The sequence below is a fragment of the Brevibacterium sp. 2SA genome (assembly GCF_005502845.1).
Classification (GTDB): domain Bacteria; phylum Actinomycetota; class Actinomycetes; order Actinomycetales; family Brevibacteriaceae; genus Brevibacterium.
The window spans coordinates 1-115,343 of the sequence record NZ_SCMW01000004.1 but is presented as its reverse complement, the minus strand read 5'-3'; the positions used below and the strand labels follow the sequence as shown (position 1 = coordinate 115,343).

Here is a 115,343-nt window from a genome sequence, read left to right as displayed (position 1 = left end):
TCGGCCTTGCCCTTGAGATCCTCCGCCTTGTCGGTCGCATCGTCGGCGACGCCGCGCAGCTGGCTCGTGCCGTCAGCGACCTGACCGGCGCCCTTCGCAAGCTTCTTCGCTCCGGTCTCGGCATCTCCCGTGCCCGTGGCGAGCGTGTCGGCACCGTTCTCGAGGTCCCCAGCACCCTTCGCGAGCTTGCCCGCGCCGTCGTCGAGGTCCCCGATCCCCTTCTGGAGATCGCCGACTCCCTTGTCGAGATCGTGCGCGCCCTTCGCGAGCTTGCCCGACCCGTCGTGGAGTTCGACGGCGCCGTCGTGGAGGTCGGAGGCGCCGTCGGCGGCTTTGACCATGGAGGACTGGATGTCGTTGAAGCCGACGTAGACCTGGGAGACGTACTCGGCCGTCGTCGTCTCGTTGAGTCCCGCCTTGATCTCGGAGAGCACCGTGCCCGCGAGCTGCCCGACGATGAAGTTATGGGCATCATCGGTGCGCAGTTCGAGTCCCGCCTGCTCGGGGTCGTCACCGCCGGTGGAGACGAGGCGCTGCGAGAAGTTCGAGGGGATCTCGAGGATCGCGAAGTACGTGCCGTCGGCGAGCCCCTCATTGGCTTCCTGCAGCGAGGTCTCCTGCCAGTCGAAGCCGCCTTCGCCCTTCGGGGTGATCTTGTCGACGAGTTCGTCGCCGGCATTGAGCCGCTCACCGTCGGAGTCCGGCTTCTCCGCACCGGTGTCCTCGTTGACGACAGCGGCCTGGAGTCGGTCGATGTTGTCCGTCGGCGACCAGTTCGACGCCAGGTAGAGCCCGCCGTAGATCGCGGGAATGACGGCGACGACGATCATCGCCAGACGCGTGATCGTGTGACGTTTGAACCGAGTGAGTTCGAGCCAGGGGAGGGAGAACATCGAAGAATCACCTTCACAAGAATCTGTGGTGCCGAAGGTCGAGCGCAGACCGGGGCCTGCCGGGTCTATGGAGCTGAGGTCAGGAGGATTGCGGGGTCAGGTTGAGTTCGGTCACCGAGGCGGGATGCACCTGGGTGGAGAGCTGGTCGAAGGCGAGATCGATGTCCGAGGAATCCTCGCACGTGACGATGAGCGTCAGCGGCTTCTCCGGGTCCCGCTCCCGGCGCAGCTCTTGGTAGATGAGGAGAGCGGCCCATGCGCGGGCACGGTCCTCACGTTCCCGGAGGAAGTCGATGTTGTCGATGACGATGACGGGCTTCTGGGCCAGGGAGGCGAGCCCGAACTCGAGGAGGAACTTCTGCAGCTCGCTGAGTTCGGAGACGAAGGTGTCACCGTCGGCGTCGACGAGGAAGTCAGCGCTCTTGGCGTCACTCGAGGTGAACGTGTCCTTCGGGAGGCGGCCGATCACCTCGGTGGCGGAGTCGAAGGTCTCCCTGATGACGTCGATGACCTCCCGCAGGGACTTCTTCGACACCCACGGCTTGTACCAGGGCTGGAGCATGATGAGGCGTTCGGCGATGTGCTGGGCGACCGTGAAGTCGTTCTCGAGGTCCGTCAGTCCGGCGACGTGCCCGATCGACACGGTTTCGCGGACCGCGCGGGCCTGTCTGCGGATGTTGAGGTCGAAGACGTGGCCCTCACCGGAGTCGACGCGCATCCGTCCTGCGATCGACAGCAGCAGCGAGGTCTTGCCGGAGCCCGCCGCTCCGCGGATGATCGCCAGCGATCCGCTGGCGACGGTGAGGTCGATGTCGGAGAACACCGGGCCCTGCTTGCCCGACATCCCCCAGTCGCGCAGGGTCACTGCCGCACGGTCGACCTCGGTCGGGGCCGCGAGCGTGTGCGAATCGCTCTGCATTGTCCTGCTCCCTCACATGTCTCGCAAGCGTCATTCGATCATGCCGATGCCAGCGGACCGCGCTGCCTGCTTGTCAGCACATTACGGCAAACATGCGGCCTTGGCTCTATGGCGATTGGTGCGGCGGATGCAGCCGCGGAATGTTACCAGTAAGTAACTATACGACTCGAACCTGGGAATCGGCCAGATCATGCGGGCAGATGTCTTCAAGGACACACTCGAGCCGGTGGGTGCCTGAGATGGCTCGAGCGGTGGACGCCTGAGATGGCTCGAGCGGTGGGTGCCGGCGATAGCTGCCGCAACCGACGCGCGGCGAGGCGATCCACCCGAATGCACCGGCTGTGCCTGAACACCGCAGCCGAGGCCCGACACAGCGAAGCGGCCGGTCTGCGCAGGATGAATCCTGCGCAGACCGGCCGCTCGGCGAAACCGGATCACGCTCACGTGTCGAAGCGTCGACCTTCCGGCTTCGACGGCAGAATCATCAGCACGAGGACGATGAGGCTGCCGACGCTGGGAATGAGGTTGAGGAACCAGAACGGTCCGGCGAGGTTGGCATCGTGGAGTCGCCGCCAGCTGATCGCCAGGTTGGGGACGAGGAACGCCAGGGCGATGATGACGACGAGTATGGCACCGATCAGGGCCAGCGTGGAGCCAGCCGGATTCGGCTCGGCCGTCGGCGTGCCGTAGGGCGAGTACGAACTGCTCGCCGCCGTCGCCGCCACCATCGACAGGCCGACGGTCCAGAGGATTGCCGGAATGAGCATGACGAGCGCCTGGAACAGGTAGGCGAACCAGTACTCGCTGCGCGAAGCCCGGCCCGAGAAGACCGAGAACTTCTTCCAGAAGCGACGGACGGCCTGGCCGAAAGTGGCTCCGTAGAGGGGGCGGGACAGATCGTCGGGGCTCTTGGCGCCATCGAGGTCGGCTCCGAAGGCAGCTCCCGGTCCGTATCCGGCGCCGGGAGCATTCTCCGCACCGGACCCGTAGGCGTTGTTCGCGTCGTAAGTCATGATGGCTTCCTGGTCGAGGGGTGAAGCGCCGCCACGGTGACGGGCGCCTTGTTCTCACCATTCTTACACCTGACTGCGATGAATGACGGAGAAATCGTGTTTCGGATCTGCCACAGACAGCCGTCGCCCGTCACCCGAGAGGCAGCGGTGGCCTCTCCGGTGACGGGCGACGACGGCATGCACCGTCCGGGAACTGCGAGGGGTCAGGCGTCTCCGCCGGTGATGGCGTAGGCCTCATCGACGGGGGATTCGTCGATGTGGCCGTCGATCCGGCGCAGCGCCTTCCACCCGAAGGCGAGCACGAGGATCGAGAGCACGACCGCCGCAGCGCCGAAGAGGTAAGGAGAGCCTGCACCCAGCGATTCGGAGACGGCGCCGGCGACGATCGGGGCGACCGCACCGCCGAGGAACCGCACACCCGAGTACGAGCCCGAGGCCACCGGCCGCGGGAGATCACTGACCTCCATGGCCGATTCTGTGAACACCGTGTTGAGCACGCCGAGGATGAGTCCGGCGACGATGACGCAGATGATCAGCCCGATGAACGACTCGGCGAGGAACGACATGACGACGAGGAGCACGGCGAGGACGATGAGAGCGGTGATGAGGCTCTTGCGCCGCCGCAGGCGATGCGTGAGCAGGGGTGCGCCGAACACCGAGGTGATCGCCAGGCAGATGCCCCACCCGAAGAACACGTAGCCGAGGCCCATCGCTCCGAAGTTCTCGATGCCGGCGGCCGCGGCGGCTGCCTCGACCGGGAACGGGCTGTAGGCGAGGAGGATGAAGAAGCCGAAGTTGTAGAGCAGTGCGGCGACGGCGACGACGCCGACTCCGGGGTGGGCGAGCGCACGGAAGGTCGCGCTCAGCCTGACCGGCTCACGTGAGGTCTGGAGCGCCTGCCCGCCGGTCTTCGAGTTCGGCAGCAGGATGAGGATGGCGATGAAGCCGATGGCCATGAGCACTGCGGTGCCGAAGAACGGTCCGCGCCAGGAGATTCCGCCGAGGACGCCGCCGAGCAGCGGACCGGTGGCGATGCCGACGCCGAGCGCAGCCTCGTAGAGGATGATCGCCTTGTCCGCACCGCCCGCGGCGGCCCCGACGACGGTGGCCAGAGCGGTGGAGATGAAGAGCGCATTGCCCAGACCCCATCCGGCGCGGAAGCCGATGATCTGGTCGACGCTGCCGGAGAGACCGGCGAGCGCGGAGAACGCGACGATGAGGATGAGTCCGATGAGCAGCGTCGTCTTCGCACCGATGCGCGAGGAGATGAAGCTCGTGAAGAACATCATGCCGCCGGTGATGAAGAGGTAGCTCGTGAAGAGCAGCATCGACTGCGCCGGGCTGGCATCGAGTTCACGTGAGATGGCGGGAAGGATGGGGTCGACGAGGCCGATGCCCATGAACGCGATGATGCACGCGAACACCACCGCCCACACCGCTTTCGGTTGGCGCAGGATGGATCCCTGCTTCGCTTCGTCCTGTGTGGTGTCTCCGTCTGCTGCTCTCATCTCTTCGACCGTGCGTCCTTTCCGTTGGTGGTGCTGATGTCGGCTGATGGGGATCCGTCGGGGGCGTCGTCGGTGTCGACAGGGTGCTCATTGCGCAGGTAGTCGCCGACGAGTCGCAGCGCCCGGTGCACGCTGAGTCGGTCCTCAGGGGTGAGCGCCTCGAAGTAAGGCACCATCTGGTCGACCATGATCTCGCGGTTGACCGCGAGCCTGGCCCGACCTTCGTCCGTGAGCGAGAACTGCGACGCCCGGCGATCGGTGGGACTCGCCTCTCTGACGACGAGCCCGTCGTCCTCGAGCCGCGCGAGAAGTTTCGTCGCGGCCGGCTGCGAGCTGAGGTAGCCCTGCGCGAAGTGACCGACGCGCACGGGCTGATACTGCTCGACGACAGCGAGGGCGCGCAGAGTGACGAGTTCACTCTCATTGCCGATGAGCCTCCTGAACGCCCTGGTCAGGCGTGAGGAGACGACGACGAGACCTTTGACGATCTCCTCGGGATCCACATCTTCCATAACTCATGTATATACCTAGGTTATATTTATATGCAACCTCGTCCCACGGCACGTGACTGCGCTTTCCCGCACCACCGCCTCGGCGAGAGGTCGGCACCACCGCTCCGCGGGCCCGGTCCACGTGACGGACGCCATAGGACCGCCGATCGGCGGCGTGCTAGCCTGATCCCAACATGTTCCGGGGACGGTGAAATTCCGTGCCGGCGGTGACAGTCCGCGACCCGAACGCGTCGAACGCGATCGGCTGACTCGGTGAGATTCCGAGACCGACAGTAAGAGTCTGGATGGGAGGAACATGGCGACCGCGGTCGTCGTGTCAGCGCTGGCAAGCGCACCACGCAGACGCCCGCGAACCGCGATGGCTGCACCCGCACGCTCCTCCCTCCCGGCATCGGCTCGGGAGGTTTTCTCATGGGCGCACCCGCCCACGACCACGCGGCGATGTCCGCCGCACTCACCGCTGCCCGCGACGGACGCCGCGGCGCGAACCCCCTGGTGGGGGCCGCCGTCCGCGCCGCCGACGGGCAGATCGTCACCGGCCGCCACCTCGGCGCCGGCACCCCGCATGCCGAAGTCGACGCGATCACCACGGCGAAGCGTCACGGCATCGATCTGACCACCTCGACGCTGTTCGTCACGCTCGAACCGTGCGCGCACACCGGTCGGACCGGGCCGTGCACGCAGGCGATCCTCGATGCCGGCATCCCCGACGTCGTCTTTGCGCTCCCCGACACGACCGAACCCGCCGGGGGCGGTGGGGCCATCCTCGCCGAGGCGGGGGTCCGGGTCCGCTCGGGCCTCGGCAGCGAGGAGTCGGCCGACCTCAACGCCCGCTGGCGAGCGGCGACGGCGCAGCGGCGTCCGTTCGTCACGGCGAAGATCGCCCAGAGCCTCGACGGGAAGGTCGCCGCCGCGGATCGCACGAGCCGGTGGATCACCTCGGCGGCCTCCCGGATCCATTCGCACAGTCTGCGCACCGAGGTCGACGCGATCCTCGTCGGCACCGGCACGGCGGCCGACGACGATCCGCGGCTGAGCGCCCGCGACGAGGACGGGGAGCTCCTCGACCCGCAGCCGATCCCCGTCGTCATGGGCCTGCGCGACCTCGCACCCGACTCATCGCTGGCGACCAACCCCGCCACCATCCACGTGCGCACCCGCGAGGTCGAGGTCGTGCTCGCCGAGCTCACCGCCCGCGGAATCCGGCACCTCCTCATCGAGGGCGGGCCGCAGGTGCTCGGTGCGTTCTTCTCCGCCGGCGTCGTCGACGAGGTGTACTGCTATCAGGCTCCGCTCCTCCTCGGGGAGGGCCTGCCTGGCATCCGCGGGCTCGACATCCCCACCCTCACCGAGGCGGTCGGGCTCATCCCCGACGACACCGCGGTCCCGGCGGTGTCCGTGCTCGGGCCCGACGTCCTTCTCCACTTCACGACGAGCAGCCCATGAGCGCCCCGCTCGCCGTCCACCACCCGTTTCGACCACAGGAGGAACCCGTGTTCACCGGAATCATCGAGGGCATCGGCACCGTCGTCGACCTCACCACACACGAGGACTCGGCAGTGCTCACCATCGCCGCCGGTGACGTCGTCGCCGATCTGCCGCCAGGCGGATCGCTCGCCGTCAACGGCGTGTGCCTGACCTCGGTCGTCGAACCGACCGCCGGAGGCGACGTCGGCTCAGCCGGGGGCGAGGCCGCGGGCGGAGGCGACGCCGTGTCTGCGGGTGAGGCCGCGGCTGCGGAGCCCGTCGTGTCCGTGGGCGCGGAGCCCGCCGCCTCAGAGACCTCGGCTTCGGGGCAGGGCACCTTCGTCGCCGAGGTGATGGGTGAGACCCTGCGGCTGACCGGGCTCGGTGCGCTGACTCCCGGCGACCCAGTCAACCTGGAGCGCTGCACCCCGGCGGCCGGTCGCTTCGACGGGCACATCGTCCAGGGCCATGTCGACGGCCTCGGCGAGGTCATCGCCCGCACCGACCACGCCGAGTGGACGACCCTGCGCATCGGCATCCCCGCCCACCTCGCACCGCTGACGGCGGTCAAGGGCTCGATCGCGCTCAACGGCGTCTCCCTCACTCTCACGGCGGTCTCCGAGGCCGTCCCGCCTGCGGCCGGTGTTCACGCAGAGAGTGTTCACGCTGAGGACGGCATCTCGGACGGTGAGGGCACCCCGCGCGCCTGGGTCGAGGTCGGCCTCATCCCGGCGACGCTGTCGCACACGACGTTCGGCCGTCTCCAGGTCGGCGACCCTGTCAACGTCGAGGTCGACGTCATCGCGAAGTACGCCGCGCGACTCCTCTCCTTCACCGCCCCTGACGCTTCGACGCCCCGGCCGCTTGCGACGACTGCGTCCGCAGACACCGCGGCCACCACGGAACCACCGGTCGCCTCGGCGCCGTCGATGAGCAATCCCATCCCTGTCACCACCCCTGCACCACAAGGAGCCGATCATGACTGAGACCGTTGCACCGCTCGGCGAGCCCACCGCCGGGCTCGACACGATCTCCCGCGCGATCGCCGAGATCGCCGCGGGCCGCCCGATCGTCGTCGTCGATGACGAGGACCGCGAGAACGAAGGCGACCTCATCATCGCCGCGGAGTTCGCCGACGCGGCGACGATGGGCTTCATCGTGCGGCACAGCTCGGGCGTCGTCTGCGCCCCGATGACGGCCGCACGGGCGGCCGCGCTCGACCTGCCGCCCATGGTCGCTGCGAACGAGGACCCCAAGGGCACGGCGTACACGATCAGCTGCGACGCCGTCGGAGTGACGACGGGCATCAGCGCGGCCGAACGTGCGCTGACCGGCCGGGTGCTCGCCGCCGAGACCCCCGACCCTGCCGCGATCACCCGCCCCGGTCATGTCTTCCCGCTCGTGGCGAAGGACGGCGGAGTCCGTGAGCGGCCCGGTCACACCGAGGCCGGCGTCGAGTTCGCGCGCCTCGCCGGGGCCCGTCCGGTGTCGATGATCGCCGAGGTGGTCCACGACGACGGCTCGATGATGCGCTTCGACGCCCTCCGCGAGTTCGCCGATGCGCACGGCCTCGTCATGGTCTCGATCGAACAGCTCATCGCCTACCTCGACGAGGATGGCGAGGACGCCGACGGTCCGGCTGCCGCGTCGGCCGAGGTCGGACCTGTGGGGCTCGGGCCGGTCGGCCCCGAAACGACCGCGGAGGCCTCCCAAGAGGTCCCGCTGCCGACGCGCTACGGCCGTTTCACGGCACGGGCATTCACCGTCGACGGGCTCGACCACCTCGGCGTCTACACCGGACTCGACATCGACGGCCCCGCGGATGAGTCGGAGAGCCCCGCTCCCCTCGTGCGCGTCCATTCGGAGTGCCTGACCGGGGATGTCTTCGGGTCGCATCGTTGCGACTGTGGTGAGCAGCTCGATCAGGCGCTGCAGACGATCGCCGAGGACGGCGGGGCGGTCATCTACCTCACCGGACACGAGGGCCGTGGGATCGGACTGCGCAACAAGATCCGCGCCTACGCCCTCCAGGACTCGGGGCTCGACACCGTCGATGCCAACCTCGAACTGGGGCTCAGCGACGACGCCCGGGACTACCGGGCGGCCGCGGCGATCCTCACCGAGATGGGGCTGACCCGGATCCGTCTGCTGACGAACAATCCGGCGAAGACGCAGGCGCTGGCCGACCTCGGGATCACCGTCGAGGCGGTCGTGCCGCTCGAGATCCCCGCGCGGCCGGAGAACTCGAAGTACCTCGAGACGAAGCGCACCCGCATGCACCACACGCTCCACCTCGCGTGCTGAGCGCCCACGCACCTGCACCGCGCCGTCGTCGGCGCGGCAGCGGCCCACCCATCGACCACTGACCCGACTCACCACCAGCCGGTTCACCACCGGCCCGAACCGCAACCTTTCGGCTCACGACGTGTCGACTCACGACTTGTCGACTCACCGGCCGACTCACCACATCGAGACCCACCACTGAGGAGCATCACTCATGGCACATCACGGAGCACCCGACATCACCCTGGACGCCACCGGCCTCAACGTTGCGATCGTCGCGGCGTCCTGGCACACGGAGGTCATGGACGGACTCGTCGCCGGCGCCGAGCGCGCGGCCGCGGAGGCACAGGCGACGACGACGCTCATCCGCGTCCCCGGCAGCTTCGAACTGCCCGTCGCCGCAGCCCGCGTCATCGAGAGCTTCGATGCCGTCGTCGCCCTCGGCGTCGTCATCCGCGGCGGCACCCCGCACTTCGACTACGTGTGCTCGGCGGCGACCGATGGGTTGAACCGAGTTGCCCTCGACTCCCGCAAACCCGTCGGCTTCGGAGTGCTCACCTGCGACAATGACAAACAGGCCAGGGACCGCGCGGGACTCGAGGGCTCTCGCGAGGACAAAGGACACGAAGCGATGACCGCGGCCCTGGCAACCGCCTCGGCGCTGGCGGACTACCCGGTCTGACCCGCCGCACCCGGCGCACCCGGCGGAGCGTCACGCCACCCGCGCAGCGATAAACCACCCTCGGAGCGTCACACCACCCGCGCAGGTCGCGAAAGGCACCTCAAGTGAGAAGTCGAGGACGCAGAGTGACGATTTCCGATTCGGATTTCGACACTCTGCGTCCTCGACTCTGCACGGCCGCCGCCGGAACGCCGCCGCCGGAACACCGACGCCGCAGGAACACCGCCGCCGCGCGGTCTCACCGACCGGCGGCGACTCCGGGCGTCAGAACAGCTGCCGGACGTTCGTGCGCGCGAGGTCGATGAGTTCGTCGCCCTTGCCCGAGAGCACCGTGCGGATGGCGTAGAGCGCGAAGCCCTTCGCCTGCTCAGCGGTGATCGACGGCGGCATCGAGAGCTCCTGGCGCTCGGTCGTGACGTCGAGGACCGCAGCCCCGTCGTGGTTGAGGAACTCGGTGACGACCGATGGGAGGTCCTTCGACTTCTCGACGCGGAATCCCTTGATGCCGACCGCCTCGGCGATGGTGGCGAAGTTGGGGTTCTCCAGGTCGGTGCCGAAGGTGACGAACCCGGCCGCCTTCATCTCGAGTTCGACGAAGTTGAGCGAGGAGTTGTTGTAGACGACGACCTTGACGGGCAGGTCGTTCTGGGTGAGGGTGATGAGCTCGCCGAGGAGCATCGCCAGGCCGCCGTCGCCGGCCAGCGCGATGACCTGCCGCCCCGGGTAGGCGGCCTGCGCACCGACGCTCTGGGACAGGGCGTTGGCCATCGACCCGTGGCTGAAGGAGCCGATGAGGCGGCGTTTGCCGTTCATCGTCAGATACCGGGCCGCCCACACGACGGGTGAGCCGACGTCGGGGATGAACACCGCATCGTCGGTGGCCGCCTCGTCGATGAGCTTCGTCAGGTACTGCGGGTGGATGGTCCGCTTCGACGGCGTGGCGAGCTCGTCGAGATCCTTGCGGGTCTTCGCGTAGTGCTTCGTCGCCGTCTTGAGGAACGAGCTGCTGCGGCCGGTCCTGATCAGCGGCAGCAGGGCGTTGATGGTGTCGGCGACGGTGCCCGTGAGCGCGATGTCGACCTTCGTCCGCTTGCCGATCTGCGACCCGCGCACATCGACCTGGATGACGGTCGCCTCGTCGGGGTAGAACTGCTGGTAGGGCAGGTCAGTGCCGAGCATGAGCAGCGTGTCGCACGACTTCAGGGCATGGTAGCCGGAGGAGAAGCCGAGCAGACCGGTCATGCCAACGTCGTAGGGGTTGTCGTACTCGACGAACTCCTTGCCGCGCATCGTGTGGACGATCGGCGCTTGGAGGGCGTCGGCGATCGCGAGGAGCTCGGGGTGGGCGCCTTCGGTGCCGGCGCCGGCGAGGATCGTCACCTTCTTGCTCCGGTTGAGGGCGGCGGCTGCGTCCTCGATGAGCGGTTCGGCCGGGGTGACGTGCGAGGGGAAGAACTTGATCTCCTCGGCGGCGGCGTCGATGTCGGCGAGGCCGACGTCGCCGGGGATGACGAGCACGGCGACGCCGCGCTTCTCGATGGCCTCACGCATCGCGATGCGCAATAGGCGCGGCATCTGCGAGGGGTGGGCGACGTGTTCTGCGTAGACGCTGCACTCGCGGAAGATCTCCGTCGGGTGGGTCTCCTGGAAGTAGTTCGAACCGATCTCTTCGCTCGGGATGTGCGCGGCGATCGCGAGGACCGGGACGCGGGAGCGCTGAGCGTCGTAGAGACCATTGATGAGGTGGAGGTTGCCGGGACCGCAGCTGCCGGCGCAGACGGCGAGCTCTCCGGTCAGGGCGGCCTCGCCGCTGGCGGCGAACGCCGCGCCCTCCTCGTGGCGGACGTGGACCCATTCGAGTTCGGGATTGACGCGCAGAGCGTCGGTGAATCCGTTGAGCGAGTCACCGGGGATTCCGTAGACGCGCTTGACCCCACTCGCGACGAGTGTGTCGACGATGTTTCTGGCGACGGTGGGCATGGTGCTCCTTCCGTGGAAACACGAGCACCGAAGCTCTGGCATCTGCCCCGGTGCGAGGCGTGGACTGCTGGTGCCAGTCTAGACTGGGGCCGCAGCCGCGGAACTGTGAGTGTGGCGACAGGATCGGTTGTGCGTCACACGCGGTGAAGAGGCTTGTCGGCTGCGTGTGATCGTCGACCGCGTCGGTGGGTGATTGCCGCTCTGCGTGCCTCCGGCAACGTGTAAAGCGAGTTTCCATGTCAGTGGAACGTGTAAAAGTTTCGCGATTGTTTTACACGTTTCACGTACGTGGCCGCTGTCCGACACATCGATCCTGCCGCATCTCAAGCAGGACATCACTCGTTTCTGGGCAGGCACCGCGACACCCGTTCACGTCCGCGCCGACAGGGCGGTGGCGGCGGTGAGGAGTGCCGCCATGGCGATCGCCATGAGCGAATATCCGCCGAGGAGGTCGGCCAGAGCCGGGCCCGCGACCGGGGCGAGTGCCGTGCCCACGGTGATGGGGGCGACGAAGACGCCGTTGACGGCCCCGAAGTTCGCCGTACCCCACCGGTCGGAGACCGCCGTCGCCTGGAAGAGCGTCATGCAGCCGCGGATGCCGCCGGTGATCATCGCGATGCCGATGATGAGCCAGAGCGGTCCGGGCACGAGCGCGAGCAGCCACAGGCCCACTGCGCCGGCGGCGAAGAGGAGCACCGTGCGGGAACGTGCGCTCGTGTGCCGTTCGATGCTCGGGTACCCGAAGCGGCCGGCGACCTGACCGAAGCCGACGAGACCGAGCGCGATCGCCGCGAGACCGTAGGCGGCACCGCGTTCGATGAGGACGGGGATGATGTTGATCGTCACCGCGAAGAGGGCGAACGTCGCAAGTGCCACGGCCAGCTGCAGGATGATGAAGCGCGGGCTGCGGGTGACCGCGCGGATCTCGGCCCGGGAGGGGCGCTGGTACCGCGCGGCGGCGTCGTCGGTCCAGCGTGCGTTGAGGAAGATGAGCTGGACGGGCAGGGCGATGACGGCGAGGATGCCCGCGAGGACGAGGTAGGTCGGCCGCCACCCGACCGTGCCGATGAGCCACGCGATGATCGGCGCGAACACGGTCGAGGCGAGTCCGCCGACGAGCGTGAGCATCGTCAGCGGTCTGACGCGCTGAGCCCCGTACCAGCGGGTGACGACGGCGAAAGCCGGCGGGTAGAGCGTCGTCGCCTGAGCGAAGCCCGCGAGCGCCCACGCCACGTAGAACACCGGCAGATTCGGTGCCACCGCGACGAGCAGGAGGGCCGCGACGCCGATGCCCGTGCCGGTCGCCATGATCGTCCGCGGTCCGTGCGCGTCGAGGAGGCGTCCCACGCGCACCCCGGCGACCGCCGAGACGATGAGACCGATCGTCAGTGCACCCGTCACCGTCGTCTCACTCCACCCGGTGTCCGCCGAGATCGGGGTGACCGCAACGGGCAGCGAGTAGTAGAGGAGTCCCCAGCAGACGAGTTCGGCGATGCACAGCCCGACGAGGCCGCCCCGAGGTCTGTCCGTCACACCTCCCTCACGCTTCTCTGCCGCCGAAGGTCGCCGGGTCGACCGGCCGATCCCGGCGCGGCATCTTCGCGACGACGAGGCAGTACGACTCGAGGACGAGATCGTGGAGGAGGTCCTCATCGAGAGCCGCCCGCGCCGAGGTGGTCCCCGGGTCGGTCCCGGCTCCGCCGTCATCGCCACCGCCGTCGCCGGTGGTTCCGCCGCCGGCTCCCGTGTCGGTTCCGTCGGCACCGCAAACAGTGATCCAGTGCCGCTTGTTCATGTGATAACCGGGCGTGATCTCCGCGTAGGCGTCGCGCAGCACCTCACCGTCGAGCGGGTCGATCTTCAGGTTCATGCTCGGCACTCCGCGCAGCTCGTACTGCATCATGAACATTCTGCCGCGGACCTTGAACACCGCGTACTCGGGCCCGAAAGGGTGCTCGATGACGACGGACGGATACTGCACCGCCTGGTCGTGGGCGAGTCGAAGCACGGTCACCGAGTCCATGCGTGGATGCTAGCAAAGGGCGATGACACGGGTTCCGTCCTGTCCAACGAACGAAGACGCGAGAACACTGTGGCCTCCGCGAGGCGACCCGCACGGTCAGCGGCGCTGATGCTCGCGGATAGTGCGCCGTTCGTCCTTGTTGATGATGGCGAGGAAGACCACCGCAATGAGACACAGCGCAATGAGCAGAGCGAAGGTGACGTCCCAGCCGAAGTGGTGGACGACGAGGCCGACTCCGCTTGAGGCCATCGTGGCTCCGAGCACGTACCCGAACAGACCGGTGAACCCGGCAGCCGTCCCCGCCACCTGACGCGGAGACAGGTCAAGTGCCTGGAGTCCGATGAGCATGACCGGCCCGTAGATGAGTCCGCCGATGACTGTGACCGTCACCAGCGGAATCCACAGCGGAACACCAGCCGGCGCCAGCCAGTACACAGCGGTCGCCGCAGCCACGCCGATCATGAACACGATGCCGGTGACCGATCGGTTCCCGCGGAACACCCTGTCGGAGAGCCATCCGCACAGAAGCGTTCCGACGATTCCCGCAAGCTCGAATAGCGAGAACCCGGCAATGCCTCCGGTCAAGCTGGCATGCCGGACTTCGGACAGGTAGACGGGAGTCCAGGTGAGAATCCCGTAGCGCAGTGCATAGACGCAGACGTTCGCGAGGGCCAACAGCACCATCGTGCGGTTGCGCAGCACGTACTTCTCGATCGCCTTCCACGTGCTCAGCGACTCCTGTTCGACGTCGTCGGCGTCCACCTTGGCCGGGTCGTCACGGTACTCCTCGATCGGCGGGAGACCCTGCGACTCAGGAGTGTCGCGGATGAGCAGATAAGCGATGAAGGCGATGACGAGAGCGACGATCGCCGGCAGCCAGAAGACCGAGCGCCAGTCATCTCCGGTCAGCTGCAGTCCGAGCGCGGCAAGGACTCCGACGAAGAAGCCGCCCACGTTGTGCGCGACATTCCAGATCGATGTCTTGGTTCCCCGCTCACTGGTGGAGAACCAATGGACGAGGACACGGCCGCTGGGCGGCCACCCCATACCCTGCACCCAGCCGTTGACGAACATGACGGTCGCGAACATCGCGATCGATGACGACAACACCGGCACACCGGCGAGGAGCAGGTTCGCGACGGCCGAGAGCGCCAGCCCGATCGGCAGGAACAGACGGGCGTTCGAACGGTCGGAGACGATCCCGGAGAAGAACTTCGAGAAGCCGTACGCGATGAGGGCGACGTTCGCGATGATGCCCAAGCCGACGGCGTTCATGCGGCCCTCATCGATGAGCAGGCTGCCCACCAGCGGCACGTTGTTGCGGATGAGGTAGAAGCCCGCGTAGCCCACGAAGATCCCGACGAAGACCTGGCCTCGCAGCCGCGGATAGCGTCGTGTGATCGTCTCCTCCGGCAGCCGCGGTGCGGGACCCGGTGCCGCGAGCCAATTCCACCCGGACTTCCGCCGCTCCTGCACTGCCTTGACGTCGCTCATGCCGATTATCGTCACCTATCCGAAGTTCACCGATTGTTCCGTTGTGGTTCACTCTGCATTCATTGAACCTCGAGATACGCTACACGACGTTGAGACGTCGGAATCATTCAGGCAGGGGCCAAGAGAAGAGCGCCCACGGCAGGCGGCTCCCCGGGGCCGAATCAGTGCAGCGCGGAATCAGCGCAGCGCCGCGTCGACGGCGGCGAGCGCCGTGTCCCAGGGGATCCGCTCCTGCTCGAGTCGCACATCCCCTTCGGAGCGCAGTCGGTCGAGCGCCCGCCGCTCCGACCCGGTGAGGCCCGGCAGGCTCCCGCGATGCGGCGTCGGTTCCCGCACCCACAGATCGCGGTGGGCCAGCAGCGTGTCCTCGTCCATGAGCAGCGATTCCACCCCGGGCAGATGCGCCCGCAGGCGGTTGAGGATGGCGAATCCGTGCGAGTCGAGATCGCCCCAGTAGACGACCCTCGCCGAGGCGGCCCATCCCAACCGTGCCACGACCCCGACCGTGTAGCCGGATCCGTGGATCGCGACGGTGCCGGGACGATCGGGCAAGGCGAGCACCGATTCGAGATTCTCGACGATGAGCACGGTCCGCGGCTTGAGGTCCAGCCGGGCCAGCTGGTCGACCGGGGCGGCGAGGTCCCGCAGCGGACCGAGCGCCATCGCCGGGTCGAGGAGACGCAACCGCACATGCGCCTCGGCGTCGAGGATGTCGAGCCCACCCGAGACACCCGTCAGTGAGAGCAGAGCGCGGACAAGTCCCCGGTGCGTGCCGAACCATTTCGAGTCGACGCCGCGGATCGGCAGCTGTCGAGGCCGCATCGTGCCGAGCGGATTCTCCGCCAGCCAGCTGACGACATCGATGACCTGGGCGAACTCGTCGTCACCGAGTTCGAGAAGACGCCTGGCCAGCGATCTCACGACTGCCGTGAACTCACCCGGATCCCCCGCGCCGCCGTGCGCAGCGGCCGTGAACTCGCCCGCAGCCGAGACCTCAGTCGGATCCTCTGCGACCCCGTCCGGTCCCACGGTCGTCTCGGCACCCTCAGATTCGGGAACGCCGTCGCTGCCGGGAACAGCGGAGTGCCCGCTCGTCTGCGGCCACCGCTGTCGGATCGCGCGCACCCGCGCTGAGAGCCGCCGCCAGTCACGCTCCGCACCTCCGCCGACGAACACCGCAACATCGTCCGGCATCGGAAACCGCACCCGCACCGGCACGTCCTGCCTGCCCACGGACTTCCACGCACGGGACTGCCAGTCGAGGTCGAGAGGGTGTGCGGCCGCAGCGGCCCGCCACGACCGCACCCAGGCCTCAGCGCCGGCGAGGTCGCGCAAGACCTGATTCTCGGTCGGCGGTTTGAGCCCGAGCTCGAATGCCGGTGAGCCGTGCTCCGCCTCGGCGGGTCGTCCGCCATGGACAGCGTCGACCTCGGCGAGGACCGCCTGCTCCCCTGCCCACTGGCCCATCCGGGTGCGCAGGCGCTTCTCGGCGAGCCGGCGCGCCTCGGCGACATCGATCATGGCCTCACCCTACCGAGCACTGTCCGCAACGAATCGAGCCCGGCTCGCACCCCTATCGACTGCCGACCCCGTCGTCTCCGGTCGCGATGGCCTCCCCTGTCGCGAGAGCGTCTGCTGTCGCGACCGTCTCCGCAGCCTCATCAGTCTCAGCGCCTTTATCGGCCTCGGTGCTCACACCCGGTTCCACGGTTGCACCCGATTCGGCCGCCGCACCGGACTCGACGAGGACAGGGTTGCCCTCCCCCGCCTCGGCGCCGGAATCAGCACCCTCCCCGTCGGCATCGTCACCAGCATCCTTCCCAACAGCACCATCCCCGTCGGTCTCCCACACCATGTTCGCGACGACGGACTTCGCGCGGGTGGGGTTGTCAATCGCCGCGGCGGCGCCGACGTAGGGCTCGATCGTCTGGAGGAGCTTCTGCGGGGTCGCGAGCACCATGTGGAAGCCGAACTCGACGAAGATGTTGAGCGCCATCCGCGTGTACCGCGAATCCGCCTTGTCGAAGGCCTCGTCGAGGATGATCGTGCCGTACTTCGCGACCGGTTCGTCCGGATCGGCGAGCTGGTAGCGCAGTGCCGCCGCGAGACAGAAGACGACGAGCTTCTGCTGCTGCCCGCCCGACATCGCCGCCCCGGAATCGTACGTCGCCTGCGGGGTGCCGTCGCGGTCGAGCTCCTCGGCGAGGAACGTCACGTGCAGCCGCGTGTCGAGGCACTGTGTACGCCACACGCGGTCGATGTGCTCGCTCGAGGCGAACCGGCGCATGATGTCGGCGAGGAGCTCGTACTTCATCTCCGCCGTCTCGAGGTCCTCATCACCCCAGCTGCCCTCGGAGATCGTCGCGAGGTCCCGCATGAACGCCTTGACCGTCTCACTCCGCCGGGTCTTCACGCGCAGGTGGAGGAAGCGATCCGTGTCGAACTCCGACCGCTGCAGCGAGGAGTTGACCGGGTCGACGCGGTCCTGGATCTCCCGCGGCGCCCCGAGGATCTCCCCGCGCAGCTCACCGATGAGATCCCGCGAGCGCTTCCGCAGCAGGTCGAGGAACCGTCCTTCGTGCTCGGGCAGACCATGGGCCTGGATCTCGGCGAGCATGTCGAGGAAGCCCTGCCGGTCCTCGACGTCGGAGGTGAGGTTCGCCGAGGCGGACGGCCAGGCCGCTTGGAACTGCGCTGCCAGCCGGGTGACGTCCTGTCCGGCCCCGGTCGCCCGGTCCGCGGCGGCGTCCCGTTCGTCCTGCAGCTGGGTCATGACGGCCTGTCCGACGTCGCCGAGGATGTCGCGGGTGATCTTGCGCCTGACCGCCCGGAACCGCTCCTCGAGCGCCGTGCCCACGGCCGCTGAGACCTCCGGGTACTCGCCGGCGGCGATCGCCTCCCGCAGGGCGTCGGCCGCGGCGGCGAGGCCGTCGCGGGTGGCGCGGGCGGTGCGCAGCCGGAAGCTCACGTCGTCGGCGCGGGTGCGCGCATCGTCGAGGGCGGTCTCCGCCTCGTCGCGGGCGCGGTTGGCGGCCTGGAGGTCGCTGTCGCCGGCCATGAGCTCGTCGAGGCGCGCCTGGAGGGTGTCGATCTCCTTCTGCGCCCCGTCGGTGTCGATGTCGCGCCACGTCTGTCGGCGGACTCCGGCGAGGAGGCCCCGGCGTTCGTTCGCCTTCGCGACGTCGGCCTCGGCGGTCTCGACGATCGTGCGCACGGCCTGCAGGTCCGCCTCGGCGGCATTGAGTTCGTCGATGAGGGCCTCGAGCTTCGCGTCCCGGTCCCCGAGCACCCACTGCGAACGGTCGTCGATGCGGCGCCGGTCGTCCTTCTCGTACCGGGTGCGCGAAGTCTTGATCTGACCGTTGATCGTCACGGCCTTGACGTGGTCGTCCATCTTGGACAGATGGTCGACGCACGCGTAGTCGTAGCGCTCCGACAGTGCCCAGCTCACCCACTCACCGACCCCGGTCTCCGCCACTCGCACCCGGTTGACCAGGGAGATCGAGCTCTTCGCGGGGCGCGGGGAGGCAGCGGTCTGCGGCACCTCCTCGAACACGAGGCGGGTCGTGATCCGGTGCGAGTCGACCCAGGATCGGACCGTGCCGAGGTGGTCGGAGCGGACGAGGAGCGTGAGCGCGAGCGGGCGGAGCACGCGTTCGATCGCCCCCGTCCACGCGGCGTGCTCGGGTTTGACCTCGATGAGCTCGGCGCCGAAGGGCAGCGCGGATTCGGGCAGGCCGACCGCCTCGGCGAGCATCGTGCGCACCTCGAGGAGATGACCGGGCACGGTGGTGCCGCTGCGGCGCAGGGCGGTGATCGCGGCTTCGGCGGCGGCGACGCGGGCGCGGGCTTTCGAGAACCGGTCGTGGTCGGCGTGGCTCGGGCCCGCCGGGGCCTCTGATCCGTCGAGGATGCGGGCGATCTCGGCCTGGAGTTCGGCGAACTCGGCGGCGGTCGTCGGGGCGTCGTCGATGCCCGCCTCGCTCAACTGCGTGCGCAGGGACTCCCAGCGGTTCTTCGCGGTCCGGCGGGTCTCCTCCCCGGCGCGGATCTTCTCGTGGAGGAACGCGGTCTCCGACCCGCCGAGCTCGAGGGCGGCGCGCTCGGCCCGCTTGAGGTCGTCGGCGGCGGCGCGCAGGGTGCGGTCGGCGTCGTCGGCCTCGGCGTCGAGGGTGGCGATGCGCTCATCAAGGGTCGAGCGCTCGGCGTCGAGGAGGTCGAGCTCCCGACGCTTCTGGAACGGAATGACGCTCGCGGCGAGTTCGCGCACCTCGGCGACGGCGGCGTGCGCGGTGTCGTATCTGGTCGCCGCGTCGCGCAGGTCGAGGAGGTGATCGCGCTGGTGACGGAGCTGGACGACGTGTTCGTGGGCGTCCTTGAGGTCGCCGAACTCATCAACGGCGGTGTCGGCGAGGGCGAAGGTCGCCGGCGGTTCGAGCATGTGCTCGCGGAAGAGCTGATCGAGGCTGTCGAGGTGCTTGGCCGACTGCGTCTTGTGGAGGAGCTGGAGCGCGGATTCGTGTTCGATGTCGAAGAGCGAGCGCATCCGGGCGTAGAACCGGCCGTGGGCGCCGTTCGAGGTGATGACGGCGTCGGGGTGGGCGGCCTTGAGCGCCCGGGTCTGGATCCCGCCGAGCGCGTATTCCTGCAGGTCAGCCAGGTCGATGCCGGAGCGGTCGAGGAGGCAGAGGTCGGAGACGTCGGAGTTCTTCGTCCCGCTGCCCTTGACGAAGAACAGGCGGGCGAGCGTCACCGGCGGATCGATCTCGTTCTCGAAGCGCAGGACGATGCCGCTCCACGTCGCGTGCGGGCGCAGGTAGCGGCTGACGACGCGGTCCTCCTCGGCGTCGGTCATCCGCGTCCAGGCCCCGCGGACGTAGCTGATGATGCTCCGCTGCTCGGTCCGCGCGCCCGCGGTCTGGGCGGCGACGTTGAAGCGCAGCCATTTGTCGGGCGTGAGCACCGAGGCGATCGCGTCGAGCAGCGACGACTTCCCGGAACCGGAGGGTCCGGTGATGAGCTGGCCCTGCCGGGAGACGGGGATCGTGTGGATCTCCCCGTCGAAGGTGCCCCAGTTCGCGAGCTGGATGCGGCTGAGCCGCCACTGCCCCGACAGCGCGGCCGTGACCTCGGCGTCGGGTTCGGGGACGCCGTCGAAGACCGAGCCGCGGGCGTCCTCGGGCAGGATCGAGAGGAGGTCGGTCTCGTTCATTCCGCGTCCTCCTCGGTGGTGGTGTCGGGGTCTGAGGTGTCGGGGTCAGGGATGTCGGGGTCTGTGGTGTCGGGGTCTGGGGCAGGATCGACCGCCTCGGCGCTTCCCTCATCACCGTCGCCGGCTCCGCCGTCCTCGCCGGCGGCGATGCGCCGGTACGTGGCGGCGAGTTCGCGGACGCGGTCCTCGTCGATGAGGAAGCGGACCATCGGGGAGATCTCGAAGCGCTCGTCGCCGACCTTGTGGAGGACGCGCAGCCGGTTCGACATCCGCGCCCACGCGCCGTTGAGGTTGCGGAGGAACGTCGATTCGTCGCCGGTGCGGTAGATCATCAGGGAGTCGTAGACCTCGTCCTTGCCGACGATGACGCGCCGTTCCCCGGGGGCGGCGAGGAGGAGCTGGCGGAGGACGAGGAGCATCGCGGTGTCGATGAAGGTGAGCCGTTCGCTGCGGACCGCGCTGGGGACGTCGATCTCCTCGGTGACGACTTTCCGGGTGAACGCGAATTCGTCGACGGGGTCGATGACGAGGTCGAGGAAGAGTTCGTGGAGGCGCGAGCGCACACTCGTCTCATCGGCGATGAGCGCGGCCCACAGGCCGGGGTTCTGGGCACCGGAGACGTAGGGGCCTTTGAGGAGTTCGAGGAGGACGCGGCGGGTGCGTTCGTGGAGGGCACCGGTGTCACCCGACCACAGACCGGTCCCGGCGGGCCGATCGTCGAGCGGCTGCTCGTCGGGATCGGCGAACTCCGTGCGAGGGGAGGTCACGTCGTCCCGGGCGGTCGCGGTCGCCTCGGTGCCGGCCGGAATCTCCTCCCGGTGCAGATCGTCCTGGCTCAAACGGGGATCTCCTTCGTGAAGAGGCAGCGGTGGGTCGCCGCGCGGCGGGGCACACCGTCGGTGCCGGTCCAGGTGAGGACGTCGGCGGTGGTGGGGTCGACGGTGCCGTGGGTGGTCGCCAGCGAGACCAGCCCGACCACGCTCGCCAGGCCCTGGCTGGCGGGGAAGCGGTCGAGCACCTCGGCGACGGTGATGTCGGTGGCACCGGCCAGTGCGGTGTTGACGTTGTCGGTGAGTTCGGTGAAGTCGATCTCGGATTCGCGGGCGACGCGGATGAGCTCGCCGAGGTCGACGGTCGATTCGCCGGCGGCGCTCAGGGCGACGCCGGCGTCGAATTCGTCCGGGTCGTGCAGCGTGACCTCGCCGAGCGAGGAGATCGGCACGGTCGAGAGATCGAGGGCGACCCCGGAGTCCGCGTAGGGTTTGCGCTGCTGGGCGGCGGGCACCGCCTCGGCGAGAGCGTCTTGGAGGAGGGTGCGCATGACACGGTCGCGCTGGAATTCGTGGGAGTGGACGTAGCGGCGCAGGCCGCGGGCGAAGTCGGACAGCGCGCTGTGGACCTCGCGGCTGCCGTCCTTCATGTCGCGCATGAGTCCGCGCAGGGTGCGTCGGGTGGCCAGGGGCAGGGAGCGGGCGAAGTCGCGGTCGAGGATCGCCGAGACGTCGTCGTCGAAGGCCGAGGACTGTTCGGGGTCGCGGACGAGTCCGGAGAACGCGGTGAAGGTGCGGCCCTCGTCGGAGGATTCGATGAGGTCGACGCCGCGGAAGATATCGTCGAGGACGTGGGTCTGGGCGTCCTCGGAGCTGAGGATGCTCGTGCGCAGGTCGTGGTTGAGCTCTTCGAAGCGGGCACGGACGCGGGCGAAGTCGGCGGGCAGACCCTGGGCCTGGCCGAGGATGTCGCTGACCCTCTCACCTGCGCGTCTGCGGTCGAGCGTGGTCGACATCGCGTCGCCGCGGCGGACGCGGGCGATCTCGGCGTCGATGCGGTCGCGTTGGGCTTCGAGGGAGCGCAGGCGCCGTGAGGTGTCGGGGTCGGTGTCGATCGCGAGCTGGCGGACGGCCTGGGCAAGGGCGACGAGGCGGGATTCGGTGGCTGTGCGGGGCGGGGTGCGCAGCTGTTCGAGGATGCGGATCGCGTCGAAGCCGGCCGCGGAGAGTTCGTAGGTCTCGCCGCGGGCGCCGGTGGCAGGGCGGCGGATGATGATGTCGGCCCGGCGCCAATCGTCGCAGTAGGCCTTCGCCGTGCGGGTGCCGAGGTCGAAGTGGTCGCGCAGCTCTTCGAGGTCGGCGTCGATCGCCTCGTGGACGTCGTCGGTGGACAGGCGGCTGCCCGGACTGCCGAGGAGGCCGCCCAGGGTTGCGGCCATGATCGCGAGGTTGTCGGCCCGCAGCATGCGCAGGGTCGCGTTGTCGTCGATGAGGCGACGGAACGCGAGCGCGGAGGACAGAGCGGACATGGCCTCCATTGTCCCGCGCGGTGCCGGGGCGGGGAAATCGGGGCTCGTGCCTCGCTAGACTCAGGAGCATGTCTGACCTGCCGCCTCATCTGCTCGTCGCCGCGCTCGGCGGCACCATCGCTTCGACCGCTGACGGCAGCGGAGGGGTGGCCCCGGCTCTCAGCGGTGCGGAGATCGCCGCGGCTGCGGGTCTCGATGAGATCTGGCCGGATCTGCGCACGGATTTCACGCAGGTCGCGCAGGTCTCGAGCGCGAACGTCACCCTGGACATGCTCCTCGACGTCGCGCAGCTCGCCCGGGAGACCGAGGCGCACGGCATCGTCCTCACGCAGGGCACGGACACCCTCGAGGAGAGCGCCTTCGCGCTGTCGCTGCTCAATGACTCAGAGGTGCCGATCGCCGTCACCGGTGCGATGCGCAATCCGACCCTGCCCGGTGCCGATGGTCCCGCGAACGTCCGGTCCGCAGCGCTGACGGCGCTGTCCCCGCAGGCGCGGCATCTGCCTGTGACGCTCGTGTTCAATGACGAGATCCACGATCCGCGGCATGTCCGCAAGGCGCACGTGTCGTCGACGGCGGCGTTCTCGTCCGGTCCGGTGCTCGGCGCGATCGGGTGGATCAGTGAGGACGTCGTCCGGGTCCCCCATGCCCCGGCCGTGCTCACCTCGCCGTTCGCCCGGCGGGATCGCCCTGAGGCGATCGCCCCGGTCGCGCTCGTCGAGGTGGGGATGGGTGAGCCCGCGGAGACGTTCGCCCACCTCGCCGAGGCGGGATTCGCCGGCGCGGTCATCGCCGGGGTCGGCGGTGGTCACGTGCCCGAGCATCTCGTGCCCGCGGTCACCGGCCTCGGCGCACAGATGCCCGTCGTCCTCGCCTCCCGACCGGGGGCCGGGGCGAGCCTCACCCGCACATACGGTTACATCGGCGGGGAGATCGGCCTGCTCGAGGCCGGTCTCCTGCCCGCAGGCGTCCTCGATGCGCGGAAGGCCCGGATCGCACTGACCCTGGCGCTGAGCTTCGACGTCGACCCCGCCGAGGTGTTCGCACAGTTCTGATGAGCCTCGGCGTCCTTACGGACTTCTGGTTCCGGCGGTGTCGGCGATGCGCTCCTCGTCCTGACAGCTTCGACCCTCCGTGACGTCCAACGCCGCCGCGTCATCAATGGCCGTTTTCGAAACCGAGCGCCTGAGCAGCTGAACGGGAAAGACGTCGATGTCGTCTCGACCCAACAGTATGCGGGTCTCCTCCATGAGCCCAGATGCGCATCAGCAGATTCCCGTCGGCAGGGTCCATATCGACGAGAATGTCGATGTCACTTCCCTCGACGGCGGTTCCCCGTGCGACTGACCCGAACAACCTCGGATTCGTCGCAGAAAACTTCGTCAGCAGCTGCTCGAACTCCTGACGTTTCACGTCGATCAGCTCGCGCAGGGCAAGCGATTCGGGTGTCACGGCGTTCGTCGACATGCACCCAGGAAACCGGGCACGACCGGACTGATCGACGAAATCGGCCGCCTCATCCGGCCGCCAGGAACCGAACCGCGCCGACGATCAGGACCGCTCACACCTCCGCCACCAGCCGGCAGAGAAGGAGTGGCCCCGAGCCCGGAGGCTCGGAACGACGAGCCCCTACTCCCGCTCCCCCACGGCGACGACCATCTTGCCGAAGTTGCCGCCGGTGAGGAGTTCGTTGAAGTACTCGGGCGCCCGGTCGAGACCGGATCGGATGTCCTCCCGGTAGCGGATCCTGCCCTCCTGGATCCATGTGCTCATGTCGTGGAGGAACTGCTCGCCGAGGCGGTCGACGAACTCCGACTGGATGAACCCGCGGAAGGTCAGCGACTTCCGCAGGATCGCACTCATGAGCAGACCCGTGCGATCGGGCCCCGGCGGGAGCTCGGTGAGGTTGTAGGAGGAGACGAGACCGCACACCGGCACGCGCGCGAAGGGGTTGAGCAGCGGCACGACCGCTTCGAGGACCTTCCCGCCGACGTTCTCGAAGTAGACGTCGATGCCCTGGGGCACCGCCTCGGCGAGTTCCTCCTTGAAGTTCGGGGAACGGTGGTCGAGGACGATGTCGAAGCCGAGCTCCTTGAGGTGGTTGACCTTCGCAGGCCCGCCGGCGATGCCGACCGCGGTGGCCCCGACGATCTTCGCAATCTGCCCGACGACCGACCCGACGGGTCCGGTCGCGGCGGCCACGGCTACGGTCTCGCCGGGCTTCGGCATCCCGATCTCGAGAAGCCCCGCGTATGCGGTGAACCCGGGCATGCCGAGCACCCCCAGGGCGGTGCTGATCGGCGCGATCTCAGGGTCGATCCTGCGCAGCTGCGACGCCGGCTCGATCGAGTACTCCTGCCATCCGCCGTAGCCGAGGACGATGTCACCGGGTTCGAAGTCCGGCGACTGCGACTCGACGACCTCGGAGACCGTCGCCCCGACCATCACCTCGCCGAGCTCGACGGGCTTCGCGTACGACTTCGCATCCGACATCCGTCCGCGCATGTACGGATCGAGCGAGAGATAGAGGGTCCGCAGCAGCACCTCGCCGTCGCCGGGAGACTCGACCGGCACCTCGTCGTGGAGGAAGTCCTCGGCCGTCGGGGCGCCCACGGGGCGGGAATTGAGGCGGATGCGGTGGTTCGTCGCCATGTCAGTTCAGTCCTCTCATCTGCTGTCCGGTCTCCTGTAACAACCGCTGGGGATACGCTGATGTTCCCGCTGACCAGGAGAAATTGTGCTCGCCGAGGCGGTGGTGCGGTCCGCAGTCTCCCTCGCCGAGGCGGTGGTGCGGTCCGCATCCGGCCCGGCCGCAGTGCGTGTGGCGGAGTCGTCGACTGTCGCAAGCCCCAGTCGCAGTCTCGCCTCCGGTTCGTGCGGACCGAACCCCGCGAGGTCGAGGGCCACATCCTCCCATCGGGGATCGAAGGCCCACCGGAACTCCTCGAGACGATCGAGGATGAGCGCCCCGTTGGCCCGGACGGTGTCCGACCACTGACGCGGCCAGTATCCGTACGCACCCGCCGCCGCGATCTCGTGGACATCCTTGAACACCGCGCCTCGGGCGCTGAGGCTGCCGTCGGGCCGGTGGAGGGGCTCATCGGCGAGCGGGAACGTGATGTCGAGGATGAGATCGCACGTGTAGACCGCCTCGGCGGTGCGTCGGTGGGTCGTCTCGAGATTGACGTACCACTCGACGCGGACCGACTCGGCCGACGAATCCTCCGCAGCCGATGACACGGTGGGGGCCGGTTTGACGAGCACCCACACGGAGAAGGGAGCGTTCGGCGGGGCGAGCTTGAGCACGCCGTGGCCCTGCCAGCGGGCGGGGACCATGATCCGCTCGGGGGCCTTCCCGCGGGGACGGAAGCGGACGTCGAGCGGGACGTCGTGGGCGCTCATGCCCTCCCACCCGACGAGACCAGTGTCGACGACCTCGGTGCCGCCGGGCATCCACAGCACCGCACCGTTCGGGCCGTCGTCGATGACGCGCATCGGCCGGCGCACCTCGACATGGTCGAGGTCGTAGTCGAAGCGCCTGTAGGTCCAGGTCACCGCCTGACCCGGAGTCCAGAACGGAGGCTCGCCGAGGCGCGTGGCAGCCGCGGGGACCGGGATCTCGAACGGGTCGCTGAACTCCATGATCGCAGTCTAGGGTGGCTCACTGCGCGCACCCTGGGGATGGGATTCGGCCGTCTGCGCGCCGCGTCAGTGCTGCACAGTGTCGGTCCCACGCCGCGTCAGTCCCGCGCCGCGTCAGTCCCGCGCCGCGTCAGTCCCGCGCCGAGTCAGGGCTGCACGGAGTCGGTCCCGCGTCGCGTCAGTGCTGCGCAGTGTCGGTACCCCGCCGCGTCGGTACCGCTGGGTAAGGTGGGGACATGATCGCACCACCCCGCAGCGACGCGGAGATCCCGACCTACGTCGAGGCGCTCGGGCTGCCTGGGCTCGCCGACATCCATGTGCACTTCCTCCCGCAGAACGTCCTCGACAAGGTGTGGTCGTACTTCGACGACGCCGAGGCGAACTACGGCCGGCCGTGGCCGATCCACTACCGCTATGACACCGACACCCGCCTGCGGATCCTCCGCGAGCTCGGCCTCCAGGCGATTCCCGCGCTCACGTACCCGCACCGACCGGGCATGGCCGCATGGCTCAACGACTGGAACCGTGACTTCGCCGCCGACCACCCGGACGTCATCCACTGCGCGACCCTCTTCGCCGAGCCCGAATCCGCCGACTACGTCCCCGCCGCCCTCGCATCCGGGGCCCGCCTGTTCAAGGTCCACGTCCAGGTCGGCGGGTTCGCCCCCGATGATCGGGTCCTCGATCCCGCATGGGCGGCACTGTCCGAGGCGCAGGTGCCCATCGTCATCCACGCCGGTTCCGCACCGCTGCCGGGCACCTTCACCGGCCCCGAGGCGATCGCGCGAGTGCTCGAGCGCTTCCCCGCGCTCAACTTCGTCATCGCCCACATGGGCATGCCCGAATACGAGGCGTTCGCGGGTCTCGCGGAGGCCTACAGCGGCGTCCATCTCGACACGACGATGTACGTGTCCGGGTTCTTCTCCTCCCCCGCCGAGGTGACCCCCGCCTTCCGCGAGCGCCTGATCTCCCTGCAGGACAAGATCGTCCTCGGCTCGGACTTCCCGAACATCCCCTACCCGTACGCGGATCAGCTCTCCGGGCTCGCCGGCCTCGAGCTCGGCGACGAGTGGATGCGCGCGGTGCTCTGGGACAACGGCGCGCACCTGCTCGGGCTGAGCGGAAGGGAGGCCTCCCTCGCCTGACCGCCCTCACCATCGCTGCCGACGGTGAGGGTCGGGCTCACGGCCGATCTCACCCCTCGCGCGGCACGCGGTCGGCTCCGACGACTCCGCGCAGCAGGTCCTCGTCGATGGGGGCCCCGCGCCGGATGACGCTGATCTGGCCGGTGGGTTCGAGGATGACGCACGCGACTTCGGACAGCTGCCTGATCCCTGCCAGTCGCAGCTTCGAGATCACCTCGGCGCGATCGACGTGCGCCCTGGCCATGGTGTCGGCCAGGAACTCGCCGCCGGCCATGAGCACGACCGCGGGACTGTTGACGACGCCGTCGATCCGGGCATACCGACGCGCCTGGCCGGTGAGCGCCTGGAGGATGAGCAGGGTCCCGATCGCGAGCACTCCGGCGGCGAGCGTCGGAGTGTCCCCGAGGATGGCCCGGCCGACGATCGCCCCGAGGGCGATGATCGCGGCGAGGTCGAAGCTCGAGAGGTTCGCCAGCGCCCTCTGCCCGACGATCCGGACGAGGACGATGATCCCGAGGTAGAAGACGATGCAGGAGACGACGATGCGGACGGCGTCGACGCCGTCGAGTCCGAATTCCATCCAGTCCATCGCGTGCTCCCTCCCTGCGCGATCCTACTCGGGAGAGGACCGGGCGGACGCGATGAGGTCAGAGGAGCTCGGCCGTCCTCACCGGGTCGCCAGCCACTCGTCGACGGTCACCGCCGACAGCCTCGGCGCGGGCGGGATGAGTCCGTCACCGGAGCTGGGCCCGGGCACCGGGATGGGCACGACTCGCCGCGGGCGGCGACCGGCGGCGTCGACACGGGCGATCTTCGCAGCGATCGCGGCGAGGTCGCTGATCTCCGGACCGGCGACCTCGACTGTGCCGCGCTCACCGGCGTCGATCGCCTCGGCCATCAGCCGGGCGGCTTCGTCGGCGGACAGCGCCCGCACCCGCATCTTCGGGGCGAAGATCACCCGACCGACGCTCACCGAGGTCGTCTCCGCGAGCTCGTACCACTGGGCGGACCGGAACATGAGCAGCTGGTCGGCGGGCACGAGCCGGCGGTACACGCGTTCCTGCAGGTCCTTGCCCTGGTAATAGGCGAAGAGCCTCGACTCGGCGACCTCCGGACGGAACGCGATCGACAGACACACCATCGCCGCGCCGGGATTCTCGGCTGCGGCCAACGCGATCGAGCGGGCGCTGCGGGAGAAGAAGTCGAGAGCCCGGTGGCGGTTGTTCGTCATGAGGTTGACGCAGTCGACGAGGACATCGCTGCCGACGGCCGCCTCAGTGACGCCCTCACCGGTGTACGTGTCGACGCCGATGCCGCGGTGTGCGGCGATGACCGAGTGCCCCAGCGCCCGCAGTCGGGTGACGAGGCGAGCGCCGAACGTGCCGGTGGCTCCGTAGACCGTGACCTGCATGTGACTGCCCTTCCGCACTGCCGCGCTCCTGACCCCCCGGGACTGATCGCGTGGACTCGTCGGACTCGCTCCGATGCTCGAGCCCCTAGTTCTGATCGATCGACACCGCTCCGGTGTCCGTGGTCACCGAGACCGGGATGATCGCCTTGCCTTCGGCTTCCTTCGAGTCCTTCCCCGACTTGTACTTCTCGAGGTCCTTCGCCAGGTCGACCTGTCCCTGGTCGGACTTCGCATCGATGCGGTAGAAGAGGTCCTTGACCTCGGCGTCGTCACCGTCGTTCGCGGTCGCCGCGGTCATGTTGTCCTTGACGAGTTCGAGGCGCGGCAGCTGGAGGTCGACGGTGCCCTCGTCAGCGCTGAGACTGATCCCGGCGGTGGGCACCATGTCGTTGGAGAGGTCGAAGTCGATCGTGCCCGTCGTCGTCTGGACGTCGAGGCGATCGCGCACCCGCAGGTCGGTGCCGTCGATGGTGCCGACCTCGGACTTGGCCTCGATCGTGCCGAACGTGCCTCGGAACTCCGTCTGACCCCACTGCGTCGACGTCTGCACGCGGTCGAAGGTGCCGTTGAGGTCGATCGATCCGGCGTCGGCGTTGGCCTTGACCTCGTTGAACTCGCCGGTGACGCCGACCTCGCCGAGACCGCCTGCGAAGTCGATGTTCGTGTCCTTCGACGTCGCCCGCGGCACGGTGAGTTCGAGCTTGGCGTTCTCGAACGTCGGTTTGTCCTCGATCGAGATGACCGACGCGCCGTCGATCTCGTCGACCCGCAGCTGGGGCACGTTGTCACGGGGGCCGGTGCCGGTGAGCGTGACCGCGGGAGCGGCGACGTCGTCGGTCCGCACGCTGATCGACGCACCCGTGTCGAGGTCGAAGCGGAAGTCGGTCGTCTCCGCGGGCAGATCCTGGCTCGACTCGACCTTCGTGTAGTCGAGCCGTGACGCACCGTAGGCGACGCTGGCGACGATGGGAATGAGGAGGGCGATGACGGCCGCGATGATGAGGACCGCGCGCAGGCCCGAACGGGCTGAGGGGCTGACGAGGACGGTGGCTGGCATTCTAGGCTCCGAGGAATGTGAGGACGGCGAGGACCCGGCGGTTGTCCGAGGTGTCCGCGGTGAGTCCGAACTTGGTGAAGATCGAGCTGATGTGCTTCTCGACGGCGCCTGCGCTGAGGAAGAGGGTGCCGGCGATCGCAGCGTTCGACTTGCCCTCGGCCATGAGCTGGAGGACTTCGAGTTCGCGGGGGCTCAAGGTGGAGAGCCCATCGGTCTTGCGGGTGCGCACGAGGATCTGGGAGACGACCTCGGGGTCGAGCACGGTGCCGCCGGAGGCGACTTCGTCGACGGCGCCGAGGAAGTCCTCGACGTCGGCGACCCGGTCCTTGAGCAGGTAGCCGAAGCCGCCGGTGTTCTCGGCGATGAGCTCGGACGCGTACTGCTCCTCGACGTACTGGCTGAAGACGAGGACCTTGACGTCGGGGTTCTGCTTGCGGATGAGGACGGCGGCGCGGATGCCCTCGTCGGTGAACGTCGGGGGCATGCGCACGTCGATGACAGCGAGGTCGGGCGGTGTCGTGTTGACGGCGGCGAGGAGTTCGTTCGCGTCGGCGACCGCCGCGATGACATCGTGTCCGGCGTCGACGAGGAGTCGTTCGAGTCCGGCCCTGAGGATGGCTGAGTCTTCGGCGATCACGATGCGCATGGCACCTCCACAACGATGGTAGTCGGCCCACCTGCGGGGCTGGTCAGGTTCAGTGTGCCACGGGCGGCTTCGACGCGGTCGACGAGACCGGCGATGCCCGTGTGCCGACCGGAGCGGTCGACCCGCGCCCCGCCGTGGCCGTTGTCGGTGACGACGATCTGCACCCCGGATTCGGTGGGGGTGATGAGGACCTTCGCGGCGGTGGCGCCGGAGTGCTTGGCGATGTTCGTCAGGCATTCGGCGACGACGAAGTACGCGACGGCTTCGGCTTCGCGTTCGATGCGCCCGCCGAGGCGGACGTCGACGTCGACGGGAATCGGTGAGCGTCCGGCGAGCGCGGAGACGGCGGCGTCGAGTCCGCGGTCGGTGAGCACCGCCGGGTGGATGCCGCGGGCGAGCTGCCGGAGCTCGCCGACGATTCCCTTCGCCTCGGCGTGGGCTTCGGAGATGAGCTCCTTGGCGCGTTCGGGGTCGGAGTCGATCTTCGACTTCGCCAGGCCCAGGGTCATCGTCAGGGCGACGAGGCGGGGCTGGGCTCCGTCGTGGAGGTCGCGTTCGATGCGGAGTCGTTCGGCCGACGCGGCGTCGATTCCGGCCATGCGCGCCCGGTCGAGTTCCGTGACTTCGGCCTGCAGCGCCGCGGTCCGCGCCGGCGGGAGCAGGCTGCGGTCGAGCGCGCGGTCGAGGTAGGGGGTGAACCAGAGGATCGCGAGCGAGGAGGCGAGGACGATGAGTGCGCCGATCGCCAGGCCGATGCGTCCGAGTCCGCCGGTGGGGCCGCCGAGGAAGAAGGTGCTGACACCGTCGGGATTGATCGCGGCGAAGACCGCGGTGATCGAGGCCGAGATGCCGGCGAAGGTGCCGCCGACGACGACGAGTCCGAGGAGCATCTTGATGTAGTGGTGAGCCGTCGAGCGCCAGAACGATCCGGAGGACACGAGCAGCCAGCGATTGTGGAGGAAGCGGGCGAAACCGGATTCGCGATCGCTGCGGGGAATGCTTGGAACGGGGATCCGGTCGCCGTAGACGAGTTCCGCGCGGTAGCGTTCGAAGACGTTGGCGACCTGTTGGACGAGGACCCACGCGACGAGCGCGAGCACCCCGAGTCCGAGCGCGAAGATGCCGCCGATGCCGGTGAAGAGAAGGCCGAGCGGGATCCACGCCCAGACGACAGCCATGACGGCGGCGAGGATGACGTTGGCGACGCCGACGATTCCCACGGGCCGCTTGGGCCATTCGACGGGCCCGTCTGCCGGGATCTCCGTGACATCAGTGCGAGTCAGCGGCATCGACCCGGTGACCGGCACGGAGGTCAGCGGTTCGGTGCGCGGTTTCCTGCGCCGAGGCGGCCGCTGGGGCTGCATCGCCTGCTGTGCTCCCGGCAGCGGCTGGGCATGGTGCGGGTAACGGGCGGCCTGCCGGGGATCGTGCGGCTGCGGCGACAGCGGCTGGTGAGGTCCCGGACGGTGGGACTGCGCACCGGCAGGCGGTGCCCCGGTGGGAACGTGCTGGGCCTGCGGTTCAGCTGGTCGAGGTTGGTGCGGGAGAGGCTGCGCAACCCGCGGCGGAAGCGGCTGGGCGCGTCGGCCGTGGTCGCCGTTTTGTCCGACGGGGGCCTCATGTCTGCCGAGGGACGGGTCGGTCGCGGCGACCGTCGGGAGGTGATGCGTCTGCGCCGGAGTCCCGAAGACCTGCGTCGGCGGATACTCTGCCGTCGGCAGCTGAGGCTGCGGGAACTGATCTGCCGCCTGCGGGGGCTCCGCCTGTGGGTGCTCTGCTGTCGGTCGCGGGTGGCTGCCGGGCATCTGCTCCTGCGCATAGACCCGAGTGTGCGGGTACTGCCGAGTGTGTCCGTCCGTCGCGGTCGGCGTCGAGAACGGAACGTCGAGGTCGAGCGGGGCGGTGCGGAACTGTCCGGCTTCGGTGGCCAGGGGACTCTGGTCGTGTGGTGCGGGTGCCGGGGCGCCCGCCGGCGGGTGCGCCGCTGCGTCGCTGCCGCCGGTGCGCTGGTCCTCAGCGCGGTCGGGGCCGGTCGGCTCCGAGTCCTGCGGGTGCTCGGGGGTCTTCTCACTCATACCGAATACGCTACGCGTCGCCGGTATCGGGCAACAGCAAGGTGACCGCCGAGACCACCTCGGGTTTTCCCCCGGCCGAGGTCCGCCGTCGACCGCGGACTTCTGCATCTCAGCCGCCGCGGACGGACCCGATTCCCCGTCACGTGAGGACACCCCAGGACGTTCTGGTCTGATTCCGCCGCGCAGAAACTGTCCAGAACGACCTCAGCTCGGCTGCCACCAGCGGGCAACCAGCCCAGCACTCCCGGTCGCCCCGCACACTGACGCAGTGGAGCGACATCTACGCGCCGAACCGACACTTCCGGTGCCCCGCCCTGCGCACTGACGCGGTGAACCGACATCGACGCGCCGAACCGACAGCTACGCACCGAACCGACGCTTCCAGTGCCCCGCGCCGCCGTTCTCCGGACGCAGAGTGTCGATCATCGAGTCCGAAATCGACACTCCGCGTCCGGAACTCCGGCCCAGGTGTTGGGGGCATGCTCCTTGCGAGCGCGACCCGGTGGCATCCCGATGGTGCACTGGACACCTGAACCTGCCCACGCAATTCCCTGCCCATTGCGTCCTGAAGGCGGAAGCCCTCACGTCTCTCACAGCGAAACGCCCCGTCGGGTGAGCGCTGTCGCCTGCCTGTGCAGAAGCAGGAGACAGCGCTCACCCGACGGGGCGCGCTGCGATGCCGACCGTCAGGCGCTCAGCGGGCCACCGTTCGGACTGCGCCGCCGCATCCTCATTGTGGGGCCCAGGGAAGCGGGTCACCGGCATACTTCGCCGCGCGCACATCGCCGGATCGCGCATGTCCTTCGAACGATTCGACACGAGCAGCACGTCCGAGCAGCCGGCCGAGTTCGGCGCTCGACGTCTCGTCCCTGACCTCCTGATAGGTCACCGTCTTGAGGTACTTGCCCACCCACAGGCCACCCGTGTAGCGGGACGCCTTCCGCGTCGGCAGGGTGTGGTTCGTGCCGATGACCTTATCGCCGTACGACACGCAGGTGCCCTCGCCGAGGAAGAGCGCACCGTAGTTCGTCATCGCCTCCAAAGCCTCGCGCGGCTCTGCGGTGAGCACCTGAACGTGTTCATACGCGTACTCGTCGGCCAGTGCATACGCTTCGTCGAGGTCGTCGACGACGACGATCTCGCCGTGATCGCGCCAGGCCGGTTCGGCGAAATCCCGCGTCGGCATTCCCGGGAGCAGCTTCTCGATGTGGGCGGCGACCTCATCGGCCAATGTCGCCGAGGTGGTGATGAGCACGGCAGGCGAGTCCGGACCGTGCTCGGCCTGGCTGAGCAGGTCGACTGCGACGATGAAGGGGTCGGCCTGGGCATCGGCGATGATGAGCACCTCGGTGGGACCCGCGAACAGGTCGATTCCCACTTCGCCGAAGAGCTGCCGCTTGGCCTCGGCGACGAACGCATTACCCGGGCCGGCAATGAGATCGACCTGACCGATCGACTCGGTGCCCACCGCCATCGCGGCGACTGCCTGGGTTCCACCGAGAAGGAAGATCTCGTCGGCACCTGCCAGGTGCAGCGCCGCGATCGTCGCAGCCGGAATCTCCCCCCTGATCGGAGGGGTGCATGCTGTCACGCGTTCGACGCCGGCGACCTTGGCGGTGGCCACCGTCATGTGCGCCGATGCCACAAGCGGGTAGCGACCTCCCGGCACATAGGCGCCGACCGCTTTGACCGGGATGTTCTTCTGTCCCAGGAAGACCCCGGGCTCGGTTTCGGCCTCGAAGTCCTGAAGAGAGTCGAGCTGGCGGCGGGCGAATCCGCGGACACGCTCCTGCACAGCCTTGATGTCCTCGATCGCCTGCTCCGGCACTGTCGCGATGATCTCGTCGATCTGCTCCTGAGAGAGTCGGAAGCTCTCCGGCGACCATTTGTCGAATTTCTCCGAGTACTCCCTGACCGCGGCATCTCCGCGCTCTCGCACATCGGCGATGACGTCGGTGACGACCGTCTTCACGGTCGCGGCTCGGTCGGTATCGGCTTGGGTGGGCTGTGACTGCTTGACGTAGGTCGCCATTGTCTTGTCTCCTTCGACGGGTACGATTAGCATGTTGTGCATACGTATACATTGCAAGGGAGGCGGACTCGCGAATGTCCCGGACGATCACCAGCTTCGATGTCGCACGCCTGGCCGGAGTGTCACAGGCGACCGTCTCGCGTGCGCTGCGCAATCTTCCCAACATCTCTCCGGCCACCCGCGAGAAGGTCGCGAGAGCTGCGGCCGAACTCAACTACGTCCCCCACGGTTCGGCGCGATCCCTGTCGACGAGGATCACCAGCCGCGTGGCGATCGTCTCCGAGGAGCTCACCAACCCCTTCTATCCCGCGCTCGTCGAACCGCTGCGCCAGCACCTCAGCGACAACGGCTACCGGACGATGCTCGTCACCGACGACGAGGACGACGCGCTGACGGCGAGCAATCTCACCGATGGATCCTGCGACGGGGTGATCATCACGACGGCGGCCCGCAACTCCCGACTGCCCGACGCCCTGCGCGCGGCCGGACTGCCGTGCGTGCTCGTCAACCGCACAACCGACTCGGACCGCGATGTCGCCTGCCAGTTCGCGAATGCGGCGGGTGCCGGCCATGTGGCCGAACTCCTCACCGAACTCGGGCACGAGCACATCGGGCTGATCAACGGACCCGAGACGATCTCGACGAGCGCGGAGCGTGAGCGCGGGCTCAAGGACGCTCTCGAACAAGCCGGGCGATGGCTGCCGAGCAGGCTCATCCGCCACGGAGACTTCACTGCTGAAGCCGGTCGACGCGGAGCTCTCGACCTGCTGGACGCGCCGGTGCGGCCCACCGCTCTCGTGTGCGGCAACGACTACATCGCCATCGGTGCCCTCAACGCCGCGAAGGAGCTCGGCCTCTCCGTGCCCGAGGACCTGACAGTGATCGGCTTCGATGACGTCGCCATGGCGTCATGGGAGCTCATCGACCTGACCACGGTCCACTGCGACCTCTCCGCCCTCGCCTGGGACGCCGTCGACTCTCTGCTCAGACTCATCGGCGACCGCCCGGCGGACTGCCTGCGCGTCACCGCTGTCGACCTCGTGCTCCGCGGCACCCATGCCGCCCCGCGCCGCGGCTAGGCGCGGACCGAGCTTCGGCATTTCATTTCATACGTATGCACAATACGCTGTCTCCAGCTAGTCAAAGGAGACGGAAATGAAGAGCCCTGCCACACCCACCGCGCAGAAGCGAGCAGTGCGATCACTGCAGTCCGGCACCATCGGCGCCATCGTCGAATGGTACGAATACACGATCTACGGCACATCGGCTGCCCTCGTGTTCGGAACCCTGTTCTTCCCCGAGCTCGCTCCCGGGGTCGGACAGATCGTCGCTTTGGCATCATTCGGCGTCGGATTCCTCGCCAGGCCACTGGGAGCGTTCGTCGCCGGCCACCTCGGTGACAGGATCGGCCGCAAGTCGACCCTCATCCTCACGTTCTCGATCATGACGGCCGCGACGGCTCTCATCGGCTTCCTGCCGACCTATGCCCAGATCGGAATCGCGGCCCCGATCCTGCTCACCGTCCTCCGGCTCGCCCAGGGCTTCGCCGTCGGCGGCGAGTGGGGCGGCGCCGCGATCATCGCGGTGGAGAACGCCCCGCGCGGCAAGCGCGGCTTCTTCGGCTCGTGGCCGCAGATCGGCGTGTCGGCGGGACTCCTCCTCGGCACCGCCGCAGTCTCGTTCTCGGCCTGGATCTCCGGCGACGCCTTCGAAAGCTGGGGATGGAGGCTTCCGTTCCTGTTGAGCATCATCCTCGCCGGCGTCGGTTTCTACATCCGCCTGCGGGCCTCGGAGAGCCCGGCATTCCTCGAAGAGAAGGCCCGCCAGGAAGCAAGCCAGGAAGAGCAGAAGGCGCCGTTGGCAGTGCTCTTCAGGTACCACCGGAAGCCGCTCCTCATTGCGATCTTCGGACGCTTCGCCGAAGCGGGCAACTACTATCTCTTCACCGTCTTCGTCCTCAGCTATGTCACGACGAACCTCGGGATCGACAGCAATGTCGGGCTGACCGCGTCGATGATCGGGGCCGCTCTCAACATCGCCGTCATCCCTCTCTACGGCGCGCTCTCGGATCGCATCGGGCGTCCGAAGACCTTCCTCATCGGCGGCGCGCTCATCATTCTCACCACCATTCCGATCTTCCTGCTGGTGCAGACCGGCACAGTCTGGGGCGTCGTCGTCGGCGTCTCGCTCTTCCTCGGACTCGGCCACGGCATGGTCTACGCTCCGATGCCGGCGATGTACTGCGAACTGTTCCCGACCGCGGTGCGCTACTCCGGCATCTCGGTCGGCTACCAGATGGCCTCGATCCTCCTCGCGAGCTTCACTCCGGCACTCGCTGCAGCGATGGTGCTCTGGAGCGGCGGCAGCCTCTGGCCGGTCATGGCGTTCGCGATCGTGTGCACGGCCATAGCGATGATCGCCATCCGCTTCGCCCCTGACCGCCGGGCCCTCGAACTCAACGAGATCCCCTGAACCTGGACCTCGGAGGCCGAGAACACCTTCAGGGCGCTGCGGCAGCTCACCCCTCCCGCAGCGCCCGGCCCGTCGCGGTGTCGCCGATTCCCGCGGTCGGCCCGGAATAGAGCACCTGCCCGCCGTGCCGGCCGGGCCCCGGCCCCAGGTCGATGAGCCAGTCGGCGGTGCGGATGACGTCGAGGTTGTGCTCGATGACGACGACGGTGTGCCCGTCGCCGAGGAGGTCATCGAGCACCGCACTCAGCCGAGCGATGTCGCTAATGTGGAGACCGGTCGTCGGCTCGTCGAGGAGGTAGATGCTCGGCTCGGTCGCGTCCCGCAGCTCCTTCGCGATCTTCACCCGTTGGGCTTCTCCGCCCGAGAGTGTGTTGAGCGGCTGCCCGAGCCGCAGGTACCCCAGCCCGACGCGGTCGAGGTGGACGAGGCGCGCGCGGATCGTCGGCTCGTCGAGACGGGCGAGCGCCTCGGTGACGGTGAGATGTTCGACATCGGCGATGGTGAGACCGTCCGCGGTGTGGGCGAGCGCCTCCGCGGTGAATCTCGTGCCGCGGCAGGTCGGGCACGTCGTCTCCTGGCCGTCCATGAATGCGAGGTCCGTGTAGATGATCCCCAGCCCCCGGCAGACCGGGCACCCGCCCTCGGAGTTCGCGCTGAACAGTCCTTCGGGCGCCCCGGTGAGCTTCGCGAAGCGCCGGCGGATGGCCGCGGCGATCCCCGTGTACGTGATCGGCGTCGATCTCCTGTTCGCCGACACCGGCTTCTGGTCGATCGTGATCGCCTCGTGCTGCGCGACGAGCTCACTCGCCAGGCTCGACTTCCCCGAACCTGCCACCCCGGTGAGGACGGTGAGCACGCCGCGGGGAATGTCGACGGTGATGTCGCCGAGGTTGTTCGTCGTCGCATTCGCGATCCGCACCCAGCCGTCCGGCGAGCGCGGGTGCCGCTGCTCTTCCCGTCCCGTCGCGAGGGCCCGGCCCGTGGGACCGTCCGAATCGAGCAGACCGTCGAAGGTGCCCTGGAAGACGAGTCGACCGCCCGCGCTCCCGGGACCAGGTCCGATCTCGATGACCTCGTCGGCTTGCGCCATCACCGCGGGGTCGTGTTCGACGACGAGGACGGTGTTCCCCCGGTCCCGCAGCTGTCCGAGCAGGTCGACCATCGCAGTGACATCATGCGGGTGGAGGCCGACGGTCGGTTCGTCGAATACGTAGAGCATCTCGATGAGACTCGAGCCCAGATGCCTGACGGCCTTGATGCGCTGTGACTCCCCGCCCGAGAGCGACCCGGTCGCCCGTGCGAGGTGGAGATAGCCGAGCCCGATCGTCTCCATCGCCGCCAGGCGATCGCACAGTGCCGTGACGACACTGCTCACCTCCGGGCGATCCATCCCCCGCACGATGTCCCGCAGCTCTGGGATCTCAAGCCGCGCGAGCTCTGCGATCGTGTGCCCGTCGACGGTGGCGGTGCGGGCGGCTTCGTGGAGTCGCTCCCCGCCGCAGTCGGGGCACAGAGCCGAATGCGTGAACTCGGCGATCGTCTTCCGCTTCCTCTCCGAGAGCGTGTCCGAAGTGCGCAGGTAGATCCGTTCGAAGCGCTCGACGACTCCCTCGTAGTCCTTCGGGACAGCGGCGATCACCGAGGCGATGTGGTCCCCGCCGTAGAGCAGGGCGTCGATGTGCTCCTGCGGCCAGTCACGCAGAGGCCGGTCGACGGCGAAGGCCCCGATCTCAGCGTACTTCCGGTACCAGTGCTGCCCCTCGCCGAAGCCGGGCAGTGCGATCGCTCCGTCCGCCAGGCTGCGATCGCAATCGAGGAACGATCCGACGTCGGGAACGACGACCTCGCCGATCCCCGAACAGGTGGGGCACATCCCGGCCGGATCGTTGAAGGAGAACGCCGAGGACTCCCCGACGTGCGGAACGCTGAGTCTGGAGAAGAGGAGCCGCAGATACGTCCACGTGTCGGTGATCGTCCCGACTGTCGACCGCGCATTCCCACCGAGGCGGCGCTGATCGATGACGATGACCGGCGACAGACCGTCGATGCCGCCGACCGCCGGTCGGGTCCATTTCGGAAGCCGATTGCGGGTGAAGGGCGGGAACGTCTCATTGAGCTCGGCGCCCGCCTCGGCGGCGATCGTGTCGAAGACCAGGGAGGACTTCCCCGACCCGGAGACACCGGCGATGACAACGAGGCGTCCACGCCGGATGTCGAGATCGAGGTGGTCGAGGTTGTTGGTCACGGCGTCACGGATGCGGATCGTCTGTTCGCTCATGATCGCGAGGCTACGGGCAGATCCGGCCGGTATCTGACCTCAATTCGTGCGATCATCGGGTCATGGCCGATGTCACCCGCCGGATGCTCGATCTGCTCACCCTGCTGCAGACGAAGCGCCGGTTCACGGGCGCTGAGCTCGTCACCCGCCTCGGCGTGAGTGAGCGGACCGTGCGCCGTGACATCGATCGGCTCCGCACCTACGGCTATCCGGTCGAGGCGAGCCCCGGGCCGGGCGGCCACTACGGGCTCACCGCCGGTCGGGCGATTCCGCCGCTGATGTTCGACGATGACGAGGTCGTGGCGATCATGCTCGCGTTGGCGGCGAACGCGAGTGCCGATCCGGGAGACCCCGGCAGTCTCGGCGAGGCGATGACCAGGGCGTACGGCAAACTCGATCAGGTGCTGCCGGCCAGGCTCGCTGTGCGTGCGACGACAGTGCGGTCCAGTCTCGAGGCCGAGGCTCTCCGGGCTCCTGCCGTCGGCATCGCCGATGCCATGGCCATCGCGTCCGCTATCCACGACCGCAGGGAACTCACGTTCGACTACCGCCGAGGCGAGTCGACGACCCATCGACGCGTCGAACCGCACCGCCAGGTCCACCATCTGCTGCGCTGGTACCTCGTCGCCTGGGATACCGAGCGCGGAGACTGGCGGGTCTTCCGCGTCGACCGGATGAGTGCGGTGCACGCGCGCACCGCGACGTTCGAGCCGCGTGCCCTGCCGGCACAGACCGCGCTCGATCTCGTCAAGGCCGGGGTGGCGCGAACGCGGCGGCACGCTGTGGTCATCGTCGAGACCTCAGTCGACGACGTCGCGGCGACACTGCCCTTTGAGGCGATGGAGCTCGAAGCGATCGATGAGGCCCGCACGCGCGTGACCTTCCGGTGCGAGGACTGGCATTGGCTGTTCCTCCACCTCAGCCACCTCGACTGTGCATTCACCGTCGAGGAGCCGACCGAATGGGCGGAGGAGATCAGCCGCTTCGCCGCCGCGGTGACGGAATCGCCAGGTCATTCTGGACAGGGACCCGGCTCGAAGATCTGATCAGAGTGACCTGAAGTCCGCCAGCCGAGGTGCCCGGGAGGCTCAGGCGTTCTCCAGGACCGTCACCGAGGCGCGCGTTGTGCTGAGGTCACCGAGAACGCTGCGCCCGACTCCGAGTGCGGCGCCACTCGTCAGTACACCGAGTCCTTCTGATCCGGCACGACGTCGCCGTCGGCGTCTTCGAGGGGCCCCTGAGTGCCGTCGGTTTCGATGCGACCCGTCGTTGAGCACGGGTAGGCGTCCTTCTGCTGCGGTTCGGGAGCGATGAACATCGGATTGACGATCCACTTGCCGTCGGCGTTGGCGTAGGCATTGCACATCAACTCCGTTTTGTTGCGATTGATCGCCAGACGCAGGCCGGTGGCGTCGCCGACGAAGGTGACGTCGGTGTCCGAGTCGCCGGCGGCGAAGACCTGACGCTGCGCCTCGGGGGCCGGCTCGAACGCCTGGGCTGGGGGGATGCCCAACAGCTGTTCATTGATGAAGCAGCGCTTGCCCTCGATGTAGGGCATCGCGGCCGCATCACCGCCGCACGAGGCGAGCGTGCTCGTGAGCTTGCCGCCGTTCTCGAGGGTCTGCACCCCGGTCACCTGATCGGCATCGACCCCGACCTCGGCGGCCCAGATCCTCACGGCCGGCTGCGATGACGCTGAGACGATGCGCACGTCGAAACCGGCGTCCTGCAGGGTGGTGATGAGGTCCTTGATCTGCGGGTAGATGCGCACCCATCCGGTCACCTCGGTGCCGCCGACCTCATTCATCGTGCCCTCGGCGGCATCGAGGTTCTCCTTCTTCGCCGCGGTGACGTATTCGGTCACCTGCTTGGGCGTCAGCCCCTCGAGCAGCTGTGCCGCGAAGGCGTAGGCCGGTTCGATTCGGCGGGCGTCGAACCCCTCAAAGGCAGCGGCCTTGTCCGTCGTCTCCCCCTCGGAGTACACCGAGAGGATCTCTGCGGCGCATTTCACACCGTCCTTCTCGCCGGTCGGCAGCGGGGCGCCCGGGTCGGCGAGGTCACCGCAGACCTCGTTGAGCCTGCCTGTCGCCTCGTCGGTGAGGTAGTCGCTCACCGTCGCCCAGTCCCGGCCCGCAGGCTGGAGCACCTTGCTGTTGCGCAGCATCCAGAACGTCGTCGCATCGCCGATGTCGTTCTTGACCACGGTGTTGTCCCAGTCGAACACCGCCATCGGCTGCGCTCCTCCCTCCGGGGTGGCTCCGTCGCACGTGGCGTTCGCGTCGATCATCTCCTGGAGCCGCTGCGCGTTGTCCCCGTACCACCCGTCGGCGACGGCAAGCCGCCCGCAGCTGCCGTCCGCGGACTCCTCCGGCGCGCTCCCTGCATCGCCTGTGGCACATGCTGAGGCGCCGAGGAGGAGCGCGGCGAGTAGGACGCCTGCGGCCGCACCCCGCTTCGGTCGGACCGTCCTGCGGTCGCTGTCTCTGACTCCGAGGTGCTTGATCGTCGTGCCCATGTTCATCCCCATCGATTCATTGGATCACTTTCAGACCTTTGGCCGGGGATCAATCTAATGGGGCCGCGACGACAGCGTCAAGAGTGTCGTCGGTCCTTCCGCCGCTCCGAGAACACCGCGCAGCACCGACGAGAGCGCATCTCAGACTGCCGGAACCCCGCGACTGCGAGAAGCGGATGCGCTGGTCAGGAGGTGCGTTTCGTCCAGCACCTGTTCGTTTCCGCCCGCAGCTGCACCGGACGGCCGGGCGGCCGAGGACTGCGCAATCTCGTCGCTCGCTGTCTCAGCTGGCGGTCATCGTACCGAGGTGCCGGGGAAGCTCAGGCGTTCTCGAGGACCGTCACCGAGGCGACTCCCGCCTGGGCGTCGGGCGCCGGCTTGGACTCTGGGGCGGCCTGCCCGTCAGGCGCCTCCGGGACCGCCCCGTCAGTCTCGGCTGCACCGATCGCCGCGTTCGTCGCCCCCAGTGCCGCGTCGAGGTCGGCGAGGATGTCCGCAATGTCCTCGATGCCGACGGAGAGGCGGATGAAGCGGCCGGAGATGCTCAGCTCGCAGTCGGCGACGGCGAGGTGCGTCATCGTCGCGGGGTGGTCGATGAGGGATTCGACGCCGCCGAGCGACTCGGCGAGGGTGATGAGCTTCGTGCTCCTCACCAGGGCCAGCGCCCGCTCCTCGGTGTCGGTGGAGAATGAGACGACTCCTCCGAATCCGCTCATCTGCCGCTTCGCGATCTCGTGCCCGGGGTGGGAGGGCAGACCCGGGTAGTAGACCTCGGCGATCTCCGAGCGCGCCTCGAGCCATTCGGCCACAGCCTGGGCATTCGCGCAGTGCGCAGCCATGCGCACCGGCAGCGTCTTGATGCCGCGCCTGGTCAGCCACGCGTCGAACGGAGAGATGCCCAGCCCCACGGATGCGAAGTGACTGGTCAGACGGTCGATCACCTCGGCGGCGCGAGGACAGGTCTGCCCGTCGCCGGCGAGCACGGCCCCGCCGATGACATCGGAATGGCCGTTGATGAACTTCGTCGTCGAATGGATGACGAGGTCGGCGCCGAACTCGATCGGACGCTGGAGGTACGGGGTCGCGAACGTCGAATCGACGGCGAGCAGCGCGTTCGCGGCATGAGCGATGCGCGCGGTCTCGGCGATGTCGATGACGTCGAGGCCGGGGTTGCTCGGGGTCTCCGCCCACACGATCGCCGTGCGGTCGGAGATCGCCGCCGCCAGCGCGCGCGAGTCGGTGAGGTCGACGGTGCGGATGCCGACTCCCCAGCGCGCGTACTCATTGACGAGCAGGCGATACGTTCCGCCGTAGACGTCGCGGGGGATGATGATCTCATCGCCGGGGCTCAGCAGCGCGGAGAACACCGCCACCTCGGCGGAGGTGCCGGAGTTGACGGCCGCCGCATAGGACGCGCCCTCGAGATCGCAGAGCACCTCCTCGAGGTCGCTGCGGTTCGGGGTGCCCGTGCGGGCGTAGTCGAAGCCGGCCCGGGTCTGACCCGGGACGTCCATCTGGAAGGTCGAGGTCTGGAAGATCGGGGCGACGACGGAACCGGTGTGCGATTCCGGGGCGGCGCCTGCGTGCACCGAGCGGGTCGAGACTCCGCTGCGGCCGGTCGAGCTGCGGTCTGATGCGCTCACGGCGTTTCCTTCCTTCTCATGAGACCCTCGACGTCGATGCCGAAGTCCCACCAGTCTGGGGTTGGATCGCGGCGGTGACGGAACCGCGCGTCCCGTGGAGTCACCGAGCGTCATCGGGCCGTCACGGGGTGTCATGATTCGTCATCCGGGGCGCCGGTTGCGCACCCCATCCACTTCCCTTCCGCCGCCGGACATGCGATGTTTGGCCTACGCCCGATCACTCATCAGGAGACCCCATGGCCCTCAGCTCCGACTCCGCCCGCGAACCCGGCCGCGACATCGACCCCGACCGGGACCTGCTCATCGAACGCGTCATCCGCGCGCCCCGCGAAGCGATCTGGGAGGCGTGGACGAATCCTGCCCAGCTGGTCCAGTGGTGGATTCCCAAGCCGCTCGTCCTGCGCGTCGACGCCCTCGACCTGCGTCCCGGCGGCGCGTTCGTCACCGGCATGAGCGAGGACGGCCAGACATTCGTCCCGCACGTCGACGCCGTCTTCCTCCGCATCGAGGAGAACGCACGGCTCGTCTTCACCAACGCCGTCGACAGCACGTGGCATCCCGCACTGCCCGCCCCCGTTGCGATGACCACGGAGATCATCCTCGGCGACGGGGAGGCCGGCACCGACTACCGCGCGATCGTCCGCCATGCCGATCCGCAGCAGCGTGCCGCGCATGAGGAGCTCGGCTTCTTCGAGGGCTGGGGCACCGTCACCGAGGCGCTCGCCCGGCTCGTCGAAGACTGACGTCCGCGGCCGCGGTGAGTTCTCCGCAGCCGGAACGAGATCCGGGCCCGGAGCGAGATCCGGTTCCGAAGCGACGTCCGCGGCCGGTCGGCGAAGGCCTGCGGCGAGGACGAGCCCGGCGAAGAGCAGCCCTGCTGCGAGGAGCGTCCAGACGAACGGCGCGAGACCGACGAGCAGGGCGATGCCGATTCCCGCCATGGCACACCCGACCGCGGACGCTGCCCGGACTCGCTCGGAGAGTCTCAGTCCCAGGACCGACTCGAGCCCCCGCCCCAGGCTGTCCAACCGTGCCGGTGCAGGCACATCGACCTTAGCCATCCCCGCCGCGACCACGGCGGCCAGTCCGCCGACGAGGACCACCCACGGCAGCCGCGTCAACCACCACCACGGGGATTCGACGGTCGGGACCACGACGCCGCTCAGCCATGTTCCGACGCCGGTTCCGGTGCCGGCGAGCGCACCGGCCGCCGCGCCCTGGATGCCGATGAGCGCGATGATGACACTCATGTGCCAGAGGTAGACGTGCATGCCGTTGGCGTTGCCCCACGCGATCACCCGTTCCCAACCCGGGCCGCGGTCGAGGGCGGCGGCGAAGCTGTCGTGGACCAGCCGCAGCAGACACAGCTGCACGAGTCCGAGGAGGACGAGGGCGCCCGTGGGCGGGTTGAGGTTGACGAGCATGTTCGGACTGTAGACACCGGCGGAGACGAGCAGGACCAGAGCACCGAGCGCCATCGCTGCGACCGCGGCGAGCCCGGTCGGTGCGACCGTGCGTCGGCGCAGGTCGTCATAGACGAACCCCAACTGCTGGATGAGCGGCCAGACGACGAGAAGATTGAGATAGCCCAGTCCGGTCAGTCCCGTGACACGGACGAGGCCGTCGACCATCGCGACGGCACCGGCGAGCACGACGAGGGTCCGCCTCGGCGCGCGCTCATGGAACTGCGCCATGAACGGCACGAGTGCAGTGAGACCGACGTAGACGGCGAGGAACCAAAGGGGCTGGCCGATGCGCAGGCTCGCCTCGGCGAGGAGACCGCGCGGCACGCCGGATTCGGAGGCCAAGGCGAGCCCGGTGCCGGCGCCGAGGACGAGCACGGTGACAGGGGCGACGAGCCTGCGGACGCGCACCCGCAGGTAGTCGGCCCCAGTGCCGCCGCCGGCGATCGTGCGCCGCCACTGCTGGAGGGCCGCGAACCCGCCGATGGCGAAGAAGAGCGGCATGATCTGAAACGCCCATGAGGCGAGCGCGAACCCGGTCGTGCCCGACAGCGCCACCGTCGGAACGATCGCACCGTCGGTGCCGAGCTCGACCCCGCTCATCATCGTGTGGAGGACGACCACGACGAGGAGGCAGCCGAAGCGCACGAGATCGAGAACCCGATCACGCGTGAATGGGCGGTCCGCAGCGATGGGCGCGGTTCTGCTGAGGGACATCGTGACTCCTGGTTCGACGGCGAGTGCCTGGCGGGAGCGACGTTAGGGAGCGGGTCCGGGAGTCCGCATCACCTCAGAGGTGCGACCTGGCGATCAGGTGTCATACCTGCGGGGGACGCGGCGCTGTCGGACAGCGCTCCCGAGTGCGAGAATGGCAGCAGACCCGACGTCAGGAGCAGCGACCATGACCATCGCCTTCGCGACCACCGCCCTGCCGATCATCGGCGCCCCCATGGCCGGCGGGACCACGACCCCCGACCTCGTCGCCGCCGTCGCCCGCGCGGGCGGGTTCCCCTTCGTCGCCGGCGGCTACCTCACCGCCGAGGCGATGGCCCCGCTCGTCGAGGCCGCGCGCGAGGAGACGGAGACGTTCGGAGTCAACCTCTTCGCCCCCAATGCCGTCGCACTCGACCGCGAATCCTTCGACGGCTTCGTCACCGCCCTCGAACCGCGGGCCGCCGACCTCGGAGTCGCTCTCGATCGCGACCCGGTCAGCGACGACGACCACTACCCGGCGAAGATCGACTGGCTCGTCGCGCACCCCGTGCCGCTCGTGTCGATGACCTTCAATCTCCCCACCACCGAGGTGGTCGACCGCCTCCACGCCGTCGGCACCCAGGTCGCCGCCACGGTGACTGCGGTCGACGAAGCCCGCGACGCAGCCGCTCGCGGTGTCGACGCCCTCATCGTCCAGGGCCCGAGCGCCGGCGGGCACACGGGCACCGCGGATCCGACTCGCGAGATCGAGGACCGTCCCACGGTCGATCTCGTCCGGGAGATCCGCGCCGAGGTGGACCTCCCCATCGCCGCCGGAGGAGGAGTCGACGGTGCGGAGGCCGTGGCCGCCCTCCTCGACGCCGGGGCGAGCGCGGTCGTCGTCGGGACCCTCCTGCTCCTCGCCGACGAGGCCGGCACGTCGGCACCGCACCGGGCCGCCCTCCAGGATCCGGCCGTCTATTCGCAGACCCGCCTGACACGGGCCTTCACCGGTCGGCCGGCGCGAGCCCTCGTCAATGACTTCGTCCGTGAGTTCGATCCGATCGCCCTCGACGCCTATCCGGCGCTGCACCATCTGACGAAGGGACTGCGGGCCGCGGCGAAGCAGGCCGGCGACCCCGACAACCTGCACCTCTGGGCCGGCACCGGCTACCGCGCGGCGCGACCGGAGCCGGCTGAGACGATCCTCAAGGGCCTCGGCGGCCGATTCGCCCGGTAGGGCGCCAGGGCGCCCTACCCTCCGGCGACGACGAGACCGGACTCGTAGGCGGCGACGACGATCTGCGTCCGGTCCCGCAGTCCGAGCTTCGCAAGGATCCGTGACACATGGGTCTTCACCGTCTGTTCGGCGAGGAAGAGGTCGGCGGCCACCTCGGCGTTCGTCCTGCCCTTGGCGACCAGCGTCATGACGTCGATCTCGCGTTCGGTGAGCTGGCCGAGCACGGCGGTGTCCTTTGCGACCGTCGGACCGCTGACGTATTCGGCGATGAGGCGTCGCGTCACCGACGGGGCGAGCAGCGACTCACCGGCGGCGACGACGCGGACGGCATTGATGAGATCCTCGGCGGTCGCATCCTTGAGGAGGAACCCGCTGGCCCCGGCGCGCAGAGCGGCGAAGACGTACTCGTCGGCGTCGAAGGTCGTGAGCATGATGACCTTCGGGTGATCACCGGGCATCGCGAACACCGCCCGGGTGGCGTCGAGCCCGTTGAGCTGCGGCATGCGGATGTCCATGAGAATGACGTCGGGCGCGGTGCGACGCACGAGGTCGACGACCTGCGCGCCGTCCTCGGCGCTGCCGACGACGCTCATGTCCGACTGGGCGTCGAGGAGCGCTCCGAACCCCTGACGGACCATCGCCTGATCGTCGACGATCGCGACGCGGATGGGGGTGGGCTGAGTGTCCGGCATGCTCTCACGCTACCCGACTGCAGGCAGCGGACCGTCGCACACACGGGCACCGCCTGGCGACGTCGGCCGCGAGGACCACCTCGGCGGCTGCCAGGTTCACCCCTGAGTATGATGCGCGACCGCAGACCGCCTCCCTAATGTGCCTCTCGTCGGCGAACCCCTCGTCGATCCGAGAACACAGAGGAGCAGCCTGATGAACACCTTCGCCGCGCAGCCACCGCACACCGTTGTCGCGCCCGCGTCCGCCGACCGACCACCGAGCGACCCGGCAGCGACACCCCACAGCCACGGCTCAGGGTGGTCGCGCCGGGTCCGCACCCTCGGTCGCGATGCTCGCCTCGTCGTTCCGGGTCTGGCAGTCTCGGTCGCGGCCGTCATCATCCTCATTCCGCTCTTCGCCCTGGCCCTGGGCACGGCGGTCATCTGGGTCGGCGTCCTTCTCCTTCCCGTCGTCCTCGTCGTCGCCTCGAGCTTCGCTGATCTCTCCCGCGCCCGTGTCAGGCAGTGGGGTGCCCCGCTCGCCGCTGTGCCTCATCGTCCTCGCGGGCACGGGCTGCGGGGGTGGCTGAGCATCATCGGCGACGGGAGGCGCTGGCTCGACCTGCTCTTCGAATCGCTCTTCGCCCTGCCCGTGCGCATCGTCACCTTCAGCGTCGCAGTGTCCTGGTTCTTCGGCGGGCTCGGCGGACTCACCTACTTCTGGTGGGGCCGCTTCCTCCCCGACGACGGATCGGGTCTGATCGACCTCATCGTCGCCGGATGGAACCGGTCACCCGTCGTCGATCTCGGCTTCACTGCCGAGGCGACCTTCCAGTTCGCCGCCGGTCTCGTCCTTCTCCTCACCTTCCCCTTCGTCCTCCATGCCATGGCGCTGCTCGAGGTCGCCGCGGTCACCGCGGGGCTCAATCCAGTCGTGACAGCGCCGACCCCGGCGAGTCGACCCGGCACCGCTGCATGGGGCACATCGACTCCTGCGTCCTCGTCGAGCGGCGTCCTGTCGACCCCCACTGCCTCGACTGTGTCACACGCCACTGACACGATGGTGGTGGACACCGCCCAGACGGTGTCACGATGACCACGCTCATCCGACCGCCGCAGTCCCCCACACCACAGCGATCGTCCGAATCGCAGGAGACCACTGACATGCACACGCCCACCGCGCCGCTCGAGCCTGCTGACACGCAGGAGCCCACCCAGTTGCAGGCGCTCATCGGTTCCGACGGCTGGTACTGGCTGACGACGATCCTCGCCGCCGTCGTGCTCGTGGCCGTCGGCTGGCCCGTCTTCGCCTCGGCGTACGGGATGTGGGTCGTCGTCGCGATGCTCATCGCCCTCGGTCAGGCGGTCGCCCCCGTCCTCGCGATTCGCCTGCCCACCCTCGCCGTCGTCGTCGGCGCGGTGTCCTCGGCCGCCGGCATCGCCGCGACTGCGCATACCTCCGGTCTCGTCTGGCCGTGGGCGGTGACGACGACGATCGCCCTCGGACTCACCTGCATCGTCCTCGGTCTCCGTCACCGCTGGCCCCACCTTGTGGCCGCCTGGGCGGTCAGCGCCGTCATCGGCGCGGGCAGCCTGCTCCTCCCGCACGCCGGGGCCTTCCAGGGAGCGTTCGCGAACGCGATCACGACCGCGGCGATCACCGCCGGGGTCGGAGGCATCGCCGTCCTGCTGCGCCTGTGGCTGACCGGACGCAGTCAGTTGGCCGCCGAACGTCGGCTCGGTGCCGCGGAGGCGGCCAAGCGCACCGAACTCGACAACCGCAACCGCATCGCCCAGGAACTCCACGACGTCGTCGCACACAGCATGTCCGTCATCAGCGTGCAGGCGACGACGGCGCAGTACCGGCTGCCCGACCTCGACCAGCGCAGCCGGGAGGAGTTCGATTCGATTGCCGGATCCGCCCGGCAGGCGCTCACCGAGATGCGCGGACTCCTCGCTGTCCTCCGCGGCAGCCACGACGCCGATCTGGCACCGCAGCCGACGATCGATGACATCCCCGGGCTCGTCTCGGCGACGCGGAGCACGGGCGCACACGTCGACCTCGAGTTCGCGCCCGATTCCGCCCGCGTCGCTCCGACAGCCGGTCTCACCGCCTTCCGTGTCGTTCAGGAGGGCCTGTCGAACGCGCTGCGTCATGCCGCGGGAGCGCCGATCCAGGTGGACGTCACATCCGTGGACGCCGGGATCGTCGTCTCCGTCGTCAATGGCGCGCCCAGCGCGCGGAACCGAACCGCTGCCGGCGCGGGGAACGGGATCGCACCGGACCCGCAGACTGCGGCCGGAGCGGGTTTCGGTCTCACCGGCATGCGAGAGCGGGTCGAGGCACTCGGCGGCAGACTCACCGTGGGACCCACAGAGGAGGGCGGCTTCGCCATCACCGCGGTCCTGCCGACGGTGTGAGCGCATCGGCGCCTCCACTCCGGGGGCCGGGCCCGCGACGCGAACCCGGCGGGAGATCCCCGTGACGCCACGGTCGGCCGCGACGTCAGATCCATCCGCCGAGGCTGTCCTCGACGACATCGCGACCGAGGTCGCCGCGTGGCGGAGGAACTTCACGGGGGTGCGCTTCACGGTGTGAGGGCAGTCCCGGTGCGGGCACGCCGGAGGGGGTTCCCGGGCCCAGGTCGCGATGGGCGCGGACAGGTCGTCGCGCAACTGTCGCACCGGGGCCGATCGCGCCGACTGTGCCTGCAGTCCGCGGCACCCGCAGTTCGGGACCACGACGACGGGCGTCGAGGATGACGACGAGCGCGAAGACGATCGGCGCGGCAGTGCCGACCGCGAGCACCGCCGGCGGCGTGTCCGTCGCATTGAGATCGGTGCCGGCGATGATGCCGAAGCCGAAGGCGAAGAGGTTGTTGACCGTGTGGAAGGCGATCGCCGCCTCGAGCCCGTTCGTCTTCAGCGTGAGCACACCCATGACGACGGCGAAGATCCCGACGCTGATGAGACCGGGCACATCATAGATGTGTCCGGCCACGAAGAGCGGGATAGGCAGGAGAAGTGCCCACGCAGGATGACGCATCCAGCTGCCGATGACGGTCATCGCAAGCCCGCGGAAGACGAGCTCCTCGCTCATCGCCTGGAGTGGGACGAGCAGCAGGACGAGGACCAGCTGCAGCGCGAGCTGGTGCCCCCATGCGACGCCGTGTTCGATGGCGACCGTTTCAGGCGCGATGATCCCGAGGACGACGAGACCGACCGCCCACACCACCAACGAGAGCAGAAGATACCGCCCCAGCAGCCGCCACCGCATCCCTCCGGGAACTGAGTTGGGCCGAGCGCGGGTCTGCTGAGCCCACGAGCCGTCTGCGCCGTCGCCCCTCCCGTCGAACCCCGTGCCAGCAGGGTCCGCCGCCGCATCGGCCCTCAGTCCGTCCGGGTCGGCCTCCGCACCAGCCGGGTCCGTCGCCGCAGCGGCCTCAGCGTTGACCCCTGACCCTGCTGCCCCGCCGCTCCTCCGCACGGAGATGAGCGGGAAGAACCAGCGCTGGTAGACGGTGAGCATCGCCAGTTCGAGGGTCGGCCACATGAGGATGACGGACAGCAGCATCGTGAGGAGACCCGTCACCGTGTTGAGATCGTCGATGCCGGCGACGGCGGTGTCGACATCGTCGGCACTGAGTCCCAACCAGACGGCGACGACGGTGAGGAGTCCGACGAGGAAGACGAGGTAGTACAGTGCGGCAAGCCCGACGAGGAGGGCGGGCTTGAACCAGCGGTTGCCCGGCAGATCGCGGAGCAGACGCAGATACGCGGTGGGGATTCGAGGGCTCATGCTCTCCACCGTTCCACGGTCCGCCCGTGGCCGCTGTCCGTCATCGGCATGGACATTCTCATCCTTTCGGCTGACCTCGCCGAGGCGACCGCCCGGGTATCGTCGAAGGGTGCCCTTTCGCGCCCGCCACCACCGTTTCTTCCGCGCCGCCCTCTGGACGACGATCTGCTTCGTCATCGGCGCACTCATCGTTGCCGGTCTCATTGCCGCCAACTGGTCGAACCCGAACGATCCCGCTGTCGACGAATTCAGCCGAAACGCCGAGATCACCATCCACATCGTCTTCGGGGCGATCTCCCTGGCCTGCCTGCCCATCGTCCTCTGGCTCGACGGGCGGACCGTTCCCCGCTCGACGCTGAGGCCCAAAGTCCTGGCGGCTGAGAAGCTCCGGGAATTCCTGTCGACGAGTGGCCGCGGAGGCGAGACGTTCCTCGACCGGGACGGATCGGTCGAATCCCTGCAGCGGCACACCGGAGGGTGGATTCCCGTCACGCTCGGTCTCATCGGCGTCGCCTTCGGAACCATCGGAGTCCTCGGAATCGCGTCGTCGGGGCTGCTGATGATCACGCTGTGCGCGCGGCGCAACTGGCTCCTCACCATCTCGACGCTCCTCGTCTCGATCGCCGCACTCACCTTCGCCTACGTCATCACCCCCACGGCCCTCGGCGGCTTCCAGCTGCCCGTCTACCTCTTCAATCTGTCGTCCCTGTCGATCATCGTCGTCATCGGCGTCATCCGCGGTGCCCGTGAGCAGGGCTTCATCGACTCCGCCGCCCAGACACTCCTGCGCGGGCAGTCCCGGCAGGAGCGGGCGATCGCCGAGGTGCGCCGGAGCATCGCCCGCGACATGCACGACTCCCTGTCACACCACCTCAGCGTCATCGCGATGTACTCCGGTGCGCTCTCCGTCCGCGAGGATCTCGACCCGGCGTCGGTGCGCGAGAGTGCCAGGCTCATCGCCGACAGCGCCCGCCGCTCCGGCGTCGAACTGCGCGAAGTGCTGACGATGCTGCGCGGCGACGACCAGGGCACCGTCGTCGATCCCGACCTCGAACCACTCGTCCGCGGCCGTGCGGACAGCGTCGACCTCGTCTACGAACCGCCGCTCACCGCCGCATCGCTCCACAGCCTCGGCGCCCTTGAACGCACGACGATCTACCGCTTCGTCCAGGAGGCGATGACAAACGCCGTCAAGCACGCGCCCGGCGCGCGGCTGACGATCACCGTCGCCGTCGACGCCACAGGAGACGCCCTGCTGCTCACCGCGAGCAACCCGGTGACGCGCCACCGTGCCGTCGGCGCCGGACGCAGCACCGCGGTGCCGCCTCAGATGTCGCCGATCGCCGGATCCGGGCTCGGACTGCTCGGCCTGCGCGAGCGGATGGAGGCGATGGGCGGCGACCTCACGGTCACCACCGGACCCGATTTCGTCCTCCGCGCGCGGATTCCCGCGCCCGGACTCAGCGCCTCACCGGATTCCGCACCCGCTGACGACAGCGCGCGGCAGACCCGCGACAGCGCCGACCCGGAGACCGAGGAGCACGGACGGTCGAGTCTCGAACGCGCGGTGCCCGACCAGCGGCCCACCGCCCGCCCCGCCTCCGCCCCGTCGACCGAGGAGACCGCATGAGCCTGAGGATCATCATCGCCGACGACGAGTCGCTCATGCGCTCGGGACTCACGCTCCTCCTCGGCGCCGCGAAGGACATAGAGATCGTCGCCGAGGCGACCAACGGCGAGGAGGCCGTCGCCCTCTCCCGTGAGCTCGCTCCCGATCTCATCCTCATGGACCTGCGGATGCCGGTCATGGACGGGCTCGCGGCGACCCGCACGCTCATGGCGCAGGCCGACCGCCCCGAGGTGCTCGTCCTCACCGCGTTCGGCACCGACGAATTCGTCCACGAGGCGCTGCGCGCTGGGGCCGCCGGCTACATCCTCAAGGACACCCCGCCCGATGAGCTCATCAACGCGGTGCGCGCCGCCGCCGGCGGCACGCGCACGCTCTCACCCGGAGTGATGGATTCGCTGCTCGACCAGGCGCGATCGGCTGACGGCCGCGCACCGCAGCGGCAGGACGGGGTCCCGACCGCCGGCAGCAGCACCGGCCGTGACGACGCGTTCCTTGCCGGAGCCTTCGGACGGTCGACCGGTCAGGGCGGCCCGGGCAGCATGCGGAATCCTGCCCAGCCGAATCGCCCCGATCCGCTCGCGGCGCTGACCGCGAGGGAACGGGAGATCGCCGAGGCGGTGGCGAGCGGCATGACGAACGCCCAGGTGGCGCGGTCGCTCTTCGTCTCGACAGCGACCGTGAAGACCCACCTCGCGAGGATCTTCGACAAGCTCGAGGTGAGCACCCGCGTCCAGCTCGCCCTGCTCGTCAACGAGTCCCGCTGACCTCAGATCACTTCGGCGCCATGCGGATCGCGCCGTCGAGGCGGATCGTCTCTCCGTTGAGCATCGGGTTCGCGACGATCGATTCGACGAGCTGGGCGTATTCGGCGGGCTTGCCCAGCCGCGCGGGGTGGGGCACGGACTTCCCCAGCGATTCCTGCGCCTCGGCGGGCAGTCCTGCCATCATCGGCGTCTCGAAGATGCCGGGGGCGATCGTGACGACGCGGATGAGCGAGGCGGCGAGTTCGCGCGCCATCGGAAGGGTCACCGCGGCCACCGCGCCCTTCGACGCGGAGTAGGCGATCTGTCCGATCTGGCCGTCGAACGCCGCGACCGAGGCGGTGTTGACGATGACGCCGCGCTCTTCGCCGACCGGCTCCTCCTGCTGCATTGCGGCGGCGGCGAGGCGGCAGACGTTGACGGTGCCGACGACGTTGATGGCGAGGACCTTGGTGAACGCGTCGAGGGGCAGCGGGCCCTTCTTCGACACGAGCTTGCCCGGGGTCGCCACGCCCGCGCAGTTGACGACGATGCGCAGGGAGCCGAGCGCGGTGGCCGTGTCGACGGCTGCCTGCACCTGTGCTTCGTCGGTGACGTCAGCGGCGACGAAGTGGGCACGGTCGCCGAGTTCGCGGGCCACCTGCTCCCCCACCTCGGCGTTGAGGTCGACCATGACGACCTGCGCCCCGCCGGCGAGCAGCGTCTCCGTGGTGGCGCGGCCGAGCCCCGAGGCTCCGCCGGTGACAAGGGCGACTGTGTCTGTGATGTCCATGGGATTCCTTCGCGTCGGGGACGGCGGGGATCACGGCGCCGGGTCCGGCGCCGAGCGATCGTTCACTGATCCGACCCTACCCCAGCGGTGTCGCCCAGATCACAGGGGGTCACTCGCCGAGGTGGTGCCCGGCCGCCCGCGGCCACCGGCGTTCCCGGCGCCGAGGTCCGGCCGCCTCGGCGAGGTCGTCCGGACACGACACAGCCCGCCGGCCGCGGACACGGCAGGCGGGCTGGGTGATTCGCTCAGACGGTGACGGAGGCGGCGTCCTCGCGGACGCCCTTGAGCGCGCCGCCCCAGGCGACGAGGTCATCGACCATCGAGGCGAACGGTGCGGCGGACACCTCGGTGGGCGTGAAGGTGCCGTCAGTGACATCGGTGAAGATGCTGAAGGAGGCCTGGTCGCGGACGACGGCGACCTTGTAGTTGGCGAGGATGTGGCGCAGGTGCTCGGCCGCGCGCACGCCCTTGTCGGCTCCGTAGTTGACGATGCCGGCGACCTTGTGGTTGAACTCGGCGGCGACGAAGTCGAGTGCGTTCTTCAGCGAGCCGGAGATCGAGTGGTTGTACTCAGGCGTGACGAAGATGAAGGCGTCGAACTCGTCGAGCTTCGCCGCCCAGGCCTTGGTGTGGGCGTTCGCGTACATCTGGGCACCGGCGGGGATGACCTCGTCGAGGAGGGGGAGGTCGAAGTCGGCGAAGTGGACGACCTCGGCGGTGATGTCGTCTCGGGCGTCGAGCTGGTCCTTGACCCAGGCGACGACCTGCGGGTTGAGGGCCTGGGGACGGTTGGTGCCGGGAATGATCGCGACCTTGAGCATGAATGTCCTTCGCTGTCTGTCGATGGTGAGCAGTGGACCGGCGACATCCGCCGCCGGAACCGGGCCGGCGCCGGAGATGACGACGGCTCCACCGACTGACAACATGCTTGAAACTTTAATCATTCCGAAGTTGCAGGGTGACGGTCCTCACAGTGAGGTTCTGCGGTATTGTCGAGGGGCGAGTGAACCCACTTGAAAGAATGTTCGATCCCCAATGACCGAGGAGCGTGGTCACGTGAGAGCAACGAACGGCCGCAACAACATCCTCCGGTCGGCCCGCGACACCTTCGCGACGAAGGGCTTCGACGGTGCGTCGATCCGCGATATCGCCCAGGCGGCGGGGCTGAGCCTCTCCGCCCTCTACTACTACTTCCCGTCGAAGCAGGAAGCCCTCTACGAACTCGTCCACGCAGCCTACACGTGGTACATCGAGCACAGTCGGGCCGTCATCGCCGAGGTCGACGACGATCCCGTCGATCAGCTCGCGGTCTCCGTGCGCTACCTCTCCCGCTACCGCATGGCCAACGTCTCCGTCTCCACGGTCCTGCTGCGCGACACCGAGCGCCTGGGCGGAGAGAACGCCGCCCGGATCAAGACGCTGCAGCGGGAGGCCAGGGACATCCTCGGCGACATCATCCAGGCGGGCATCGACTCGGGTGCGTTCCGGGTCAGCCACGCGCAGCTCGCGACCCGGGCGATCCTCTCGATCTGCAACTCCCTCTCGATCTGGTTCCGTCCCGGCGGTGAGCTCGACTCCGACCAGATCGAGCGCGAGTTCACGCTCTACGCGCTGCGCATCGTCGGCATCGACGCCGACGACGCCGAACTCGACCGTCTCCTCGCGCTGCCCGTCAACGAGGCGGGCATGCTCGACTTCATCTCCGACGGCAAGTAGGACCGTCCGCGAAGCAGCTCTGTTTCTCAGCAGCCCCGCCGCTCGACAACCCCGCCGCTCGACGACCCTGCCGCTCTGCCATTCAGCCGCCTTCCGGGCGCTGGGCCACACTGTGTGGTCCAGCGCCCGTAAAGCGGCTGCTGCGCTACGCCCCTGAGGCGACCCGCAGCTGCCGCGCGAGCTCGCGCCGCTCCTTCTGCTCGGCCGGGTCGGGCACCGGCAGGGACGCGATGAGCCGCTTCGTGTAGTCGTTGCTCGGCGCCCCGAGCACCTGCTCGCCGGTCCCCTCCTCGAGCAGTCGGCCATGGTAGAGCACGCCGATGCGATCCGAGAGCATGTCGACGACGGCGAGGTCGTGGCTGATGAAGAGCGCCGCGAAGTCGAACCGGTTCTGCAGCTCGACGAAGAGTTCGAGGACCTTCGCCTGCACCGACACGTCGAGGGCCGAGGTCGGCTCATCGGCGATGAGCAGCTCGGGGTCGAGCGCGAGACCCCGCGCGAGCGACGCCCGCTGCCGCTGACCGCCGGAGAGCTCGTGCGGGTAGCGCCCCGCGTACTCCGCCGGCAGCTGCACGGAGTCGAGGAGCTCGAGCACCCGGGACTGCCGATCGCGCGCGGTCATCTCGCGACGATGGATCGCGAACGGCTCAGCGATGCACTCCCCGATCGTCAGGTGCGGGTTGAACGACGCCGCCGGGTCCTGGAAGACGAACCCGATGCGTCTGCGGATCGGACGGAAGCCGCCCTCCTTGAACCCGACCATCTCGTGCCCGAGGACGCTGAGGCTCCCGCCGCTGGCCCTCGTCAGACCGGCGATGGCCCGGCCGATCGTCGTCTTGCCCGACCCCGACTCACCGACGAGGCCGTAGACCTCGCCGGCTCTGATGTCGAAGCTCACCGCGCTCACGGCATGGAAGTCCGGCCGCCCGATGCCGCCGGGGTAGACGATGTCGAGGTCCTTCGCGACGACGACGGGCTCCCTCGCCGAGGCGGTGGCATCGCCGTCGCGTTCGACCGAGGTGGGCGTGGACGCCGAGGCGGTCGCCGGGTCCCGCTCCTCCCCTGCGGCAGGCGCGGTCGCCCGGTTCCGCTCGTCGACGACGGCGGCCTTCCGGCTGCCGGCGACGGTTGAGCCGAGCTTCGGCACGGCGGCGAGCAGGTCGCGCGTGTACTGCTCCTTCGGGTCGCTGAAGAGCGTGTCCACCGGGGAGACCTCGATGAGGTCCCCGCGGTACATCACGGCCACCCGGTCGGCGAGGTCGGCGACGACGCCCATGTTGTGGGTGATGAGGACGATCGCGGTGCCCGTGGTGTCGCGCAGGTCGCGGAGCAGGTCGAGGATCTCGGCCTGGACCGTGACGTCGAGGGCGGTCGTCGGCTCGTCGGCGACGATGAGCTTGGCCCCGAGCGCCAGCGCCATCGCGATGACGATGCGCTGCTTCTGACCGCCGGAGAACTGGTGCGGATAGTAGTCGAAGCGGTGGGCGGCATCGGGGATCCCGACCTGCTCCATCGCCGCGATCGCCTTGGTCCTGAGCTCGGACCGGCTCGCCCGCCGATGATGGGCGCGCAGCCCCTCGGCGATCTGCCAGCCCACCGTGAACACGGGGTTGAGCGCCGTCGAGGGTTCCTGGAAGACCATCGCGACATCGGAGCCGCGCATCTGCCGCAGCTGCTCGGGGGCGACGCTGAGCACGTTGCTCCCCGAGAGCACGACGGCACCCGAGCGCTGCGCGGTCTCCGGCAGCAGCCCGAGGATCGAACGGGCGGTCACGGTCTTGCCCGAGCCGGATTCGCCGACGATCGCGAGCACTTCGCCGGGACGCACCTCGAGCGAGAGGTCCTTGACCGCGTGGACGTCACCGGCGTCGGTGGAGAAGGTGACGTCGAGGTGGTCGACGTCGAGGATCGGTCCCGACCCTGTCGTTCCGCTGCCTGTCTGATGGGCGCTCATGCTTCGGCCTTTCGATCGCGTGCACCGGCGGCGCCGGCCTTCGTCTTCGCCTTCCGCCGCACCCGCAGGCGCGGGTCGTTGAGGTCGTTCATCGACTCCCCGACGAGCGTGAAGCCGAGCACCGTGAGCACGATCGCCAGACCCGGGTAGACCGAGGTCCACCACACGCCGCTCGTGACGTCGGGCAGCGCCTTGTTGAGGTCGTAGCCCCATTCCGCCGCCGAGGTGGGTTCGATGCCGAAACCGAGGAACCCGAGTCCGGCGAGGGTGAGGATCGCCTCGGACGAGTTGAGGGTGAAGATCAGCGGCAGCGTGCGCGTCGCGTTGCGGAAGATGTGCTTGCCGATGATCCGCGTCTTCGACGCCCCGAGGACGATCGCCGATTCGACGAAGGGCTCGGCCTTCAGCCGCAGGGTCTCGGCGCGGACGACGCGGAAGTACTGCGGGATGAAGACGACGGTGATGGACAGCGCGGCAGCGGCGATGCCGCCCCAGGCGCTCGACTGTCCCCCGGAGATCGCGATCGCCATGACGAGCGCGAGCAGCAGGGTCGGGAACGCGTAGACGGCGTCGGCGATGACGACGAGGATCCGGTCGAGCCAACCGCCGAGGTAGCCGGAGATCAGGCCGAGGGCGACGCCGAGGAAGAGGGAGGCGACGACGGCGACCACGATGACGGCGACCGCGGTCTGGGCTCCCCAGATGACCCGGGAGAACACGTCATAGCCGCCGACGGTCGTGCCCCAGATGTGCTCGGCGCTCGGCGGCAGCGTGGCCCCGAAGTTCCCCTCGGAGGTGCCGAGCTGGTTGTAGCCGTACGGGGCGATGAGCGGGGCGAAGACCGCGCAGATGAGCACGAGCCCGCAGAGCACGAGACCCGTGATGAGCATGCCGCGCTGCAGGCCGACGGACTGACGCAGATGGGAGACGATGGGCAGCCGGTTGAACCACGACTTCTTCGCCTTCTCATCGAGGACGACGGCGGGGACACCGGTGCCGGGGGCCGCCTCGGCGAAGGTCTCCTGGGCGCTCTCCGGCGCTTCGGTGATCCCGGTCTTCTCCGGGTGGGATGCGGACATCAGTACCTCACTCGGGGGTCGATGAAGGCGGCGATGACGTCGACGAGGAAGTTCGTGAACGCCACGATGACGGCGAGGAACACGACGATGCCCTGGACGGCGACGAAGTCGCGGGCCGTGAGGTACTCGGCGAGCTTGAAGCCGAGGCCCTTCCATTCGAACGTCGTCTCGGTGAGCACGGCGCCGGCGAGCATGAGCGCGATCTGCATGCCCATGACGGTGATGATGGGGATCAGCGCGGGCCGGTAGGCGTGCTTCGTGACGAGGCGGAACTCGGAGATTCCACGGGAGCGGCCGGAGTCGATGTACTGCTGGCCGAGCGTGCCGATGAGGTTCGTGCGCACGAGACGGAGGAAGACCCCGGCAGTGAGGATGCCGAGCGCCACGGCCGGGAGGACCGCGTGGGCGAGGACGTCGCCGAGGACTTCGAAGTTGCCGATGCGGATCGCGTCGATGATGTAGAAGCGGGTGGGATCGACGACCCCGGACATGATGTATTCGGTCTCCGTCGTGCCCCGACCGGCCACCGGGAGGATCGGCCAGAAGACGCCGAAGACGAGCTTGAGGATCATGCCGGCGAAGAACACGGGGGTCGCATAGCCGAGGATCGCGAGGATGCGCAGCACCGCATCGGGGGTCTTGTCGCGCTTGTACGCGGCGATCATGCCGAAGGGGATGCCGATGATGAACGCGACGATGAGGGCGTAGAAGACGAGCTCGACGGTCGCCGCCCCGTAGGTGAGGAGCACCTCGGTGACGGGCTGGCCGTCGGAGACGGTGGTCCCGAAGTCACCGCGGAGCAGGTTGCCCATGTACTCGAAGTACTGGACGAGGATCGGCCGGTCGTAGCCGGCGGCGGCGACGCGTTCGGCCAGCTGCTCCCGGGTCAGGCGTCCGCCGAGTGCCGCGGTGATCGGGTCGCCGGTGATCCGCATGAGGAAGAACACCAGAGTGGTGAGGATGAAGATGGTCGGGATGATGAGGAGGAAGCGGATGAGGACGTAGCGTCCCAGGCCGCTCCCCGGGGCCTTCTTGACCGCGGCGGTCGGCTCGGCCGCCTCGGGTTGGCTGATGGCTGCAGACATGGTTCCTTCGAGATGTCGTCGTGACAGGATCGCCGTCGTGACTGAGCGGAGTCGCGGATGCGCCGCCGGGCGCACGCGTCACCGAGGTGCAGGCGAGCGGTCGGCTCACCTGCACCTCGGTGGCGACGGTCAGGGATGTGACCGTCGCTGCTCGGTGCCGCCTCGGCGCGGGCCGGGACGGGTCACGAGTCGCGTGGTGCTCACTTGCTCAGCAGCGCCAAGCGGAACTGGAACGCGGGGTCGAGGGTCTCCTCGACGCCCTTGACGTCCTTGCCGGACACGGCGATCTGGTTGCCCTGGAGCAGCGGCAGCGTCGGCAGCTGCTCGGAGAGCTGATCCTGGATCGTGCCGAGCTGCTTCTCGCGTTCGGCCTTGTCGGCGATCGACGCCTGATCCGTGAGCTCCTTGTTGATCTGGTCGTCACGGAAGTGGTTGGCGAGGAAGCTCGGCGTCTCATCCGTGTCGTAGAAGAACGGCACGAGGTAGTTGTCGGCGTCCGAGTAGTCGGGGAACCACCCGAGCTGGTACATCGGGTAGACGTCGGAGGTGCGGTCCTCGGAGTACTGGACCCATTCCGTCGACTGGAGGTTGACGTTGAACAGCCCCGTCTTGTCGAGCTGATCCTTGATGAGCGCGTACTCATCGCCCGAGGACGGACCGTAGTGGTCGGGGTTGTACTGGAGGTTGAGGTCGACGGGCGTCTGCACTCCCGCATCCTCGAGGGCCTTCTTCGCCTTCTCGACGTCCGCTCCGCCCTGGCCGTCGCCGTACGCGGACTTGAGCGCCTCGTTCGCCCCCGGCAGCCCGTCGGGGACGAAGGAGTAGAGCGGGGTGTAGGTGTCCTTGTAGACCTGGCTCGCGATCGCCTGACGGTCGATCGAGTCGGCCATCGCCTGGCGCACGGCCAGCGCCTTCTTCTCGTCGGGGTCGTCGGTCTTCGCGCCGAAGGGCATCGTGTCCATGTTGTAGACGATGTAGCGGATCTCCCCGCCGGGGCCCTTGTGGACGGTGAGGTTCTCGTCCTTGCCGAGATCCTCGATGTCGGTCGCCGACAGTGAGCGCCACGCGACGTCGATCGTGCCCTTCTGGACGTCGAGCTTCATGTTGTTCGCGTCGGAGTAGTACCGCATCTGCACGCTGTCGGTCTTCGCCGGCTCGACGTATCCCTGATAGTCCGGGTACGCCTTGTACGTGATGAGCTCGTTGAACTTGAAGCTGTCGATCGTGTACGGACCGGAGAACGCCTTGCCGTCGACGATCTCCTGGTCCGGGGTGAGCGCGTCGGGCGAGAAGACGTCCTCATCGACGATCGGTCCCGCCGCCGAGGCGAGCACGCCCGGCCAGGTCTGGTCGTTCTCCCGCTTGAGGTTGAACACGACCGTCTTGTCGTCGGGGGTCTCGACCGATTCGAGGCCGCCGAGGAGGGACGACGGTCCGTTGGGGTCCTGGATCTTGAGCTGGCGGTCGAAGGAGAACTTCACATCAGAGGAGGTGAGGTCGTTGCCGTTGGCGTATTTGAGCCCGTCCTTGAGCTTGACCTCGTACTTCTTCGGCTCGGTGAAGTCGGCCGATTCGGCGATCGAGGGATTGAGCTCGGCGGTGCCGGGCTTGTAGGCGAGGATGTACGGATAGATCTGCTGCTCGACGAGTGAGGAGCCGTTGTCGTACGCTCCGGCCGGGTCGAGTGCGACCACTTTGTCGGTGGTGCCGACTGTCAGCGCGCTGCCGTCGCCACCGGCGTCGCTGCCGGTGGTCGAGGTCGAGCATGCCGAGAGAAGCAGGGCGCCGGCGGCAGCGAGCGCTGCGGCCTTCACACCAGTTCGACGATTCATTGTGTTCCTGTCTTCCACGTGTGCTCTCCGTGTCGTCTTTGCTCGGAGAGATCCGGGTCACATCTTACGGATACCGTCCCAAATAGTGAACTGCCCCACAGAAAATGGTTGATGTCGAAACCATTTCGCAACCTCGCGATCCGCGAATCGACGGGCCTCACCGGCGAATTTGCGTCCCAGCTCACAATCGGCTTCACTTATGAGGTGGCTCACAGCCAAGCCACATCATTCTCTTGGGTAAGGTTCCTTGCGACGTGGCGCAGCTGCTGCCCCCGCCGCCTCGGCACCCGCCGACGAAACAACGATTGGAAGAACGTGTCCGCAGTCATCGAATGGCTAAATGGGATCATCTGGTCATCCGCACTCGTGTACCTCTGCCTCGGTGCCGGTGTCTACTTCACCATCCGGTCCCGCGCCGTCCAGATCCGCAAGATCAAGTCGATCTTCACGCAGATGTTCCGGGGCAAGAGCTCCGAGGACGGCGTCTCGTCGTTCCAGGCGCTGTCGATGTCGCTGGCCGGACGCGTCGGCGTCGGCAACATCGCCGGTGTCGCCACGGCGATCGGCTTCGGCGGGCCCGGTGCCGTCGTGTGGATGTGGATCTCCGCCCTCCTCGGCGCCTCGACCTCCTACGTCGAGTCGACGCTGGGCCAGACGTACAAGGAGAAGGACCCCAAGACCGGTGAGTACCGCGGCGGTCCGGCCTTCTACCTCGAGAAGTGCTACGAGTACACGCGCTTCGGGAAGTTCTTCAAGGTCTACGGCTTCATCTTCGCCGCCGTCACGGTCCTCGCGATGTCGTTCCTCCTGCCCGGCGTCCAGTCGCGGGCCATCGGCGGTGCGGTGACGAACGCATGGAACCTGCCGACCTGGGTCACGGCCCTCGCCCTCGTCGTCATCATGGCCTTCATCGTCATCGGCGGCGTCAAGCGCATCGCGCACTTCGCGTCGCTGGCCGTGCCGTTCATGGCCCTCATCTACATCATCGCCGCGATCGCGGTGACCTTCCTCAACGCCGACCAGATCGTGCCCGTCATCGAGCTGATCTTCAAGTCCGCGTTCGGCATCGACACGAGCACGCAGGCGGCCTTCGGCGGCATCATGGGCCTCGCCGTCCAGTGGGGCGTCCAGCGCGGCATCTACTCCAACGAGGCCGGTCAGGGCACCGGTCCCCACGCCGCTGCCGCCGCCGAGGTGTCCCACCCGACCAAGCAGGGGCTCGTCCAGGCCGGTTCGGTCTACATCGACACCCTCTTCGTCTGCTCGGCCACGGCCTTCATGATCCTGTCGACCGGCATGTACCGCGTGCTCAGCCCCGAAGGCGAGATCATCGGCTCGGGTCGCGGGCAGCTCGTCGAGTCCCTCGAGACGACGCCGGGCGAGGGCTGGCCGCAGTCGGGTCTCGACTCGATCTTCCCGGGCATCGGCGCGAGCTTCATCGCGATCTCGATCTTCCTCTTCGCGCTCACGACGATCGTCGCCTACTACTACATGGCGGAGACGAACCTCGTCTACCTGCTCGGCAAGTTCAAGAACCCCGTGTTCCTCACGATCGGCACCCGCGCCCTGCAGGTGCTCATCCTCATCGCCGTCGCCATCGGCGTGATGAACGACAACCCCAGCGATGCGTGGGCGCTCGGCGACATCGGCGTCGGTGCCATGGCGTGGCTCAACATCGTCGGCATCCTCATCCTCCAGCAGCCGGCGTTCAAGCTGCTGCGGGACTTCGAGCGGCAGCAGAAGCTCGGCCTCGACCCCGAGTTCGACCCCAAGGCCGTCGGCATCAGGAATGCGACGTTCTGGGAGGAGCGCTGGGCGAGGATGAAGGCCGGCGAGCAGGTGCCGCAGGGCTGAGTGCCGCGCGGTGCGAGCAGGGAACTGCACCACCTGAGTGCCCTGAACTGCTCGCACGGCGCCGCGCTGCACCGCGCGCACCGGCTGTCGGAGCAGCACAGAGACGACGAGGCCCGGGACAATGGCGTCCCGGGCCTCGTGCCGTCTCGACTCAGACTGCGGGCAGGTGCTGGGTGATGCAGTGGATCCCGCCGCCGTAGGCGAAGATGTTCCGGGCATCGACACCGACGATCTCGCGACCCGGGTACGCCTCGGCGAGACGGTCGAGTGCCAGGGCATCGTTGGGGTCGTCGAAGGTGCATGCGATGACCGCCCCGTTGGTGACGAGGTGATTGACGTAGCTGTAGTCCGTCCACCCCTCCTCGTCGCGGATCCGCTCGGGAGCGTCGAGCTCGATGACTTTCCACTCCTGACCGTCACGCGCCGAGGCGGCGGCGAGGACCTCGTCGTAGACGGGGCCCAGGTGGTGGTCCGGGTGACGGGGATCCCGCTGCCGGTGGATGAGCACCGTGTGCTCGTCCGGCAGGGTCGCGACGATGTCGATATGACCGCGGGTGCCGAAGCGCTGCGAGTCCCGGTGGAGTCCGCGCGGGAACCAGATCGTGCGGTCGACGCCGAGGGTGCGCCGCAGCTCCGCCTCGATCTCATCCCGTGACCAGCTCGGGTTGCGGAAGCGGTCGAGTTGGACGGTGTCGGTGACGAGCACGGTCCCCGCCCCGTCGACGTGGATCCCGCCGCCCTCGTTGACGAGCTCGGAATCGACCACCTCGGCGCCGGCATGTGCGGCAACGATAAGACCGATCTCCCTGTCCTTGCCCCACCGCGCCCATTCCTGCCGACCCCACCCGTTGAATGTCCAGTCCACTGCGCCGCGGCGGCCGCCGTCGCCGATGACGAAGGTCGGTCCGATGTCGCGCATCCACGCATCGTCGAGCGGCGCGGTGAGCAGTTCGATGTCCGCCGACAGCATTGCCTCGGCGGCGGCTCGGTCATCGGGGTCGACGACCATCGTCACGGGCACGAAGTCCTGGGTCGCGTGGGCGACGACCGTCCACGCCCGCCGGGCGTCCTCGGCATCGCCGAAGGACTGTCCGCGGGGCGGGAACGCCATGTAGACGCGATCGTGCGGGGCGGTTTCGCTCGGCATCCGCCAGTGCGGGCTCGAGCCGTCCACGGGAGCGGCGGTCGCTGTCGTCGTATCGGTGTTCGTCATCTCGTCATCCTTGGGGTGTCTGTGGTGTCGCCGTGCTGGTCGGCTGCGTGGTGGTCTCGGCGGTCGCCGGTGGGGCGGTCGCCGCAGATTCGCGGGTGGTCTCGCGGGCGGTCGCCGCATCGAGGATGGAGGCGGCGCCGCGGCGGATGAGCCGCTGCGCCTCGGCGGTGTCGAGCTGGTCGCTCAGCCACCGTCCCGAGATCCCCTCGACGAGGACGGTGAGCAGGGTCGCAGTCTCGGCCACGACCGCCTCGGTGAGGCCGAGGGAGCGCAGGAGCGGACCGAAGCGCTTCTCCCACTCCTGTGTCGTCGCGGCCAGCGGGTCGCGGAGTTCGGCTTCGAAGACGGCGATCGCGCGGATCTCGTTCCAGACGACGGAATCCCCCCGGAGGCCGGCTGCGTCACCGACCTCGCCGACGAGCTGGTCGATGATGGTGTCGACGTCGTCGTCATCGGTCGCCGGGTGGAGCACACGCTCTTCAACGGCCTGGTTGACGGAGTCGATTGTGGCCGTGAGCAGGCCTGCGCGGTCCTCGAAGTGGTAGTAGACGAGTCCCAGGGAGACGCCGGCTCGTTTCGCGACGTTCTGCACCCGCAGCCCGCGCACTCCGTTCTCCGCGATCTCCTCGCGGGTGGCTTCGAGGATCCGCGCGCTTGCATCCGGTTTCGCCATGGTCGGCCCCGCCTCTCTCATCGGCGTGCCTCCTCGGCGGGCGCCGGTGCGTCGTCGTCGACACCAGTCTCCGGCCACACCCGCAGCGCACACAAATAGAGTCCCCCGCCGACGATCATCGAGACCGGCAGGCTGATGTCCACGCCACCGGCGACGTCGGCCAGCGGTGCCGCGTAGAGCTCGTTCTGCACGGTGAGGAGGCCCGCGGTCGCGCCGCCGAGGAACGGGATGACCGCCCGCAGATTCCAGCCGCGGGAGAACCAGTACCGTCCGCCGCTCAGCCCGAATCCGAACCGCTGAAGGGCGACCGGGTCGTAGCGGCCCCGACGGGCGACGAGGAAGCCGATGCCGTTGATGACGACCCACGTTCCGGCGAAGGCGTTGAGCACGACGGTCATCGCGGTGATCGAGGAGATCGCATCGGTGGCGATGACTCCGAGGTACATGACGACGACGGCGATGCCCGAGGTGATCAGCGTCGTCTGGATGCGCGAGAGGCGGGGGATGATCGATTCGAGGTCGAGTCCACTGGCGTAGATATTGATGACGCCCTGACCGAAGCCGCCGAAGACGGCGAGCACGAGCAGTGGGACGAGATACCAGGTCGGGGCGGCGGCGACGAGGTCGGCGACATAGGACTCCGAGAGTGCTGGGAACGTCGAAGCGGTGAACGCACCGAAGACCGCGGTCGCGAAGAGGCCGGTGAAGATCCCCGCCGAGGCTGCCAGAGCCACCTGCCGGTCGCTGAATCTCTGCGGCGAGATCCGTCGCGTGTAGTCGCCGACCGACGGCGCATAGGAGAGGGGACCGCCGATCGAGATCGTCACCGCGAAGAGCCACGTCGGCCAGAAGTCGCCGAGAAGGTAGCCCTCGGCCGGCGCCGCAGGATCGAACCCGGGAGCATAGGCGACGACGCCGAGGCAGAGCAGGATGCCGGCGACGGGGATGATGACCTTCTGCAGGGCGACGATCGTCCCATGCCCGAAGAGGGCGATGAGCACGACCTCGACGGCGATGATCGCGTAGCCGATGAGGAACGCCGTGTCGTTCTGCGCGGTCCCGAAGAGGCGGTGCGCTCCGGCGACGAGCGCCTCCCCGGAGGTCCACACGGCGATCGCCGCATAGGCGATGGCGAAGAGGAGCGTCAGCGTCGATCCGAGCAGGCGCCCACGCATCCCGAAGTGGGCGCCGCTGGAGACGGGATTGTTCGTTCCGGTGCGGGTGCCCAGCAGCGTCATCGGCACCATGAGTCCGAGCCCGATGACGAGACCGACGGCGCTCGAGGCAACCGCCTGCCAGAAGCTGAGCCCGAAGGAGATCGGCAGCCACCCGAAGATCACCACGGACAGGGCGAGGTTGCCGCCGACGAAGACGCGGAAGAGGTTTCCCGGCGTCGATCGACGCGCCGCGATCGGGACGAAGTCGACGCCTGCGCGTTCGACGCGACCGAACCGGTCCGCCTTCCCTCCCATGTCGCAGGCTGCGCCCGGGGTCTGCGCACGTCGTTGTGCTGAGTTCGCCATCTCACTCCTTTGGAAACGTCATTGTGTCGGCTATCGTAATACTGACTGAATTTTCAGTCAATGACTGACATCGCCATTGAGACCGGGAGCAATGATGACCCCAGTGCCGCCGACCATCACGATCGCCGAACTCCGCGCACAGCTGACTGCGGGCGCGATCTCCGCCGCAGAGCTGCTGAATGTCCACCTCGCCCGCATCGCGGCCGATCCCGCGCTCAATGCCGTCGTCGTCGACAACCCGGCGGCCCATGCCGAGGCTGCGGAGTCCGACCGCAGGCTCGCCGCCGGAACAGTCCGCCCTCTCGAGGGAATCCCCTTCACCGTCAAGGACTCGTTCATGGCCGCCGGCCTCACGGTCGCCGCAGGGTCACCGGCGTTCGCCGACCTCGAAGCCCGGTGGGACGCATTTTCAGTCGCCCGCCTCCGCGCGGCGGGCGCAGTTCTCATCGGCAAGACGACGATGCCGCCGCTGGCCGACGGCGGCATGCAGCGCGGTCTCTACGGGCGCGCGGAGAGTCCCTTCAACCGGGATTTCCTCGCCGCCGCCTACGCGTCGGGGTCGTCGAACGGCTCGGGCGTCGCCGTGGCCGCCTCACTCTGCCAGTTCGGCCTCGGGGAGGAGACCGTGTCGTCGGGCCGCAGCCCCGCCTCGAACAACGGCATCGTCGCCTACACCCCCTCGCGCGGACTCATCTCCCTGCGCGGGAACTGGCCCCTGTTCCCCACCCGCGACGTCGTCGTCCCGCACACGAAGTCCGTCACCGACCTCCTCGAGGTGCTCAATGTCCTCGTCGCCGACGACCCTGAGACGCGCGGGGACTTCTGGCGTCTCCAGACCGCCGTCCCGCTGCCGCGTCCGAGCGAGTGGCGTCCCGCGGACTTCCGGGTCATCGGCCGCCCCGGCATGCTCGCCGGGGCGCGGCTCGCGGCCCCTCGCCGCTACCTCGGCGCGGATCCGATCATCGAGGTCCACCCCGACGTGCGCGCCCTGTGGGAGGACACGCGGGCACGTCTCGAAGCGGCAGGGGCGACGGTCATCGAGACCGACTTCCCGCTCATCGACGAGTACGAGGGCACAAGTCCGACCCACGAGAGGCTCGCCGAGGCGGCCGACCTCCCCCACGGCTGGATGGAACACGAATTCACCACCCTGCCCGCCTTCGGCTGGGACGACTTCCTCCGCGCGAACGGGGACCCGGCACTGGACAGCCTCCTCAAGGCGGACCCGGCCCTCCTCTTCCCGCTGCCCGCCGGAGCGCTGCCCGATCGCTATCCGGAGGTCGCCGACAACCTCAACCGCTACGACGACATCGTCGCCGTCGCCCGCGCCCACCCCTCCGGCATCGACATCACCGCGATCCCCGGGTTCGCCGAGGCGCTCGGGGAGCTCGAGGACCTCCGCGTCCGACTGCTCGAGGACTGGCTCGACGATGAGGGCTTCGACGCCGTCGTCTTCCCCGCGAACGCGGACGTCGGAGGCGCCGACGCCGATCGCGATCCCACCTCGGCGGACCTCGCATGGCGCAACGGAACGCACTACTCGAACGGCAACCTCGCGCTGCGCCACCTCGGGGTGCCCACGGTGACGACGTCGATGGGAACGATGGCGTCGACGAGGATGCCGGTGGGCGTCACCTTCGCCGGCGCCGCCTACACGGATGCGACGCTGCTCGGCCTGGCATGGGACTTCGAGCGGGTGCGCGGTCCGCGCCCGCTGCCTCCGGTCGATGAGCACTGGGAGTTCGCCGCCGGAACCGAACCGACCGCCTAGCGACGGAGTTTCGGAAAAACTTTTCCATTTCTATCTCAAATACTGACTTGCCTGTGTGTTTTCTCCGCATATGCGGATAGATTGGCCCAATGAAGAAGAGACTGATTGCCATGTGCACTGCCGCACTGCTCACCCTCAGCGCCTGCTCGACCGGGGCGTCCGGATCCGACTCGCAGACCGATTCCGCGGAGTCGACGACGCTCACCGTCTTCGCCGCCGCGTCGCTGACCGAGGTCTTCGACGAGATCGCCGCCGAGTTCAAGAAGACCGAACCCAACGTCGACGTGACGTTCTCCTTCGCCGGGTCCTCCGACCTCGTCTCGCAGATCACGGAAGGCGCTCCCGCCGATGTCATCGCCACCGCCGATGAGAAGACGATGAACGATCTCGAGACCGCCGACCTGCTCGCCGGAGCCCCCGAGGTCTTCGCCTCGAACACGCTCACGCTCGCTGTGGCTCCCGGCAACCCGAAGAACATCGCGAGTTCGCAGGACTTCGCCGGCAATGATCTCGTCGTCTGCGCGCCCCAGGTTCCCTGCGGTGCGGCCACGCAGAAGTGGGCGGACCAGAACGGCGTGACGCTCGATCCCGCCAGTGAGGAGAACTCGGTCACCGACGTCCTCGGCAAGGTGAGCGCCGGGCAGGCCGACGCCGGCATCGTCTACGTCACCGATGTCGCCCGTGCCGACGGCTCGGTCGACGAGGTCGACCTCGACGGTGCGGACAAGGTCGTCAACCAGTACCCCGCGGCCACAGTGAAGGCGAGTGAGAACCAGGAACAGGCCGATGCCTTCGTGAAGTTCCTCAGCTCGGAGGAGTCCGTCAGACTGCTGCAGGACGCCGGCTTCTCAACGCCGTAGGACGGTGGCCCGGGGATTCGATCTCCGCTCGCCTCCGAGCACACCGGCTCCCAGCGCGCCGGCTCCCAACACACCGGCTCCCCCGGGCGCACCGTTCCGCCGACGCACCGCCTCCCCCAGCACACCGCCTCCCAACACACCGAAGGGCCTCGCTTCGCACTATGGCGAAGCGAGGCCCTTCGGTCTGCCGCGGCGTGGGTCGTTCGTGCGCGACCACTCAATCCCGTGACATGTCGGCGCCGGGTGTCGTCACTTCACGCTCGTACCGGCAGACCCGAGGTTCTCGCAGGCTTCGACGACGCGCGCGGCCATGCCCGCCTCGGCGGCCTTGCCGTACGACCGCGGATCGTATTCCTTCTTGTTGCCGACCTCGCCGTCGATCTTGAGCACGCCGTCGTAGTGGCGGAACATGTGATCGGCGACAGGACGGGTGAACGCGTACTGGGTGTCGGTGTCGACGTTCATCTTCACGACTCCGTGGCGGACCGCCTCGGCGATCTCCTCAGCACTCGAGCCCGAGCCGCCGTGGAAGACGAGGTCGAACGGCTTGTCCTTGCCGACCTCCTTGCCGACGGCGGCCTGGATCTCGCCGAGGAGCTCGGGGCGGAGCTTGACGTTGCCGGGCTTGTAGACGCCGTGGACGTTGCCGAAGGTGAGCGCCGTGAGGTACCGGCCCTTCTCCCCCGTGCCGAGCGCGCGGACCGTGGCCAGACCGTCCTCGACGGTGGTGTAGAGCTGTTCGTTGATCTCGTTCTCGACGCCGTCCTCTTCGCCTCCGACGACGCCCACCTCGATCTCGAGGATGACGTTGGCAGCCGCCGCCAGGCCGAGCAGCTCCTCGGCGAGAGTGAGGTTCTCATCGAGCGGCACGGCCGAACCGTCCCACATGTGCGACTGGAAGTAGGGCTGACCGCCGGACTTCACGCGTTCGGTCGAGGCTTCGAGGAGGGGCTTGACCCAGGCTTCGACGGCGTCCTTGGGGGCGTGGTCGGTGTGGAGGGCGATGTTGACGTCGTAGCTCTTGGCGACCTCGTTGGCGAACGCGGAGAACGCGATCGCTCCGCGCACGCGGTCCTTGATCGTCGGGCCGGAGATGTACTCCGCGCCGCCGGTCGAGAGCTGGATGATGCCGTCGGATCCCGCCTCGGCGAATCCGCGGATCGCTGCGTTGATCGTCTGCGAGGACGTGCAGTTGATCGCCGGGTAGGCGAATCCCTGGGACTTCGCCCGGTCGATCATCTCGGCGTACACATCGGGGCTGGCAATGGGCATGTGGGCTCCTTGGTCGGTCCGGTGGCGGTCGTGTGCCTCCACCCTACTCGGTTCTCCCCAGCCGACTGAAGCACATCCGCCGACCTGCTCGCCGTCGGTCGCCCCGCCCCGACCGCCCGTTCGCGCCGGGTGGCCGTCCCCCTGTGGCGCCGGGTGATACTTCCCCGTGTGGCACAGGGCGGCCCAACCCCGTGCGGCGCCGAATGACCGTCACCCGCACTCGCGTCGGGTGGCTCGGCGCCGCGTCCGCGCCGGGTGCCCCTTCCCCGCGAGGTGTCGGGCAGTTCGTCCCCTCTTGCGCGCCGGGGCCTCTTCCCCGCGACGCGCCGGGCGAGCCTGCGTCCGTTGCGGCTCACCCTGGTTTCCAGGGCTCATATGATGACGTGAGCCGCCGAAACCAGGGTGAGCCCTGCCCGGGCACTCGCCGAGGTGGCCGCCGGGTTCACGACCGCTCCCGCCGAGGCGGCCGCCGGATTCGCGTCCGCCCCCGCCGAGGTGGCCGCCGGGTCGCACGCATCCCGGTGGTCGGACGCCCGTCGTCGGCCGACCGGCATCTCCGCGGATGCGTCCGTTGCGGCTCACCCTGGTTTCCAGGGCTCATGTGATGACGTGAGCCGCCGAAACCAGGGTGAGCCGTACCCGGGCACTCGCCGAGGTGGTCGCCCCGCCCGGGCACTCGCCGAGGCGGTCACCGGGTTCGCGTCCGCCCCTGCAGACTTCGGGTCGTCTGCGCAGACGAGAACGGCGGCCATGTGAGGAATCCACATGGCCGCCGCTGCGGTCCGATGACCGGGCCGGGCTGTCTCGGCAGAGCACCACGGCTGGTGGCGGGCCCCGTCGTCTCGCGCCAGGTCCCGGCCGCTCAGTCGAGTGCCGGGCCCCGCCGCTCGGACTTGAGATCCCGAATTCGGGTTCTACTCGAGGCCGTCGCGTCCGGACTGACCGCGCTCGGAACCGTCCCGACCAGGACCGTCCTTGCGCAGACTGAACTTGCGCCCGGTGTCCTTGCCGGATCCGCCGTCGCGCGCCCCACCTGAACGCGCCCCGCCGTCGCGCGCCCCACCGGAACGCGCCCCGCCGGACCGCGGGTCGTCCTTGCGCACGACCTTCTCGCGCTGACGCTCGATGAGTCCCTTGCTGCGGGTGATCTGGTAGTCGATGCGCTCATCGACGATGTCGCCGAGGTACTCGTCGAAGTCATCGGCGAGGTGCTCGCCGACGGCCCGGTAGGCCGCCGCGCGCTCGATCGCCGCCGTGCGCTTCGCTTCCTTCCCGAACGCCTTGAGCGTCGAGATGCACACGAGGATGAGGATGATGCTGAACGGCAGCGCTGTGATCAGCGACCCCGCTTGCAGCGCGGTGAGACCACCGGCGGTGAGCAGCGCGATCGCGAGCGCACCCTCGAGCAGCGCCCAGAGCACACGCGACCAGATCGGCGGGTTCGGGTGACCGCCGGAGGCGAGCATGTCGACGACGAGCGAACCGGAGTCCGAGGACGTGATGAAGAAGATCGCCACGAGGATGATCGCGATGACCGAGAGGATCGAGCCCAGCGGCAGATCGCCGAGGACGTCGAAGAGCACACGCTCGGCGACGACGCCCTCCTCCGGGTCGACGAGGTCGCCGGCACCGAAGAGCTGGCGGAAGATGCCGGTTCCGCCCATGACGGAGAACCAGAAGAACCCGACGAGCGAGGGCACGAGGAGGACACCGGCGATGAACTCGCGCACGGTGCGGCCCCGCGAGATGCGGGCGATGAAGACACCGACGAACGGTGCCCACGAGATCCACCAGCCCCAGTAGAAGAGGGTCCACGACGCGTTCCACTCGGCACCCTCCTCACCGGTGTAGGCGCCGATGTCGAAGGTCATGCCGAGCACGTTGGCGAGGTAGACGCCGAGGGATTCGACGAAGTTCTGGAAGAGGAAGAGCGTGGGTCCGAACACGAGCACGGTGACGAGCAGGACGCCAGCCATCGTCAGGTTGATGTTCGACAGCCACTTGATGCCCGCGCCCACGCCGGAGACCACCGAGGTGGTGGCGAGCAGCGTGATGATGACGATGAGGATGATGAGGAAGAGGTTGTCGTACTCACCGACGACGCCGATGTGCGCGAGTCCCGCCGAGATCTGCTGCACGCCGAGGCCGAGCGAGGTCGCGATGCCGAAGACGGTGCCGAAGATCGCGATGACGTCGATCGTGTCGCCGGCCCAGCCCTTGACGTAGCGGCCGAGCAGCGGTTCGAGCGCCCAGCGGATCGACAGCGGGCGACCGCGGCGGTGGATCGCGTAGGCGAGCGCCATGCCGAGCACGGCGTAGAGCGCCCAGGGGTGCAGACCCCAGTGGACGAAGGTCTGAGCCATACCCAGCTGGGCGTTCTCGACCTCGTTGCCGCCCCATCCGGGCTTCGGCCCGGTCGTGGCGTAGGTGAGCGGTTCGGCGACACCGTAGAAGACGAGGCCGATGCCCATGCCGGCGGCGAAGAGCATGGCGAACCAGGAGAGGACGCCGAATTCGGGTTCGTCCTCATCCTTGCCGAGCTTGATCCGGCCGTACTTCGAGACGCCGACGAAGATCGCGAAGGCGACGAAGGCGCCGACGACGAGCATGTAGTACCAGCCGAGGTCGGCGACGATCCAGGCCTGGATGTCGAGGATGACCTGTCCCGCGCTGTCGGGGAAGAGCACCGAGAGTCCGGCGACGGCGACGATGACGATGAGGGCGGGCCAGAAGACGCGCGGGGCGATCATGCCTCGACCGATCTTCACGCCCTGCCGCCGCAGCTTCTCCGTGATCGCGTCATCGGTGTCGTCTTCGCCGATGTGGAGCCGATCGGGCAGGTGCAGCCTGACCGGATCGGGGGCTCCGAAGAGGTAGTGTGCCTGGTCTTCGGGCGAGATCGAGGCACCTGAGGAATCCGTGCCGGACACGGTCTCCGCATCGTGCGAGGCGGTCGCTGCCTCGTCTCCGCCTGGCGGATCCCCCGCCGCTGTGGCCTTTTCCGCTTGAGAATCAGTCATGATTTCCTTCGCATCGAGTGCACTTAACCGACCTTCTACCTTGCCCCAATCCAGAGGGAACATCAACCGAACTCTCACCCAATGAACATTCTCGGACCTGGGAATTCAGTACAGTGACGACATGCACTCACCTCCGCGAACCCCTGTCAGCTCGCGCATCGGCGTCTTCAGCTGGGCGCTGTGGGACTGGGGTTCGGCGTCGTTCAATGCCGTCATCATCACATTCGTCTTCACCCCGTACCTGACGAAGGCCGTGGCGAGCAGCGAGGAGTCCGGCTCTGCGGCACTCGGCTGGTCGATGGCCGCCGCTGGGCTCGTCATCGCCCTCGTCGCCCCGGCCGTCGGCACCCGCGCCGATGCGGGCGGGCGGCACCGGCTCTGGCTCGGCGTCCACACGGGAATCGTCATCGTGACGATGGCCGGTCTCTTCTTCGTCCGCGACTCCCCCGCCTATCTGTGGCTGGGTCTGCTCCTCATCGCCGTGGGCAGCGTCTTCTTCGAGTTCGCCGAGGTGGCCTACAACGGCATCATGGTCCGCATCACGACCCCCGACAACGTCGGCAAGGTCTCCGGCTTCGGCTGGGGCATGGGCTATGCGGGCGGGCTCGTCCTCCTCGTCCTCCTCCTCGTCCTCGTCATCCAACCCGAGGTCGGGCTCTTCGGCGCCACCGACGAGGGCGGCCTGCGCTTCCGCATCGTCGCGGTGCTCTCGGCCGTGTGGTTCGCGGTCTTCGCGATCCCCGTCCTCCTCACCGCCCCCGGCGCGAAGGTCACGGGCACCTCGGGAGGCCATCCGATCAGGGCATTCATCGCCGACTACGCGTCCCTCGTCCGCCGTCTCGTGCGGATGTGGAAGCACGAGCATCAGACCCTGCGCTTCTTCATCGCCTCGGCGATCTTCCGCGACGGGCTCGCCGCGATCTTCGCGTTCGCCGGGGTGCTCGCGGCCGGCAGCTACGGCTTCTCGGCCACGGAGATCATCATCCTCGGCGTCGCGGCGAACGTCGCGGCCGGCGCCGGGGCGATGATCGCCGGGCTCTTCGACGACCGCTTCGGCCCCAAGCCCGTGATCATCACCGGGCTCATCGTCATCATCGCCGGCGGAGTGCCGATCCTCCTCACCGACGACCCGGCCGTGTTCTGGGTGTGCGCGCTCGTCCTCAGCTTCTGCGTCGGCCCGGTCCAGGCCTCGTCGCGGTCGTTCCTCGCCCGCCTCACCCCGCCCGAGCGCGCCGGCGAGAACTTCGGCCTCTACGCGACGACCGGCCGGGCCGTGAGCTTCCTCGGCCCGGCGATGTTCGCGCTCTTCATCTCCCTGCTCGGATATCAGCGTGCGGGCACGCTCGGCATCATCATCGTCCTCATCGTCGGCCTCGCCCTCATCATCGCGGTGAAGTCGGACGCACCGCAGCGGTCGATGGCGGCGATGGCGAAGGAGTGAATCCCGCCGGGGCGGGAGATCGTTCCGTGCCCGACCGCACCGAGACGGGAGGTCGGCCCGTGTTCGTCCCCGCCGAGGCGGGAGATCGTCAGTCCTTCGCGAGGAGGTCGTCGATCTGCCCGATCGCAGCCGTGGCGCCTTCGACGACACCCATCTCGAGCACCGTCTTCAGCCCTTCGGCGGTGTCGAAGACCGAAGTGTAGACGGCCTTCGTGCCGTCACCGTCAGCGGTGAACGTGTACGTGTTCGCACTGCCGGGCAGGGACTGCGCGATGTCGAAGTTCTCGTCGGCGAAGTAGTCGCGGAAGGAGAAGCTGACGGGCGCATCGACCGCGGTGACCTCCCACAGGCCGTAGTACTTCTCCCCCTCGGGTCCGGTCATGTAGTAGGTGACGCGGCCGCCGGGGACGAGGTCGTGGTCGACGACGGTGGCCGGATGCGTCGGCGGTCCCCACACCTTCTCGAGCTGCCGCGGATCGGCGTAGACGTCCCAGACCCTCTCTGGCGGGGCGGCGAACTGCGCGACCATCGTCAGGGTCTTCGTGTCCTCGTTGTGGCTGGTCTCCGTCACCGGCATGGCTGCTCCTTCGTCGTTGAATGCACTCATCCCTCCGCGCCCGGGCGGGGCGGAGGCGTCGTGTCCGCGTCGTCGGCGGCGAGCAGAGCATCGATGCGATCGACGCGGTCCCGCCATTGGAGTTCGAGATCGCCGAGGAGGTCGCGCACAGTGCGGATCGCGCCGACATCGGCCCGGGTGACCTGGCGACGTCCGCTGCGCTCCTTCGTCACGAGACCTGCCCGCTCGAGCACGGCGACGTGCTTCTGCACGGCGGCGAAGCTCATGTCGTAGTCCTCGGCGAGTTCGGACACGGACAGTCCGTCGACGAGGACGCGGCGGACGATGTCGCGCCGCGTCCGATCCGCCAACGCCTGGAACATCGCGTCGACGTCGTCGTCGAGTCGGGCTGTCATGCCCACATCTTACAACCGAATGGTTGTACGTCAAGAGATGCGCGGCCGCCGAATCGCTCGCCCCACCCCGCCGACGACGCCCAGCCGGAGGCGAACCCGACCGCCGGGCTCATTGCGGCTCGGAAGAATTCACCGACGACCTGTTGACGCAGCGATTGAACACGCGTTTAATATTAAACATGCGTTCAACCACTCCGAAGGGTGAGCCCTCCCGCTCCCCGAACACTTCGCCGGAGACGGCCAGGAGGATCCTCGACGCCGCTGTCACCGAGTTCGCCGAGCACGGCTTCGCGAAAGCCACCGTGCGCGGCATCGCCGCGGCAGCAGGAGTCTCCCCCGGACTCGTCATCCACCATTTCGGGTCGAAGGAGGGACTGCGCACCGCGTGCGACGACCACGTCTTCGACCTCATCACCGAGAAGAAGGTGGAGAACGCCGGGTACGCGGTCATGGCCGTGCAGATGATGTTCGACGACCCGGCCATGTCGACGGCTGTGGACTATCTGCTCAAATCGCTGCTCGATCCGAGCGAGCACGGGCAGCGCTACTTCGACCACTACGTCGATCTCGTCGAGTCCTACATCGTCGAGGGCTTCGCCGGCTACGAGTTCCGGAAGAGCGACGACACCCGCGGGCAGGCCGCGATGCTCGCCGTCATGGCCCTGGCCCCGGCGATGCTCAGCCGTCGCCTCGAGGCGAACCTCGGCACCGCCGACGTCGCTTCGACGATGACGCGGCTCGCCCCGCACCTGCTCGACCTCTACTGGAACGGCGTGCTCGCCTCGGCACCGACGTCGCCGCCGGGCAGCCCGGCCGGAGAGCCGACGGCCGGCGCAGGGCCGGCGAGCGCGGAACTGCCCGCCACCGGTCCACCCGGCTCGCCCGACGGCACAGCGTCCGCAGGCGGCACAGCACCCGACGGCTCACCGCCTCCACAGAGCACAGCCCCCGCAGACGACGCAACCACCGCAGACGGCGCAACCACCGCAGCCGACACAGCTCCCACTGCCGACACAGACCCACCGACCTCATCACGCACCCGATCCCAGGGAGATGACCCATCATGACCGTTCAGACCAGCACTGCAGACCGCACCACGACCCCACACACCTCGGCGGCCATCGAGATGACCGCCGTCGTCAAGACCTACGGTCGCGTCCGCGCCCTCGACGGGCTCACCCTCTCCGTCGCCCGCGGAGAGGTCCACGGCTTCCTCGGACCCAACGGCGCGGGCAAGTCGACGACGATCCGGATCCTGCTCGGGATCCTGCGCTCGGATGCGGGACGGATCAGCCTCCTCGGCGAGAATCCGTGGTCGCACGCGGTGTCACTGCACCGGCGGCTCGCCTACGTTCCCGGCGACGTCGAACTGTGGCCGGGGCTGACCGGCGGCGAGGCGATCGACCTGTTCTCCCGGTTGCGCGGCGGCGTCGACACGGCCAAGCGCGACGAGCTCATCGAGCGCTTCGACCTCGACCCGCGGAAGAAGGGACGGACGTACTCGAAGGGCAACCGGCAGAAGGTCGCGCTCATCTCCGCCCTCGCCTCGAACGTCGAGCTGCTCCTCCTCGACGAGCCGACGGCCGGTCTCGATCCGCTCATGGAGGCCGTCTTCCAGGAGTGCATCCGCGAGGCGAAGGACCAGGGGCGCACGGTGCTGCTCTCAAGCCACATCCTCGCGCAGGTCGAAGCACTCGCCGATCGGGTCTCGATCATCCGCGCCGGCAGGATCGTCGAGACCGGGGCGCTCGCGGACCTGCGCCACCTGTCGCGGACGACCGTGACCGTCCAGGTCGAGAAGGACATCCCGCAGCTGACGACGATGACCGGTGTCCACGATCTCGTCCGCGAAGGACCGCAGCTGCACTTCAGCGCCGACACCGCGCAGCTGCCGGGGATCATGCGGGCCCTCGGCGAGCACGACATCCGGTCGCTGACGGCCACGCCGCCCACTCTCGAACAGCTCCTGCTGCGCCACTACGGATCGGAGGACCGGTGATGAACACGCACACGGCGACGACGGCCCGGACCCGCGGGGAGAACCCCGGCTCCACCCGTCTGCTCACCTCGGCGCCTCCCGGCACCCACGGTCGGCATGCGGCACCAGCGGGACACCGGGACCACCCGGCCCACCGGGCCGAGCGGGGCACGAACCTCACCGGGCTCGGCACCCTGCTGCGCTTCATGCTCCGCCGTGACCGCTGGCGCCTGCCGCTGTGGGTGCTCGGCCTCTCGGCGATGGCCGCGTACTTCTCGAACGCGATCGCCCTCGTCCTCGACGGCAGCTCGCTCGAAGCGATGACGGTGTTCGCGAAGAACCCCGTCATGGGACTCATCACGGGACCCGGCTACGGCTTCGACGACATCACCGTGCCGCGCTTCATCGTCGGGATGTACGGTGTCTTCCTCATGCTCGGCGCCGCCCTCATGTCGATCCTCACGATCTCCCGCCACACCCGCAGCGAGGAGCAGACCGGGCGGGCCGAACTCGTCCGGGCCGATGTCACCGGACGCCACACCCAGCTCATCGCCGCGCTCGTCCTCACGCTGGGGATGAACGTCCTCGTCGCGCTCGGCACGACGGTCGCGTTCGCCGCCTCCGAAGCCGAACCCCGACCGTTCTCCTCGGCCCTGCTCTTCGGGGCGAGCATCGGCGCGGTCGGCTGGGTGTTCGCCGGGGTCGCCGCGGTGACCGCGCAGCTCTCGGCGTTCGCGCGCGCCTGCTCGGGCATCGCCGGGGCGATCCTCGCGGTGTTCTTCATCGTCCGCGGGCTCGGCGACATGTCCGCCGTCCAGGGCGGGGACCTCGAGTGGCTGTCGTGGCTCTCACCCCTGGGCTGGGCGCAGCAGACCGCGCCGTTCACGCTCGACCGCTGGTGGCCGCTGCTGCTGTGCGTGGGCCTGCTCGTCGTCCTCGTCCCGGTCGCCCTCGCCCTCCAGTCGAAGCGCGACCTCGCCGCGGGCATCCTCCCCGACCGGCTCGGTCGCCCGACCGCGTCGGCGGCCCTGTCCTCCCCGTTCGCCCTCGCCCTGCGCCTCCAGCGCTCGAGCCTGCTCTGGTGGTCGCTCGGCGTCCTCATCATGGGCGTCGTCTTCGGCTCGTTCACCTCGGCGATGGCCGAGAGTGCGGACGGCATGCCGCCGGAGATCCTGGCGATCATGGGCGGAGCCGACGGCATCGTCGACGGCTATCTCGGGTTCATGGGGCTCTACTTCGCGATCATCGTCGCCGTCTTCGCACTCATCTCCGCCGGCGGCCTGCGGGCCGAGGAGCAGGGGTTCCGCACCGAACCCGTGCTCGCCACCGGGGTCAGCCGGCCGGGGTGGATGCTCGCCTGGGCGAGCGTGTCGTTCCTCGGCGCGCTCCTGCTCATGGCGCTCGGCGGCTTCGGCGAGGGCTTCGGGGCCGCGGCCTCGACCGGCGACTGGGATCTGCTCGGTCCCACCTTCGTCGGCCACCTCGCGCAGACCCCGGCGATCTGGGCGCTGCTCGGCATCGCCTTCCTCGCCTACGGCATCGTCCCGCGGGTCATGGGCATCGGCTGGATCGTCTTCGCCGCCTCCGCGGTCCTCGCGTTCTTCGGCACGATGCTCCAGCTCGACGAGGCGATCCTCGACCTGTCCGTGTTCGTCCACATCGGGCAGTACCCGTCGGTCGACCTCGAACCGGCGGCGATCGCGTGGCTGACCGCGGGAGGCATCGTCCTCACGCTCATCGGCGCGGTGGGCTTCCGCCGGCGCAACCTCATCACCGCGTGATTCCCCTCGCCGAGGCGGGGCGTCGTCACAGCCTGACGCCGTCCCGCCTGGGCGGGCTGTCTCCGCGGGGTCGTGGCGCGGGGTCGTGGCGCGCGCAACGTCGGCGTGCGCGGCCGTCATGGCGGGAGGAAGCCGAGCGCCCCGGCCCGCGTGATCGCCTCCGCCCGGCCGGAGACGCCGAACTTGCGGTAGAGGGCCGAGAGGCGGTTCTTCACCGTCCCCGGCACCTGGTGGAGCTCCGCGGAGATCTGGGCGATCGAGCGGTCGGTGGCGAGGAGATCGAGCAGGTGGGCTTCGGCCTTGCTCAGCTGCGGCATCGACACCTCGGACACCGACACCGCACCGACCTCGCGCAGCCGCGTGAGGAGCTGGGCGCGCCCGGTCTCGGCGAACGCCCGGAACACCGGCTCCCACGCCGGATCGCCGGCGCTGAGGTCGAGGAGTCGGATGCGGTCGGTCCGGGGCAGCCAGGCCAGCGGCAGCAGGGAGCTGACGAGCGCGGTGAGTCCGAGGGTCGTGCGGAACTCGTCGAGCGCCTCGGCGTCGCGGCCCAGCCGAGCCTGCGCCGCCGCCCGGATCGCGGCGAGCTCGGCCCGTCCGGTGGGGGTGAGCAGCGGATGATAGAACCACGCTTCGACCTGGGCGATTGCGGACTCGCTGCGCCCGGCGACGAGTTCGACGCGCACACCGGCGACGACGCGGGCGGCGGAGTCCGGCGACATCTGCTCGAGTTCGACCTCGGCCCACCGCAGCTGACCGAGCGCGGTGAAGACGGCGCTGCGGCCGCCGGACACGAGGTCGCGGCTCAGCCGAGGCAGCGTCGTGCTCGGCACCCCGTCGTCGAGGTCGTCATGGGCGACGTCGTCGTTGGCGATGATGAGGTCGGCTGTGGTGCGGGCGGCGAGCACGGCCAGCCGCCGTCCGATGACGGGGATCCAGATGCGCAGTCCCATCCCATCCGGTGCCCGGTCGACGTCGGCGAGGCAGTCCGCGGCGAGGTCGAGGTCGAGGCGGTCGAGCGCGCGCAGGGCCGTGGCGATGCGCCACGGCGAGCGCACGACGTCGTCGACGAGAGTCGGGCGCGGCGCCGTCCGGGCCAGTCGCGCCAGCAGCGCATCGGTGCGCTCGTGGTCCCCGGCGACCGCTGAGGCCAATGCCGCCCACGCGACGGCGGCGGGCACGAGGTAGTCGCCGTCGACGTGACGCGGGGCGGCCTGGACCTCGACGTCGTGGAGGACCGCCCGGGCACGAGCGACGTCCCCGTCGTGGAAGGCGCAGATCGCGGCGACGAGGCGGATGATGAGCTGGGCGCGTTTCGCACCGGGCCGGATGCGCGCCGACAGGCCGAGGTCGGCGGCCTCGCTGTGGCGTCCGGCGGCAACGAGGCTCGACATGTCCCGCAGCACGGTCGCCGGTCCCACCTCGGTGACGATCACCTGCGACGGGGGTGCATCGGGGACGGCGAGGAAGCAGAGTTCACGGAGCCGGCCGGTCCGCGTCTCCCCGATGAGGGCCTCCTGCAGTCGCTGCTGATCGAAATCTCCGCCGAGGAGGTCGATGATGTCCTCGGCGATGCGGGCCATGAGGGCAAGGTCCGGTTCGACCGTCATCGCCTCGGGCGGGAGTCCGCCGTAGGCAGCGCAGGCGGCTTCCGGGGAGAGGAGGAACATCGGCAGCCCGACGGAATCGGCGAGCCGGACGAGCACGTCCCAGTGCCGGGCGCGGCGGGCGAGGTCGAGGACGTCGGCGAGCACCTGCGCATCGATCGCCTCGGCGGTCTCGAGATGGTCGACGAGAGCGGGGACGAGATGTGAGAGGAGGCCGGACGCCTCGCTTCCGCTGTCCGCGGCGGCCGCGCTGCGGCGCAGGCTCGCCGCGAGCAGGACGGGCACGCGCAGGAGCCGCCGGCCGCCGTCGGCTCCGGCATCGGCGACGATGCCCGACATGCGCAGGCGCATGAGCACGCCCTCGGCGTCCTGGGGACCGGCCCCCGGCGGGGGCACAGAGGCGAGCGCGAAGAGCGCAGTCCGTTCGGTGAACGCGCCGAGGTGGGACAGCACCGTCGCGACCCACAGGTCCTCGGCGGGCAGGCCGAGGTCGAGCGGCGGCGTCTGCGCGGCGACGTAGTCGGCGAAGCTGCGGGAGGTGGGATCGACGGAGTGGTCGACGCGGGCGACGGCAGCGGCTGCGATCCGCCCGAGCGCGAGGCACCCGGCGCTCGCGGCGAACAGCTCGGTCGCGGACTCGTCAGGAGCGAGACCGAGTTCGCGGGCGAAGTCGGCGAACTCGGCCGCCCGGCCCGTCTGCGCGAGCCCGCCGGCCTCGGCAGGGCCGCCTGTCTCGGCAGACCCGCCGGCCTCGGCGGGGTCGGTACCGGGGACCATCTTCTCCAGACCTCCACCTCGGCGGGGAACCACCGCGCTGAGTTGATCGATGAACATATCGCAGCCTCTCCTCGATCTGCGTCGCCAGCGGGGAGCTCCCACCGTGGGTGGAACCGCTGCTGTGGAACCAGTCTGGGGGACGCGCCCGCCAGAGACCGCCGTCGCGGGGCGGACCTGCGGGAAGCCGTCAGGGTTGTGCGGGTCGGCGAAACAGTCCGCGTGAGCCATGGAGTCGGGCAGCGGGCCTCCCTACGCTTGAGCATCATGAACACGGTGCGCACGATCGCGACAGATGAATACTGGAGGTTCCTCGACCGCACGGGGGACGCCAGCTATCAGCAGACCCCCGAGTGGAGTCTCGCCCGCAGCACCGACTGGGAGCACGAACCCGTGGGCTGGTTCGCCGGCGGCGATGAGCCGGTCGCGGCGGCCGTCATCAGGTATCGGCGGATGCCCGGCAGTCGCCTGCGGTTCGCCTACATCCCGCAGGGCCCGCTCATCGACTGGTCGTCGCCGGACGTCGACGATCAGCTCACCGCGCTCACGACCCACCTGCGCGCCCGCCGCGTCTTCGGTGTGCGCATCACTCCCCCGCTCACCCTGCGGCGGTGGGATTCGGCGACCGTGCGCGCGGGCCTCGCCGATGCCGCGGTCCGCCGCTTCTCCGACCTCCCACCCGATGCCGTCGACGAGGCGGCTCTCCAGCTGACCGAGCTGCTGGCACGGCGCGGGTGGCGACAGATCGTCGGCGACCCCGACACCGAGGCGAGTCAGCCGCGGCTGAACTTCCACCTGCGCTTCGACGACGGCACCGAGGAGACAGCGCTGAAGAAGATGTCGAAGACGTGGCGGAAGAACATCCGCAAGGCCGCGCGCGCCGAGGTGGAGGTCCGTCCGGGTGGTCGCGACGACCTCGGCGAGGTCCATCGCCTCTTCGTCGAAACAGCCGAGCGCAACGGCTTCGACCCGCAGCCGCGCGAGTACCTCGAGGCGATCTGGGAGACCATGGGAGAGACCTTCCCCGGGGACTTCGCTCTCCACGTCGCACGTCACGACGGGGACGCGGTCGCGGCGAACGCCACCGCGCGGATCGGCGACCGGGTGCAGGGGGTCCTCGCTGCGACGAGCGCGGTGCGACCGGAGGCCCGGCCGTCGAACGCGGTGTACTGGGCGATCATCCGGCGGGCCGTGGCCGACGGCGCGAAGCTCCTCGACCTCGGTGGGGTCGAGGACACCCTCGACGCCGGCGACCACGCGTCCGGTCTCATCCGCTTCAAGGCGGAGATGGGGGCCGATGCCCACGAGTACATCGGCGCGTGGGATCTGCCGCTGCAGCCTGCCGTCTACCGTGCCTTCGCAACGGTGCTGCCGTTGCGCGCCCGCCTGCGCGCGCTGCGCCCGGCAACCGCACGCGCACTGCGGAGTCCCGCAAAGACGCTCCGGAGGCAGACCGAGAGGCGGGCATCGCCGCTAGCATCCCGATAAGCGGGGTCTGCACCGCCTCCGCCTCCCACCGACAGGACACCCGACATGCCGAAAGCCTCGCTGCTGCTCGTGACTGTCGGCAACATCTCGACGGCCGCGGCGCAGTGGTACCTCGTGTGGCTCTTCGCCCGCCAGGACGGACCCACCGCGGTCGGCCAGTACTCAACCCTCATCGCCGCTCTCACGCCGGTGTTCATCCTCTCCCAGCTGGGACTGCGCAACCTCTATCTCACCCTGCAGGCGCGCGTCCGCTGGAGCGTCTACCTCGGTGTGCGGATCTGCGGCGCCGCCGTGGCCGCCGGGATCGGCCTCCTCGTGCTCGGGCTCGTCGTCTCCGAGCTCTCCTGGCCGATGGCGGCTGCCGTGCTCGTCATCAAACTCTGCGACACGATCGCCGACCTCTTCTTCGCACGCCTGCAGAGGGCCGAACGGCTCCGGGCGTTCGGGCTCATCCTCATCGGCAGCGCCGTCGTCACCGCCGTCACCGTCACCCTCGTCATGGCCGTCACGGGGTCGGTGGTCAGTGCCCTGTGGGGTGTGGCCGGGACGGCCCTGCTCGTCGCCGTCGTCACCGCCGTCCTCGGGCAGCGCGCCCCCGCCCCGGATCGCGCCGCGGGCGACGATCGTCCGTCAGACTCCGCCTCCACCGGCACCGAGGTGCGCACCCTCCTCACCGCGGGACTGCCGCTGTCGCTCATGCAGGGGATCTATTCGCTGACGTCCTACGCCCCGCTCGGCGTCGTTGCGCTCTTCGGAACCGCCGACGACGTCGGACGGTACGCCTCGGCCGCGTACCTCGTCGTCTTCGCGAACCTCGTCGGAGCATCCGTCGAGACCGTCATGCTGCCGATCTACCGTCGTCTCCACGAGGACCCCGCGGCACCGCCCCTGCTGCGGACGTCCCTGCTGCGGGGCGGGATCATCTCAGGCGCACTCAGTCCGCTCATCATCGTCGCCCTCGTCGTCGGCAGTCCGCTGCTCGTCGCCGTCTACGGCGACGCCTTCGCTCTGTCGGCACCCGCGATCGGAATGCTCGCCCTCGCCGCGGTCATCACCGTGCCCACGTATCTGCTCTCGGCGACGCTGCTCGTGCTCAACCGGTACTGGGCGACGACCTTCGTCGGTGCGTTCTCGGTCGCTGTCGCGCTGCTCAGCGGCGGGATCGCCGGAGCCGTCGGGATGCCGGCGGTGGAGGCCGGGTGCCTCGCGCTGCTGTGCGGTTCCGTCGGCCGGTATGCCGGTGAGCTGCTGCTCGCGTGGCTGCCGGCGGGCCCTGCCCGCCGTCTCGACCCGGTCGCGGACCCGGTGCCGAGTCAGGGCGGCCGCGGCTGAGGGTCACCGGTCGACGAGGACGTCGAACGATCCGAAGTAGACCGCCCACAGGGTGAACGCGACGAGCAGGCCGAGGCGCACGACGGGGGCGGCCGTCCCGCGGTAGGCGAGGAAGGGGATCGAGACGACGGCGGGCACGAGCGACCACGAGTACGCGGCGAGGCGGTCGCTGAAGAAGACGAATCCCATGAGCAGGAAGTACCCGTTGAGGAGGATGAAGGCGTTGAGCAGCTGCGGATACCACACGGGCAGGCCGGTGAGCTTCTTGAAGGCGGCGTAGGACACGGCCAGCGGGCCCGCGCTGAAGAGCCAGAAGCTCGGACGGTTCGTGCCGCCGGTGTACTCCGCGGCCAGTGAGGGGTCGGAGTAGACGTCGACCTGCTCGACGCTCGAGCCGAGGGGCCCGGCCAGGCGCTCGTTCATCCCCGTGAAGTAGGCGGCGGAGAGGATCACCCACGCGCCGAGGAGGATGTCGGTGCGCATGCGGATGAGCCGGATGAGGACGATGATGAGCGCCGCGGGAATGGCCGACCAGTGGAAGAGCAGACCGACCCCGACGAGGAGGACGATCCACCCGAGCCTGGCGCCGCGCAGGACGAGGGCCAGGGCGAGGAAGAGGAACGAGATCGACAGCCCCTGCCGGAGCAGGAAGCTCGAATAGTCCATGAAGAAGCCGAAGCAGAACGTCACGTAGAGCACAACGGCCGTCTGCCAGCCGGAGCCGAGGACGAGCCACAGGGTCGCGGCGAGCATGATCCCGCAGAAGGCCGCCGCGACGATGAAGTAGACGCGAGAATCATGGGTGAAGAGCCCGACGATCCAGTTGAACAGCAGGTACGCCGGCTCCCTGCCGTCGGCGACGGTGGCAGCGAAGATCTCGTCCGGCGACGCGAAGCTCATCGACTCGAATTCGAGGGCGTAGCGGTTCTTGTCGACGACGTCGTAGTTCGCCGCCGAGGCGGCCAGCACCGTGATCGTCACGAGCGAGAGGATGGGAAACAGCGCGTTGCTCCAGTGACGGAACTTCGAGGTCTCCCCGACGACGCAGAAGCCGACGATCCACAGGGTGGCGAGCACGAACCACGAGACGAGGAACATCGCTCACGCCTCGATTCGGTCGAACTGCTGCTCCCATTTGAGAAGCGTCCGGATTGCCGGCATCATCTCATCGAGCATCGTCTGGTGGACCTCGTCTGTGCCGCCGATCGGGTCGACGACGTCGTCGTTGCCGCCGTCGCCGGGGGCCGCGTGACGGTACCGCTGCGCCAGCGCCGCGAGCGACTGCCACCGCTCCGTCGGCGACGAGCCGTTCTCAGGCGGCACGAGGGGCAGGATGCGGGCGAACTCGCGCAGCGTGAACGTGCGCTTGAGGGCCGCCGGCAGCATCTGCACGACGGCTGCGCGCTGCGCCCGCTCCATCGTGAGGACGAGGTCGGCGGTGCGGATGTGGCCGGGTTCGAGCCGCCGCGAGGCGAACCCGTCGAAGGTCAGCCCGTAGCGTCCGGCGATCCGGGCGATCTCCGGGGTCACCGTGTCGTCGGGAAGCCCCTGAGTCCCGGCGCTGGAGACCGCGAACTGCAGGGGCGCCAGCTCATCGAGGCCGTCCTGGAGCACCCGCTCGGCGAGCGGGGACCGGCAGACATTGCCGGTGCACACGACGAGGATGGAGAACGGCCCCAGGTCGACGTCCCATCCCCCGTTCATCGGCGGCCTCCGACGAGACCGGTGAGGCGGAAGAGCGAGCGGTACCCGAGGAGGTTGTAGGCGGAGCCGAGCATCCGCCGCCCCGGTCCGAGACCGTCCATCCGCACCGAGGGCACCTCGATCCGGTACTCCCTCGCCCGGGCCAACCGCTGCTCCCTGGGAACGTCGCAGTCGGGGCGGTGGAGGTCGCGCACGCACGAGAAGACGTTTTTCGCCCTGATGAAGTCGACGGCCGCGACGAGCTCGGACGATCCTGTACTCTGCGCCCAGTCCGCGAGCCGCTTCCCGACGATCGTGAGATCCGTGAACTTGTCGGGGAGGTAGCGTCCGGTCGCCGAGGCGGTCCCGCCCCGCCGATAGAAGTGACCGCGGATCGGCACCGTCCGCACCGCCTCGGCGCGGGACACGCACTCGAGGTTGAAGAGGAGGTCCTCACCCATGCGGACGCCCTCGAGGAAACGGGTGCCTCCCGCATCGATGAGGGAGCGCCGGTAGGCCTTGTCCCATACCGCGTTCGCGGTCTCAGCGGCGATCATCGTCGCGATCTGCCGGTGGTCGAGGACGACGTCGACCGCCTCGGCGAGTGCCGCCTGCAGCCGACGGTCGCCATCGGGTCCGGCGCGGCCGATGGCAGCCGGGTCGTCGGTGGAGGCGAAGCCGACGATGTCTGCATCGTCCCCACCGGCCCGGACGAGCGCTGTGAGGAGCAGCGGGTCGATGAGCAGGTCGTCGGCGTCGAGGAAGAGGATCCACTCGCCGTGCGCCGCATCGAGACCGCGGTTCCGGGCCGCGGAGACACCGCGATTCGGCTGGCGGAGGGTGCGAACCCTGGGATCCGCCGCGGCGAGGTCGGCGAGGAGCGCAGGCGTGGCGTCGGTCGAGCCGTCGTCGACGACGATGAGTTCGAGGGCGCGATGGCGCTGCGCGAGCACCGAGTCGAGCGTCGCCTGCAGGCGCGCCTCGCCGTTGAGGACGGGGACGATGACGGAGACGAGGACCTCGGCGCCGCTCATCGCTCGCCCCGACCGATCGCAGCGCTCGACGCGGGCCGGGACGTGCGGTCGACGAGCGACTCGAGGAAGACCCTCACCGACTCTGCCGTCTCCGCCGAGTCGAGGCGCGAGCGATCGTAGGTCAGGGGCGCCGCCATCCGTCCTGTCGACCAGTCCTCGGCGATCGCGGCGACGAGGGCCGCACTGTCGCGATCGGTCACGAGCCGGGCCTCGGGGATGTCGCGCACGCCTTTGACGTCGAAGGCGTACGAGCGTCGACCCACGGCGACGGCTTCGAGCATCACCCGCGGCAGGCCCTCCCACGCCGCCGTGTGGAGAAGACCGTGACTGCCGCTCAGGGCGTCGACGACCGTGCCGAATCCATGGGCGGTGACGGCATCGGCGAGGCCGAGACGGCGCACCCGATCGGCGATCCGGGCTCGCAGCGGCCCGTCGCCGAGCATCCGCAGGCGGACGTCGACTCCCGCCGCCCTGAGACCGGCGACGACGTCGAGGGCGAGGTCGGGTCGCTTGCGGGGGCTGAACTCGCCGATCCAGACGAGCTCGAGCCGGTTGCCGACCACCGGGAGCGCCGGTGCCGCTGCGTACCGCTCGAGGTCGAGTCCGACCCCGGTCTCCAGGCGGAGCAGTCGGTGGGCCTCGACACGGGGGGCGAACCACGCATGGTCGTCGGAGTTGATGGTGATGATCCCGCTCGTGCGTCCCAGCAGCGAGCGCTCCACGGTCTGCCACATCCGGTCGGCCGGTCGGGTTCCGGTGTTCCAGTGCAGTCCGTGGCAGAAGTAGACGACGGGAACGTCGAGCGAGGCGGAGCGCACGAGCCCCGACGCCGTCGCGGAGTTCGTGACGACGACGTCGATCCCGGCGTCCCGGACCCAGGAGCGCAGCCCCGCCCGGGCCGCGACCATGCCCGGCCCCGGGCGCCTGCCGAGACCGGCGATGACGACCCCGTGCCCGTCGGCGGTCGGGGTCCCGGCCGCGGTCGACACCGCATGCCCCGCGGCCGTCCACGACGCGATGATCTCGGGAAAGAACGAATCGATCATGTGCCCGACGCTGGCGAGCAGGCCGATCCTCATGGCAGTCGTCCCATGCTCTCCCGCCGCGTCAGCCCTCCGGTGCGCGCCAGTCTCCGCGGGCGCAGGTGACGTCCTGCAGTGGCGTCGTCGCTCGTCGTCCAGGTCGGGCTCGCCGCCTCGGCGGTCTGGTCGCTGCTGCGACCGGACCAGGCGTCCTCGGTGCTGCCCGGCCAGGTCCGCGGCACATCGGACGGCGGCACATCGGAGGGGATCTCGGGTCCCGGCCCCGCGGTCTGCTTCTGCATCCGGCTCGAGTAGCACTGGTAGTAGCCGTTGGTCTCCGCCGAGGTGCGCGGCACGCGGTTGAGGACGACGTCGACGGGCACATCGAGGACGTCGAGGCCGCGCACCGCCTCCTGGAGGTCGTTCGTGCGCACCTGCCCGACACTGGCGACGAGGAGGACCCGGCCGACCTGCTTCGACAGCACGAGACTGTCGGCGACCGGCAGCAGCGGCGGCCCGTCGAGGATGACGATGTCGAACTCCCCGGTCAGGCGTTTGATGAGAGTTCCCATCGCCCGCGAATCGAGCAGCTCCGTGGGGTTCGGCGGCATCATCCCGGCCGTGAGGACGTAGAGCTCGTCCTGCCCCCAGGGCTGCATGAGCTCGGAGAGGTCGGCGGACCCGACGAGGGCGGTCGTCAGTCCCACGGAGTTCTCGAGGCCGAGCTTCTCCGCGACCGTCGGCTGCCTCAGATCGACATCGACGAGGGCGACCCGGCTGCCGGCCTGGGCGAGCGCGATCGCGAGATTGATGCTCGTCGTCGACTTGCCCTCCTGCGCTCCCGCCGAGGTGATGAGGATCGCCGAGTTCGTGTCGTCGACCTGGGCGAAGCCGAGGTTCGTCCGGAGCCGGCGGTAGGCCTCGCCGCGGACGTTGTCGAGTCCCATCTGGGTGAGCAGCGGCTGGTCGGTGATCTTCGGGTCCGTGGGGATCGAGGCGAGCACCGTCGCCGAGGTGATCGCCTCGACGTCCTCCTTCGCGCGCAGCCGGCTGTCGAGGTTCGACCGCAGCAGGGCGATGCCGAGTCCGATCGCCAGTCCGACGGGCAGTCCGAGGCCGATGCACATCCACAGCGGCAGACCGTCCGGGACCGTCGCGGGGACGGCGGGGTTGGCGACCTTGAGTTCGATCTGTCCGGTGTCGGCGCTGCCCGAGTTCTCCATCTCGCCGATGACGGTGACGAGGCTGCCGGCGATGGCGTCGGAGAGCGCCGCGGCATCGTCGGGCGTGGCCGCCGTGGCTTCGACGGTGATGAGCACCGTGCGCGGGTCGCTGTACGAGTTGACCTGTCCGGCCAGCTCCTCCGGCGTCTCGTCGAGGTTGAGGCGGTCGATGACGGGTTCGAGCACGGGCCGGCTGCTCGCCATGTCGACGTAGGTCTGGATCCGCTCCTGCATGAAGCTCGACGCCATCTGCAGCTGGTAGGGATCGCCCGAGGTCGACACCGAGGCGAAGAGCTCCGTGCGCGAGGAGTACGTCGTCGGCAGCAGCGCCCAGATCCCGAATCCTGCGGCACCGCCGAGCACGGTGGCGATGACGAGGAGGGCGACGTTGCGCCGGATGAGGCGCAGATATTCTTTGAGTTTCATGGCTCGTTCCGCTCCGGTGGGCGACTGCGGGGGATCAGCACCGCCGCTGGTCGACGAGGTGGTCGTCCTGGTCCCAGGCTATGGGGGTGCCTGAGTGCTCTGATATCCCCGGCGCTCCGGGGTACGGGCGCCCGCATCACCGGTGCGGCCCTCCGCATCGGAACGCCGTGATGGCGGTCAGCACCCGGTCGAGCTGTGCGCTGCTCAGCGCCGACCCGCTCGGCAGCGTCAGCCCGGTCGCGAAGAGCGATTCGGACATCCGCCCGCCGTGCATCGTGCGACCGCGGTGGACGGGTTGGAGGTGCATCGGCTTCCACAGCGGACGCGTCTCGATGCCGTGCGAGGACAGCCACTCGCCGAGCTCACCGGCGGTGAAACCGGCCGTCTCGGGGTCGACGAGCACCGCGCTCAGCCACGCGTTGTCCGCGTGGGGGTTCTCGCGCCCGAAGAGCTCGACACCGGTCCAGTCCTCGAAGAGCTCGCTGTAGCGGGCGCGGTTCGCCCGGCGGGCTGCGATCATCGAGTCGAGGCGGAGAAGCTGAGCGCGCCCGAGCGCCGCGAGGAGATTGCTCAGACGGTAGTTGAAGCCGATGTCGGTGTGCTCGTAGTGGGCCACCGGCTGCCGGGCCTGTGTCGAGAGGTAGGCCGCGCGTGCGGCGAGGTCGGAGTCGTCGGTGAGCAGCGCCCCGCCGCCCGAGGTCGTCATGATCTTGTTGCCGTTGAAGGACACCGCTGCTGCGTGACCCATGCTCGCGGTGGCCCGGCCGCCGCAGTGGGAACCCAGGGATTCCGCGGCGTCGACGAGCACCGGCACCCCGAACTCGGCGGCGATCGGCAGGATCCGGTCGTAGTCGGCGGGCCTCCCGAGCAGGTCGACGGGCACGACGGCCGCCGGCAGGCGTCCGGCCCTCGCTCCGGCACGCAGCGCCTCGTGGAGGAGCCCGGGATCCATGTTGCCGTCGGCGGTGCAGTCGACGAAGACGGGTTCGGCCCCGCAGTAGACGATCGCGTTCGCGGTCGCCGCGAAGGTCATCGTCGATGTCACCACGGTGTCACCGGCACCGACGCCGAGGCCGAGCAGACCGAGGTGGAGGGCGGCGGTTCCCGAGGCGAGACCGACGGCGTGCCTGACGCCGGCCCGCGCGGCGAGTTCGGCTTCGAACGCGGTGAGGTCGGGGCCTGTCGGGGCGACCCATCCGGAGCGGAACGCGCGGACGAGGTACTCCTCCTCGAGCGCTCCGACGTCGGGAGTCGACACCGGGATCGGCTCGAGCCCGGTCGGTGCCGCCGAGGTGGTCGGCTGGGCGTTGGAGATCGTCATGAGGCCATCCTCAGGTCGGGGTTCGGTGCGGTCTCCGGCCACAGTGCGCAGCAGAGGAGCTCTCCTCCGGCGGCGACTGCGGCCGGCTGGGGCAGGGCGGTCAGCGCCGGCGCCTCGGTGACCGGGTGGAAGCCGCACGAGCGGTAGAGATCGGCTGCGGCACCGGCCGTCGCGACGGGGCAGAAGGCGAAGTCCGCATCGGTGCCGCGCGCCCGGTTGAGCAGCAGGCGGAGGACCTCACGAGCGAGCATCTCGTGTTCGTCGGGGTCGAAGGCGGCATCGGCCGGGTGCGGCAGGAACCGGATGAGCCGGGCCGATTCGCCGAGGCTGCCCATCTCGCACAGCCCCACCCGCTGACCCGCACGGGTTCTCGCCATCCACTGCGTGAGGTCGCGGGTGCGGGCGATCTGCTCGAACTCGATGAGGTCGGAGCGCAGGCTGCCGCCGTAGCTGAAGGTCGTCGCCGCCCCCGGGTGGCTGACCCCGGTGCGCCTGAGGACCGTGCCCACGGTCCGGGCGAGGATGCGCAGATCGGTGCGCAGGCTCATGGTCTCGACGTACTCGAGGTCGAGGTCGAAGCGCTCGTCCCATGACAGTGCGTTGCGGCCGCTGACCTGGGCGAGTCCGCTCAGGCCGCCGCGCACCGCATGGCGACGGGACTGCTCGGGAGTGTAGAGCGCAAGATAGTCGGTCGTCAGGGGGCGCGGGCCGATGAGGCTCATGTCGCCGACGAGGACGTTCCACAGGCTCGGCAGCTCGTCGATGCTCGTCGCCCGCAGGAGGCGGCCGAAGGCGGTGAGCCGTGTGGCGTCGCTCGTCCAGCCGCGGGCGGGGTCGAGCGGGCGCATGCTCCGGAACTTCCGCAGCCGGAAGATCCGACCGCCCTGGGTCACCCGCTCCTGCGCGAAGATGACCGGAGCGCCGTGGAAGGCGAGGACGAGGCCGGCGGTGAGCAGCAGGAGCGGGGCGCACACGAGCAGTCCGAGCCCTGCCCCGAGGCAGTCGAACGCACGCTTGGCGCGGGAATAGGGCATCTCAGGACCTCGCCGGCTCTGCCTGCCGGGCAGGCGTCGGCACCGCTGCCGGTGCCGACCCGCCGGCCGTCGGCGAACCGCTGGCCTCCCCGCCGGCCGTCGGCGCGGCGTCGGTGGCCGATGTCAGGAGTTCGGCGCCGCGGCGGTAGGCCGGGAAGAAGTCGCTGCTCTCATCGAAGTCGAGACCGCGCGCCGCCAGCCGCTGCCGGTGCGCGGTCAGGAGTGCGTCGTAGGCCTGGGCGGAGATGATGCGCTCCCCGGTGAGGTAGTCGACGCGGCCGTGCGGGGCGAACCCCCGCTTGTACCGGTCGAGGCTGTCATCGGCTGCGGCGGTGACGCCGCCGCCGAGCACATAGCTGCGGCAGCCCCGGGCCTTGAGCCAGGTCATCGACTCCATCTTCACGAGGTCGTTGGGGCGCGCGCGGAACGCGGCCGCCTCGGTGCCGCCGAGGAAGTAGTAGCCGGTGTCGGTGCCGAAGAGGAGGAGGTCAGCGGAGACGAGTCGCCCGTCGAGTTCGGCGTAGACGTAGGCGAACTGGCCGGCGAGCGCCGCGTGGAGGCCGTCGAAGAAGGGGCGTTCGAAGCGGTACCAGTCCGCGCTGTCGCGGCGCTGCATCGTCTCGGTGTAGATCCGGACGAAGTCGTCGACGAACTCGCCGTCGGTGTCGATGACGATGGTCACGCCCTCGCGCCGGGCGCGGCGGACGTTGCTGCGCACCTTCGGCGCGACCTCCCAGCCGAGCTCCTCGACGGAGACGCTGAGGTCCCTCACGTAGTTGTTCTGCCGCTTGCGGGTCGCACCCCGGTACGGCAGCAGCGTCTCCCCGAAGAGGGAGAGGCGGGAGAACTCGCTGACCACGGAGTGCTGTCGCGCCCACTCGTCGAAGCGGTGCCAGAACACCTCCGAGGTCGCTGCGACGTCGGTGAGCCCCCAGTGCATGGGTCCGCCGTAGCCGTAGGGGGAGACGATGTCCCGCCAGCCCTCGCTGCCGCTGATCTCGCGGAGGAAGAAGGGGTAGAGGACGTGTCCGCCGCCGTGGGACAGGGCGACCGCCATGAGCCGGCCCTCGGCCGGTCGCAGGAGGGAGCACACGTCCGGGTGGGCGAAGGGCTGGCGTTCGTCCGACGCCGCCCACAGGGCGATCCACTCATCGCGGTCGGCGGGCGCCTCGGCGTCCCAGACCTGCCACTGATCACTCATGCTGACACCTCTGATTTCACGTGCTTGCGCAGACGGGCGATGGTCAGTCCGGAGGCGGTTGCCGCCTCGGCGACGCGCTGCTGGCGCGCCGCTGCCGGCTCGGCGGGCAGCGAGTCGGCGGCCACGGCGTCGGGTCGCACAGCCTCGGCGTGCGCGGCCTCGGCGACGGTCTCGGTCACGACCTCGACCTCGGACGACGGAGACGGGACCGCCCGCTTTCGGGCGGGTGCCTCCGGGGTGCAGATCTGCGTGCAGAAGAGGTCGATGACCTCGCGGGAGGCCGACCGACTCGGCAGCACGCGCGGATCGAGCTCCGGCGCCTCGACCCGGCTGATCTTCTCGTGGATGCGCATCACCGTGCCCTCATCGACGCCGAAGAGCTCTTCGTCGAGCTTCTCGCCCTCGCGCAGGCCCGTGTAGATGATCTCCATCTGCCGATCCGACATCGCCACCAGGCTGCGCGCGATGTCGTCGATGCGCACGGGCTCTCCCATGTCGAGGACCATGACGTTGCCGTCCTGCCCGATCGCCGCGGCTTCGAGCACGAGCTGGCAGGCCTCGGGGATCGTCATGAAGAACCGCCGGACCTCGGGATCGGTGACCGTGACCGGACCGCCGCGCCGGATCTGCTCCTGGAACGACAGCAGCACCGAACCGCGGGAGCCGAGCACGTTGCCGAACCTCACCGAGAGATAGGTGCCCGGTGAGCGGGAGGCGAAGCCGCTGACGAGCTGTTCGGCGATGCGCTTGCTGCGCCCCAGCTCGCTCGTCGGCGCCGCCGCCTTGTCGGTGGAGATGTTGACGAAGGTGTCGACGCCGGCGGCCGCCGCTGCCTCGAGGACGTTGAGCGTGCCGTGGACATTGGTCTTCCACGCCTCTTCGGGGAACCGCTGGAGCATCGGCAGATGTTTGAGCGCCGCGGCGTGGAAGACGATCTGCGGCCGCGTGGCCGCGAAGATCCGCTCGAGCGCCTCGGGGTCGCGGATATCGGCGAGCACCGTGTTCGGCGAGGTCAGCAGGGCTGAGCCGAAGAGGGTGAGCTCGACGCCGTGCAGGGCGGACTCGTCCCGGTCGAGGAGGATGAGGGACTCCGGTCCGAGCGCCGAGAGCTGGCGGCACAGTTCGCTGCCGATCGACCCGCCGGCCCCGGTGACGAGGACGCGGCTGCCGGCGATGGTCGCGGCGATCTCCGTGAGATCGGTGTGGATGGGACTGCGGCCGATGAGGTCTTCGACCCTGAGATCGCGGATGTCGGCGATCTCGACCCGACGGTCGACGAGCTCGGCCAGCGGCGGGATCGTCCGCAGCCAGCGACCGGTCATCTCCAGGCTGCTGCGGCAGGCCTGCAGGAACTGCGCGTCGGAGTCGGCGATCGCGACGATGACGCCGGCGACGTCGAGCGCTTCGACCACCTCGGCGATGTCCTCGCTCGTGCCGCGCACGCGCACGCCCTGGATGCTCAGGTGCCGCTTGCGCGGATCGTCGTCGATGAGTCCCACGGGCAGGTAGGCGCCGGCCGGATCCGAGAGCATCTGGCGGATGAGGGAATCGGCGGCGTCTCCCGCGCCGACGACGAGGACCCGTTCTCCCTGCGTGGGCCGCGACGTCATCTGGTGGATGTAGCGGATGACGTACCGGCTGCCCGACATGAGGATGAGGGCGGAGAAGACGAGGAGCAGGACGAACGGGGAGTCACCTGCGGTGACGAGGAGCAGGACCACGGTGACGGCGAGGCTGAGGAGGACGAGCCCCCCGTACTCGGAGAAGCTGCCGTAGTGGTAGCGGCTGCGGTAGAGCCCGAGGCTCAGGCCCCCGAGCAGCTGGAGGGCGAGGGCGACGGTGAGCACGAGTCCGATCGTCCACCCGTCGATCCAGCCGAATCCGAGGACGAACCACGTGAGGCCTGCGGCGAGGACCCACGCGGCGGCGTCGAGCACGATCTGGAGGCGCGCCCTGTGCTCCCAGACCGCAAGCGCCAGTCGTGACGACCGGCTGCCTGCGGTTCCTGGTTCGGCCTCCGGTTGTTCCGATGCTGTCATTGCGATCTCCAATGCTTCAGTGAGACCGGCAGCGCCGTTCTCGGTTCTGCAGACGCCCGAGCCGCCGAGGGGACGGCAGTGACCTGGCCGCTGAGGGGGAGCGGCCGGCACGGGCGATTCGCGATTGCTTCCCAAGCTATTTCCGAAGCGGGGGTGTCAGACCCGTGTGCGCCGGTGATCTGCGGTCATCCGCGATCAGTGTGCGGACTGCCGCCACACCGGGCGCATCGGCGGACGATGCTCAGACGACCGCGAGACTCGGGTTCCCGGCCAGGCGGGAGATCAGCTCGGTGCGGGACCCGACTCCGAGCTTGCGGTAGGCGGCGGTGAGGCGCAGCTCGACGGTGCGCAGGGACACGAAGACCCGCCGGGCGATCTCCTTGTTCTTCAGCCCCGCCCGCACGAGTTCGACGACCTTGAGCTCCTCGTCGCTGAGTTCGCGCAGCTGCGGCAGCTCGGGAGCGGCGGTCTCGACCGGTGCCGGCGGTGCGGTGTGATGCCGGGCCAGGCCGTCGGCCCCGAGTTCGAGGAAGGTCGCCGAGGCGACGCTCAGCTGCTCCCGGGCGCGAGCCTGGGCGCCGATGCCGCTCAGCCGCCGACTGTAGGCGAGCTGCGTGAGCGCCTTCTCATAGAGCGAGTCCTCGGACCGGAACGCCCGCAGGGCGAGCGTGAAGAGTTCGAGGCTCTTCTCTCCGGCGGCGAGCAGCGCCTCGCAGCGACGCAGCGCGTGTTCGGCCCAGCGTGAGGGACAGCGTTCGACGCGGCGGCGCAGCTGTGCGACGAGCATCCCGGCGTGTTCGCGCCGTCCGATCTCGATGAGCGCTTCGATGAGGTCGGCTTCGTGGCGCCGCACGTTCGGGTTGAGTTCATGGGTGGAGAGCTCGTCGCAGCGCCGCAGATGGCGGACGGCCTCGGCCGGGTAGCCCAGACGCAGCAGGCAGCTGCCCTGGAGGGCATTGAGTTCGGCGAGGAGGCGCCGATTGTCCGTCGTCGCCGCAAGGGCGGCGAGCTCTGCCTCAAGGGGTTCGGCGGCGCAGGCCTCACCGCGCATGAGGAGCTGCCAGCAGCGCAGCTGCAGGATCCGGTCGGGCCTGACCTGACCCGCACCGGCGGTCGCGTGGCCGATGTCGTCGATGAGTTCGCTGGCTCGCCGCAGGCTTCCGGCCCGCAGGGCGATCTCCGCCTGCAGCCCCAGCGCCCGCGTGCGCCAGATGGTCGCCCGGTCGACCTCCCCGCGCAGCAGGGCGAGCGCGGCCTGCGCGGACTCGTAGTGCTCGGTGAACATGAGGCCCGTGGCGACGGCGAGGACGAAATGGGGTTCGCTCACCTCGATCTCACCGGTTCGCAGCGCGGTGAAGCACCGCAGCGCGGTCTCGTCCCGACCGCGCGCGGCCTCGAGCCTGATCGTCGCGGCGTCGAGCAGCTGGGATTCGCCGTCGCCGAGGTGGTCGGCGGCGTGGCGGGCGGCGGTGAGCAGCTCCTCGGCCTCGGCGTACTCGCCGCGATCGCAGCGGCCGATGCTGAGGAGGAGCTGGAGCCGGGCGACGTCGGCCGGGGCGTCGCGCAGCTCCTGCTTCGACCAGCTGTTGACGAGATGGGGTGGAAGCGTCTGGCGGCGGGTGAACGTGATCTCGACGTCGAGGGTCCGCGCCCGCACGGCGAGCGAGGACTGCCGGGACCGCGCCGCGAGGTGCCCGTAGCGGGAGGCGAAGACGAACTCGCCGCGCTCGTAGAGATCGCGGGCGACGGCGAGGAGGTCGGCGGCGAGGGCTTCGTGATCGGTGCTCACGCGGATCGCGCGTTCGACGAATTCGATGCCGTCGGCGGTCATCCCCTCGCCGATGAGGTGACGCGCGTCGGCGATGAGGGTCGGTGCCGAGTCCTCCGTCGGCCGCGAGAAGGACGCATGCCAGTGGGCCAGCCGCGGATCGACGCCCGCGCAGTCCTCGGCGAGCCGGACGTGGCCGGCGATCCGCTCGGTCGCGCTCATGGTCTGGTGGGTCCACGCCCGCACCAGGCCGTTGGTCAGGCGCAGGTGCGCGTCGCGTCGCTCGACGATGTCGCGCATCTCGAGGTCGTCGACGATCTCCCAGAAGCCGTCGACCCGTGCCGCGAGCGGGCCACAGGGCGTCGACGGGGCCAGCGCCAGCAGCCTGAGCAGGCTCTGCGTGTCATCATCGGGGGTCCCGATGATGTCGCGCACGAGCGCGTCGGCCTCGGCCCCCGGACGCGGCGGGATCGTCAGCGGGAGTTCGCCGAGGCGCTCGCGGCGATTCATCGCATCGAGGATGAGGCGCAGCGCCAGCGGCAGCCCCGACGACGCCGCGGCCGCGACGTGGGCCGCCGCTTCGGAGAGTCCGCCACCGCACTCCTGCTGGGCGAGCGCGACGAGTTCGCCGTGGTCGAGCTCGCGCAGCTCGACGGTGGGCAGCGGCGCCAGAGGGCTGTCGGTGGGCAGGGCACTGACGGAGATGACCATCCGGGTCCGCCCGGACTGCGATCGTCGCAGCCACTGTCCGAGCACGTCCTGGGAGGGGCGGTCCATCTTGTCGGCGCCGAGGATGACGATGAGGCCGTCGTCGGGCAGCTCGGCCGCCCGCAGCGCTCCCAGCACCGCCTCGGGGGCGGTGGCCGAGTCCTCGAGGCTCGCGGCGCCGAGGGAGGCGAGCAGGACGTCGATGCCGGAGTAGTCGGTGCGGGCCTCGGCGCGGTTGTAGTGCACGCGGTAGACCGGGCCCTCCCAGCGCGCTTCGAGGGCTCTGAGGAGTCCGGTCTTGCCGAGGCCGACGCGACCGACGACGGCCGCGGCCGTATGACGATCGAGCAGGGTCTGGAGATGGGCGGGATCTGAGGTGGGGATTGTGGGGATGTGCATGAGGTCCATCCTCGTGACCTGCGAGATCGGTCACTAGGTGGTCATTACGGGATGTTCTTCGGTCACTACTCGACTCGGGGCGCACGCGCACGGGCAGTCACTACTCGGTCATCGTGCGATGTCGATTGCGTGACCTTCGACCACTACTCGAATCACGTGTCTGTCGTTCTCCCCTACTCGCTCGTCACCGGTCGGCATGCGCGCTGAACTGGGATTTCACTACGCCCGTCAGCGGCTCGTCGACGGCGGCCGCTCACGCGGGAGCGTCATTGCGCAGTCGGGTGATCGCCTCGGCGACCTCGGACCGGGAGGTGATGTCGAGCTTGCGGTACAGCCGGTAGGTGTGACCTTCGACGGTCCGCACGGCGACCCCGAGCTCGTCGGCGATCTCGGCGTTCGTCAGGCCAGCGATGATGAGGCGCGAGATCTGCTGCTCGCGACTCGTCAGCTCGACGTCGCGCATGCGGTGGCGATGGGGCGGCGGGCTCTCCGCCCAGGACTCGGCGAGGGTGAGGCAGCGGTCGACGAGCGCGGGCAGCTGCGGCGACACCCGGTGGGCGAAGGCGACGAGTGCTTCGGCGTCCTCAGCGCACAGAGCCGCGCCGAGCTCGCCGAGGAGGCGCCCGTCGCGATCACCGCCGTCGAGGGACGCGGCCAGACGGCACATCGCCTCGGCGTCGTAGTCCCCGAAGTGGACGAAGATCTCGATCCGGGCACAGGCCGCCGCCGCGAGCGCCCCGCGCTCCTCGACGGCCCGCAGCGCCGCATCGAGCTCCTCGCGGTACCGCGACCGGCCGGTGAGCTTGGCGCGGACGACGAGCCGGAGGATCTGCGCGCGACGGGACTCGACGTAGGCGGCGCCCGGCGGCAGGTCGAGGTAGCGGGCGTCGAAGTCATCGGCGGCCTCGGCGTTGCCGACCATCATCGCGGCGTACTGGGCCTGGGCGAGGGCGAGCGCGGCGAACTCGTACTGCTGCCAGTACTCGATCGCCTCGGCGGCCGCGCGGGCGCGACGGAACGCCCGGTCCCAGCGTCCCGCCTCGGCGTGGAGCCTGGTGACGATGAGGTCGCGCGCCCCGCTGCCCGCCGCCCGGTACGCGAGGTCGGTGCTGCGGGGCACGGCGAGCACGGCGGCGGCAGCCTCCCTGTCCCCGCTCTGCAGGTGGGCCCACGCGCGCGCGAGGTCGAGGATGATCGTGCCCGACCCGATGCTCTCCGAGACGCCCTCGATCCGGTCGAGGAGGTCGCCGACGACGTTCCCGTGTCCGCGTTCGAGCTCCTTGGCGGCGACGACCATGGTGATCGCCACCCGCAGGGTCTCGGGGATGCCCTCGGCGCCGAGCCAGGTCAACACCGAACCGTCGTCGCCGGGCAGGCCCTCCCACGAGCTCTCGCTGACCCTCTCGAGGGTCGCGCGGGCGAGGTCGATGACGTCGATGGCGTCCTCGAGGCGCCCTGCGGCGGCGGCCTCGGCCTGGATCCGATCGAGGGCGGCGACGAAGTCGGCCCCCGACAGCGGCGGGGAGATGCGCTCGACGTCCCTGAGCACCCAGACGACGAAGGCTTCGACGACGAGGAACGGGTCGTCGGTCTTCCTGATCGCCTGGGCGAGGACGTCGCAGCCGACGGGGATGAGGTTGACGTCGCAGTAGAGGGTGCCGAGGTCGAAGAGCGCGGGGGCGTCCATGACCTCGGAGGGCACCTCGGCGAGGATCCGCAGCGCCCGCTGCCACTCCCCCATGCCGGCGGCGACCCGGGCCGCTTCGACGGAATCGGCGACCGAGACCTTCGCCCCGCAGCTGAGCGCCCAGTCCGCACGCAGCATCCGCGCCCGCTTCGACGGGGTGCCGGGGTGGGATTCGACGAGGGCGAACATCTGCCGGCTGCGCCCCACGGGGACCGTGTACCGCACGGTCTCCGTCGAATAGCTCTCGATGCACGTGTAGATCGGTCGCCCGCGACCGCCGAGGTCGAGGACACCGGCGGCGACGAGCGAGTCGGCGGCTTCCCCGAGTCCTGCGGCGAGCATGAGCTCGACCTCGATCTCACCGGCGAGGACGACGAGTTCGAGGGCTTCGCGCTGATCGTCGGTGTACCGGGCGAGATCGCTGCTGACGAGGTCGCGGGCCCGCTGGTCGTAGTCGATGTCGAGGCCGTCGAGCAGCCACACTCCCCGTTGGAGGACCAGGCGGCTGCGCCGACGGGCGTAGCGGAGCAGCTCGATGATGAGGCCCGGGACTCCCGAGGACTGGAAGGCGGCGACGTCGAGGGCCCCGTGGGAGACGATCCCGCCGAGGTGGTGCTCGAGCATCGCGGAGACGTCGTCGAGGGTGAGCGGTTCGAGGAGGATGTGGTGGACGACCCCGTCGGCGACGAGTTCGCCGAACGACCCGGTCCGGCCGTCGACGGTCGGGGTCATCGTCGCGACGACCCTGATCTCCCCGTCGCTGGCGAGCTGCCACAGCGCCGAGAGGCTGCTCTCGTCGAGGCAGTGGGCGTCGTCGGCGAAGACGACGGGAGTGCCCGGCCCCTCAGTCAGCGCCGCGACGACGCGGGCGAGGACCGTCTCGGGCTCGCCGTCGAGGTCGACGAGGAGCCCGAATGCCCCGAACGGCACCCCTTCGAGCACCCGGTCCCCGCGGATCCAGGTCTCCTGTCCGCCGCGGTCGGCGTGCACCCGCGCGGCCAGCCGGGACTTGCCCATTCCGTGCTCGCCCTGGATGACGACCCCGGAGACCTCAGTGCCGCGCAGGGCGGCGTCGATCTCGGCGAGTTCGCGGTCGCGCCCGAAGATCGCAGTGTCGACGGCGTCGCTCACGGATCATCCCCCCACGCGGCGACGACGTCGCGCAGCTCCCGGCGGTTCGCCACCTGCAGTCGGCGGTAGATGCGGGTGAGATGCCATTCGATCGTCCGGGCGGAGAGATGGTGGAGCTCGCCGAGGTCGTGGCTGCTGCGTCCGGCCATCACCCCGTCGACGAGCTTGCGCTCGAACTCGGTGAGCACGGCGTGGAGTTTGGGTCCCGGAGTGGAGAAGCGCACGGTGCGGGTGCTGTTGCCGATGAGGATGCGCGCCTCCCGCGCCGCCGTGCGGTCGCCGTCCTCGACGGCCCGCTTCTGCGCCCGCTTGGCCAGTTCGGCGCACGCGACGACGGATCCGAACTCGAGGGCGAGCCGGGCGGCGTCGAGGAGGGCGGAGGGATCGCTGCCGCCGATCCCCTCGGCCGTCGCCCGGGCGAGGTCGCCGATGCCGCCGTCGATGGTGTCGGCCACCTCGGCGAGCGCATGGGCCGCCGTCTCATGGCCGAGGCGGGCGGCCTCCATGAGCGCCCCGGCGGCCATCGTCGTCGCCCCGATCTCCGCGGCCTCGACCCCGAGGGCGTGCAGGCGGGCCGCCGCGGGGTCGGGGCGGGTGACGGCGAGAGCCTGAAGGTCGAAGAGCCGCGCCTCGAACTCCGACCACCACGAGTACTGGTCGGGCCGGGTCTCGGCGGAGGTGGAGTCGAGGAGGGCGTCGGGGTTCGACAGCCGGCCGAGCTGGGCGTCGACGTAGCGCTTGGCGGCGTGGCCGACCCGCGTGATGTCGATGAGGTCGGTCTCCTGGAAGTGGCTGAGCAGCGTGTGCAGGGTCGACTGCGCGCGGGCGGGGTGACCGGTGCGCGCGTCGACGAGGGCGCCGGCGAAGTCGATCATCCGGTCCCCGGTCCGCGCCTGCCGCACCGAGCGGCGGGCACCTGCCCAGTCCCCGGCGAGGTACCGGGCGACGAAGATCTGCGGGGCGGCGTCCTCGACCTCGTAGCTCGTCAGCCCGGCGAGGCCGAACATCAGCTCGGCCTGGTCGATGTAGCGCAGGCCGAGGTCGACCTGACCTCTCGTCACCTGCCCGATGCCGATGATCGCGCAGGCCCGCAGGCGATGTCGGGTCAGGCACGCGTGATCGCGGTAGACCGCCTCGGCGAGCCGCATCCCCTCGTCGAAACGACCGCCCCGCTGTTCGAACCGGGCCCGGGTGACGTCGAGGCGGCCGGTGTCGGCGGGACTCGTCAGCCTCTCCCGCGCCCACTGCACGACGAGGTCCTCCGGCGTCCTGGGGTCGGTGAGCCGGATGTCCATGCAGGCCAGGCGCGACAGATAGCTCGCGTCATCGGCGTCGGAGCCGGTGACGTCCTCCCCGCGCGTGCTCGCTCCGTCGGAGCTGCCGTCGGCGAGTCGGGCGACGAGACGGTCGAAGGTCCGGCGCCCCTCCTCGAGGTTGCCGCGCTCCTTGTCGGCGCGGACGAGTTCGAGGAGGATGCGGCTCGTCTCCCACCGGGAGGCGGTGATGAGGTCCGCGGCATCGGAATAGCGCCCCTCGGTGTTCGCGGCGCCGACCGCGGTGAACACCGTGTCCTCGGCCTGGCCGAAGCCGAGGCTGAGCCCCCAGCGCAGGTAGCCGAAGAGCGCGCGGCCGGTCAGGGCGGCGACCTCGACGACGGACTCGTAGACCTTGAAGAGACTGAGACTGTGGGCGGGCATGACATGGGCCTTGAGCGTCTCGGCGATGACGCGCTCCGACAGGCGCACCCCGGACCCGCGCCCGCGGTCCATCGTCACGAGTCCCTTGTCGGCGAGGTCGTCGATCTCCTCGGCCGAGCAGAGTTCGGCGAGGGCTTCGTAGGGGGCCGCGTCGACCATTGCGATGATCTCGAGGATCGGTCGCAGCTCGGTCGGGATGTTCCACAGGATGCGCTCATGCGCGCGCGTCTGGTCGAGGCCGAAGACGAGCTGGTTGACCAGCCGCGGATTGCCGCCGGTGTCCCGCAGCACCTCGGTGGTCGACCGGTCGATCGCCCCGGGCGATTCGAGGAGGGCGGCGATCGCTCCCTCGTCGAGGCCGTCGAGGTCGATGCGCACCATCGACCCTCCCAGCCACAGCGTCGCGATGAGATCGACGGGCGGGCGGATCGACTCGGCGCCGACGACGAGGCGGATGCGGTGGGCGTCGGCGAGCTGGCAGAGCACGGAGATCGACTCGACGTCGACGAGGTTGGCGTTGTCGAGCTGTACGATCGGCACCCCGGGGCTGCGGTCGACGACGCGGGCGACGACCGAGAGCGCGGCTCCGGGTCCGATGTCCCGGGTGACGCCCTCCTGGGACAGGAGGATCTCGAGGATGCCGAGCGCGCGGTCGCGCAGCAGATCGGATCCGCGCAGGCGGAAGATCGCGACATCCCGTTCGAGCTGTTCGAGAGCGCGATTCATCACGGTCGTCCGTCCGCTGCCGGCGGGGCCGATGATGAGGCACCCGCTGCGGTCGGGATCGGCCAGGGTCTGGCGAAGTGCGGAGACTTCGTCGGCGTACCCGAATGCACGGCCCTGGGGTGAGGGGACGGTTACCGACATTCGCGCTTCTTTCGATGTCACCGATCCACTGGTCCGACGAGGTCTCGCTCGCCCGACGCAGCTCTCGGCCGGGTACCTCGCGATCGACTCGGCATCGGCGGCATGGGTGGCCGTGATTCCAGGTCAGGTGTCTGCGGTGGGGTGGACCGTCGACGACCGCGAAGCTGGGGATGTGGGGACACAATAACCGCATATGCCATGGCACGCAATGAGCTTCCCGCATCCCGGGCATCGGGGCGGGCTGCTCCACTTGTGAGTGACCTCACGCGACCGTACTATGGGAGCTAACTTACTGAACGATCTATCAGGAGCTTTCATGGACACCCTTCTGAGCGCAGAAGAGCGCGAGTTCGCGCAGCAGATGCGTCAGTTCTACCGCACGGAGATCCCTGAGGAGCTGCGCTTCAAGGTCGCCACCGGGCAGGAGCTGACCAAGGACGACATGGTCACCTCGCAGCGCATCCTCAACGCCAACGGCTATGCGGTGCCCCACTGGCCCGTCGAGTGGGGCGGCCAGGACTGGACCCCCGTGCAGCGTCACATCTGGCTCGAGGAGATGCAGCTGGCGAGCGTTCCCGCGCCCCTGCCGTTCAACGTCTCGATGGTCGGTCCGGTCATCGCGACCTTCGGGTCGCAGGAGCTGGGGCAGCGCTTCCTCCCGGCCACGGCGAACCTCGACATCTGGTGGTCGCAGGGCTTCTCCGAGCCCAACGCCGGATCCGACCTCGCCTCCCTCACCACCTCGGCGGTGAGATCGGGTGACAAGTACATCGTCAACGGTCAGAAGACGTGGACGACCCTGGGCCAGTACGGTGACTGGATCTTCATGCTCGTGCGCACCGACCCCGAGGTCAAGAAGCAGGCGGGCATCTCGTTCCTCCTCATCGACATGAAGTCCCCCGGCGTGACCGTGCGCCCGATCCAGCTCATCGACGGCGGACACGAGGTCAACGAGGTCTTCTTCGACAACGTCGAGGTGCCCGTGGAGAACCTCGTCGGCGAGGAGAACAAGGGCTGGACGTACGCGAAGTTCCTCCTCGGCAACGAGCGCACCGGCATCGCGCGCATCGGCGCCTCGAAGGTCAATCTCGCCCGCGCCAAGGCCTACGCCGCGGTGACGAAGACGGCGACCGGCACGCTGCTCGACGATCCCCTGTTCTCGGCGCGCCTGACGCGGCTGGAGGCCGAGCTCACGGCCCTCGAGATGACGCAGCTGCGCATCCTGTCGACGCAGGCCGCAGGTTCCGAGAAGCCGGATCCGCGCTCCTCGGTCCTCAAGCTCAAGGGCTCGCAGCTCCAGGAGGACATCAGTGAGATCCTCGTCGATGTGCTCGGTCCGCAGGGCCTCGACTTCGTCACCGACCGCGTCCAGGGTGAGGGTCTGACCGACCTGCCGCTCGGCGCCGTCGACGCGCTGCCCGCCTACTTCAACACCCGCAAGGTCACCATCTACGGCGGTTCGTCCGAGGTGCAGCGGGGAATCATCTCGAAGGCCCTGCTCGGTCTCTGACTCGGTCACTGAAAGGTACGAACACCGATGGATCTTGAACTCAACGACATTCAGCAGGAACTCGCCAGCACGCTGGGGAAGTATCTGCGCACCGAGTACGACACGGCCGCCCGCGATGCCATCCTCGCCAGCGACGAGGGCATCTCGCGTGAGAAGTGGCAGCAGTTCGCGGAGATGGGCCTGACCGGTCTGACGATCCCCGAAGGCTACGGCGGAGCGGAGATGACCTTCGCCGAGGTGGCTGTCGTCCTCGAGGCGTTCGGCCGCTCTCTCGTGCTCGAGCCCTTCGTCGCCACTGCCGTCCTCGGCGCGAACGCCGTGCTCCTTGCCGGCAGCGAGGAGCAGAAGCAGGCGATCCTGCCCGGCGTCGCCGAAGGGCAGACCTTCCTCGCCGTCGCCGCCCTCGAACCGGGTCAGCGCTATGCCCTGGCGCAGCCGTCGACGACGGCGACAGCGGCCGGAGACGGCGTCACCCTCTCGGGTGAGAAGAACGGTGTGCTCGGCGGCGACGTCGCCGACCACTTCATCGTCACCGCCGTCGAGAACGGAGAGCTCGGGCTCTTCCTCGTCGCCGCCGACGCCGCGGGTCTCACGCGGGTCGCCCACCGCCAGGCCGATGGCCTCGGCAGTGCGAGCCTGCGCTTCGCCGACACTCCGGCACAGCGCCTCAACGCGGCCGATGCCCGCGCCGTGCTCGATGAGGTCGTCGACCTCGGCAACGCTGCGATCATGGCTGAGGCCGTCGGCGCGATGGAGGCCTCGCTGACGATGACCGCCGAATACCTCAAGACGCGTGAGCAGTTCGGGGCGCCGATCGGCGCGAACCAGGCCCTTCAGCACCGGGCCGCCGACCTCTACGCGGATCTCGAGTACGCCCGCAGCATGGCGCTCTTCGCTCGCCTCGCGGTCACCGCCGAGGGCGAGGGCGCGGAGAAGGATCGGCACCGCGACGTCATCGCGGCGAAGATCGTCGTCGATTCGACCTCGCGGCACGTCGCGCAGGAGTCGATCCAGATGCACGGCGGCATCGGCATGACGATGGAGTACCCGATCGGGCACTACGCGAAGCGCCTCACGGTGATCTCGCGGACGTTCGACGACGCGGATTCGCTCACGGCGGAGCTCGCGCAGATCGGCGGACTCATCGAACCGCACGCCGCAGACCTGTCCTGACCGGGCGGGTCGGTAAGGGCTGGGCTGGGCTGGTCCGAGCTGGGCTGGTCCGAGCTGGACTGGTCCTTGCCGGGCTGGTCGGTCCGGTACGGGGCTGGTCAGTCCGGTCGTCCGGGCCGGCAGGCGCAGGTTCGGCCGCATGAGGCGCCGGGAGACCATCAGAGTCTCCCGGCGCCGTTGCGTATCCGGGCTTGGGCTGAGACTGGGCGACCGCGTGGGTCTCTGCCTCGTCGTGGGTCCCGGCCTCGTCGCGTATTCGAGCTTGGGCTGAACGATGAGTCGGCTGCCTGCCCGGGCCGGGTCCGAGCGGCGGAACTGCCGGCCTGACCTGCGGGCGGGAGCCGCACCCCGATCGCAGTACGGTATCCGGCTGTGACGATTCCGCGCCGCCTCCGAGGTGCTGTGACGATTCCGCGCCGCCTCCGAGGTGCTGTGACGATTTTGCGCCGCCTCCGAGGTGATTGTGCGCCGCGCCCATGGCGAATCCGGCGCCGATTCCACCCTCAATCTTCCGCACAATTCGGGCGGTCGCCCTCAACCTTCCGCACAATGGCGAGGAGGGGCAGGCACTCGTCATGCGCCGCCGGCAGAACCCCTACCCGACGGGCTGGTCGAAGACGTGGCGGCGCACCCACGCGTGCATCGTGATCGCTGCCGCCGCCGCGGCATTCATCGACCGCGTCGAGCCGTACTGCGCGATCGAGAGCACCGCCGAGCTCGCCCGATGCGCCTCCTCGCTCAGCCCCGGCCCCTCCTGACCGAAGAGGAGGAGGCAGCGCTGCGGCAGGTCGTAGGTCTCCAGCGGCACCGAGTCCGGGAAGTTGTCGACCCCGATGAGCGGCACGTCGTTGTCCGTGCACCACTGCAGCAGGTCGTCGACGCTGGGATGGTGGATGACGTGCTGGTACCTGTCGGTGACCATCGCTCCGCGCCGATTCCAGCGCCGGCGCCCGACGATGTGGACGGCGGCGGCGTTGAAGGCGTTCGCCGTGCGCACGACCGACCCGATGTTGAGGTCGTGCTGCCAGTTCTCGACGCCGACGTGGAATCCGTGCCGCACCGTGTCGAGGTCGGCGACGATCGCGTCGTGCCTCCAGTAGCGGTACTTGTCGACGACGTTGCGCCGATCACCCTCGGAGAGCAGCTCCGGATCGTAGTGCTCGCCGACAGGCCAGGGGCCGGTCCACGGACCGACCCCCACCTGCTGTGCTTCGTGACCGTCGGTCACTTCGCGTCGTCGCTGTCGGCATCCTTCGCGGAGTCCCGGGCGCCTGCGGCCCTGGTTCCCTTCGTCGAGGCGGTTCCCTTCGTCGAGGTGGTTCCCTTCGACGTGGCGGTGGACTTCGCAGACGCGGTCCCCTTCGCCGAGGTGGTGGCCGTGACGGTCTCGGACTCCTCGACCGTCACCTCGTCGGACGCGTCCGCGTCGTCCGTGTCCTTCGTCGCCGACGCCGATCCCTTCGCGTCCGCGTCGTCCGAATCCTTCGCATCCGACGTCTTCGAGCCGGAGCCCTTCGCGTCCGAATCCTTCGCGTCCGAGTCCTTCGCGTCCGCGCCCTTCGCATCGGCGTCCTTGGCCGCAGCGACCTTCTTGGCCCGCTTGCTCATCTTCACGGTCTTGCCGCCGCGTCCGCCGCCGGCGAGCACCGACCGGACGTAGGCACCACCGGCGAGCGCGTGGATGATGAAGGCGAGCACCGCGGCGATGGCGGCGGCCACGAGGCCCTCCCACCATGCCGGCTGGGCGGCGAAGTAGCGGTCGGCGATGCCGATCGGCGAGGTGAACGGAGCCCAGCCGAGGACCCGGCCGACCGTTCCCGAGGCGCCGACGATGACCGGGGCCATCGCACCGCCGACGGTGAGCACGCCGATGATCGCGACCATCGTCTTGCGCGCCTTGTCACCGGTGATCGTCGAGGCCCACACGAGGAGGGCGAAGATCGTCCAGGCTGTGAAGAACAGGGTGAGCGCGAACCAGCCGAGCCCCGGCAGCATCGCAAACGCGAGCGAGGTCTGACCCGAGATCGAGAGACCGAGCTCGAGGACGACGGCAGCCACGAGAAGGTGGATGACGACGAGCGTGAGCATGCCCGTCACCCGCCCCGAGGCGGCGGCGCGCGGCGGAATCGTCGCGGCGATGATCTCCGTGATCCGGTTGCGCTTCTCGAGCCGGAGGTTCTGGTAGAGCGCGGTGCCGAGCGTGGCGATGACGAGGAGCGAGAACACGACCATGCCCCACAGCAGCGGGACCGCGACGTCCTCGGGCACGGCCGGGGTCTGCAGCAGCGTCGCCTCGGTCTGCGGGGCGAGCCGCTCGAGGAGAGCCGTGGGCTGCTTGTCGAGGGCGATGATCGTCGGCTGCGACTGGCCCGAGGGGTCCTGGATGAACGCGGCGTCGACGGTGCCGTCCCGGACGAGCTGCTCAGCCGCCTGCGCATCGGGGGCGTCGGTGATCGAGACGCCGAGCTGCTGCTCGTACATCGCGGCCTGCTCGCCGACTCCGACCATCGCCATGCTCGGGGTGCCCGAGCTCGCCTGTGCGTCGCGGACGATCCCGCTGACGATCACGGCGACGATGCCGAGGACGACGACGGCGACGGTGACGAGGAAGAACGGACTGCGCATCGTCGTCGAACTCTCCCGGTTCGACACGAGCCACGAGGCCTGGCGCCTGCCGACGTCGACGAACTCCGAGACGAGTCCCGTCTCGGGCAGATCCTCGGGGTCGGGGGTGTCCTCGGCGAGTTCGTAGGGAACCTCGTCGAGACCGAGCGTCGAATCCGCGGAATCCTCGCCGAGGCGGTCGTCGGCATCCACCGAAGCGGCTTTCCCGGCAGCGGCTTTCCCGTCACCGGCCTTCCCGCTGGCAGGCTTTCCGGCGGCGGTCTTCCCGGCCGCGGTCTTCCCTGCACCGGCCTTCCCAGCACCCGACTTCCCGGACGCCGAGACGCCGGTCACTCCGCCGAGGTCGTCGAGGCTCGTCGGGGCCGTGCCCTTCGAGGTCGTCGTCTTCTTCGCGTCGTCGGGCGTCTGATCGTCCCGCGCGTCGTCCTTGCGTGCCATCACAAAGTCTCCTTGAACTGCTCGGCCAACGTCGGGCGCACCCGCTCGAAGCGCTCCACCTTGCGCAGCGTCGCCACCGACGCGGCAGCGGAGCCGGGATCGTCGCTGCGGAAGCGGATGACGGTGTCGATGACCTCGATCTCCGTGATGCCCGCGCGTCCCCGCAGCGACGTCGCGGCCGCCTCGGCGTCGGCGAGGGCGACCTCGTAGCGATGCTCGCCGAGGAGGTCGTCGACACTGCCGGCGGCGGTGACCTTGCCCTGGCTGAGCACGACGATGTCGTCGGCGAACTTCTCCGCGGCCTCCCAGTCGTCGGTGGCGAGGATGACGGGCACGCCCGAGGCGGCATGGGCCCGCAGCAGGGACATGACGAGTTCGGTCGACTTCGTGTCGAGGCCGTTGAAGGCGTCGTCGATGACGACGACGTCGGGGTCGGCGGCCAGGGTCGCTGCGATGTCGACGCGGGCGATCTCGGCGCCGCTGAGGTTCTTCAGCGGGGCGTAGCCGCGGTCGGCGAGTTCGAGCCGGCCGAGCAGGGTCAGGGCATTGCGCTCGGCAGCGCCGAGGGTGATGCCGTGGAGGCGCGCGAGGTAGACGATCTGATCGATGACGCGCATGTTCGGGTAGCCGCCGCGCTCACCGGGCAGGTAGCCGAAGTTCTGCCGGTCGCCGAAGTCGAGTTCGTAGCCCTCGAGTTCGACGGTGCCCTCATCAGCGGTGATGAGGCCCATGATGACGCGCACGAGTTCGGTGCGGCCTGCCGATCGGGTTCCGACGATGGCGGTGATCCGACCCGGCTCGGCGGTGAAGCTCACCTCATCCAGATATGTCCGCTTCCCCTTGCGCAGGGAAATCCCTTTCAGTGTGAGCACACGCGATCCTTACGTTGTCCAACGGGCGCCGTTTGCAGCCACGGCCCTTGAGAGTTTCTCATCTATCGTGGTGAATCGCGCAGGGCGATTCAAACCAGGTCCGGGATTTCAACGGAATTGACAGTCGAGTCCCAGCTGGTGGTCGCGAGCTCAGTCGAGCCCGAGGTCCTTCGTCGTCAGCGCCGTGAGATAGGGGATCCCGGTGGCTTCGACCTTCTCCTTCGCCCCCGTGTCACGATCCATGACGACGGCCACGGCGACCACCTCGGCGCCGGCCTCCTTCAGCGCCTCGACGGCGGTGAGCACGGAACCGCCCGTTGTCGAGGTGTCCTCGACGGCGATGACGCGCTTGCCGGCGACATCGGGACCCTCGACGCGACGGGACATCCCGTGCTTCTTCGCCTCCTTGCGGACGACGAACGAGTCGACGGGGGTGCCGCGGACGACGGAGCGGTGCATGACGGCAGTGCCGACGGGATCGGCACCCATCGTCAGTCCGCCCACGGCGTCGATGGAGTCGAGCAGGCCCTCGGCCTCGAGGAGGTCGAGGACGACGTCGCCGATGAGCGGGGCCGAGCGGTGGTCGAGGGTGACCCGGCGCAGATCGAGGTAGTAGTCGGCCTCGCGGCCCGAGGAGAGGGTGACCCGACCGCGGACGACGGCGAGTTCGTCGATGAGGTCGAGGAGTTGGCGGCGGGAGTCAGCGCTGTCGGTCATGCCCTCAGTCTAGGCGGTGATGGCACGCTGAGCCGCCTCGGTGGCACCCTCCGCCGCGGTCAGGCTTCACCGAGGTTGTGGCAGGGCCGCTCAGCTCGCCGCGCCCCGGCTGATGACGCGGAGGTCGATCTCGACCGGTTCTCCGACCTCACGGTCGACGGCGGCGAAGATGTCGTCGACGACGGCGGCCACGGACCGTGAGTCGTCGAAGTGGGCGTCGATGCGCACCCGATACCCGTCGTCGGACTGGGTGAGGTCGATGCCCGTCGGTTCACCGCCGGCGCGCCGCAGCACCTTCGCCGTCGCGCTGACGACGAGGTCCTTCATGCCCGGGGCGAGCGAGGCGACGCCGGGGATGTGGGAGACCGAGCGTGAGAGCTCCTGCGCGGTGTGGGTGAGCGGGCTGACCACCTGCACGGATTCGTCTGCCGAGACACTGTCGACAGCCGCGTCCCCGGTCAGGGCAGTGTCCCCGTCGGCGGATCCGTCGCCGGCACTGGTCCCGTGGCTGCCGGTCGCGCGGCCCGTGCCGCTCGGCGTCGGCGCGGCCTTCTTCTCGCGCCCCGAGTCGGCGGCCCCTGACCTCGCCGCACCGTCGGTCGACTTCTCCGCGGCACCGGTCGCAGCCGCGGCACCGTTCGCAACCGCACCGTCGGTCGACTGCGCCGCACCGCCGGTCGACTTCGCCGCAGCACCGCCCGACTTCGCCGCGGCACCGGTCGCAGCCGACGAGTGTGCGACCGGCAGCGGGGCTGAGGGCTGATCGTCGTGGACGAGTTCGGGTTCGAGGACCGACTCGTGGCTGACCTCGAGCGGCGTGGGGGTCTCGGCTTCGGTCTCGCGCTTGTTCTCGGGCGACATGGGCTCATTCGACATAGGCATCCTCGACTTCGATATCGATCCGGGAAGCGGGCACCCCGAGCTCGCGCACGAGCGCCTCGGAGACCGCAGTCCTGATCTCGTCTGCTGATGTGACGACATGGGTGTCCGCGCGCATCGTCACGGTCAGCGCCACTTCGGCGGCGCTGCCGTAGGGCTCTCCGGCGGACACGATCCTCACACTGCGGGCGCGGATGCCGTCGACCGTGTCGACGGCGTCGCGGACGATCGCGCGCACAGCCGTCGACGCGATCGAGTACTCATGCCCCTCGTCGGTGCGCAGCTTCGTCGACGGCCCCCGGTAGAGGTCGTTGCGGACGAGGTGGAGGATGCGCTCGCGGATGCCCGCGGTCTGTTCGGGGTCGGGAACGAAGTGACCCATGTAATCGTCGATGACGTCGCGCAGCTGCGCGTCGAGGTCAGGTGCGGCGCGCTCACCATCGGCGCGCCGGCGATCATCACTCATGTCCATCCCTTCATCCCTTCGACGATGGCGGCCCGGGCGCGGTGGATGCGACCGCGCACGCTGCCTTCCGTGATGCCCAAGGTGTCAGCGACCTCAGCGTAGCTCAGGCCCTCCATCTGGCAGAGCACCCACGTCACCCGCTGCTCCGACGACAGCGTCGAGAACACCTGGGCGAACCGCTCGAGCGCACTGCGGGCCTCGACGCGCTTCTCGACCGAGGCGCGATCGTCGGCGTGCGCGCCGAAGTCCTCGGGGTCGAACGGGTCGGAGGGGCGACTGACGCGCTTGCGGAGGACATCGGTGCACCGGTTCGAGGCCATGCGGTAGAGCCAGGTCCCGAAGGCTTCGGGCGAGGCGAGTGCGTTGAGCGACTTCCAGGCCTGGACGAACGTGTCCTGCACGACGTCCTCGGCGTCCTGCCGGTCACCGAGGGTGCGCATGCAGAACCGCAGCAGCTTCGTCTCGTACCGATCGACGAGGGAGGCGAAGGCATCGACATCGCCTTCACGCGCCCGCACGACGAGTGTCACGATGTCCAATCGATCATCTCCTCTTGCCATGCTCCTGATGATAGGTGAGAGGAGCCGATGGGAACACTCCTTGTCGGTTAGTTGCCGCGATGTTCACCAGATCGAGACTTTTCGGTCCGCGTCGCCGCACCCCCGAGCATCCCGACGACCCACCTCCCGCCGGTCGGCGGAGAAACCCAGCGAAAGAAATTTCAACAACCTGCGTGAGGATCTCCGCGAAGCCCCGTCTGTACCTGTGTCAGCACATCCGACACGAAAGGGAATGAACGATCATGCCTGCCAACACCGATTCCTCCACTTCCTCCACCACCTCGGCGTCGACTGCGAACGCTGGCCAGGACATCAACAGCCCCCTCGTCACCGACAAGGGCAACACGACGATCGCTGAGAACGTCGTCGCCAAGCTTGCCGGCATCGCGGCTCGCGAGGTCCCCGGCGTCTTCGGCATGGGCAACGCCGCACGCCGCGCCTTCGACACCCTCACCGATCGGATCCCCGGCTCGCAGACCAACGTCTCCGGCGGAGTCTCCGTCGAGAAGGGCGAGAAGCAGACCGCGATCGACCTGACGATCGTCGTCGAGTACGGCACGTCGATCGTCGATGTCGCCGAGGCGATCCGTCGCAACGTCATCCGCGCCGTCGAACAGGGCACCGGACTCCAGGTCGTCGAGGTCAACATCGACGTCACCGACGTCCACCTCCCCGACGACGACAACGATGACGATCAGAAGAAGAGCGACAGCACCAACGAACTCTCCTGACACATCCATTCGTCGCTGATGCCCCGGGGCGCGGCCCCACCCGGCACTCGCCCCGGGGACATCACGACCGCAGCGGAAGGACTGCCATGTCGAAAACACTCATCGGACTGCTTGTCGGACTCACCCTCGGCATCGTCGCGTACTTCGGAGGATTCGTCGCATTCCTCGTCGTCGCGATCTGCGGCGGACTCGGTCTCACGATCGGCTTGGTCCTCGACGGCCGACTCGACCTCGGAGCCCTGAGCTCACGTTCGACGACGCGGAGGTGATCGCTGTGGCTGCATCACGCGGTAGCCTCACGATCGCCGACCGAGTCATCGAGAAGACCGCCTCGGAGATCCTCAAGGGCCTCCCCGGGGTCGGCGGCTCGACGTCGGGCTTCCTCGGCATCGGCGGGAACTCGAGTCTCGACACCCGACCGAGCGTCGACGTCACGCTCTCAGGCCGTAGCTGCACCCTCGATGTGAAGCTCGGACTGGCCTACCCGCTGCCGATCTCCGCGACCACCGAAACCGTTCGGCAGCAGCTGAGCACCGAGGTGGAATCGCTCACGGGCGTGACCGTCCGGCAGGTCGACATCGACGTGACCTGGCTCAAGCCCGAATCGGCGAGCCATTCCAGCGAAGTGAGGAGTCTGGCATGAGCGCTCATCTCCTGCGCGCCCGTCCCGCACGGGT

General features: G+C 69.1%; 90 protein-coding genes, 1 pseudogene and 1 riboswitch (1 of these 92 running past the window's edge). Of the genes and pseudogenes, 30 read left to right on the top strand and 61 right to left on the bottom strand.

Annotation, left to right across the window (positions count from 1 at the left end):
- The 5 genes from FFS20_RS03185 to FFS20_RS03165 all read right to left on the bottom strand — a co-directional run.
- Positions 1-893 carry the start of a YhgE/Pip domain-containing protein gene (locus FFS20_RS03185; protein WP_137824493.1) on the bottom strand. 1,285 nt of this gene lie to the left of the window's left edge, so only the first 893 of its 2,178 coding nucleotides appear in the window; its start codon is at positions 891-893; its stop codon lies off the left edge, out of view.
- 79 nt (positions 894-972) lie between these two features.
- A complete protein-coding gene (locus FFS20_RS03180; RefSeq protein ID WP_137824492.1) occupies positions 973-1,812 on the bottom strand; it encodes an ATP-binding cassette domain-containing protein in 840 nt (279 codons plus the stop codon).
- A gap of 440 nt (positions 1,813-2,252) precedes the next feature.
- Positions 2,253-2,825, bottom strand: coding sequence for a DUF805 domain-containing protein (locus FFS20_RS03175; RefSeq protein WP_137824491.1), 573 nt, complete (start codon positions 2,823-2,825; stop codon positions 2,253-2,255).
- Positions 2,826-3,028: 203 nt separating this feature from the next.
- Positions 3,029-4,333 (bottom strand): MFS transporter, encoded by a 1,305-nt coding sequence (locus FFS20_RS03170; protein WP_137824490.1) that lies wholly within the window; start codon positions 4,331-4,333, stop codon positions 3,029-3,031.
- On the bottom strand, positions 4,330-4,845 hold the full coding sequence (locus tag FFS20_RS03165) for a MarR family transcriptional regulator (RefSeq protein ID WP_137824489.1): 516 nt from the start codon (positions 4,843-4,845) through the stop codon (positions 4,330-4,332). The genes FFS20_RS03170 and FFS20_RS03165 overlap by 4 nt, the downstream gene beginning before the upstream one ends.
- Before the next feature lie 170 nt (positions 4,846-5,015).
- A riboswitch (FMN riboswitch) is annotated at positions 5,016-5,145 on the top strand.
- A gap of 111 nt (positions 5,146-5,256) precedes the next feature.
- Here FFS20_RS03165 and ribD point away from each other — a divergent pair.
- The 4 genes from ribD (at position 5,257) to ribH (ending at position 9,277) form a co-directional block, all read left to right on the top strand.
- Complete coding sequence (ribD, locus tag FFS20_RS03160) at positions 5,257-6,291, top strand: bifunctional diaminohydroxyphosphoribosylaminopyrimidine deaminase/5-amino-6-(5-phosphoribosylamino)uracil reductase RibD (protein WP_249356561.1); 1,035 nt, start codon at positions 5,257-5,259, stop codon at positions 6,289-6,291.
- A complete protein-coding gene (locus tag FFS20_RS03155) occupies positions 6,288-7,298 on the top strand; it encodes a riboflavin synthase (RefSeq protein ID WP_249356556.1) in 1,011 nt (336 codons plus the stop codon). The genes ribD and FFS20_RS03155 overlap by 4 nt, the downstream gene beginning before the upstream one ends.
- The gene (gene ribB / locus FFS20_RS03150) at positions 7,291-8,616 is read left to right on the top strand and encodes a 3,4-dihydroxy-2-butanone-4-phosphate synthase (protein WP_137824488.1); all 1,326 of its coding nucleotides are present in this window, start codon (positions 7,291-7,293) and stop codon (positions 8,614-8,616) included. The genes FFS20_RS03155 and ribB overlap by 8 nt, the downstream gene beginning before the upstream one ends.
- Before the next feature lie 193 nt (positions 8,617-8,809).
- Positions 8,810-9,277: a 6,7-dimethyl-8-ribityllumazine synthase gene (gene ribH, locus FFS20_RS03145; protein WP_137824487.1), complete on the top strand. Its 468-nt coding sequence runs from the start codon at positions 8,810-8,812 to the stop codon at positions 9,275-9,277.
- Positions 9,278-9,541: 264 nt separating this feature from the next.
- On the opposite strand, the gene poxB is transcribed toward ribH, so the two are convergent.
- The 8 genes from poxB to FFS20_RS03105 form a co-directional block, all read right to left on the bottom strand.
- On the bottom strand, positions 9,542-11,257 hold the full coding sequence (poxB, locus tag FFS20_RS03140) for a ubiquinone-dependent pyruvate dehydrogenase (RefSeq protein WP_137824486.1): 1,716 nt from the start codon (positions 11,255-11,257) through the stop codon (positions 9,542-9,544).
- Between the two features lie 369 nt (positions 11,258-11,626).
- Positions 11,627-12,790 (bottom strand): MFS transporter, encoded by a 1,164-nt coding sequence (locus tag FFS20_RS03135; protein WP_137824485.1) that lies wholly within the window; start codon positions 12,788-12,790, stop codon positions 11,627-11,629.
- Between the two features lie 7 nt (positions 12,791-12,797).
- Positions 12,798-13,280 (bottom strand): MmcQ/YjbR family DNA-binding protein, encoded by a 483-nt coding sequence (locus FFS20_RS03130; protein WP_137824484.1) that lies wholly within the window; start codon positions 13,278-13,280, stop codon positions 12,798-12,800.
- Positions 13,281-13,376: 96 nt separating this feature from the next.
- On the bottom strand, positions 13,377-14,774 hold the full coding sequence (locus FFS20_RS03125) for an MFS transporter (protein ID WP_137824483.1): 1,398 nt from the start codon (positions 14,772-14,774) through the stop codon (positions 13,377-13,379).
- A 177-nt stretch (positions 14,775-14,951) separates the two neighbouring features.
- Positions 14,952-16,295: a DUF3322 and DUF2220 domain-containing protein gene (locus tag FFS20_RS03120; RefSeq protein WP_137824482.1), complete on the bottom strand. Its 1,344-nt coding sequence runs from the start codon at positions 16,293-16,295 to the stop codon at positions 14,952-14,954.
- A gap of 52 nt (positions 16,296-16,347) precedes the next feature.
- Entirely contained in the window at positions 16,348-19,986 is a 3,639-nt protein-coding gene (locus FFS20_RS03115) for an ATP-binding protein (RefSeq protein WP_137824481.1), read from the bottom strand.
- Positions 19,983-20,825 carry a DUF4194 domain-containing protein gene (locus FFS20_RS03110; RefSeq protein WP_249356553.1) on the bottom strand — a complete coding sequence of 281 codons (843 nt, stop codon included), beginning with the start codon at positions 20,823-20,825 and terminating at the stop codon, positions 19,983-19,985. The genes FFS20_RS03115 and FFS20_RS03110 overlap by 4 nt, the downstream gene beginning before the upstream one ends.
- A complete protein-coding gene (locus FFS20_RS03105; RefSeq protein WP_137824480.1) occupies positions 20,822-22,285 on the bottom strand; it encodes a DUF3375 domain-containing protein in 1,464 nt (487 codons plus the stop codon). Before FFS20_RS03105 ends, FFS20_RS03110 begins: the two co-directional genes overlap by 4 nt.
- Positions 22,286-22,353: 68 nt before the next feature.
- Here FFS20_RS03105 and FFS20_RS03100 point away from each other — a divergent pair, with 68 nt between their 5' ends.
- Positions 22,354-23,340 carry an asparaginase gene (locus FFS20_RS03100; RefSeq protein WP_137824479.1) on the top strand — a complete coding sequence of 329 codons (987 nt, stop codon included), beginning with the start codon at positions 22,354-22,356 and terminating at the stop codon, positions 23,338-23,340.
- A 103-nt stretch (positions 23,341-23,443) separates the two neighbouring features.
- Here FFS20_RS03100 and FFS20_RS03095 read toward each other — a convergent pair whose 3' ends face one another.
- From FFS20_RS03095 to FFS20_RS03085, 3 genes are all read right to left on the bottom strand, one after another.
- Entirely contained in the window at positions 23,444-23,752 is a 309-nt protein-coding gene (locus FFS20_RS03095) for a nucleotidyltransferase domain-containing protein (protein WP_249356550.1), read from the bottom strand.
- Positions 23,753-23,914: 162 nt separating this feature from the next.
- Entirely contained in the window at positions 23,915-24,937 is a 1,023-nt protein-coding gene (locus FFS20_RS03090) for an NADP-dependent oxidoreductase (RefSeq protein WP_137824478.1), read from the bottom strand.
- A gap of 15 nt (positions 24,938-24,952) precedes the next feature.
- Positions 24,953-25,927 carry a DUF402 domain-containing protein gene (locus tag FFS20_RS03085; RefSeq protein ID WP_137824477.1) on the bottom strand — a complete coding sequence of 325 codons (975 nt, stop codon included), beginning with the start codon at positions 25,925-25,927 and terminating at the stop codon, positions 24,953-24,955.
- A 236-nt stretch (positions 25,928-26,163) separates the two neighbouring features.
- Between FFS20_RS03085 and FFS20_RS03080 the strand changes: the two genes are divergently transcribed.
- Positions 26,164-27,072, top strand: coding sequence for an amidohydrolase family protein (locus FFS20_RS03080; protein ID WP_137824476.1), 909 nt, complete (start codon positions 26,164-26,166; stop codon positions 27,070-27,072).
- A gap of 49 nt (positions 27,073-27,121) precedes the next feature.
- On the opposite strand, the gene FFS20_RS03075 is transcribed toward FFS20_RS03080, so the two are convergent.
- The 6 genes from FFS20_RS03075 to hisD form a co-directional block, all read right to left on the bottom strand.
- A complete protein-coding gene (locus FFS20_RS03075) occupies positions 27,122-27,661 on the bottom strand; it encodes a YetF domain-containing protein (protein ID WP_137824475.1) in 540 nt (179 codons plus the stop codon).
- Between the two features lie 78 nt (positions 27,662-27,739).
- Positions 27,740-28,483, bottom strand: coding sequence for an SDR family oxidoreductase (locus FFS20_RS03070; protein WP_137824474.1), 744 nt, complete (start codon positions 28,481-28,483; stop codon positions 27,740-27,742).
- 85 nt (positions 28,484-28,568) lie between these two features.
- Positions 28,569-29,540, bottom strand: a complete 972-nt coding sequence (locus FFS20_RS03065; protein WP_137824473.1) for a DUF4097 family beta strand repeat-containing protein — start codon at positions 29,538-29,540, stop codon at positions 28,569-28,571.
- 1 nt (position 29,541) lies between these two features.
- The gene (locus tag FFS20_RS03060; RefSeq protein WP_137824472.1) at positions 29,542-30,186 is read right to left on the bottom strand and encodes a response regulator transcription factor; all 645 of its coding nucleotides are present in this window, start codon (positions 30,184-30,186) and stop codon (positions 29,542-29,544) included.
- Positions 30,174-32,261: a sensor histidine kinase gene (locus FFS20_RS03055; RefSeq protein ID WP_137824471.1), complete on the bottom strand. Its 2,088-nt coding sequence runs from the start codon at positions 32,259-32,261 to the stop codon at positions 30,174-30,176. The genes FFS20_RS03060 and FFS20_RS03055 overlap by 13 nt, the downstream gene beginning before the upstream one ends.
- A 730-nt stretch (positions 32,262-32,991) precedes the next feature.
- The gene (gene hisD, locus FFS20_RS03050) at positions 32,992-34,293 is read right to left on the bottom strand and encodes a histidinol dehydrogenase (RefSeq protein WP_137824470.1); all 1,302 of its coding nucleotides are present in this window, start codon (positions 34,291-34,293) and stop codon (positions 32,992-32,994) included.
- Positions 34,294-34,367: 74 nt separating this feature from the next.
- Between hisD and FFS20_RS03045 the strand changes: the two genes are divergently transcribed.
- Positions 34,368-35,372, top strand: a complete 1,005-nt coding sequence (locus tag FFS20_RS03045; RefSeq protein ID WP_137824469.1) for a LacI family DNA-binding transcriptional regulator — start codon at positions 34,368-34,370, stop codon at positions 35,370-35,372.
- A gap of 76 nt (positions 35,373-35,448) precedes the next feature.
- Positions 35,449-36,765 carry an MFS transporter gene (locus FFS20_RS03040; protein WP_137824468.1) on the top strand — a complete coding sequence of 439 codons (1,317 nt, stop codon included), beginning with the start codon at positions 35,449-35,451 and terminating at the stop codon, positions 36,763-36,765.
- Between the two features lie 46 nt (positions 36,766-36,811).
- Here the strand turns inward: FFS20_RS03040 and FFS20_RS03035 are convergent, their stop codons facing one another.
- Positions 36,812-39,043, bottom strand: coding sequence for an ATP-binding cassette domain-containing protein (locus tag FFS20_RS03035; protein WP_137824467.1), 2,232 nt, complete (start codon positions 39,041-39,043; stop codon positions 36,812-36,814).
- Between the two features lie 62 nt (positions 39,044-39,105).
- Between FFS20_RS03035 and FFS20_RS03030 the strand changes: the two genes are divergently transcribed.
- The gene (locus tag FFS20_RS03030) at positions 39,106-40,089 is read left to right on the top strand and encodes a YafY family protein (RefSeq protein WP_137824466.1); all 984 of its coding nucleotides are present in this window, start codon (positions 39,106-39,108) and stop codon (positions 40,087-40,089) included.
- Positions 40,090-40,220: 131 nt separating this feature from the next.
- On the opposite strand, the gene FFS20_RS03025 is transcribed toward FFS20_RS03030, so the two are convergent.
- Both FFS20_RS03025 and FFS20_RS03020 read right to left on the bottom strand, forming a co-directional pair.
- The gene (locus tag FFS20_RS03025) at positions 40,221-41,570 is read right to left on the bottom strand and encodes an HAD family hydrolase (protein ID WP_212743275.1); all 1,350 of its coding nucleotides are present in this window, start codon (positions 41,568-41,570) and stop codon (positions 40,221-40,223) included.
- Between the two features lie 308 nt (positions 41,571-41,878).
- Positions 41,879-43,201 carry an aminotransferase class I/II-fold pyridoxal phosphate-dependent enzyme gene (locus tag FFS20_RS03020; RefSeq protein ID WP_249356544.1) on the bottom strand — a complete coding sequence of 441 codons (1,323 nt, stop codon included), beginning with the start codon at positions 43,199-43,201 and terminating at the stop codon, positions 41,879-41,881.
- Between the two features lie 236 nt (positions 43,202-43,437).
- Between FFS20_RS03020 and FFS20_RS17850 the strand changes: the two genes are divergently transcribed.
- Positions 43,438-43,944 (top strand): SRPBCC domain-containing protein, encoded by a 507-nt coding sequence (locus tag FFS20_RS17850; protein WP_171006962.1) that lies wholly within the window; start codon positions 43,438-43,440, stop codon positions 43,942-43,944.
- Positions 43,945-44,340: 396 nt separating this feature from the next.
- On the opposite strand, the pseudogene FFS20_RS18195 reads toward FFS20_RS17850, so the two are convergent.
- A pseudogene (locus FFS20_RS18195) lies at positions 44,341-45,381 on the bottom strand (acyltransferase); the annotation flags it as partial.
- A 184-nt stretch (positions 45,382-45,565) separates the two neighbouring features.
- On the opposite strand from FFS20_RS18195, the gene FFS20_RS03010 reads away from it, so the two are divergent.
- Positions 45,566-46,597, top strand: coding sequence for a nitronate monooxygenase (locus FFS20_RS03010; protein ID WP_137824464.1), 1,032 nt, complete (start codon positions 45,566-45,568; stop codon positions 46,595-46,597).
- Between the two features lie 14 nt (positions 46,598-46,611).
- Here the strand turns inward: FFS20_RS03010 and FFS20_RS03005 are convergent, their stop codons facing one another.
- Positions 46,612-47,289: a response regulator transcription factor gene (locus FFS20_RS03005; RefSeq protein ID WP_137824463.1), complete on the bottom strand. Its 678-nt coding sequence runs from the start codon at positions 47,287-47,289 to the stop codon at positions 46,612-46,614.
- A gap of 193 nt (positions 47,290-47,482) precedes the next feature.
- Here FFS20_RS03005 and FFS20_RS03000 point away from each other — a divergent pair, with 193 nt between their 5' ends.
- Both FFS20_RS03000 and FFS20_RS02995 read left to right on the top strand, forming a co-directional pair.
- A complete protein-coding gene (locus FFS20_RS03000) occupies positions 47,483-48,364 on the top strand; it encodes a sensor domain-containing protein (RefSeq protein WP_137824462.1) in 882 nt (293 codons plus the stop codon).
- A 68-nt stretch (positions 48,365-48,432) separates the two neighbouring features.
- On the top strand, positions 48,433-49,689 hold the full coding sequence (locus FFS20_RS02995) for a sensor histidine kinase (protein WP_137824461.1): 1,257 nt from the start codon (positions 48,433-48,435) through the stop codon (positions 49,687-49,689).
- An 85-nt stretch (positions 49,690-49,774) separates the two neighbouring features.
- Here FFS20_RS02995 and FFS20_RS02990 read toward each other — a convergent pair whose 3' ends face one another.
- The gene (locus tag FFS20_RS02990; RefSeq protein WP_171006958.1) at positions 49,775-51,067 is read right to left on the bottom strand and encodes a CPBP family intramembrane glutamic endopeptidase; all 1,293 of its coding nucleotides are present in this window, start codon (positions 51,065-51,067) and stop codon (positions 49,775-49,777) included.
- 109 nt (positions 51,068-51,176) lie between these two features.
- Here FFS20_RS02990 and FFS20_RS02985 point away from each other — a divergent pair, with 109 nt between their 5' ends.
- Both FFS20_RS02985 and FFS20_RS02980 read left to right on the top strand, forming a co-directional pair.
- A complete protein-coding gene (locus tag FFS20_RS02985; protein WP_249356532.1) occupies positions 51,177-52,697 on the top strand; it encodes a histidine kinase in 1,521 nt (506 codons plus the stop codon).
- Positions 52,694-53,461: a response regulator transcription factor gene (locus FFS20_RS02980; RefSeq protein ID WP_137824458.1), complete on the top strand. Its 768-nt coding sequence runs from the start codon at positions 52,694-52,696 to the stop codon at positions 53,459-53,461. The genes FFS20_RS02985 and FFS20_RS02980 overlap by 4 nt, the downstream gene beginning before the upstream one ends.
- Positions 53,462-53,468: 7 nt before the next feature.
- Here the strand turns inward: FFS20_RS02980 and FFS20_RS02975 are convergent, their stop codons facing one another.
- Together FFS20_RS02975 and FFS20_RS02970 are read right to left on the bottom strand one after the other, a co-directional pair.
- On the bottom strand, positions 53,469-54,230 hold the full coding sequence (locus tag FFS20_RS02975) for a 3-hydroxyacyl-CoA dehydrogenase (RefSeq protein WP_137824457.1): 762 nt from the start codon (positions 54,228-54,230) through the stop codon (positions 53,469-53,471).
- Positions 54,231-54,475: 245 nt separating this feature from the next.
- Complete coding sequence (locus FFS20_RS02970; protein WP_349290509.1) at positions 54,476-55,156, bottom strand: NAD(P)H-dependent oxidoreductase; 681 nt, start codon at positions 55,154-55,156, stop codon at positions 54,476-54,478.
- A 130-nt stretch (positions 55,157-55,286) separates the two neighbouring features.
- Here FFS20_RS02970 and FFS20_RS02965 point away from each other — a divergent pair, with 130 nt between their 5' ends.
- Positions 55,287-55,946 (top strand): TetR/AcrR family transcriptional regulator, encoded by a 660-nt coding sequence (locus FFS20_RS02965; RefSeq protein ID WP_137824456.1) that lies wholly within the window; start codon positions 55,287-55,289, stop codon positions 55,944-55,946.
- A 145-nt stretch (positions 55,947-56,091) separates the two neighbouring features.
- On the opposite strand, the gene FFS20_RS02960 is transcribed toward FFS20_RS02965, so the two are convergent.
- The 4 genes from FFS20_RS02960 to FFS20_RS02945 form a co-directional block, all read right to left on the bottom strand.
- A complete protein-coding gene (locus FFS20_RS02960) occupies positions 56,092-57,900 on the bottom strand; it encodes an ABC transporter ATP-binding protein (protein WP_137824455.1) in 1,809 nt (602 codons plus the stop codon).
- On the bottom strand, positions 57,897-58,979 hold the full coding sequence (locus FFS20_RS02955; protein ID WP_249356528.1) for an ABC transporter permease: 1,083 nt from the start codon (positions 58,977-58,979) through the stop codon (positions 57,897-57,899). Before FFS20_RS02955 ends, FFS20_RS02960 begins: the two co-directional genes overlap by 4 nt.
- On the bottom strand, positions 58,979-60,064 hold the full coding sequence (locus FFS20_RS02950; RefSeq protein ID WP_137824454.1) for an ABC transporter permease: 1,086 nt from the start codon (positions 60,062-60,064) through the stop codon (positions 58,979-58,981). Before FFS20_RS02950 ends, FFS20_RS02955 begins: the two co-directional genes overlap by 1 nt.
- Positions 60,065-60,264: 200 nt before the next feature.
- Positions 60,265-61,896 (bottom strand): ABC transporter substrate-binding protein, encoded by a 1,632-nt coding sequence (locus tag FFS20_RS02945; RefSeq protein ID WP_137824453.1) that lies wholly within the window; start codon positions 61,894-61,896, stop codon positions 60,265-60,267.
- A 315-nt stretch (positions 61,897-62,211) separates the two neighbouring features.
- Here FFS20_RS02945 and FFS20_RS02940 point away from each other — a divergent pair, with 315 nt between their 5' ends.
- The gene (locus FFS20_RS02940) at positions 62,212-63,750 is read left to right on the top strand and encodes an alanine/glycine:cation symporter family protein (RefSeq protein ID WP_137824452.1); all 1,539 of its coding nucleotides are present in this window, start codon (positions 62,212-62,214) and stop codon (positions 63,748-63,750) included.
- A gap of 151 nt (positions 63,751-63,901) precedes the next feature.
- Here the strand turns inward: FFS20_RS02940 and FFS20_RS02935 are convergent, their stop codons facing one another.
- The 3 genes from FFS20_RS02935 to FFS20_RS02925 are packed head-to-tail and all read right to left on the bottom strand — an operon-like array spanning position 63,902 to position 67,159.
- On the bottom strand, positions 63,902-64,963 hold the full coding sequence (locus FFS20_RS02935) for an agmatine deiminase family protein (RefSeq protein ID WP_249356523.1): 1,062 nt from the start codon (positions 64,961-64,963) through the stop codon (positions 63,902-63,904).
- Positions 64,964-64,967: 4 nt separating this feature from the next.
- Positions 64,968-65,636: a TetR/AcrR family transcriptional regulator gene (locus FFS20_RS02930; RefSeq protein ID WP_171006957.1), complete on the bottom strand. Its 669-nt coding sequence runs from the start codon at positions 65,634-65,636 to the stop codon at positions 64,968-64,970.
- A gap of 17 nt (positions 65,637-65,653) precedes the next feature.
- Positions 65,654-67,159, bottom strand: coding sequence for a cytosine permease (locus FFS20_RS02925; protein WP_137824450.1), 1,506 nt, complete (start codon positions 67,157-67,159; stop codon positions 65,654-65,656).
- A gap of 103 nt (positions 67,160-67,262) precedes the next feature.
- Here FFS20_RS02925 and FFS20_RS02920 point away from each other — a divergent pair, with 103 nt between their 5' ends.
- Both FFS20_RS02920 and modA read left to right on the top strand, forming a co-directional pair.
- Positions 67,263-68,930 (top strand): amidase, encoded by a 1,668-nt coding sequence (locus tag FFS20_RS02920; RefSeq protein ID WP_249356514.1) that lies wholly within the window; start codon positions 67,263-67,265, stop codon positions 68,928-68,930.
- A gap of 89 nt (positions 68,931-69,019) precedes the next feature.
- The gene (gene modA / locus FFS20_RS02915; RefSeq protein ID WP_137824449.1) at positions 69,020-69,790 is read left to right on the top strand and encodes a molybdate ABC transporter substrate-binding protein; all 771 of its coding nucleotides are present in this window, start codon (positions 69,020-69,022) and stop codon (positions 69,788-69,790) included.
- A gap of 249 nt (positions 69,791-70,039) precedes the next feature.
- Here the strand turns inward: modA and fbaA are convergent, their stop codons facing one another.
- Both fbaA and FFS20_RS02905 read right to left on the bottom strand, forming a co-directional pair.
- Positions 70,040-71,062 carry a class II fructose-bisphosphate aldolase gene (fbaA, locus tag FFS20_RS02910; RefSeq protein ID WP_137824448.1) on the bottom strand — a complete coding sequence of 341 codons (1,023 nt, stop codon included), beginning with the start codon at positions 71,060-71,062 and terminating at the stop codon, positions 70,040-70,042.
- A 914-nt stretch (positions 71,063-71,976) separates the two neighbouring features.
- Complete coding sequence (locus FFS20_RS02905; RefSeq protein WP_249356512.1) at positions 71,977-74,082, bottom strand: BCCT family transporter; 2,106 nt, start codon at positions 74,080-74,082, stop codon at positions 71,977-71,979.
- A gap of 121 nt (positions 74,083-74,203) precedes the next feature.
- Between FFS20_RS02905 and FFS20_RS02900 the strand changes: the two genes are divergently transcribed.
- Complete coding sequence (locus FFS20_RS02900) at positions 74,204-75,523, top strand: MFS transporter (protein ID WP_137824447.1); 1,320 nt, start codon at positions 74,204-74,206, stop codon at positions 75,521-75,523.
- A gap of 88 nt (positions 75,524-75,611) precedes the next feature.
- Here the strand turns inward: FFS20_RS02900 and FFS20_RS02895 are convergent, their stop codons facing one another.
- A complete protein-coding gene (locus FFS20_RS02895; RefSeq protein WP_137824528.1) occupies positions 75,612-76,100 on the bottom strand; it encodes an SRPBCC domain-containing protein in 489 nt (162 codons plus the stop codon).
- Positions 76,101-76,126: 26 nt separating this feature from the next.
- The gene (locus FFS20_RS02890) at positions 76,127-76,495 is read right to left on the bottom strand and encodes a metalloregulator ArsR/SmtB family transcription factor (RefSeq protein WP_137824446.1); all 369 of its coding nucleotides are present in this window, start codon (positions 76,493-76,495) and stop codon (positions 76,127-76,129) included.
- 179 nt (positions 76,496-76,674) lie between these two features.
- Between FFS20_RS02890 and FFS20_RS02885 the strand changes: the two genes are divergently transcribed.
- The 3 genes from FFS20_RS02885 to FFS20_RS02875 are packed head-to-tail and all read left to right on the top strand — an operon-like array spanning position 76,675 to position 80,254.
- Entirely contained in the window at positions 76,675-77,562 is an 888-nt protein-coding gene (locus FFS20_RS02885; RefSeq protein ID WP_249356494.1) for a TetR family transcriptional regulator, read from the top strand.
- Positions 77,559-78,494 (top strand): ABC transporter ATP-binding protein, encoded by a 936-nt coding sequence (locus tag FFS20_RS02880; protein ID WP_137824445.1) that lies wholly within the window; start codon positions 77,559-77,561, stop codon positions 78,492-78,494. Before FFS20_RS02885 ends, FFS20_RS02880 begins: the two co-directional genes overlap by 4 nt.
- Complete coding sequence (locus FFS20_RS02875; RefSeq protein ID WP_249356488.1) at positions 78,494-80,254, top strand: ABC transporter permease; 1,761 nt, start codon at positions 78,494-78,496, stop codon at positions 80,252-80,254. Before FFS20_RS02880 ends, FFS20_RS02875 begins: the two co-directional genes overlap by 1 nt.
- A 116-nt stretch (positions 80,255-80,370) precedes the next feature.
- On the opposite strand, the gene FFS20_RS02870 is transcribed toward FFS20_RS02875, so the two are convergent.
- On the bottom strand, positions 80,371-82,695 hold the full coding sequence (locus FFS20_RS02870; RefSeq protein WP_137824444.1) for a helix-turn-helix transcriptional regulator: 2,325 nt from the start codon (positions 82,693-82,695) through the stop codon (positions 80,371-80,373).
- Between the two features lie 207 nt (positions 82,696-82,902).
- Here FFS20_RS02870 and FFS20_RS02865 point away from each other — a divergent pair, with 207 nt between their 5' ends.
- Together FFS20_RS02865 and FFS20_RS02860 are read left to right on the top strand one after the other, a co-directional pair.
- The gene (locus FFS20_RS02865; RefSeq protein ID WP_137824443.1) at positions 82,903-84,123 is read left to right on the top strand and encodes a peptidoglycan bridge formation glycyltransferase FemA/FemB family protein; all 1,221 of its coding nucleotides are present in this window, start codon (positions 82,903-82,905) and stop codon (positions 84,121-84,123) included.
- A gap of 45 nt (positions 84,124-84,168) precedes the next feature.
- Entirely contained in the window at positions 84,169-85,455 is a 1,287-nt protein-coding gene (locus FFS20_RS02860) for a hypothetical protein (protein WP_137824442.1), read from the top strand.
- Positions 85,456-85,458: 3 nt separating this feature from the next.
- On the opposite strand, the gene FFS20_RS02855 is transcribed toward FFS20_RS02860, so the two are convergent.
- The 12 genes from FFS20_RS02855 to FFS20_RS02800 form a co-directional block, all read right to left on the bottom strand.
- Positions 85,459-86,553: an EpsG family protein gene (locus FFS20_RS02855; protein ID WP_137824441.1), complete on the bottom strand. Its 1,095-nt coding sequence runs from the start codon at positions 86,551-86,553 to the stop codon at positions 85,459-85,461.
- A gap of 3 nt (positions 86,554-86,556) precedes the next feature.
- Positions 86,557-87,159, bottom strand: a complete 603-nt coding sequence (locus FFS20_RS02850; protein WP_137824440.1) for a low molecular weight phosphatase family protein — start codon at positions 87,157-87,159, stop codon at positions 86,557-86,559.
- Positions 87,156-88,172, bottom strand: coding sequence for a glycosyltransferase (locus FFS20_RS02845; RefSeq protein WP_137824439.1), 1,017 nt, complete (start codon positions 88,170-88,172; stop codon positions 87,156-87,158). The genes FFS20_RS02850 and FFS20_RS02845 overlap by 4 nt, the downstream gene beginning before the upstream one ends.
- Complete coding sequence (locus FFS20_RS02840; protein WP_137824438.1) at positions 88,169-89,251, bottom strand: glycosyltransferase; 1,083 nt, start codon at positions 89,249-89,251, stop codon at positions 88,169-88,171. Before FFS20_RS02840 ends, FFS20_RS02845 begins: the two co-directional genes overlap by 4 nt.
- Entirely contained in the window at positions 89,248-90,843 is a 1,596-nt protein-coding gene (locus FFS20_RS02835; protein WP_137824437.1) for a polysaccharide biosynthesis tyrosine autokinase, read from the bottom strand. The genes FFS20_RS02840 and FFS20_RS02835 overlap by 4 nt, the downstream gene beginning before the upstream one ends.
- Positions 90,844-90,979: 136 nt before the next feature.
- A complete protein-coding gene (locus FFS20_RS02830) occupies positions 90,980-92,164 on the bottom strand; it encodes an aminotransferase class I/II-fold pyridoxal phosphate-dependent enzyme (protein WP_137824436.1) in 1,185 nt (394 codons plus the stop codon).
- On the bottom strand, positions 92,161-93,198 hold the full coding sequence (locus tag FFS20_RS02825; RefSeq protein WP_137824435.1) for a sugar transferase: 1,038 nt from the start codon (positions 93,196-93,198) through the stop codon (positions 92,161-92,163). The genes FFS20_RS02830 and FFS20_RS02825 overlap by 4 nt, the downstream gene beginning before the upstream one ends.
- Position 93,199: 1 nt before the next feature.
- A complete protein-coding gene (locus tag FFS20_RS02820; RefSeq protein ID WP_137824434.1) occupies positions 93,200-94,399 on the bottom strand; it encodes a GNAT family N-acetyltransferase in 1,200 nt (399 codons plus the stop codon).
- Positions 94,396-96,438, bottom strand: coding sequence for a nucleoside-diphosphate sugar epimerase/dehydratase (locus FFS20_RS02815; RefSeq protein WP_137824433.1), 2,043 nt, complete (start codon positions 96,436-96,438; stop codon positions 94,396-94,398). The genes FFS20_RS02820 and FFS20_RS02815 overlap by 4 nt, the downstream gene beginning before the upstream one ends.
- 241 nt (positions 96,439-96,679) lie before the next feature.
- Positions 96,680-99,313 carry a helix-turn-helix transcriptional regulator gene (locus tag FFS20_RS02810; protein ID WP_137824432.1) on the bottom strand — a complete coding sequence of 878 codons (2,634 nt, stop codon included), beginning with the start codon at positions 99,311-99,313 and terminating at the stop codon, positions 96,680-96,682.
- A 253-nt stretch (positions 99,314-99,566) separates the two neighbouring features.
- A complete protein-coding gene (locus FFS20_RS02805; RefSeq protein WP_137824431.1) occupies positions 99,567-102,131 on the bottom strand; it encodes a LuxR C-terminal-related transcriptional regulator in 2,565 nt (854 codons plus the stop codon).
- Positions 102,128-104,695, bottom strand: coding sequence for a LuxR C-terminal-related transcriptional regulator (locus FFS20_RS02800; RefSeq protein WP_137824430.1), 2,568 nt, complete (start codon positions 104,693-104,695; stop codon positions 102,128-102,130). The genes FFS20_RS02805 and FFS20_RS02800 overlap by 4 nt, the downstream gene beginning before the upstream one ends.
- A 316-nt stretch (positions 104,696-105,011) precedes the next feature.
- Between FFS20_RS02800 and FFS20_RS02795 the strand changes: the two genes are divergently transcribed.
- Both FFS20_RS02795 and FFS20_RS02790 read left to right on the top strand, forming a co-directional pair.
- A complete protein-coding gene (locus FFS20_RS02795) occupies positions 105,012-106,205 on the top strand; it encodes an acyl-CoA dehydrogenase family protein (RefSeq protein ID WP_137824429.1) in 1,194 nt (397 codons plus the stop codon).
- 27 nt (positions 106,206-106,232) lie between these two features.
- Positions 106,233-107,378, top strand: a complete 1,146-nt coding sequence (locus FFS20_RS02790; protein WP_137824428.1) for an acyl-CoA dehydrogenase family protein — start codon at positions 106,233-106,235, stop codon at positions 107,376-107,378.
- Between the two features lie 595 nt (positions 107,379-107,973).
- On the opposite strand, the gene FFS20_RS02785 is transcribed toward FFS20_RS02790, so the two are convergent.
- The 7 genes from FFS20_RS02785 to FFS20_RS02755 all read right to left on the bottom strand — a co-directional run bounded on the left by FFS20_RS02785 (position 107,974) and on the right by FFS20_RS02755 (position 113,905).
- Positions 107,974-108,606, bottom strand: coding sequence for a TrmH family RNA methyltransferase (locus FFS20_RS02785; RefSeq protein ID WP_137824427.1), 633 nt, complete (start codon positions 108,604-108,606; stop codon positions 107,974-107,976).
- Positions 108,603-110,441 carry a sodium ABC transporter permease gene (locus tag FFS20_RS02780; protein ID WP_137824426.1) on the bottom strand — a complete coding sequence of 613 codons (1,839 nt, stop codon included), beginning with the start codon at positions 110,439-110,441 and terminating at the stop codon, positions 108,603-108,605. Before FFS20_RS02780 ends, FFS20_RS02785 begins: the two co-directional genes overlap by 4 nt.
- The gene (locus FFS20_RS02775; RefSeq protein WP_137824425.1) at positions 110,441-111,313 is read right to left on the bottom strand and encodes an ATP-binding cassette domain-containing protein; all 873 of its coding nucleotides are present in this window, start codon (positions 111,311-111,313) and stop codon (positions 110,441-110,443) included. Before FFS20_RS02775 ends, FFS20_RS02780 begins: the two co-directional genes overlap by 1 nt.
- A gap of 150 nt (positions 111,314-111,463) precedes the next feature.
- Positions 111,464-112,030, bottom strand: coding sequence for an orotate phosphoribosyltransferase (gene pyrE / locus FFS20_RS02770; RefSeq protein WP_137824424.1), 567 nt, complete (start codon positions 112,028-112,030; stop codon positions 111,464-111,466).
- Between the two features lie 90 nt (positions 112,031-112,120).
- Positions 112,121-112,891, bottom strand: coding sequence for a hypothetical protein (locus FFS20_RS02765; RefSeq protein ID WP_137824423.1), 771 nt, complete (start codon positions 112,889-112,891; stop codon positions 112,121-112,123).
- Between the two features lie 4 nt (positions 112,892-112,895).
- Positions 112,896-113,375: an alkaline shock response membrane anchor protein AmaP gene (locus FFS20_RS02760; RefSeq protein ID WP_249356485.1), complete on the bottom strand. Its 480-nt coding sequence runs from the start codon at positions 113,373-113,375 to the stop codon at positions 112,896-112,898.
- Positions 113,372-113,905 (bottom strand): RNA polymerase sigma factor, encoded by a 534-nt coding sequence (locus FFS20_RS02755; RefSeq protein ID WP_232623872.1) that lies wholly within the window; start codon positions 113,903-113,905, stop codon positions 113,372-113,374. The genes FFS20_RS02760 and FFS20_RS02755 overlap by 4 nt, the downstream gene beginning before the upstream one ends.
- A 272-nt stretch (positions 113,906-114,177) precedes the next feature.
- On the opposite strand from FFS20_RS02755, the gene FFS20_RS02750 reads away from it, so the two are divergent.
- The 3 genes from FFS20_RS02750 (at position 114,178) to FFS20_RS02740 (ending at position 115,309) form a co-directional block, all read left to right on the top strand.
- Complete coding sequence (locus FFS20_RS02750) at positions 114,178-114,666, top strand: Asp23/Gls24 family envelope stress response protein (protein ID WP_137824420.1); 489 nt, start codon at positions 114,178-114,180, stop codon at positions 114,664-114,666.
- An 86-nt stretch (positions 114,667-114,752) separates the two neighbouring features.
- Positions 114,753-114,935 (top strand): hypothetical protein, encoded by a 183-nt coding sequence (locus tag FFS20_RS02745; protein ID WP_137824419.1) that lies wholly within the window; start codon positions 114,753-114,755, stop codon positions 114,933-114,935.
- 5 nt (positions 114,936-114,940) lie between these two features.
- Positions 114,941-115,309, top strand: coding sequence for an Asp23/Gls24 family envelope stress response protein (locus tag FFS20_RS02740; RefSeq protein WP_249356482.1), 369 nt, complete (start codon positions 114,941-114,943; stop codon positions 115,307-115,309).
- Positions 115,310-115,343: the final 34 nt, after the last annotated feature.

Bases quoted from the DNA above. Each gene is read 5' to 3' on its own strand.
- FFS20_RS03180 (WP_137824492.1), bottom strand. From the start codon at position 1,812: ATGCAGAGCGATTCGCACACGCTCGCGGCCCCGACCGAGGTCGACCGT.
- FFS20_RS03175 (WP_137824491.1), bottom strand. From the start codon at position 2,825: ATGACTTACGACGCGAACAACGCCTACGGGTCCGGTGCGGAGAATGCT.
- FFS20_RS03170 (WP_137824490.1), bottom strand. From the start codon at position 4,333: ATGAGAGCAGCAGACGGAGACACCACACAGGACGAAGCGAAGCAGGGA.
- FFS20_RS03165 (WP_137824489.1), bottom strand. From the start codon at position 4,845: ATGGAAGATGTGGATCCCGAGGAGATCGTCAAAGGTCTCGTCGTCGTC.
- ribD (WP_249356561.1), top strand. From the start codon at position 5,257: ATGGGCGCACCCGCCCACGACCACGCGGCGATGTCCGCCGCACTCACC.
- FFS20_RS03155 (WP_249356556.1), top strand. From the start codon at position 6,288: ATGAGCGCCCCGCTCGCCGTCCACCACCCGTTTCGACCACAGGAGGAA.
- ribB (WP_137824488.1), top strand. From the start codon at position 7,291: ATGACTGAGACCGTTGCACCGCTCGGCGAGCCCACCGCCGGGCTCGAC.
- ribH (WP_137824487.1), top strand. From the start codon at position 8,810: ATGGCACATCACGGAGCACCCGACATCACCCTGGACGCCACCGGCCTC.
- poxB (WP_137824486.1), bottom strand. From the start codon at position 11,257: ATGCCCACCGTCGCCAGAAACATCGTCGACACACTCGTCGCGAGTGGG.
- FFS20_RS03130 (WP_137824484.1), bottom strand. From the start codon at position 13,280: ATGGACTCGGTGACCGTGCTTCGACTCGCCCACGACCAGGCGGTGCAG.
- FFS20_RS03125 (WP_137824483.1), bottom strand. From the start codon at position 14,774: ATGAGCGACGTCAAGGCAGTGCAGGAGCGGCGGAAGTCCGGGTGGAAT.
- FFS20_RS03120 (WP_137824482.1), bottom strand. From the start codon at position 16,295: ATGATCGATGTCGCCGAGGCGCGCCGGCTCGCCGAGAAGCGCCTGCGC.
- FFS20_RS03115 (WP_137824481.1), bottom strand. From the start codon at position 19,986: ATGAACGAGACCGACCTCCTCTCGATCCTGCCCGAGGACGCCCGCGGC.
- FFS20_RS03105 (WP_137824480.1), bottom strand. From the start codon at position 22,285: ATGTCCGCTCTGTCCTCCGCGCTCGCGTTCCGTCGCCTCATCGACGAC.
- FFS20_RS03100 (WP_137824479.1), top strand. From the start codon at position 22,354: ATGTCTGACCTGCCGCCTCATCTGCTCGTCGCCGCGCTCGGCGGCACC.
- FFS20_RS03095 (WP_249356550.1), bottom strand. From the start codon at position 23,752: ATGTCGACGAACGCCGTGACACCCGAATCGCTTGCCCTGCGCGAGCTG.
- FFS20_RS03090 (WP_137824478.1), bottom strand. From the start codon at position 24,937: ATGGCGACGAACCACCGCATCCGCCTCAATTCCCGCCCCGTGGGCGCC.
- FFS20_RS03085 (WP_137824477.1), bottom strand. From the start codon at position 25,927: ATGGAGTTCAGCGACCCGTTCGAGATCCCGGTCCCCGCGGCTGCCACG.
- FFS20_RS03080 (WP_137824476.1), top strand. From the start codon at position 26,164: ATGATCGCACCACCCCGCAGCGACGCGGAGATCCCGACCTACGTCGAG.
- FFS20_RS03075 (WP_137824475.1), bottom strand. From the start codon at position 27,661: ATGGACTGGATGGAATTCGGACTCGACGGCGTCGACGCCGTCCGCATC.
- FFS20_RS03070 (WP_137824474.1), bottom strand. From the start codon at position 28,483: ATGCAGGTCACGGTCTACGGAGCCACCGGCACGTTCGGCGCTCGCCTC.
- FFS20_RS03065 (WP_137824473.1), bottom strand. From the start codon at position 29,540: ATGCCAGCCACCGTCCTCGTCAGCCCCTCAGCCCGTTCGGGCCTGCGC.
- FFS20_RS03060 (WP_137824472.1), bottom strand. From the start codon at position 30,186: ATGCGCATCGTGATCGCCGAAGACTCAGCCATCCTCAGGGCCGGACTC.
- FFS20_RS03055 (WP_137824471.1), bottom strand. From the start codon at position 32,261: ATGAGTGAGAAGACCCCCGAGCACCCGCAGGACTCGGAGCCGACCGGC.
- hisD (WP_137824470.1), bottom strand. From the start codon at position 34,293: ATGGCGACCTACGTCAAGCAGTCACAGCCCACCCAAGCCGATACCGAC.
- FFS20_RS03045 (WP_137824469.1), top strand. From the start codon at position 34,368: ATGTCCCGGACGATCACCAGCTTCGATGTCGCACGCCTGGCCGGAGTG.
- FFS20_RS03040 (WP_137824468.1), top strand. From the start codon at position 35,449: ATGAAGAGCCCTGCCACACCCACCGCGCAGAAGCGAGCAGTGCGATCA.
- FFS20_RS03035 (WP_137824467.1), bottom strand. From the start codon at position 39,043: ATGAGCGAACAGACGATCCGCATCCGTGACGCCGTGACCAACAACCTC.
- FFS20_RS03030 (WP_137824466.1), top strand. From the start codon at position 39,106: ATGGCCGATGTCACCCGCCGGATGCTCGATCTGCTCACCCTGCTGCAG.
- FFS20_RS03025 (WP_212743275.1), bottom strand. From the start codon at position 41,570: ATGGGGATGAACATGGGCACGACGATCAAGCACCTCGGAGTCAGAGAC.
- FFS20_RS17850 (WP_171006962.1), top strand. From the start codon at position 43,438: ATGGCCCTCAGCTCCGACTCCGCCCGCGAACCCGGCCGCGACATCGAC.
- FFS20_RS03010 (WP_137824464.1), top strand. From the start codon at position 45,566: ATGACCATCGCCTTCGCGACCACCGCCCTGCCGATCATCGGCGCCCCC.
- FFS20_RS03005 (WP_137824463.1), bottom strand. From the start codon at position 47,289: ATGCCGGACACTCAGCCCACCCCCATCCGCGTCGCGATCGTCGACGAT.
- FFS20_RS03000 (WP_137824462.1), top strand. From the start codon at position 47,483: ATGAACACCTTCGCCGCGCAGCCACCGCACACCGTTGTCGCGCCCGCG.
- FFS20_RS02995 (WP_137824461.1), top strand. From the start codon at position 48,433: ATGCACACGCCCACCGCGCCGCTCGAGCCTGCTGACACGCAGGAGCCC.
- FFS20_RS02990 (WP_171006958.1), bottom strand. From the start codon at position 51,067: ATGAGCCCTCGAATCCCCACCGCGTATCTGCGTCTGCTCCGCGATCTG.
- FFS20_RS02980 (WP_137824458.1), top strand. From the start codon at position 52,694: ATGAGCCTGAGGATCATCATCGCCGACGACGAGTCGCTCATGCGCTCG.
- FFS20_RS02975 (WP_137824457.1), bottom strand. From the start codon at position 54,230: ATGGACATCACAGACACAGTCGCCCTTGTCACCGGCGGAGCCTCGGGG.
- FFS20_RS02970 (WP_349290509.1), bottom strand. From the start codon at position 55,156: ATGTTGTCAGTCGGTGGAGCCGTCGTCATCTCCGGCGCCGGCCCGGTT.
- FFS20_RS02960 (WP_137824455.1), bottom strand. From the start codon at position 57,900: ATGAGCGCCCATCAGACAGGCAGCGGAACGACAGGGTCGGGACCGATC.
- FFS20_RS02955 (WP_249356528.1), bottom strand. From the start codon at position 58,979: ATGTCCGCATCCCACCCGGAGAAGACCGGGATCACCGAAGCGCCGGAG.
- FFS20_RS02950 (WP_137824454.1), bottom strand. From the start codon at position 60,064: ATGTCTGCAGCCATCAGCCAACCCGAGGCGGCCGAGCCGACCGCCGCG.
- FFS20_RS02945 (WP_137824453.1), bottom strand. From the start codon at position 61,896: ATGAATCGTCGAACTGGTGTGAAGGCCGCAGCGCTCGCTGCCGCCGGC.
- FFS20_RS02935 (WP_249356523.1), bottom strand. From the start codon at position 64,963: ATGACGAACACCGATACGACGACAGCGACCGCCGCTCCCGTGGACGGC.
- FFS20_RS02930 (WP_171006957.1), bottom strand. From the start codon at position 65,636: ATGGCGAAACCGGATGCAAGCGCGCGGATCCTCGAAGCCACCCGCGAG.
- FFS20_RS02925 (WP_137824450.1), bottom strand. From the start codon at position 67,159: ATGGCGAACTCAGCACAACGACGTGCGCAGACCCCGGGCGCAGCCTGC.
- modA (WP_137824449.1), top strand. From the start codon at position 69,020: ATGAAGAAGAGACTGATTGCCATGTGCACTGCCGCACTGCTCACCCTC.
- fbaA (WP_137824448.1), bottom strand. From the start codon at position 71,062: ATGCCCATTGCCAGCCCCGATGTGTACGCCGAGATGATCGACCGGGCG.
- FFS20_RS02905 (WP_249356512.1), bottom strand. From the start codon at position 74,082: ATGACTGATTCTCAAGCGGAAAAGGCCACAGCGGCGGGGGATCCGCCA.
- FFS20_RS02900 (WP_137824447.1), top strand. From the start codon at position 74,204: ATGCACTCACCTCCGCGAACCCCTGTCAGCTCGCGCATCGGCGTCTTC.
- FFS20_RS02895 (WP_137824528.1), bottom strand. From the start codon at position 76,100: ATGCCGGTGACGGAGACCAGCCACAACGAGGACACGAAGACCCTGACG.
- FFS20_RS02890 (WP_137824446.1), bottom strand. From the start codon at position 76,495: ATGACAGCCCGACTCGACGACGACGTCGACGCGATGTTCCAGGCGTTG.
- FFS20_RS02885 (WP_249356494.1), top strand. From the start codon at position 76,675: ATGCGTTCAACCACTCCGAAGGGTGAGCCCTCCCGCTCCCCGAACACT.
- FFS20_RS02880 (WP_137824445.1), top strand. From the start codon at position 77,559: ATGACCGTTCAGACCAGCACTGCAGACCGCACCACGACCCCACACACC.
- FFS20_RS02875 (WP_249356488.1), top strand. From the start codon at position 78,494: ATGAACACGCACACGGCGACGACGGCCCGGACCCGCGGGGAGAACCCC.
- FFS20_RS02870 (WP_137824444.1), bottom strand. From the start codon at position 82,695: ATGTTCATCGATCAACTCAGCGCGGTGGTTCCCCGCCGAGGTGGAGGT.
- FFS20_RS02865 (WP_137824443.1), top strand. From the start codon at position 82,903: ATGAACACGGTGCGCACGATCGCGACAGATGAATACTGGAGGTTCCTC.
- FFS20_RS02860 (WP_137824442.1), top strand. From the start codon at position 84,169: ATGCCGAAAGCCTCGCTGCTGCTCGTGACTGTCGGCAACATCTCGACG.
- FFS20_RS02855 (WP_137824441.1), bottom strand. From the start codon at position 86,553: ATGTTCCTCGTCTCGTGGTTCGTGCTCGCCACCCTGTGGATCGTCGGC.
- FFS20_RS02850 (WP_137824440.1), bottom strand. From the start codon at position 87,159: ATGAACGGGGGATGGGACGTCGACCTGGGGCCGTTCTCCATCCTCGTC.
- FFS20_RS02845 (WP_137824439.1), bottom strand. From the start codon at position 88,172: ATGAGCGGCGCCGAGGTCCTCGTCTCCGTCATCGTCCCCGTCCTCAAC.
- FFS20_RS02840 (WP_137824438.1), bottom strand. From the start codon at position 89,251: ATGAGGATCGGCCTGCTCGCCAGCGTCGGGCACATGATCGATTCGTTC.
- FFS20_RS02835 (WP_137824437.1), bottom strand. From the start codon at position 90,843: ATGAAACTCAAAGAATATCTGCGCCTCATCCGGCGCAACGTCGCCCTC.
- FFS20_RS02830 (WP_137824436.1), bottom strand. From the start codon at position 92,164: ATGACGATCTCCAACGCCCAGCCGACCACCTCGGCGGCACCGACCGGG.
- FFS20_RS02825 (WP_137824435.1), bottom strand. From the start codon at position 93,198: ATGCCCTATTCCCGCGCCAAGCGTGCGTTCGACTGCCTCGGGGCAGGG.
- FFS20_RS02820 (WP_137824434.1), bottom strand. From the start codon at position 94,399: ATGAGTGATCAGTGGCAGGTCTGGGACGCCGAGGCGCCCGCCGACCGC.
- FFS20_RS02815 (WP_137824433.1), bottom strand. From the start codon at position 96,438: ATGACAGCATCGGAACAACCGGAGGCCGAACCAGGAACCGCAGGCAGC.
- FFS20_RS02810 (WP_137824432.1), bottom strand. From the start codon at position 99,313: ATGCACATCCCCACAATCCCCACCTCAGATCCCGCCCATCTCCAGACC.
- FFS20_RS02800 (WP_137824430.1), bottom strand. From the start codon at position 104,695: ATGTCGGTAACCGTCCCCTCACCCCAGGGCCGTGCATTCGGGTACGCC.
- FFS20_RS02795 (WP_137824429.1), top strand. From the start codon at position 105,012: ATGGACACCCTTCTGAGCGCAGAAGAGCGCGAGTTCGCGCAGCAGATG.
- FFS20_RS02790 (WP_137824428.1), top strand. From the start codon at position 106,233: ATGGATCTTGAACTCAACGACATTCAGCAGGAACTCGCCAGCACGCTG.
- FFS20_RS02780 (WP_137824426.1), bottom strand. From the start codon at position 110,441: ATGGCACGCAAGGACGACGCGCGGGACGATCAGACGCCCGACGACGCG.
- pyrE (WP_137824424.1), bottom strand. From the start codon at position 112,030: ATGACCGACAGCGCTGACTCCCGCCGCCAACTCCTCGACCTCATCGAC.
- FFS20_RS02765 (WP_137824423.1), bottom strand. From the start codon at position 112,891: ATGTCGCCCGAGAACAAGCGCGAGACCGAAGCCGAGACCCCCACGCCG.
- FFS20_RS02760 (WP_249356485.1), bottom strand. From the start codon at position 113,375: ATGAGTGATGATCGCCGGCGCGCCGATGGTGAGCGCGCCGCACCTGAC.
- FFS20_RS02750 (WP_137824420.1), top strand. From the start codon at position 114,178: ATGCCTGCCAACACCGATTCCTCCACTTCCTCCACCACCTCGGCGTCG.
- FFS20_RS02745 (WP_137824419.1), top strand. From the start codon at position 114,753: ATGTCGAAAACACTCATCGGACTGCTTGTCGGACTCACCCTCGGCATC.